111 protein-coding genes and 2 tRNA genes (2 of these 113 only partly in view) are annotated in these 110,704 nt (G+C 69.8%); 61 read left to right on the plus strand and 52 right to left on the minus strand.

Annotation, left to right across the window (positions count from 1 at the left end; genetic code table 11):
* Together sufB and AKJ13_RS06110 are read right to left on the minus strand one after the other, a co-directional pair.
* A protein-coding gene (gene sufB, locus AKJ13_RS06105; protein ID WP_050732557.1) for a Fe-S cluster assembly protein SufB crosses the window boundary here: on the minus strand, window positions 1-1,074 show its 5' portion. 396 nt of this gene lie to the left of the window's left edge; the window shows 1,074 of its 1,470 coding nt (coding positions 1-1,074); it begins with the start codon at window positions 1,072-1,074; its stop codon lies off the left edge, out of view.
* Between the two features lie 69 nt (window positions 1,075-1,143).
* The gene (locus AKJ13_RS06110) at window positions 1,144-2,313 is read right to left on the minus strand and encodes a cysteine desulfurase family protein (protein ID WP_050732558.1); all 1,170 of its coding nucleotides are present in this window, start codon (window positions 2,311-2,313) and stop codon (window positions 1,144-1,146) included.
* Between the two features lie 274 nt (window positions 2,314-2,587).
* Between AKJ13_RS06110 and AKJ13_RS06115 the strand changes: the two genes are divergently transcribed.
* The 3 genes from AKJ13_RS06115 to AKJ13_RS06125 all read left to right on the plus strand — a co-directional run bounded on the left by AKJ13_RS06115 (window position 2,588) and on the right by AKJ13_RS06125 (window position 5,080).
* Window positions 2,588-3,244 (plus strand): alpha/beta hydrolase, encoded by a 657-nt coding sequence (locus AKJ13_RS06115; protein WP_007566723.1) that lies wholly within the window; start codon window positions 2,588-2,590, stop codon window positions 3,242-3,244.
* Window positions 3,245-3,342: 98 nt separating this feature from the next.
* Window positions 3,343-3,729, plus strand: coding sequence for a response regulator (locus AKJ13_RS06120; protein WP_007566721.1), 387 nt, complete (start codon window positions 3,343-3,345; stop codon window positions 3,727-3,729).
* Between the two features lie 58 nt (window positions 3,730-3,787).
* The gene (locus tag AKJ13_RS06125; protein ID WP_050732559.1) at window positions 3,788-5,080 is read left to right on the plus strand and encodes an aminotransferase class I/II-fold pyridoxal phosphate-dependent enzyme; all 1,293 of its coding nucleotides are present in this window, start codon (window positions 3,788-3,790) and stop codon (window positions 5,078-5,080) included.
* Between the two features lie 44 nt (window positions 5,081-5,124).
* Here the strand turns inward: AKJ13_RS06125 and AKJ13_RS06130 are convergent, their stop codons facing one another.
* The 6 genes from AKJ13_RS06130 to AKJ13_RS06155 form a co-directional block, all read right to left on the minus strand.
* The gene (locus AKJ13_RS06130; RefSeq protein ID WP_050732560.1) at window positions 5,125-6,294 is read right to left on the minus strand and encodes an acetyl-CoA acetyltransferase; all 1,170 of its coding nucleotides are present in this window, start codon (window positions 6,292-6,294) and stop codon (window positions 5,125-5,127) included.
* 68 nt (window positions 6,295-6,362) lie between these two features.
* The gene (locus AKJ13_RS06135) at window positions 6,363-8,081 is read right to left on the minus strand and encodes an IlvD/Edd family dehydratase (RefSeq protein WP_050732561.1); all 1,719 of its coding nucleotides are present in this window, start codon (window positions 8,079-8,081) and stop codon (window positions 6,363-6,365) included.
* Between the two features lie 114 nt (window positions 8,082-8,195).
* Window positions 8,196-8,765, minus strand: a complete 570-nt coding sequence (locus AKJ13_RS06140; RefSeq protein ID WP_050732562.1) for an NUDIX hydrolase — start codon at window positions 8,763-8,765, stop codon at window positions 8,196-8,198.
* 190 nt (window positions 8,766-8,955) lie between these two features.
* A tRNA-Thr gene (locus tag AKJ13_RS06145) sits at window positions 8,956-9,030 on the minus strand.
* Between the two features lie 139 nt (window positions 9,031-9,169).
* On the minus strand, window positions 9,170-10,315 hold the full coding sequence (gene aroB, locus AKJ13_RS06150; RefSeq protein ID WP_050732563.1) for a 3-dehydroquinate synthase: 1,146 nt from the start codon (window positions 10,313-10,315) through the stop codon (window positions 9,170-9,172).
* Between the two features lie 22 nt (window positions 10,316-10,337).
* Window positions 10,338-10,937: a shikimate kinase gene (locus tag AKJ13_RS06155; protein ID WP_039903768.1), complete on the minus strand. Its 600-nt coding sequence runs from the start codon at window positions 10,935-10,937 to the stop codon at window positions 10,338-10,340.
* 255 nt (window positions 10,938-11,192) lie between these two features.
* Between AKJ13_RS06155 and AKJ13_RS06160 the strand changes: the two genes are divergently transcribed.
* From AKJ13_RS06160 to AKJ13_RS06170, 3 genes are all read left to right on the plus strand, one after another.
* Window positions 11,193-11,345, plus strand: coding sequence for a hypothetical protein (locus tag AKJ13_RS06160; protein ID WP_007566707.1), 153 nt, complete (start codon window positions 11,193-11,195; stop codon window positions 11,343-11,345).
* Window positions 11,342-12,280: a site-specific tyrosine recombinase XerD gene (locus tag AKJ13_RS06165; RefSeq protein ID WP_050732564.1), complete on the plus strand. Its 939-nt coding sequence runs from the start codon at window positions 11,342-11,344 to the stop codon at window positions 12,278-12,280. Before AKJ13_RS06160 ends, AKJ13_RS06165 begins: the two co-directional genes overlap by 4 nt.
* 125 nt (window positions 12,281-12,405) lie before the next feature.
* Entirely contained in the window at window positions 12,406-12,924 is a 519-nt protein-coding gene (locus AKJ13_RS06170) for a MarR family transcriptional regulator (protein ID WP_050732565.1), read from the plus strand.
* Between the two features lie 89 nt (window positions 12,925-13,013).
* Here the strand turns inward: AKJ13_RS06170 and AKJ13_RS06175 are convergent, their stop codons facing one another.
* Entirely contained in the window at window positions 13,014-13,379 is a 366-nt protein-coding gene (locus AKJ13_RS06175; protein ID WP_050732566.1) for a cytochrome c family protein, read from the minus strand.
* A 313-nt stretch (window positions 13,380-13,692) separates the two neighbouring features.
* Between AKJ13_RS06175 and AKJ13_RS06180 the strand changes: the two genes are divergently transcribed.
* The gene (locus tag AKJ13_RS06180) at window positions 13,693-13,887 is read left to right on the plus strand and encodes a hypothetical protein (protein WP_050732567.1); all 195 of its coding nucleotides are present in this window, start codon (window positions 13,693-13,695) and stop codon (window positions 13,885-13,887) included.
* On the opposite strand, the gene AKJ13_RS06185 is transcribed toward AKJ13_RS06180, so the two are convergent.
* Window positions 13,875-14,891, minus strand: coding sequence for an NAD-dependent epimerase (locus AKJ13_RS06185; RefSeq protein WP_050732568.1), 1,017 nt, complete (start codon window positions 14,889-14,891; stop codon window positions 13,875-13,877). The genes AKJ13_RS06180 and AKJ13_RS06185 overlap by 13 nt on opposite strands.
* Before the next feature lie 122 nt (window positions 14,892-15,013).
* Between AKJ13_RS06185 and AKJ13_RS06190 the strand changes: the two genes are divergently transcribed.
* From AKJ13_RS06190 to xseA, 7 genes are all read left to right on the plus strand, one after another.
* The gene (locus AKJ13_RS06190) at window positions 15,014-15,247 is read left to right on the plus strand and encodes a hypothetical protein (RefSeq protein ID WP_050732569.1); all 234 of its coding nucleotides are present in this window, start codon (window positions 15,014-15,016) and stop codon (window positions 15,245-15,247) included.
* A gap of 158 nt (window positions 15,248-15,405) precedes the next feature.
* Complete coding sequence (locus tag AKJ13_RS06195) at window positions 15,406-15,669, plus strand: hypothetical protein (protein WP_050732570.1); 264 nt, start codon at window positions 15,406-15,408, stop codon at window positions 15,667-15,669.
* Window positions 15,670-15,740: 71 nt separating this feature from the next.
* Entirely contained in the window at window positions 15,741-15,998 is a 258-nt protein-coding gene (locus AKJ13_RS06200; RefSeq protein WP_050732571.1) for a hypothetical protein, read from the plus strand.
* A gap of 65 nt (window positions 15,999-16,063) precedes the next feature.
* Window positions 16,064-16,273, plus strand: a complete 210-nt coding sequence (locus AKJ13_RS06205; RefSeq protein ID WP_050732572.1) for an Rmf/CrpP family protein — start codon at window positions 16,064-16,066, stop codon at window positions 16,271-16,273.
* A gap of 14 nt (window positions 16,274-16,287) precedes the next feature.
* Window positions 16,288-17,637, plus strand: coding sequence for an MFS transporter (locus AKJ13_RS06210; protein ID WP_050732761.1), 1,350 nt, complete (start codon window positions 16,288-16,290; stop codon window positions 17,635-17,637).
* A 97-nt stretch (window positions 17,638-17,734) separates the two neighbouring features.
* A complete protein-coding gene (locus tag AKJ13_RS06215) occupies window positions 17,735-19,207 on the plus strand; it encodes an MDR family MFS transporter (RefSeq protein ID WP_050732573.1) in 1,473 nt (490 codons plus the stop codon).
* A 50-nt stretch (window positions 19,208-19,257) separates the two neighbouring features.
* A complete protein-coding gene (gene xseA / locus AKJ13_RS06220; RefSeq protein ID WP_050732574.1) occupies window positions 19,258-20,949 on the plus strand; it encodes an exodeoxyribonuclease VII large subunit in 1,692 nt (563 codons plus the stop codon).
* A 10-nt stretch (window positions 20,950-20,959) separates the two neighbouring features.
* Here xseA and AKJ13_RS06225 read toward each other — a convergent pair whose 3' ends face one another.
* On the minus strand, window positions 20,960-21,715 hold the full coding sequence (locus AKJ13_RS06225) for a GNAT family N-acetyltransferase (protein ID WP_050732575.1): 756 nt from the start codon (window positions 21,713-21,715) through the stop codon (window positions 20,960-20,962).
* Window positions 21,716-21,833: 118 nt separating this feature from the next.
* Between AKJ13_RS06225 and AKJ13_RS06230 the strand changes: the two genes are divergently transcribed.
* The gene (locus AKJ13_RS06230; protein WP_050732576.1) at window positions 21,834-23,258 is read left to right on the plus strand and encodes an alpha/beta fold hydrolase; all 1,425 of its coding nucleotides are present in this window, start codon (window positions 21,834-21,836) and stop codon (window positions 23,256-23,258) included.
* On the plus strand, window positions 23,255-24,802 hold the full coding sequence (locus tag AKJ13_RS06235; RefSeq protein ID WP_050732577.1) for a GMC family oxidoreductase: 1,548 nt from the start codon (window positions 23,255-23,257) through the stop codon (window positions 24,800-24,802). Before AKJ13_RS06230 ends, AKJ13_RS06235 begins: the two co-directional genes overlap by 4 nt.
* Window positions 24,803-24,804: 2 nt before the next feature.
* On the opposite strand, the gene AKJ13_RS06240 is transcribed toward AKJ13_RS06235, so the two are convergent.
* Both AKJ13_RS06240 and AKJ13_RS06245 read right to left on the minus strand, forming a co-directional pair.
* Window positions 24,805-25,521 carry a GNAT family protein gene (locus tag AKJ13_RS06240; RefSeq protein WP_050732578.1) on the minus strand — a complete coding sequence of 239 codons (717 nt, stop codon included), beginning with the start codon at window positions 25,519-25,521 and terminating at the stop codon, window positions 24,805-24,807.
* Window positions 25,518-26,144 carry an FMN-binding negative transcriptional regulator gene (locus AKJ13_RS06245; RefSeq protein WP_050732579.1) on the minus strand — a complete coding sequence of 209 codons (627 nt, stop codon included), beginning with the start codon at window positions 26,142-26,144 and terminating at the stop codon, window positions 25,518-25,520. The genes AKJ13_RS06240 and AKJ13_RS06245 overlap by 4 nt, the downstream gene beginning before the upstream one ends.
* A gap of 93 nt (window positions 26,145-26,237) precedes the next feature.
* Here AKJ13_RS06245 and AKJ13_RS06250 point away from each other — a divergent pair, with 93 nt between their 5' ends.
* Entirely contained in the window at window positions 26,238-27,719 is a 1,482-nt protein-coding gene (locus AKJ13_RS06250; RefSeq protein ID WP_050732580.1) for a PLP-dependent aminotransferase family protein, read from the plus strand.
* Between the two features lie 22 nt (window positions 27,720-27,741).
* On the opposite strand, the gene AKJ13_RS31850 is transcribed toward AKJ13_RS06250, so the two are convergent.
* From AKJ13_RS31850 to AKJ13_RS06305, 11 genes are all read right to left on the minus strand, one after another.
* Complete coding sequence (locus AKJ13_RS31850; RefSeq protein ID WP_050732581.1) at window positions 27,742-28,098, minus strand: hypothetical protein; 357 nt, start codon at window positions 28,096-28,098, stop codon at window positions 27,742-27,744.
* Between the two features lie 295 nt (window positions 28,099-28,393).
* A complete protein-coding gene (locus AKJ13_RS06260; protein ID WP_050732582.1) occupies window positions 28,394-29,641 on the minus strand; it encodes a hypothetical protein in 1,248 nt (415 codons plus the stop codon).
* A gap of 95 nt (window positions 29,642-29,736) precedes the next feature.
* Window positions 29,737-30,762: an ABC transporter ATP-binding protein gene (locus AKJ13_RS06265; RefSeq protein ID WP_144426196.1), complete on the minus strand. Its 1,026-nt coding sequence runs from the start codon at window positions 30,760-30,762 to the stop codon at window positions 29,737-29,739.
* Window positions 30,763-30,770: 8 nt separating this feature from the next.
* Window positions 30,771-31,826, minus strand: coding sequence for an ABC transporter ATP-binding protein (locus tag AKJ13_RS06270; protein ID WP_050732584.1), 1,056 nt, complete (start codon window positions 31,824-31,826; stop codon window positions 30,771-30,773).
* Window positions 31,823-32,752: an ABC transporter permease gene (locus tag AKJ13_RS06275; RefSeq protein WP_050732762.1), complete on the minus strand. Its 930-nt coding sequence runs from the start codon at window positions 32,750-32,752 to the stop codon at window positions 31,823-31,825. The genes AKJ13_RS06270 and AKJ13_RS06275 overlap by 4 nt, the downstream gene beginning before the upstream one ends.
* Window positions 32,753-32,766: 14 nt before the next feature.
* Window positions 32,767-33,720 (minus strand): ABC transporter permease, encoded by a 954-nt coding sequence (locus AKJ13_RS06280; RefSeq protein WP_050732763.1) that lies wholly within the window; start codon window positions 33,718-33,720, stop codon window positions 32,767-32,769.
* A gap of 292 nt (window positions 33,721-34,012) precedes the next feature.
* Window positions 34,013-35,635, minus strand: coding sequence for an ABC transporter substrate-binding protein (locus AKJ13_RS06285; protein ID WP_050732585.1), 1,623 nt, complete (start codon window positions 35,633-35,635; stop codon window positions 34,013-34,015).
* Between the two features lie 108 nt (window positions 35,636-35,743).
* Window positions 35,744-36,127, minus strand: a complete 384-nt coding sequence (gene hpxZ / locus AKJ13_RS06290) for an oxalurate catabolism protein HpxZ (protein ID WP_050732586.1) — start codon at window positions 36,125-36,127, stop codon at window positions 35,744-35,746.
* Window positions 36,127-37,524, minus strand: a complete 1,398-nt coding sequence (locus AKJ13_RS06295; protein ID WP_050732587.1) for an AtzE family amidohydrolase — start codon at window positions 37,522-37,524, stop codon at window positions 36,127-36,129. The genes hpxZ and AKJ13_RS06295 overlap by 1 nt, the downstream gene beginning before the upstream one ends.
* The gene (locus tag AKJ13_RS06300; RefSeq protein WP_050732588.1) at window positions 37,521-37,715 is read right to left on the minus strand and encodes an AtzG-like protein; all 195 of its coding nucleotides are present in this window, start codon (window positions 37,713-37,715) and stop codon (window positions 37,521-37,523) included. Before AKJ13_RS06300 ends, AKJ13_RS06295 begins: the two co-directional genes overlap by 4 nt.
* A 177-nt stretch (window positions 37,716-37,892) precedes the next feature.
* A complete protein-coding gene (locus tag AKJ13_RS06305) occupies window positions 37,893-38,363 on the minus strand; it encodes an ureidoglycolate lyase (protein ID WP_160320596.1) in 471 nt (156 codons plus the stop codon).
* Window positions 38,364-38,833: 470 nt separating this feature from the next.
* Between AKJ13_RS06305 and AKJ13_RS06310 the strand changes: the two genes are divergently transcribed.
* The gene (locus AKJ13_RS06310) at window positions 38,834-39,208 is read left to right on the plus strand and encodes a DUF6481 family protein (RefSeq protein ID WP_050732590.1); all 375 of its coding nucleotides are present in this window, start codon (window positions 38,834-38,836) and stop codon (window positions 39,206-39,208) included.
* A gap of 84 nt (window positions 39,209-39,292) precedes the next feature.
* Here AKJ13_RS06310 and AKJ13_RS06315 read toward each other — a convergent pair whose 3' ends face one another.
* Window positions 39,293-40,216, minus strand: coding sequence for a DUF6328 family protein (locus AKJ13_RS06315; protein ID WP_050732591.1), 924 nt, complete (start codon window positions 40,214-40,216; stop codon window positions 39,293-39,295).
* 493 nt (window positions 40,217-40,709) lie between these two features.
* Between AKJ13_RS06315 and AKJ13_RS06320 the strand changes: the two genes are divergently transcribed.
* Together AKJ13_RS06320 and AKJ13_RS06325 are read left to right on the plus strand one after the other, a co-directional pair.
* Window positions 40,710-40,991: a hypothetical protein gene (locus AKJ13_RS06320; protein WP_050732592.1), complete on the plus strand. Its 282-nt coding sequence runs from the start codon at window positions 40,710-40,712 to the stop codon at window positions 40,989-40,991.
* Window positions 40,992-41,170: 179 nt separating this feature from the next.
* The gene (locus AKJ13_RS06325; RefSeq protein WP_244471532.1) at window positions 41,171-41,416 is read left to right on the plus strand and encodes a hypothetical protein; all 246 of its coding nucleotides are present in this window, start codon (window positions 41,171-41,173) and stop codon (window positions 41,414-41,416) included.
* A gap of 21 nt (window positions 41,417-41,437) precedes the next feature.
* Here AKJ13_RS06325 and AKJ13_RS06330 read toward each other — a convergent pair whose 3' ends face one another.
* From AKJ13_RS06330 to AKJ13_RS06345, 4 genes are all read right to left on the minus strand, one after another.
* Window positions 41,438-41,644, minus strand: a complete 207-nt coding sequence (locus AKJ13_RS06330) for a hypothetical protein (RefSeq protein WP_050732594.1) — start codon at window positions 41,642-41,644, stop codon at window positions 41,438-41,440.
* A 190-nt stretch (window positions 41,645-41,834) separates the two neighbouring features.
* Window positions 41,835-42,500 (minus strand): HAD family hydrolase, encoded by a 666-nt coding sequence (locus tag AKJ13_RS06335; protein ID WP_050732595.1) that lies wholly within the window; start codon window positions 42,498-42,500, stop codon window positions 41,835-41,837.
* A gap of 161 nt (window positions 42,501-42,661) precedes the next feature.
* On the minus strand, window positions 42,662-43,090 hold the full coding sequence (locus AKJ13_RS06340) for a DUF2934 domain-containing protein (protein ID WP_050732764.1): 429 nt from the start codon (window positions 43,088-43,090) through the stop codon (window positions 42,662-42,664).
* 99 nt (window positions 43,091-43,189) lie between these two features.
* Complete coding sequence (locus AKJ13_RS06345) at window positions 43,190-43,651, minus strand: atp-dependent helicase (RefSeq protein ID WP_348270932.1); 462 nt, start codon at window positions 43,649-43,651, stop codon at window positions 43,190-43,192.
* A 175-nt stretch (window positions 43,652-43,826) separates the two neighbouring features.
* Between AKJ13_RS06345 and AKJ13_RS06350 the strand changes: the two genes are divergently transcribed.
* From AKJ13_RS06350 to AKJ13_RS06410, 13 genes are all read left to right on the plus strand, one after another.
* The gene (locus AKJ13_RS06350) at window positions 43,827-44,393 is read left to right on the plus strand and encodes a NifU family protein (protein WP_050732597.1); all 567 of its coding nucleotides are present in this window, start codon (window positions 43,827-43,829) and stop codon (window positions 44,391-44,393) included.
* A gap of 363 nt (window positions 44,394-44,756) precedes the next feature.
* A complete protein-coding gene (locus tag AKJ13_RS06355) occupies window positions 44,757-46,448 on the plus strand; it encodes a HAMP domain-containing methyl-accepting chemotaxis protein (protein ID WP_050732598.1) in 1,692 nt (563 codons plus the stop codon).
* A 173-nt stretch (window positions 46,449-46,621) separates the two neighbouring features.
* Window positions 46,622-47,296 carry a tRNA (adenosine(37)-N6)-threonylcarbamoyltransferase complex dimerization subunit type 1 TsaB gene (tsaB, locus tag AKJ13_RS06360; RefSeq protein ID WP_050732765.1) on the plus strand — a complete coding sequence of 225 codons (675 nt, stop codon included), beginning with the start codon at window positions 46,622-46,624 and terminating at the stop codon, window positions 47,294-47,296.
* A complete protein-coding gene (locus AKJ13_RS06365; RefSeq protein ID WP_007566627.1) occupies window positions 47,293-47,808 on the plus strand; it encodes a GNAT family N-acetyltransferase in 516 nt (171 codons plus the stop codon). The genes tsaB and AKJ13_RS06365 overlap by 4 nt, the downstream gene beginning before the upstream one ends.
* A gap of 4 nt (window positions 47,809-47,812) precedes the next feature.
* Window positions 47,813-48,682, plus strand: coding sequence for a lysophospholipid acyltransferase family protein (locus AKJ13_RS06370; RefSeq protein ID WP_050732599.1), 870 nt, complete (start codon window positions 47,813-47,815; stop codon window positions 48,680-48,682).
* A 264-nt stretch (window positions 48,683-48,946) separates the two neighbouring features.
* Window positions 48,947-50,683, plus strand: a complete 1,737-nt coding sequence (locus AKJ13_RS06375; protein ID WP_050732600.1) for an L-lactate permease — start codon at window positions 48,947-48,949, stop codon at window positions 50,681-50,683.
* 208 nt (window positions 50,684-50,891) lie between these two features.
* Complete coding sequence (gene miaB, locus AKJ13_RS06380) at window positions 50,892-52,229, plus strand: tRNA (N6-isopentenyl adenosine(37)-C2)-methylthiotransferase MiaB (protein WP_050732601.1); 1,338 nt, start codon at window positions 50,892-50,894, stop codon at window positions 52,227-52,229.
* A gap of 73 nt (window positions 52,230-52,302) precedes the next feature.
* Window positions 52,303-53,373: a PhoH family protein gene (locus tag AKJ13_RS06385; RefSeq protein WP_244471533.1), complete on the plus strand. Its 1,071-nt coding sequence runs from the start codon at window positions 52,303-52,305 to the stop codon at window positions 53,371-53,373.
* Window positions 53,370-53,855, plus strand: a complete 486-nt coding sequence (gene ybeY / locus AKJ13_RS06390; protein WP_050732603.1) for an rRNA maturation RNase YbeY — start codon at window positions 53,370-53,372, stop codon at window positions 53,853-53,855. Before AKJ13_RS06385 ends, ybeY begins: the two co-directional genes overlap by 4 nt.
* Window positions 53,856-53,891: 36 nt before the next feature.
* Window positions 53,892-55,025 (plus strand): hemolysin family protein, encoded by a 1,134-nt coding sequence (locus AKJ13_RS06395; RefSeq protein WP_050732604.1) that lies wholly within the window; start codon window positions 53,892-53,894, stop codon window positions 55,023-55,025.
* 102 nt (window positions 55,026-55,127) lie between these two features.
* Window positions 55,128-56,720 (plus strand): apolipoprotein N-acyltransferase, encoded by a 1,593-nt coding sequence (lnt, locus tag AKJ13_RS06400; RefSeq protein ID WP_244471534.1) that lies wholly within the window; start codon window positions 55,128-55,130, stop codon window positions 56,718-56,720.
* A complete protein-coding gene (locus tag AKJ13_RS06405) occupies window positions 56,717-57,943 on the plus strand; it encodes an MFS transporter (protein WP_050732605.1) in 1,227 nt (408 codons plus the stop codon). The genes lnt and AKJ13_RS06405 overlap by 4 nt, the downstream gene beginning before the upstream one ends.
* Before the next feature lie 188 nt (window positions 57,944-58,131).
* Window positions 58,132-58,659 carry a BA14K family protein gene (locus tag AKJ13_RS06410; RefSeq protein WP_050732606.1) on the plus strand — a complete coding sequence of 176 codons (528 nt, stop codon included), beginning with the start codon at window positions 58,132-58,134 and terminating at the stop codon, window positions 58,657-58,659.
* A 95-nt stretch (window positions 58,660-58,754) separates the two neighbouring features.
* Here the strand turns inward: AKJ13_RS06410 and AKJ13_RS06415 are convergent, their stop codons facing one another.
* Entirely contained in the window at window positions 58,755-60,344 is a 1,590-nt protein-coding gene (locus AKJ13_RS06415; RefSeq protein ID WP_050732607.1) for a catalase, read from the minus strand.
* Between the two features lie 137 nt (window positions 60,345-60,481).
* Here AKJ13_RS06415 and AKJ13_RS06420 point away from each other — a divergent pair, with 137 nt between their 5' ends.
* The 5 genes from AKJ13_RS06420 (at window position 60,482) to ilvA (ending at window position 66,592) form a co-directional block, all read left to right on the plus strand.
* Window positions 60,482-61,411, plus strand: a complete 930-nt coding sequence (locus AKJ13_RS06420; protein WP_050732608.1) for a LysR substrate-binding domain-containing protein — start codon at window positions 60,482-60,484, stop codon at window positions 61,409-61,411.
* A 330-nt stretch (window positions 61,412-61,741) separates the two neighbouring features.
* Window positions 61,742-63,232, plus strand: coding sequence for an argininosuccinate lyase (locus tag AKJ13_RS06425; RefSeq protein ID WP_050732609.1), 1,491 nt, complete (start codon window positions 61,742-61,744; stop codon window positions 63,230-63,232).
* Window positions 63,233-63,578: 346 nt separating this feature from the next.
* Window positions 63,579-64,637 carry an AbrB family transcriptional regulator gene (locus tag AKJ13_RS06430; protein ID WP_050732610.1) on the plus strand — a complete coding sequence of 353 codons (1,059 nt, stop codon included), beginning with the start codon at window positions 63,579-63,581 and terminating at the stop codon, window positions 64,635-64,637.
* Window positions 64,634-64,981, plus strand: coding sequence for a diacylglycerol kinase (locus tag AKJ13_RS06435; protein WP_050732611.1), 348 nt, complete (start codon window positions 64,634-64,636; stop codon window positions 64,979-64,981). The genes AKJ13_RS06430 and AKJ13_RS06435 overlap by 4 nt, the downstream gene beginning before the upstream one ends.
* An 87-nt stretch (window positions 64,982-65,068) precedes the next feature.
* Entirely contained in the window at window positions 65,069-66,592 is a 1,524-nt protein-coding gene (ilvA, locus tag AKJ13_RS06440) for a threonine ammonia-lyase, biosynthetic (protein ID WP_050732612.1), read from the plus strand.
* A 3-nt stretch (window positions 66,593-66,595) separates the two neighbouring features.
* Here the strand turns inward: ilvA and AKJ13_RS06445 are convergent, their stop codons facing one another.
* The 3 genes from AKJ13_RS06445 to AKJ13_RS06455 form a co-directional block, all read right to left on the minus strand.
* On the minus strand, window positions 66,596-67,255 hold the full coding sequence (locus AKJ13_RS06445) for an MgtC/SapB family protein (RefSeq protein ID WP_082316875.1): 660 nt from the start codon (window positions 67,253-67,255) through the stop codon (window positions 66,596-66,598).
* Window positions 67,256-67,472: 217 nt separating this feature from the next.
* Complete coding sequence (locus tag AKJ13_RS06450) at window positions 67,473-68,411, minus strand: EcsC family protein (RefSeq protein WP_050732614.1); 939 nt, start codon at window positions 68,409-68,411, stop codon at window positions 67,473-67,475.
* A 25-nt stretch (window positions 68,412-68,436) separates the two neighbouring features.
* Window positions 68,437-69,819 carry an AmpG family muropeptide MFS transporter gene (locus AKJ13_RS06455; RefSeq protein ID WP_050732615.1) on the minus strand — a complete coding sequence of 461 codons (1,383 nt, stop codon included), beginning with the start codon at window positions 69,817-69,819 and terminating at the stop codon, window positions 68,437-68,439.
* A gap of 253 nt (window positions 69,820-70,072) precedes the next feature.
* On the opposite strand from AKJ13_RS06455, the gene AKJ13_RS06460 reads away from it, so the two are divergent.
* Together AKJ13_RS06460 and AKJ13_RS06465 are read left to right on the plus strand one after the other, a co-directional pair.
* Complete coding sequence (locus AKJ13_RS06460; protein WP_050732616.1) at window positions 70,073-71,113, plus strand: PAS domain-containing protein; 1,041 nt, start codon at window positions 70,073-70,075, stop codon at window positions 71,111-71,113.
* Window positions 71,114-71,179: 66 nt separating this feature from the next.
* Window positions 71,180-71,623: a response regulator gene (locus tag AKJ13_RS06465; RefSeq protein WP_050732617.1), complete on the plus strand. Its 444-nt coding sequence runs from the start codon at window positions 71,180-71,182 to the stop codon at window positions 71,621-71,623.
* A gap of 75 nt (window positions 71,624-71,698) precedes the next feature.
* Here AKJ13_RS06465 and mutS read toward each other — a convergent pair whose 3' ends face one another.
* The 5 genes from mutS to AKJ13_RS06490 form a co-directional block, all read right to left on the minus strand.
* Window positions 71,699-74,416 carry a DNA mismatch repair protein MutS gene (gene mutS / locus AKJ13_RS06470; protein WP_050732618.1) on the minus strand — a complete coding sequence of 906 codons (2,718 nt, stop codon included), beginning with the start codon at window positions 74,414-74,416 and terminating at the stop codon, window positions 71,699-71,701.
* 154 nt (window positions 74,417-74,570) lie between these two features.
* A complete protein-coding gene (locus AKJ13_RS06475) occupies window positions 74,571-74,870 on the minus strand; it encodes a hypothetical protein (protein WP_050732619.1) in 300 nt (99 codons plus the stop codon).
* A gap of 326 nt (window positions 74,871-75,196) precedes the next feature.
* The gene (locus AKJ13_RS06480) at window positions 75,197-76,057 is read right to left on the minus strand and encodes an alpha/beta fold hydrolase (RefSeq protein WP_050732620.1); all 861 of its coding nucleotides are present in this window, start codon (window positions 76,055-76,057) and stop codon (window positions 75,197-75,199) included.
* A 62-nt stretch (window positions 76,058-76,119) separates the two neighbouring features.
* Window positions 76,120-76,335 (minus strand): hypothetical protein, encoded by a 216-nt coding sequence (locus tag AKJ13_RS06485; RefSeq protein ID WP_050732767.1) that lies wholly within the window; start codon window positions 76,333-76,335, stop codon window positions 76,120-76,122.
* Window positions 76,336-76,458: 123 nt separating this feature from the next.
* Window positions 76,459-78,192 (minus strand): patatin-like phospholipase family protein, encoded by a 1,734-nt coding sequence (locus AKJ13_RS06490; RefSeq protein WP_050732621.1) that lies wholly within the window; start codon window positions 78,190-78,192, stop codon window positions 76,459-76,461.
* 197 nt (window positions 78,193-78,389) lie between these two features.
* On the opposite strand from AKJ13_RS06490, the gene AKJ13_RS06495 reads away from it, so the two are divergent.
* The 4 genes from AKJ13_RS06495 to mmsB all read left to right on the plus strand — a co-directional run bounded on the left by AKJ13_RS06495 (window position 78,390) and on the right by mmsB (window position 83,563).
* Entirely contained in the window at window positions 78,390-79,142 is a 753-nt protein-coding gene (locus tag AKJ13_RS06495; protein WP_050732622.1) for an SDR family oxidoreductase, read from the plus strand.
* A gap of 518 nt (window positions 79,143-79,660) precedes the next feature.
* Window positions 79,661-80,689 (plus strand): multiple monosaccharide ABC transporter substrate-binding protein, encoded by a 1,029-nt coding sequence (chvE, locus tag AKJ13_RS06500; protein ID WP_244471535.1) that lies wholly within the window; start codon window positions 79,661-79,663, stop codon window positions 80,687-80,689.
* A gap of 100 nt (window positions 80,690-80,789) precedes the next feature.
* A complete protein-coding gene (gene mmsA / locus AKJ13_RS06505) occupies window positions 80,790-82,325 on the plus strand; it encodes a multiple monosaccharide ABC transporter ATP-binding protein (protein ID WP_050732624.1) in 1,536 nt (511 codons plus the stop codon).
* Window positions 82,322-83,563: a multiple monosaccharide ABC transporter permease gene (gene mmsB / locus AKJ13_RS06510; RefSeq protein WP_050732625.1), complete on the plus strand. Its 1,242-nt coding sequence runs from the start codon at window positions 82,322-82,324 to the stop codon at window positions 83,561-83,563. Before mmsA ends, mmsB begins: the two co-directional genes overlap by 4 nt.
* A gap of 32 nt (window positions 83,564-83,595) precedes the next feature.
* Here mmsB and AKJ13_RS06515 read toward each other — a convergent pair whose 3' ends face one another.
* Both AKJ13_RS06515 and AKJ13_RS06520 read right to left on the minus strand, forming a co-directional pair.
* Entirely contained in the window at window positions 83,596-83,958 is a 363-nt protein-coding gene (locus AKJ13_RS06515) for a hypothetical protein (protein ID WP_050732626.1), read from the minus strand.
* A 123-nt stretch (window positions 83,959-84,081) separates the two neighbouring features.
* The gene (locus AKJ13_RS06520) at window positions 84,082-85,053 is read right to left on the minus strand and encodes a polyprenyl synthetase family protein (protein ID WP_050732627.1); all 972 of its coding nucleotides are present in this window, start codon (window positions 85,051-85,053) and stop codon (window positions 84,082-84,084) included.
* A gap of 168 nt (window positions 85,054-85,221) precedes the next feature.
* Here AKJ13_RS06520 and mtgA point away from each other — a divergent pair, with 168 nt between their 5' ends.
* From mtgA to AKJ13_RS06530, 3 genes are all read left to right on the plus strand, one after another.
* Complete coding sequence (mtgA, locus tag AKJ13_RS06525) at window positions 85,222-85,884, plus strand: monofunctional biosynthetic peptidoglycan transglycosylase (RefSeq protein WP_200905596.1); 663 nt, start codon at window positions 85,222-85,224, stop codon at window positions 85,882-85,884.
* Window positions 85,885-86,064: 180 nt separating this feature from the next.
* Window positions 86,065-86,598 (plus strand): hypothetical protein, encoded by a 534-nt coding sequence (locus tag AKJ13_RS31295; protein WP_144426197.1) that lies wholly within the window; start codon window positions 86,065-86,067, stop codon window positions 86,596-86,598.
* 63 nt (window positions 86,599-86,661) lie between these two features.
* Window positions 86,662-87,282, plus strand: a complete 621-nt coding sequence (locus AKJ13_RS06530; protein ID WP_200905597.1) for a hypothetical protein — start codon at window positions 86,662-86,664, stop codon at window positions 87,280-87,282.
* Between the two features lie 21 nt (window positions 87,283-87,303).
* Here AKJ13_RS06530 and AKJ13_RS06535 read toward each other — a convergent pair whose 3' ends face one another.
* The gene (locus AKJ13_RS06535) at window positions 87,304-88,542 is read right to left on the minus strand and encodes an argininosuccinate synthase (protein ID WP_050732630.1); all 1,239 of its coding nucleotides are present in this window, start codon (window positions 88,540-88,542) and stop codon (window positions 87,304-87,306) included.
* A gap of 204 nt (window positions 88,543-88,746) precedes the next feature.
* Between AKJ13_RS06535 and AKJ13_RS06540 the strand changes: the two genes are divergently transcribed.
* From AKJ13_RS06540 to AKJ13_RS06570, 7 genes are all read left to right on the plus strand, one after another.
* On the plus strand, window positions 88,747-89,373 hold the full coding sequence (locus AKJ13_RS06540) for a 2-hydroxychromene-2-carboxylate isomerase (protein WP_007566558.1): 627 nt from the start codon (window positions 88,747-88,749) through the stop codon (window positions 89,371-89,373).
* A gap of 93 nt (window positions 89,374-89,466) precedes the next feature.
* On the plus strand, window positions 89,467-90,159 hold the full coding sequence (locus AKJ13_RS06545; RefSeq protein WP_050732768.1) for a DsbA family protein: 693 nt from the start codon (window positions 89,467-89,469) through the stop codon (window positions 90,157-90,159).
* A 216-nt stretch (window positions 90,160-90,375) separates the two neighbouring features.
* Window positions 90,376-90,948 carry a F0F1 ATP synthase subunit delta gene (locus AKJ13_RS06550; RefSeq protein WP_050732631.1) on the plus strand — a complete coding sequence of 191 codons (573 nt, stop codon included), beginning with the start codon at window positions 90,376-90,378 and terminating at the stop codon, window positions 90,946-90,948.
* Window positions 90,949-91,003: 55 nt separating this feature from the next.
* Window positions 91,004-92,539: a F0F1 ATP synthase subunit alpha gene (gene atpA, locus AKJ13_RS06555; protein ID WP_007566553.1), complete on the plus strand. Its 1,536-nt coding sequence runs from the start codon at window positions 91,004-91,006 to the stop codon at window positions 92,537-92,539.
* A gap of 162 nt (window positions 92,540-92,701) precedes the next feature.
* Window positions 92,702-93,592 (plus strand): F0F1 ATP synthase subunit gamma, encoded by an 891-nt coding sequence (locus tag AKJ13_RS06560; protein ID WP_050732632.1) that lies wholly within the window; start codon window positions 92,702-92,704, stop codon window positions 93,590-93,592.
* A 42-nt stretch (window positions 93,593-93,634) separates the two neighbouring features.
* Window positions 93,635-95,092, plus strand: a complete 1,458-nt coding sequence (atpD, locus tag AKJ13_RS06565; protein ID WP_007566551.1) for a F0F1 ATP synthase subunit beta — start codon at window positions 93,635-93,637, stop codon at window positions 95,090-95,092.
* 148 nt (window positions 95,093-95,240) lie between these two features.
* A complete protein-coding gene (locus tag AKJ13_RS06570; RefSeq protein WP_050732633.1) occupies window positions 95,241-95,642 on the plus strand; it encodes a F0F1 ATP synthase subunit epsilon in 402 nt (133 codons plus the stop codon).
* Between the two features lie 4 nt (window positions 95,643-95,646).
* Here the strand turns inward: AKJ13_RS06570 and AKJ13_RS06575 are convergent, their stop codons facing one another.
* The 7 genes from AKJ13_RS06575 to hrpB form a co-directional block, all read right to left on the minus strand.
* Complete coding sequence (locus tag AKJ13_RS06575) at window positions 95,647-96,888, minus strand: CCA tRNA nucleotidyltransferase (RefSeq protein ID WP_050732634.1); 1,242 nt, start codon at window positions 96,886-96,888, stop codon at window positions 95,647-95,649.
* Window positions 96,885-97,142, minus strand: a complete 258-nt coding sequence (locus AKJ13_RS06580; protein ID WP_050732635.1) for a DUF6111 family protein — start codon at window positions 97,140-97,142, stop codon at window positions 96,885-96,887. The genes AKJ13_RS06575 and AKJ13_RS06580 overlap by 4 nt, the downstream gene beginning before the upstream one ends.
* A 14-nt stretch (window positions 97,143-97,156) precedes the next feature.
* Window positions 97,157-97,816 (minus strand): CoA pyrophosphatase, encoded by a 660-nt coding sequence (locus AKJ13_RS06585; RefSeq protein ID WP_050732636.1) that lies wholly within the window; start codon window positions 97,814-97,816, stop codon window positions 97,157-97,159.
* Window positions 97,813-98,397 (minus strand): DUF1285 domain-containing protein, encoded by a 585-nt coding sequence (locus tag AKJ13_RS06590; RefSeq protein ID WP_050732637.1) that lies wholly within the window; start codon window positions 98,395-98,397, stop codon window positions 97,813-97,815. Before AKJ13_RS06590 ends, AKJ13_RS06585 begins: the two co-directional genes overlap by 4 nt.
* Before the next feature lie 207 nt (window positions 98,398-98,604).
* A complete protein-coding gene (locus AKJ13_RS06595; protein ID WP_244471536.1) occupies window positions 98,605-99,756 on the minus strand; it encodes an SMP-30/gluconolactonase/LRE family protein in 1,152 nt (383 codons plus the stop codon).
* Window positions 99,757-99,894: 138 nt separating this feature from the next.
* On the minus strand, window positions 99,895-100,320 hold the full coding sequence (locus tag AKJ13_RS06600) for a PaaI family thioesterase (RefSeq protein WP_050732638.1): 426 nt from the start codon (window positions 100,318-100,320) through the stop codon (window positions 99,895-99,897).
* Between the two features lie 46 nt (window positions 100,321-100,366).
* Window positions 100,367-102,820: an ATP-dependent helicase HrpB gene (gene hrpB / locus AKJ13_RS06605; RefSeq protein WP_050732639.1), complete on the minus strand. Its 2,454-nt coding sequence runs from the start codon at window positions 102,818-102,820 to the stop codon at window positions 100,367-100,369.
* Between the two features lie 254 nt (window positions 102,821-103,074).
* On the opposite strand from hrpB, the gene AKJ13_RS06610 reads away from it, so the two are divergent.
* The 3 genes from AKJ13_RS06610 to AKJ13_RS06620 all read left to right on the plus strand — a co-directional run bounded on the left by AKJ13_RS06610 (window position 103,075) and on the right by AKJ13_RS06620 (window position 104,757).
* Window positions 103,075-103,308, plus strand: a complete 234-nt coding sequence (locus AKJ13_RS06610) for a hypothetical protein (RefSeq protein WP_050732640.1) — start codon at window positions 103,075-103,077, stop codon at window positions 103,306-103,308.
* Between the two features lie 107 nt (window positions 103,309-103,415).
* Window positions 103,416-103,802 carry a hypothetical protein gene (locus tag AKJ13_RS06615; protein WP_050732641.1) on the plus strand — a complete coding sequence of 129 codons (387 nt, stop codon included), beginning with the start codon at window positions 103,416-103,418 and terminating at the stop codon, window positions 103,800-103,802.
* 238 nt (window positions 103,803-104,040) lie between these two features.
* Complete coding sequence (locus AKJ13_RS06620) at window positions 104,041-104,757, plus strand: YoaK family protein (protein WP_050732642.1); 717 nt, start codon at window positions 104,041-104,043, stop codon at window positions 104,755-104,757.
* 12 nt (window positions 104,758-104,769) lie between these two features.
* Here AKJ13_RS06620 and AKJ13_RS06625 read toward each other — a convergent pair whose 3' ends face one another.
* The 4 genes from AKJ13_RS06625 to AKJ13_RS06640 all read right to left on the minus strand — a co-directional run bounded on the left by AKJ13_RS06625 (window position 104,770) and on the right by AKJ13_RS06640 (window position 106,982).
* Window positions 104,770-105,018 carry a hypothetical protein gene (locus AKJ13_RS06625; protein WP_050732643.1) on the minus strand — a complete coding sequence of 83 codons (249 nt, stop codon included), beginning with the start codon at window positions 105,016-105,018 and terminating at the stop codon, window positions 104,770-104,772.
* A gap of 377 nt (window positions 105,019-105,395) precedes the next feature.
* A tRNA-Leu gene (locus AKJ13_RS06630) sits at window positions 105,396-105,482 on the minus strand.
* 34 nt (window positions 105,483-105,516) lie between these two features.
* Entirely contained in the window at window positions 105,517-106,713 is a 1,197-nt protein-coding gene (locus tag AKJ13_RS06635) for an FAD-dependent monooxygenase (RefSeq protein WP_050732644.1), read from the minus strand.
* An 11-nt stretch (window positions 106,714-106,724) separates the two neighbouring features.
* The gene (locus AKJ13_RS06640) at window positions 106,725-106,982 is read right to left on the minus strand and encodes a zinc-finger domain-containing protein (RefSeq protein ID WP_050732645.1); all 258 of its coding nucleotides are present in this window, start codon (window positions 106,980-106,982) and stop codon (window positions 106,725-106,727) included.
* A 215-nt stretch (window positions 106,983-107,197) separates the two neighbouring features.
* On the opposite strand from AKJ13_RS06640, the gene map reads away from it, so the two are divergent.
* The 4 genes from map to AKJ13_RS06660 all read left to right on the plus strand — a co-directional run.
* Window positions 107,198-108,025, plus strand: a complete 828-nt coding sequence (map, locus tag AKJ13_RS06645) for a type I methionyl aminopeptidase (RefSeq protein WP_050732646.1) — start codon at window positions 107,198-107,200, stop codon at window positions 108,023-108,025.
* Between the two features lie 6 nt (window positions 108,026-108,031).
* On the plus strand, window positions 108,032-108,772 hold the full coding sequence (radC, locus tag AKJ13_RS06650) for a DNA repair protein RadC (RefSeq protein WP_050732647.1): 741 nt from the start codon (window positions 108,032-108,034) through the stop codon (window positions 108,770-108,772).
* A gap of 97 nt (window positions 108,773-108,869) precedes the next feature.
* Entirely contained in the window at window positions 108,870-110,309 is a 1,440-nt protein-coding gene (locus tag AKJ13_RS06655; protein ID WP_050732648.1) for a circularly permuted type 2 ATP-grasp protein, read from the plus strand.
* 59 nt (window positions 110,310-110,368) lie between these two features.
* Window positions 110,369-110,704: the beginning of an alpha-E domain-containing protein gene (locus AKJ13_RS06660; RefSeq protein WP_007567743.1), read on the plus strand. It continues 612 nt past the right edge of the window; 336 of the gene's 948 nt are visible here — the first part of the coding sequence; its start codon is at window positions 110,369-110,371; its stop codon lies beyond the right edge, outside the window.

Here is a 110,704-nt window from a genome sequence, read left to right on the forward strand (position 1 = left end):
GAGATGGATCATCTTGGTGCCGGAATCGACCTGCTGCATGCCGTTCGACACCGCGATCGAGTAGAACTCGCCGCGGGATTCGTCGCCGCGCAGGATGCAGGACGGGTATTTCCAGGTGATCGCCGAGCCGGTCTCGACCTGGGTCCAGGAGATCTTCGAGCGGGCGCCGCGGCAATCGCCGCGCTTGGTCACGAAGTTGTAGATACCGCCCTTGCCCTCGTTGTCGCCCGGGTACCAGTTCTGGACCGTCGAGTACTTGATCTCGGCGTCATCCAGGGCGACCAGCTCGACCACCGCGGCATGGAGCTGGTTGTCGTCGCGCTTCGGGGCGGTGCAGCCCTCCAGATACGAGACGTAGGAGCCCTTGTCGGCGATGATCAGCGTGCGCTCGAACTGGCCGGTGTCGCGCTCGTTGATGCGGAAATAGGTCGACAGCTCCATCGGGCAGCGCACGCCCGGTGGGATGTAGACGAACGAGCCGTCGGAGAAGACGGCCGAGTTCAGCGTCGCGAAGAAGTTGTCGGTCGAGGGCACCACCGTGCCCAGGTACTTCCGGACCAGCTCGGGATATTCCTGAACCGCCTCGGAGATCGGCATGAAGATCACGCCGGCCTTCGAGAGTTCCTTCTTGAAGGTGGTCGCCACCGAGACCGAGTCGAACACGGCGTCGACCGCGACGCGACGCTCCGGCGCGATGCCTTCCAGCACCTCGACCTCGCGCAGCGGGATGCCAAGCTTCTCGTAGGTCTTCAGGATCTCGGGATCGATCTCGTCGAGCGACATCGCCGCCGGGCGCTTGGGCGCGGCGTAGTAGTAGATGTCGTTATAATCGACCTTGTCGTACGAGACGCGCGCCCAGTCCGGCTCCTTCATGGTGAGCCAGCGGCGGTAGGCGTCGAGGCGCCATTCCAGCAGCCAAGCCGGCTCGTTCTTCTTGGCCGAGATGAAGCGCACGACATCCTCGGAGATGCCCTTGGCGGACTTCTCCATCTCGATGGTGGTCTCGAACCCGTACTTGTACTGGTCGAGGTCGATCGAGCGGACCCGGTCGATTGTTTCCTGCACGGCAGGCATCAGCGTCTCCTGGCAAGCCCGGTTTCAAGGACCGGGAAGCGTCTTTCGGAAAGCGTGGGACGCGGCCGCTCAGGCCGCGCACCCTCGCCGCTTATATAGGGGCTGCAAGACCCGTTCGAAGGCGTCGAGAAAGCATGACGCATCCTCGTCCACCGTGTTCCAGCCGAGGCTGACGCGCAGCGCCCCCCCGGCAAGCTTGGGATCGACGCCCATCGCCGCCAGCGTCGCCGAGCGTGCGACCTTGCCCGAGGAGCAGGCCGAGCCGGACGACACCGCCACGCCGGCGAGGTCGAGGGCGATCAGCGCCGCGGGGGCATCGAGACCCGGGACCGCGAAGCTGAGCGTGTTGGGGAGGCGCACGGCGCCGGCGGCGAACACCACCGCGTCGGGCGCCTGGGCAAGGAGGCCGGTCTCGATCCGGTCGCGCAGGCCCGAGAGGCGTGCGGCCTCCCGGTCGAGCGCCTCGCCGGCGAGCCGCGCCGCCTCGCCCATGCCGACGATGGCCGGCAGGCACTCGGTCCCGCAGCGTTGCCGGCGCTCCTGCCCACCGCCGCGCAGGAAGGCGTCGTCGAGGGCCACGTCGTCGGCGAGGATCATCGCGCCTACGCCCTTCGGGGCCGCGAATTTGTGGCCCGACAGGGTGAGCGCATCGAGCCCGAGGGCGCCCATGTCGAGGGCGATCTTGCCCACAGCCTGCACGGCATCGCTGTGCACCAGCGCTGAGCCGTGCGCGCGCGCCAGGGCGACGATGTCGGCCAGGGGCTGGACCGCCCCGGTCTCGTTGTTCGCGGCATGGACCGAGATGAGCAGGCGCTCATCCGCCAGCGCGGCGAGCCGGCGTTCGAGGACAGCGAGGTCGATCACGCCGTCGGGGGTGACCGGGACCTGCTCGACCGCACCCTCGGGGAAACGGTGGCCGGCGGCCACGCAAGGGTGCTCCGTCGCGGAATGCAGCAGGCGCGTCGGCTTCGGCTGCCCACGGCGCCCGAGCGCACCGGACAGGACCGCATTCGCGGCCTCCGTCCCGCCGCTGGTGAACACCACCTGCGCCGGGCGGGCACCCACCAGGGCGGCGAGCTGCCCACGGGCGGATTCCAGGGCTGCGCGGGCTGCACGGCCCTCCTGATGGATCGACGAGGGGTTCCCGGGCAGCATCAGGGCGCGCGCTACCGCCTCCGCCACGGCCGGGCGGACCGGGGCAGTCGCGTTGTGATCGAGATAGGCGCGGGCCCGGCTCATGCTGATTCCGTGTCGTCCCCTGGGTACGGCGCGTTACAATTCCTTGCCCGCGCACCGGTCCGCCGTGCTAAGGCGCGCCGACAAATGAGGTCTCGCCAACCGAACGGCTGGTGCAGGGAGCAAGCATTTCCCGCAAGCTCACTTACTTTAGAATAGTTCTAATCGCCTAGAACTGTTCTAAGAGCGTTTGTATGGTGTGCGTGCGGTGAGTCAAGGCTGCCTTTTCACTGCCCACGATCGCGCGGCCGGCGACCGCTGAAACGAGAGTCGAACGATGCCTGAAGTCATCTTCACCGGCCCGGCCGGACGTCTGGAAGGCCGTTACCAAGCCCCCAAGAAGCGCGGCGCGCCGATCGCAATCGTGCTGCACCCGCACCCCCAGTTCGGGGGTACGATGAACAATCAAATTGTGTACAACCTTTTCTACACCTTCGCCAATCGCGGCTTTGCAGCCCTGCGCTTCAATTTCCGCGGGGTCGGGCGGAGCCAGGGCTCGTTCGACCATGGCTCGGGCGAATTGTCCGATGCGGCTGCGGCGCTCGACTGGGTGCAGTCGGTCAACCCGGAGGCGAAGTCGTGCTGGATCGCCGGCGTGTCCTTCGGCGCGTGGATCGGGATGCAGCTTCTCATGCGCCGACCGGAGATCGAGGGCTTCATCTCGATCGCCGCCATGGCCAACCGCTTCGACTTCACCTTCCTGGCCCCCTGCCCGTCTTCCGGCCTGTTCGTCCACGGCTCCGAGGACCGGGTCGCGCCGGCCCGCGAGGTCATGCCGGTGATCGAGAAGGTGAAGGTGCAGAAGGGCGTGATCATCGAGCACCAGGTGGTCGAGGGCGCCAACCACTTCTTCGACGGCAAGGTCGACGAGCTGACCCAGACGGTTGACACCTATCTCGACAAGCGCCTGGGCAAGCGCGAGGAGGCGGCCTGAGACGGCTGCCCTACGCCCGGCCCCCGCGCCTTGACGGGGGCAGGCCCGGGGAATACGGCGCGGGCTTCGCGCGTCGCGACTGAACCTCCGCAGGTCTGATGACAGAGAGCCCGTCCGACCAACCCGTCGTGCTGCTGGTGGAGGATGACGGCCTCCTGCTCATGGAGGCGTCCGACACCTTGGCGGATGCCGGCTTCACGGTGCTGGAAGCCAGCCACGCCGACAAGGCGCTCAAGGTCCTGGAAAATCGCGACGATGTCGGCGTCCTGATGACGGATGTCGACATGCCGCAGGGCTCGATGGACGGGTTCGCCCTCGCCCGCCTCGTGGCGCATCGCTGGCCGACGATTCCCGTGCTGGTCGTGTCCGGCATGGGCACGCCCGGCCCCAACGACATGCCGGAGGGCGCCCGGTTCATCCCGAAGCCCTACGAGCCGACCACCCTGGTCCGAACCCTGCAGGCCTTCATCCGCCGCGCGGCGTGAAGCCTCTTCAGGCTCGGGCGCAGCGACGATCCGGGCGCCGAACAGCCGACCGAGAGCCATGACGGATTTGAGCCGCAAGCACCGTTTCGCGACCCGGGCCATCCATGCCGGCGCGGCGCCGGACCCCGCCACAGGTGCCCGGGTCCAGCCGATCTACTTCACCAACGGCTTCGTGTTCGATTCCACCGAACAGGCGGCCGACATCTTCGCGGGCCGCCGGTCCGGCTTCTCTTATTCGCGGGGCTCGAACCCGACGGTCGCCGCCCTGGAGCGGCGGGTCGCCGACCTGGAAGGCGCCAAGGCGGGCGTCGCGGTGTCGTCTGGGCAATCGGCGATGCTGCTCGTGCTGATGACGCTGATGAAGAGTGGCGACGCCTATGTGGCCTCGCCGCGCCTGTTCGGCGGCTCCCTCGGCCTGATGCGCCGCCTCGACGGCCGCTATGACCTGAAGCCCCGCTTCGCCGGCGGCATGACCCCCGCGGATTTCGAGGCCGCGATCACACCGGATTGCCGGGCGATCATCTGCGAATCGATCGTGAACCCCTGCGCCTCGGTGATGGACCTCGCCGGTATCGCCGCAGTGGCGCGCCGTCACGGCCTGCCCCTCGTCGTCGACAACACCCTGGCCTCGCCGGCCCTGATCCGGCCGATCGAGCACGGGGCCGACATCGTCGTTCACTCGACCTCGAAGTTCCTCGGCGGCTCCGGGCAGACCATCGGCGGCATGATCTGCGATGCCGGCGCCTTCGACTGGACCCGGACCAGCGGCTACAACCTGATCACCGAGCCCTGGCCGGACTATGACGGCTTGGTCCTGACCGAGAGCTTTCCCGAGACCCCCTTCGCGGCGGCCTGCCGATTTTTCGGCCTGCGTGACCTCGGCCCCGGCCTGTCGCCGATGAACGCGTTCCTGACCCTGATGGGCATCGAGACGCTGCCGCTGCGCATGGAGCGCCACTGCGCCAATGCCCGGGCGGTGGCGACCTTCCTCAAGGACCATCCGGCGGTGGCCTGGGTGAGCTATCCTGGTCTGCCCGGCCAGCCCGGGGAGGAGCTGGCGCGGCGCTACACCCCGCAGGGGCCGGGCTCGATCTTCACCTTCGCGCTAAAAGGCGGCGAGCCGGCCGCCCTTGCCTTCATTGCCGGGTTGGAGCTGATCTCGCACCTCGTCAACATCGGCGAGATCAAGTCGCTGGCGATCCACCCGTCCTCGACCACGCACCGGCAATTGCCGGAGCACGAGAAGGCCGCCGCCCAGGTCGGCCCCGAGACCGTGCGGCTGTCGATCGGCCTGGAGAACGAGGCCGACCTGATCGCCGACCTCAAGCAGGCGCTCGACAAGCTCGGCTGAGGGGGCATCCCCCCCCTCCTCCGCTGGCCCGATAGGGGTTGGCGCTACCGCCGCCGCTCCAGGATCGACACGTAATTGGCGACGGCCGCGCCGCCCATGTTGAAGATCCCGGCCAGGTTCGCGCCGGGGACCTGCATCTCGCCGGCCTCGCCCATAAGCTGGAGGCAGGCCATCACGTGCATCGAGACACCGGTGGCGCCGACCGGATGGCCCTTGGCCTTCAAGCCGCCGGAGGGATTGACCGGCAGGCGGCCGCCCTTCTCGGTCAGGCCTTCGCGAACGACGCGGTAGCCCTGGCCCGGCTCGGCCAGACCCATCGCCTCGTACTCGATGAGTTCGGCGATGGTGAAGCAATCGTGCGTCTCGACGAAGGACAGGTCGTCGTTGCCGATCCCGGCCTGCGCCCGCGCCTTTTCCCAGGCGAGCCGCGCACCCTTGAATTCGGTCGGATCCCGGCGCGACAGGGGCAGGATGTCGTTGACATGCGCTCGGGCGCGGAAGCCGATCGCCCGCGCCAGCCCCTCGGCGGTCTCGGCATCCGCAACCACGAGGGCGGCGGCGCCGTCCGAGATCAGCGAGCAATCGGTCCGGCGGAGCGGCGCCGCCACGTAGGGGTTCTTGTCGGAGACCGTGTTGCAGAACGCGAAGCCGAGATCCTTGCGCAGCTGCGCAAAGGGGTTGGCGACGCCGTTGCGGTGGTTCTTAGCGGCGATCCGAGCCAGTTCCTCGCTGCGGTCGCCGTAGCGCTGGAAATAGCCCGCCGCGATCCGCCCGAACACGCCGGCAAACCCGCCCTCGATGTCGGCCTCCTCCTTCCGGTAGGAGGCGCCGAGCAGGATGTCGCCGGTTTCGGCCACGGATTTCGCGGTCATCTTCTCGGCGCCGACCACCAGGGCGATTCGGCCGCGGCCGCTATCGACGAAGTCGAGGGCGGCGTAGAGCGCGGCCGAGCCGGTGGCGCAGGCATTCTCCAGATGCGTCGCCGGCGCATGGGCGAGGCCCGGTCGATTCAGGGCGACCTGCGACCCCTCGAAACCCTGCTTCGAGAAGCCGATGTTCATGACGCCGACATAGATGCCGTCGACCTGGGAATCCTCGACGCCCGCATGCGCCAGCGCTTCGCCGGACACACGCGCGACCAGCGCCTCGACATCCGGTTCCTCGAGCTTGCCGAAGGGGGTGTGGGCCCAGCCCACGATGCAGGCGCGCGTCATATGGTCGACTCCTCCCGATTCTTCGTCGAACGATGGCCCCGGGGCCGCGGCGGATCAAGCCGCGCGCGTCAGCGCGGCTCGCCCTCCCCGATCAGGAAGTCGAAGTCGCAGCCTTCCGGCGCCTGGGTGACAGTGCGCCGGTAGAGCGCCTTGTAGCCGCGCTTGGGCGCAGGCGGCGGTTCATGGTCGGCGAGCCGGCGGGCGATCTCGGCCTCGTCCACCAGCAGGTCGATCCGCTTGTCCCGGATCGACAGGCGGATCCGGTCGCCGTCGCGCACGGCGCCGAGCGGGCCCCCGATGGCGGCTTCCGGGGCGATGTGCAGCACGATCGACCCGAAGGCCGTGCCGGACATCCGCGCGTCGGAGATCCGCACCATGTCCTTGATCCCGGCCCGGGCGAGCTTCTTCGGGATCGGCAGGTAGCCCGCTTCCGGCATCCCGGCGGCGTGAGGCCCGGCATTTTGCAGCACCAGCACGTCGCCCGGCGCCACGTCGAGATCCGGATCGTCGATGCGCCGGCTGAGGTCTTCGAGGCCGGTGAACACCACCGCCCGCCCCTCGGATTCGAACAGCTCCGGCGTCGCGGCGGCGCGCTTGAAGATTGCCCCGTCGGGGGCGAGGTTGCCGGCGAGGGCCACCAGCCCGCCGACCGGTGAGACTGGATTGTCGAAGGCTCGGATGACCGAGCGGTCGACCCAGCCGGGCGGCTCGTCCAGGCGCTCGGCGAGGGTGCGGCCCTCCACATCCACGGTATCAAGATGCAGGAGCGGGCGCAGTTCGCGCAGCAGCGCTCCCATGCCGCCGGCGGCGTGGAAATCCTCCATGTAGCCCTCGCCCACGGGCTTCAGGTCGACCAGCACCGGCGTCTCGTCCGAGATTTCGTTGAAGCGCTTGGACGGGATGCGGATGCCGAGGCGCCCGGCGATGGCCGTCAGGTGGACGATGGCGTTGGTGGAGCCGGACACCGCCATCAGGACCCGGATCGCGTTCTCCACGGATTCCCGGGTGATGACCTGGGCCGGGGTGATCTTGGTCTGGATCAGCCGCACGGCGGCGCGGCCGGTCTCCTCGGCGGCGACCAGCCGGTCCGAATGCACCGCCGGGATCGCGGCGGTTCCGGGCAGCGACATGCCGAGCGCCTCGGCGATGCAGGCCATGGTCGAGGCGGTGCCCATCACCGCACAGGTGCCGGCGGTGACCGAGAGGCGGCCTTCGACCTCGGCGATCTCTTCCGCATCCACCGTCCCGGCCCGGTACTTAGCCCAGAAGCCCCGGCAATCCGTGCAGGCGCCGAGCCGCTGGCCGCGATGGCGGCCGGTGGACATCGGGCCTGTCACCACTTGGATCGCCGGAAGGCCTGCCGAGGCCGCACCCATGAGCTGGGCCGGCACCGTCTTGTCGCAGCCGCCGATCAGCACGACCGCATCCATCGGCTGGGCCTGGATCATCTCCTCCGTGTCCATGGCCATGAGGTTGCGGTACATCATACTGGTCGGATTGAGGAAAACCTCTCCGAGCGACACGGTCGGGAACGGGCGCGGCAGGGCGCCGGCGGCGAGCACACCGCGGGAGACCGCCTCCACCAGCTCGGGCATGCTCCGGTGGCAATTGTTGAACCCCGACGGGGTCATCGCGATGCCGACCACCGGCTTGTCGAGAAGGGTGCGCGAGATGCCCATGGACCGGGCGAAGGACCGTCGCAGGTAGCGGGCGAAATCGCGGTCGCCGTAATTGGTGAGACCCCGGTCGAGGCCGTGCGGTTCGACGGTGCCGGCGTCTTCGCTCATCGCTTCGTTTCCTGAGACGGGGTTCTGCTCAGCGCAGATGGAACGCGATCCAGGCGACCGCGAGAAACACCGCGCCGGTGATCAACCATTGTGCGAATACGCGATAGCGGATTCTCACGCCGCGAAAAGCTCCGGATGTCGGGCGCGCAGGGCCAGGACCAGGGTCAACGTCTTCAGGTCGGTGAGTTCGGCCCGGTCCGCCATGCCGGCGAGTTCGGCGAGCGGCATCTCCACGATCCGGATGTTCTCGTGCTCGCCCTCGGCACCGCCGCCCGCCTCCGCGCGATCCGCCCGGCCGTAGGGCGCGAGGTAGAGGTGCAGTTTCTCCGTTGTCAGGCTGGCGCAGGAATAGGTCGCGCCGACAAATTCGAGGTCGTGCAGGCGCAGGCCAACCTCCTCGAGCGCCTCCCGGCGGCCGTTCTCCTCCGGGCTACCGTCGTCGATCAGCCCGGCCGGCGCTTCCAGCTGGACCTGCTCACCGGCGGCGAAGAGAGGCGGTACCCGCAGCTCGCGCACCAGCGTGGCGACCTTCCGCTCCGGATCATAGGGCAGGACCCCCACCGAATTGCCGTGATCCTCGATCTCGCGCTCGACCACGGCGCCGTCGGCGAGACGCACCGTCGCGATCCCGAACCGGCTCCAGCCTTCGTGGACAAACCGGACGCCCAGGATCTCGGCTTTCATGGCGTATCCGTCTGCTGCGCCGAGAAACGGCACCGATCGCCCTACACGGGGACGGTGCATCCGGTTCCGCAAACGATGACAGACGGGGGCTAAATTCAGCGGCGCGCCGCCCGACGATCCATCGGAGCAGCTGCAATAGGCTGGAATGTTTCTGAATCGCCCGCGTGCCTGAACCAGCCCGTGGAGGAAATGGTGCCGGAGGAGGGATTTGAACCCCCGACCTTCGCTTTACGAAAGCGCTGCTCTACCACTGAGCTACACCGGCAACCGGCAAGATCGGCGAACCGACCTCGACCTCCTGTCCCGGGTATGATCCGAGCCAGAATCTCGCGACGGTCTGAACCGTCCCGGATGTGGCAGGCTCTTAGCGGTCCGACCGGCGCAAGGCAAGGCCGATGGCAGGGTCAGGGGCGCAGGTCGGCGGCGAGCTCGTCCTGCAGGAAGGCGCGCACCTCGGATCGGTCGATCCCGGGGGCGATGAAGCTCTGGCCGATCCCGCGGGCGAGGATGAAGGTCAGGGCGCCGTCGCGGACCTTCTTGTCCTGGGCCATCGCCTCGACGAGGGCGTCGGCGTCGCCGCAGCCGCCCGGCACCGCCTGAAGGCGGGTCGGCAGGCCGGCGAGTGCCAGATGGTTGGCGACGCGGCCGGCATCCTGCCCGGGGCAGAGCCCGAGCCTGGCCGAGAACCGGAAGGCTAGGGCCGTGCCGATCGCGACCCCCTCCCCGTGCACCAGCCGCGCCGAGTCGTAACCGGTGATCCGCTCCAGGGCGTGGCCGAAGGTGTGGCCGAGATTGAGCAGCGCGCGCTCGCCGTCCTCCCGCTCGTCACGGGTGACCACCGCGGCCTTTGCGCGGCAGCAGGCGGCAACCGCCTCCTCGCGCTCGGGGCCGCCGGAGAAGATTCCACGCCAGTTGGCCTCGCACCAGTCGAAGAACCCGGCATCCGCGATCAGCCCGTATTTGGCGACCTCCGCGTAGCCGGCCCGCATCTCGCGCTCGGACAGGGTGTCGAGGGTCGCGGTATCGGCCAGTACAAGGCGGGGCTGGTGGAAGGCGCCGATCAGGTTTTTGCCGAGCGGGGCGTTGATCCCGGTCTTGCCGCCCACCGAGCTATCGACCTGGGCAAGCAGGCTGGTCGGGACCTGCACGAAGCGCACGCCCCGGCGCAGGGTCGCGGCGGCGAACCCGGCGAGATCGCCGACCACGCCGCCGCCGAGCGCCACCACGAGATCGCCGCGCTCGACCTTCAGGGCCAGCAGGCCGTCGCAGACCTGCGCGTAGCCGGCATAGGATTTCGAGCCCTCGCCCGGCGCTACGGTGACGATGCCGGAACCGAGGCCGGCGCGCTCCAGGCTGGTCCGCAGGCGATCACCGTAGAGAGCGGCGACGTTCGCGTCGGTGACGATCGCCGCCCGGCGGCCCCCGAGGGCGGCCACCCGAGCCCCGGCCGTCTCGATCAGGCCGCGCCCGATCAGGATGTCGTAATCGCGCCCGGCATCGAGCGGCACGTGGACCGTCAGGGGAACCGGATGGGTCGAAAGCTCACTCACGGATGGGCTCGCTCGGTCTTCATTATTGGGCCGCGATCGGGCTCGGGGCCGCAGCGTTCAGGTGTGCGTCCAGCGCCTCCAGCACGTCCTGGACGACGCGGTCGTGGGAGACTTCCCGGGAGATCACCACCACGTCGGCGGCCGCGTAGACCGGGTGGCGGACCGCCATAAGGTCGCGCATCGTCGCCTCGGGATCTTCGGTGTGGAGCAGGGGCCGGTTGCCGCGCTTGCGCACGCGGCGCATCAGCACGTCGAGATCGGCTTTGAGCCAGACCGAGATGGCGGATTCCCGGATCCGCGCCCGGGTCGCCTCGCGCAGGTAGGCGCCGCCGCCGGTGGCCAGCACCAGCGGCCCGGCCCGCAGGAGGCGCGAGATCACCCGCTCCTCGCCGTCGCGGAAGCTCGGCTCGCCGTAGATCGCGAAGATGTCGGGGATGGTCAGACCGGCCGCCGCCTCGATCTCGCTGTCGGCATCCTTGAAAATCAGCCCGAGCCGACTGGCCAGGCGCCGGCCGACCGTGCTCTTGCCCGCCCCCATCAAACCGACGAGCACGATCGAGCGCAGGCCCAGCGCCCGGCGCAGGCGCGCCTCGATCGGTTCACCGACGTCCCCTTCGTTCATCGACGGCAGCATCGCATGGTCGTGGCGTCTCCGGCTCCCTGTCGCCGCCCCGCACGCGCCTCGCGGAGGGCTTTCAATCCTGTGCCAGGCTCTTAGCGCGATTCAAGCGGCCAGCGAAACGCATCCCTGTGTCCTTCCAGGCCTTGTCAGCGCCGCGATCGCATGGTGGAAACCGATCTCTCGCGACATCTTGGGAGGGCCTTTCGTGCGCTCCCCTCCCGCTACCTGCGCCCGTCTGCCCGAGGTTCGACCGACGTGCCGACCCTGTTTCGTTTCTTCGCCACCATCGCGATCCTGGCCGGTCTCGTCTTCGCGGCGATGTTCGCGCTGGCGAATTTCGTGGTCCCGACCCCCCGGGAGATGACCGTCACCATCCCGGCCTCGAAGCTCCAACCGGGCAGCCGTTGAGCGCGGTCCCGGACGGCGCCCCGGTCCCTCTCCCCTCACCGGAGGTCGCCGCCTATCTCGACATGCTCGCCGCCGAGCGCGGGGCCGGCGCCAACACCCTGGCGGCCTATCGGCGCGATCTCGACGATTACCTCGCCTATCTACGTCGCGCAGGCATCCCGCTCGAGGAGGCCGATACGCACAGCCTCCGGGCCTTCGTGGCGGATCTGGAGACGCGAGGCCTCATGGCCTCGTCGGCGGCCCGCCGCCTGTCCTGCGTGCGCGGCTTCCACAAGTTTCTCTATGCCGAGGGCTACGCCGAGGCCGATCCGAGCGTCGCGGTCTCCGGGCCGCGCCGGGGCCGGACCCTGCCGAAGGTGCTGTCGATCGCCGAGGTGGACAGGCTGCTGGCCACCGCGCATGCGGCCGCGGCCGCCACGGAGGCGGGGCCGGCGCGGCGCGCCCGCCGGATGGTCTGCCTGCTCGAGCTTCTCTACGCCACCGGCCTGCGCGTCTCCGAGCTCGTCGCCCTGCCGCGCGCCGCCGGCACCACCCGCGAGCGCTACCTGTTCATCAAGGGCAAGGGCGGCCGCGAGCGGCTCGTCCCGCTGACCGAGGCGTCCCGGGTCGCGATGACCGCGCACCTCGCCGCGGTGCCCGAGGAATCCCCGTGGCTGTTCCCGGCCGAGAGCGACAGCGGCCATCTCACCCGGCAGGCCTTCGCCCGCGACCTGAAGGCCGTGGCGGTCGCCGCCGGGTTACGTCCCGACCGCGTCAGCCCGCACGTGCTGCGGCATGCCTTCGCCAGCCATCTGCTGCAGAACGGCGCCGATCTGCGCATTGTCCAGGAATTGCTGGGGCACGCCGACATCTCGACCACGCAGATCTACACGCATGTTCTCGATGAGCGCCTGAAGGCGATGGTACGAGACCTGCACCCCCTCATGGACGGCTGAACGCCGCAGAGGATGGATGGCACGTCGCCCGTGTACGAGAATTGTACAGGTTTCACGAACTGACTAAGAGTCGCCCTTCGGCATACCGGTACGATAGCCCGCCTTTACCAGAGAGAGTTCCACCGATGTCAGGCCCGACTGCCTCGCAGAGCGGCGCTGAGCCGAACCAGGCGGGACGTGCGACCGTCGACCAGCTATCGCAGCGGGACCGGCAGCGCCTCGACAACCAACTGTGTTTCGCCGTCTACGCCGCGGCCCACGCCTTCGGCCGGGCCTACCGCACTCTGCTCGGGCGGCATGAGCTGACCTACCCGCAGTACCTCGTTCTCCTGGTGCTCTGGGAGGAGGATGGCCTGTCGGTGAAGGAGATCGGCAACCGCCTGTTCCTCGATTCCGGGACCCTGACCCCGCTGCTCAAGCGCCTGGAGGCCTCGGGTCGCGTGCGGCGCGCCCGGGATCGGGCGGACGAGCGCCAGGTCAGCATCTTCCTCACGCCGGCCGGCGCGAAACTGCGCGACGTGCTCGCCTGCCTGCCTGACGAGGCAGGCGACCGGACCGGCCTCGACATGCAGGGCCGGAAGGACCTGCTGAACGATCTCGTCACCCTGCGGCTCGGCCTACAGAACGGCCTCATCCCGGAATAGTTTGCCGCCCGCGCCGGCCCTGAATGCACGAGGGCACCCGCGCGTCTGCGCGGATGCCCCGGGATCAGTTCACGCGCGAGAGTGACGGATCAGGACTGAGTCTTGAGGTAGGCGATCACGTCGTTGATCTTCTTGTCGTCGGTGTAGCCCTGGAAGATCATCTTGGTGCCGGGCACCTTCGCCTTCGGGTTCTTCAGCCACTCGTGCAGATTGGCCTCGTCCCAGGTGATGCCCGAGTTCTTGAGAGCGGCCGAGAAGTTGTAGCCCTCGTAGACGCCGGCCTTACGACCCACGACGCCCTTGAGGTCCGGACCCACGCCGTTCTTCTGGAAATTGTGGCATGCCTTGCAGGGGGCGAATGCCTTCTCGCCAGCGGCCGCATCACCGGCCTCCTGGGCCTGCGCCGAGAGAGGGATCAGGGCGGCAAGGACGGCGCCGAGAACGAAAGAACGCATGGATTTCCTCCTTATGGCCGCTGACGCGGCAGCGTTTAGAGCAGAGCTTGCCTGCCTGGAACAGCTCTAAATAATACACACCCGTGGTGCAACGGCCTAGCCGTGCGAAGCCGTCGTCCCGGTGGATGAGTCGGCCAGCCAGACCCTCAACACCCGACCACGTGCTTCGCCGCCTGCGACGGATGGAAGCTGGAATGCAGCGGGTTCCGGCGCAGGCTCGGAGCCGCGTCGGATTGCACGGGCGATCGGTGACGCCGTAAGCTGATCCAGCCGGACCGCGCGCAATCGGCGGCGCCGGAAGCGGAGCGCCGCCATGAGTTTTCGCGCCCTGGCGATCCTCGTCACGCTCTGCACGCTCGGTATGGCGGTGCTCACATTCGCCGAGGAGCCGGACCGCTTGTGGATCGTCGCCGGCAAGCTCGGCGAAGGCGGCATGTGGACGGCTCTGGCGATCTTTATCGGGATCGCGGCCCTGCTCGGCTATCGTCGGCGCGCTCAGAGGCCGTGATAGCTCCGGTACCACGCCACGAAGCGCTCGATGCCGAGCTTCAGCGGGGTCGCCGGACGAAAGCCTGTTGCGCGGGTCAGATCCTCGATATCCGCGTAGGTGGCCGGCACGTCGCCGGGCTGCATCGGCAGCAGGATCGTCTCCGCCTTGCGCCCGAGCGCCTCCTCGAGAAGCGCGATCATCCGCATCAGCTCCACCGGCTCGTTGTTGCCGATGTTGTAGACCCGGTAGGGCGCCGCACTCGTGCCGGGATCGGGGGCGGCGCCGCTCCAGGCCGGGTTCGGGGCGGCCGGCTTCTCGGAGAGCGCGACGATCCCTTCGACGATGTCGTCGATATAGGTGAAGTCCCGGCGCATCCGGCCTTCGTTGAAGACCTGGATCGGCTCGCCGGCCAGGATGGCGCGGGTGAACAGAGACATCGCCATGTCGGGCCGGCCCCAGGGCCCGTACACCGTGAAGAAGCGCAGGCCCGTGGTCGGCAGCCCGTAGAGGTGGCTGTAGCTGTGGGCCATCAGCTCGTTGGCCTTCTTGGTCGCCGCGTAGAGGCTCACCGGATGGTCGACGTTCTGGTGGACCGAGAACGGCATGGCCGTGACCGCGCCGTAGACCGAGCTCGAGGAGGCGTAGAGCAGATGCGCCACGCCGCCATGCCGGCATGCTTCGAGGATGTTCAGGAAGCCGACGAGATTGCTCGACGCGTAGGCATGCGGGTCGGTCAGCGAGTGGCGGACGCCCGCCTGCGCGGCGAGATGGATGACGGTCTGGAAGCCGTGGCGGCGGAACAGCGCGGCGAGCCCGGCGCCGTCCGTGAGATCGAGGCGTTCGAAGCTGTAGCCCGCGAAGGGTTCGAGCCGCCGCAGCCGCGCCTCCTTCAGGCCGACGTCGTAATAGGCGTTGACGTTGTCGAGACCCACAACAGGTCGGCCGGCTTCGAGGAAGCGCAGCGCGAGCGCGTTGCCGATGAAGCCGGCGACGCCCGTGATCAGGACAGGGGGCAGGGACATGATCGGACGCCGAGGGCCGGCCGTGCCGCCGGGGTCGGCGACCTGTACCACGCGCTCGCAGCCGATTCACCCGTAGGGGATGCCTTGCCGCGCGCGACCGGCGGCGCGTAACCTCCACAGCTGTGAAGACCGACCACCGCAAACTGCCCGAGAGCCTGACGCGCTATCTGGCTCTGCCGCCCGGCTCCGTCACCGAGCCGGCGCCACCGCCCCTGCATCGCGGGAGCCGGCGGGCCGATCCGCGCTCGGCGCATCAGGCTCTGGAATCCGCGCTCCTGCGCGGCTTCGTCTACGTCATCTCAGGGCTTGTCTGGCTGCTGGTGCTCGGGCTGGTCCTGCGCCACCTCGCGCGCTGAGCTTCCTGCGTCCCGCTCCCAGGCCTGTGGATATCGGTCGATCCGCGACGGAACGGCCCGGTCGACCGGTACTTGCGCGGCCAAGTCCGGTATTGGAGGCACCGAGAGCCCGGCGCCATCGAATCGATGGCTGGGCCGGCCTTCAAGGAGATGGGACGATGGCTCTGACGGGGCGCTTCTGGTTCCGCAAATCCTGGACGGGCCGGCTCGTGCTGCTGGTCGAGGAGGTGCGCCCGCGCTGGTTCGGCCGCGGGGCCGGCAAGCCGCGCTGGCGCAACGCCCGGCTGATGGACTTCGCCGAGCCCGAATTGCGGCCGCTCATGGCGATGGAGAAGCTGCACCGCACCGGCATGGCGTCCGCGACCGTGCACAACCTCCGCCCTATCCCCGGGGGGCCGGAGCTGCGTGCCGCCAATGGCTGACCTCGGCCGCTGCGATCCCCATCTGGTGAGCGCGCGCTCCGCGGGAGCGCTCGAGACCGGGGATGAGGGCCATGCCGCGCTTCTTCTTCCACACGCAGATCGGTGACGACACGATCACCGATCCGACCGGCGTCGAGCTGCGCGATCCGGACCAGGCCTGGGAGAAGGCCCAGGACACGATCCGCGCCGCCCTCTCCGATCCGCGAAATCAGGCGAGGCTCATGACCGCCTGCCTGGTCGTCACCGATGCGGCCGGCGAGGTGGTGCTCGAATTTCCGTTCAGCGAGGCCGTCTCCCTGCCGCCGGACGCGGATCCGACGCTGCATTGAGCGCGCCGGCGCGCGCCGCCTGCCCTACATCGCGGCGAACGCGACGCATCAGGAGCAGCGCCAGCATGGATTCGCCCCCGAACGATCTCGACACGCACGCCCTCGGCCGCGCCGCGCCCGGAAAGGGATTGGCGCGCGAGGCCTGCCCCTATGCCGAGGGCACGCAGGCGCGCACGCGCTGGCTTGCCGGCTACGACGAGGCCGTCGCCGACGGCGCCGAGCCGGTATCCGGGGGAATCGCCAAGCATCCGCCGTCCGGGGAGCCGGCCCGCTGATGGATGCCAAGACGATGGACGCCAAGACTTTGGACGCCAAGACTTCGGACGCCAAGACGACGCTACCCTCCGGCCCCGCACCCCACCCCGCTCTCGACCGCAAGGCGGTCGGCGCCGTGGTGCTCGGCAACGCCCTCGAATTCTACGATTTCACCGTCTACGCCTTCTTCGCGAAGCCGATCGGCGAGGCCTTCTTCCCGGCGACCGATCCGACCCACAGCCTGCTCGCTTCGCTGGCCCTGTTCGGCGTCGGCTACGTGATGCGGCCGATCGGCGGCGCACTGATCGGCGCCTTCGCGGATCGGGCCGGCCGCAAACCGGCCATGCTGATCACCATCGCGCTGATGGCGCTCGGCATGCTGATGCTGGCCGCCTGCCCGTCCTACGCGGCGATCGGGGGCTGGGCGCAGGTCATCGTGATCGCGGGCCGACTCATCCAGGGGCTCGCCCTCGGTGGCGAGGTCGGCCCGTCCACCGCCTATCTCCTCGAATCGGCGCCACCGGCCAAGCGCGGCTTCGTGACCAGCTGGCAGATCGCCAGCCAGGGCTGCGCGGCGCTGTTCGCCGGAATCGTAGCGACCATCCTGGCGCTCATCGTCGGCGACCAGGCGATGTCGGCCTGGGGCTGGCGGGTGATGTTCGCCCTCGGCCTGTGCGTCGTGCCGGTGGGCCTCGTGATCCGGAGCCACCTGCCCGAGACCGGCGGCGCCGAGGAGGATCCCCACGCGGCGTCCTCGACGGTCGCGGTGTTCGGGCGGCTCCTGCGCGAGCATGGCCGCCTGCTGGGTCTGACCTTCCTGGTCATCGCGGCCTCGACCGTGTCGAACGCGGTGGGCACCAACATGCCGGTCTTCGCCGGCGCCACGTTGGGGTTGAGCGAGACCGCGGCCACCGCGGTGCCGATCGCGCTCGGCCTCGCCTCGGTGATCTTCCCGCTGCTGGGCGGCTGGCTCGCCGACCGGTTCGGCCGGCGCCCCGTGATGATCTGGCCGCGGGCGCTGATCCTGATCCTAGCCGTGCCGGCCTTCGCCTGGGTGGTCAGCGCCCCCAGCGCCGCCAGCGTCTACGCGGTCACGTTCCTGCTCTCGGCCCTGTCCTCGATCAACGCCGCCGCGGTGATCGTCGGCATCCCGGAAGCGTTGCCGCGCGCCGTGCGCAGTGCTGGGCTGTCGATCGTCTACGCGCTTTCGGTGTCGATCTTCGGCGGCAGCACCAACTACGTGATCAACTGGCTGATCGCCGCGACCGGCGACCGGCTGGCGCCGGCCTATTACCTCGCGGCGTTCAGCCTGATCGGGACCATCGCAGCGTTCCTGCTGCCCGAGACCCGCGGTCGCGACCTCGACGCGGAGCTCGAAGCGTAACGGTGGATGTGCGCTCCCGCACGGCCCGGAAGCGGGGCCGAGCGGGAGCGCGTTTTCCACCCTAGGTCCGGGCCGGCCCCGGGCCTAAACCGCGCCCATGCCCAGTCCTTCCGAGACGCGCCGCCCGCTGGTCCTCGCCGCGGTGATGGCGGCGATGTTCATGATCGCCATCGAGGCGACCATCGTCTCGACCGCCATGCCGCAGATCGCCGCTCAGCTCGGCGACCTCCACCTCTATGCCTGGATCTTCGGCTCGTTCCTGCTGACGCAGACCGCCACCACGGTCGTGTTCGGCAAGCTGTCCGATCTCTACGGACGCCGCCCGGTGCTGCTGTTCGGCATCGCGGTCTTTCTCGCAGGCTCCCTGCTCTGCGGGCTCGCCTGGTCGATGCCGTCGCTGATTCTGTTCCGCCTGGTGCAGGGCGTCGGCGCGGGGGCGATCCAGCCGGTCAGCCTGACGGTGATCGGCGACCTCTACCCGGCCCGGGAGCGCGGCAAGGTCCAGGGTTATCTCGCGAGCGTCTGGGGCATCTCCTCGGTGGCCGGACCGCTGGTCGGCGGCCTGATCATCGGCCATCTGAGCTGGCCCTGGATCTTCTGGATCAACCTGCCGGTGGGCGTGGTCGCGGCCGCCCTGTTCCTGGTCTATCTGCGGGAGAGCGTCGAGCGCCGCAGCCGGCCGATCGATGCGCTGGGTGCCGCCCTGTTCACCGCGGCCATCGCGGCGCTGATGATGGCCCTGACCGAGGCCGGCACCTCGGCCGCGGCGGCGTTCTGGCCGGCCCTCGGCTTCGTGGTGGCCGCCATTTTATTCGTGCTCCAGGAGCGCCGGGCCGCCGACCCGATGCTCGACATCCGTCTGTGGATGCAGCGCCCGATCGCCACGACCAACGCGGCGACGCTGCTCTCGGGCATGACCGTGATCGGGCTCACCGCCTTCCTGCCGATGTACGTCCAAGGCGTGCTGCGGCAATCGCCGCTGATCGCGGGCCTGACCTTGACCCTGATGGTGCTCGGCTGGCCGATCGGCGCCACCACGGCGGCGCGCAACTTCGTGCGCTTCGGCCTGCGCCCGACGCTGCTGGTCGGCGCCACCCTGCTGCCTCTGGGCGCCACCGCCTTCGTCGCCCTTGGGTCGGAGACCTCGCCGATCGTGGCCGCCTGCGGCTCGATCGTGATGGGGCTGGGCATGGGCTTCCTCTCGACCGCCGCCATCGTGATCATCCAGGACAGCGTGACCTGGGCGCAGCGCGGCGCCGCGACCGCCTCCAACATCTTCGCACGCAACCTCGGCTCGACCCTGGGGGCCACCGCTTTGGGTGCCGTGTTGAATTACCGCCTGGTCAACCCGGTCGACGGCCCGCCGGTCGATTCCGGCCAGCTCCGGCGCCTCCTCGACGATCCCGCAAGCCTCGGAGCCGGCGGCGAGGCGATCCGCGATGGGCTCCAGCACGCCCTGCACGGCACGTTCTGGACGGTTTTCGCGGTGGCCCTGCTGACCTTGGTGCTGTCGCTCTTCGTCCCGCGCGTCTCGATCTCGGACGCGCCGCGTGAACTGGCGGTGGAATAGACCCGTCACCGACCTTTGACGTTGCGGTGCAAGCCGCCTAGCGTCCGCCCATGCCCCTCGTGCCGCCTCCGCGCCCCGCAGCCTCGCCTGCGGCGGATATCCCGCCGACCAGCGTGCTCACCGCCAACCAGCCGGAATGGTCGGTCGGTGAATTGGCGGGCGCGCTCAAGCGCACCCTGGAGGACGCGTTCGGCCATGTCCGGCTGCGCGGCGAAATCTCCGGCTATCGCGGGCAGCACGGCTCCGGCCACGCCTATTTCTCCCTGAAGGACGGACAGGCGCGGATCGACGCCGTCGTCTGGAAGGGCGTGTTCGGGCGCCTGCGCCAGAAGCCCCAGGAGGGGCTGGAGGTGGTCGCCACCGGCCGCATCACCACCTTCGCGGGCAAGTCCTCCTACCAGATCGTGGTCGAGAGCCTGGAGCCGGCCGGCCTCGGTGCCTGGATGGCCCTGCTGGAGGAGCGCAAGAAGCAGCTTGCCGCCGAAGGGTTGTTCGCCCCCGAGCACAAGCGGGCGATCCCCTACCTGCCGCGCGTGGTCGGCGTTGTCACCTCGCCCACCGGGGCGGTGATCCGCGACATCCTCCACCGGCTGGAGGATCGGTTCCCGCGTCCGGTGCTGGTCTGGCCGGTGCGCGTCCAGGGCGACGGCGCGGCCGAGGAGGTCGCGGCGGCGATCCGCGGCTTCAACGCTCTGGGCCCGAACAGCGCCATCCCGCGCCCGGACGTGCTGATCGTCGCGCGTGGCGGCGGCTCCATCGAGGATCTCTGGGCCTTCAACGAGGAATGCGTGGTCCGCGCCGCCTTCGGGAGCGGGATCCCGCTGATCTCGGCGGTCGGGCACGAGACCGACACCACGCTGATCGATTACGTCTCCGACCGGCGGGCGCCGACCCCGACCGGCGCCGCCGAGATGGCCGTACCGGTCCGGGCCGATCTGGTGGCCACGGTGGCCGACCTCGCCGCCCGCGCGGTCGGGTCGATCGGCCGCCGGGTCGAGCGCGACCGGTCCGACCTGCGCGCGCTGGCCCGCGCCCTGCCGAGCGCCGATGCCCTGCTCGCGGCGAAGCGCCAGCGCCTCGACCTCGCCGAGGCGCGCCTCGCCCCGGCCCTCGCGGCGGGGGCCAGCCGGCACCGCGCCCGGCTGCAACTGCTCCTCGACCGGATGGCCCGGCGCTCGCCGGACGTGGCGCTCGCCAACGCGCGGGCGCGGCTGGCCCGGATCGATCACCGGCCGCTGACCGCCCTGCGCAACGACGTCCAGCGCAAGGGCGAGACCCTGTCCCAGCTCGGCCGCCGCCTGGTCGTTGCACGGGATGCCAGCCTGGAGCGGGCGCGGGCGTTGCAGGCGCGCCGGGTCGACCGCCTCGTCGCGCTGTCGAACCGCCTCACCCAGGCCGGCCTGCGCGGCGTCGAGCGCCGCCGCGACCGGCTCGAGCACCTCGCCCATCTGCTGGGCTCGCTCAGCTACCGCGCGGTGTTGGAGCGCGGCTACGTGCTGGTCCGGGATGCCGGCGGCCTGCCGGTCCGGCACGCCGCCGAGGCCGCGGCCGCCAGCCGCCTCAGCCTGCAATTCGCCGACGGGACGGTGAACGCCGTGCCGGACGGGACCTCAGACCCGTCCGTGTCCGCCAAGCCCGCCCGACGCACCACGCGTGCGCCGTCGGCGGCCGACGGCACACGCGCGAAGCGCACGCCCGCGGGCCCCGCGCCGACGCGGCAGGGGTCACTCTTCGACGCGTGAGCGGACAGCCTCATGCCGGCTCCGGCCCGACCCGGTAGTGATACCGGTACAGCTCGCGCGCGAATCCCAGCCCCCGGTACAACGCCCGCGCCGGCGTATTCGCGGCGATCACCTGGAGGCAGGCCGCCCGGGCGCCCTGCCCGCGGGCCCAGTGCAGCAGCGCGCCGACGGCGCGTTTGCCATGGCCGCGCCCGCGCAGGTGCTCGACCGTCGCAACCGACTCGATCACCAGCAGGTCGCCGTCGAGCACCCCGAACGCGAAGGCGCCGATCCCGCCCTCCGCCGGCACCGCCGAAAAGGCCCGAGGCAGAATCAGGGTTTCGACCGTGTCGCGGAACGCCCGGGCGGCAGCCGCGTCAGCCCGGTTCACGGCATCGCGCAGGGCGAGCCAGTCGGCGTCGGGCCCGGGCATGAGCTTGACCGCCGGATCCGGTTCGGACGGCAGCGTATCGAGATCGCGAAACAGCGTGCAGGTCTCGTCGACGACGGTGTAATCGCCCCTTGCCAGGAGTGGCTCCATCTGCGGCGCGATCGCCGGCACCCGGAAGATCGCCCGGCGCCCGAGGGCGGCGTAGAGCGCCTGTCCGGCCGCGATCGCCGGCGCGGGCGCGCCGCTGCCGCGCAGGGGATTCAGGGAATTCTGCCGCTTCGAGCTGCCGCCGGTGGCACGCAGCAGGTAGCCGCGGACCAGAAGCTGGCGCGGGCTCGGCCAGGCGTTGAGGCAGGCTTCCTCGACCCGCCAAGCCAGATCGATGTCGGACGTCATGATTCCTCGCTCCGGTTTCAGGATTCCATGCCGGCCGGGATGGCGCCACGCCGCACGAACGCGGCCGTGCGGCGTCGCGTACGCTTGAAGCATTCCAGGCTCGCGCGATGTCGGTGCGATGTCCGCGCCTGATCTCCTCCTGTGCCTCCATTTCCTCGGCGGCAGCGCCCGAAGCTGGGCGCCGTTCTCACGTACCCTTGGGGCGGTTCCGGCCTGCCTGCCGGTGGACCTTCCCGGTTTCGGTAACGCGTCCGGAGCGACGGGCTTTTCCATCGAGGCCATGGCCGACCACGTGGCGGGCGTGATCCGCGCCCGGGCGCCGGCGCGCTTCGCCATTGCCGGCCACAGTATGGGCGCGAAGGTCGCCCTGGCCCTCGCCCGACGCTCCGAGGACGGCGAGGCGGGCCTGGAGGGGTTGACCGATCTGGTCCTGATCTCCGGCTCCCCGCCGAGCCCGGAGCCAATCCCGGACGACCGGCGGGCCAAGATGATCGCCTGGATCGATGCCGATCCGGAGACGCGCCAGCGCGAGGCCCGGGCCTTCGTGCAGGCGAATGTCGGCACGTCTCTCGACCCGGAGACCGAAGCGCGCGCGGTGGCCGACGTGCTGCAGGCGGCCCCAGAGGCCTGGAAGGCCTGGCTCGAGGCGGGCTCCCGCGCGGATTGGTGCCGGCGGATCGGCGTCCTGCGGATTCCGGCCCTGATCCTCGCGGGATCCGAGGACGCGGATCTCGGCGCCGATGCGCAGACAGCTCTGATGGCGCCGCACCTTGCCCATCACCGGATCGTGACCGTGGAGGGCGTGGGCCATCTCCTGCCGATGGAGCGGCCCGAAGCTCTGGCCGAGATCGTGCGCGCCCATTGGCGCGATCGCCCGCAGGCGGATGCTGCGCGGGCCGCCCAGGTGCCGTCCTCCTACGCGGCGCTGATCGCGTCCGAGCGGGTCAATAGCCGCCTGCGCGGCGCACTCGCGGCCCGCGCGGAGCCGGACGATCCCGCCTATGCCCCGGAAGCGCTCGATCCGGTGGAGCTGGCGGTTCTGCGTGCCGCCTGCGCGCGCGTCCTGCCGGTGACCGGCGTGGATCTCGCCGCCCGGATCGACACGCGTCTCGCGTCCGGCGCCGGAGACGGCTGGCGCTTCGTGGCTCTGCCGCCCGATCCGGAGGCGTATCGAGCCGCCCTGCGCACCCTGGATGCGGCGGCACGCGCCGCCCAGGGCCGCCCCTTTACGGTGCTCGACGGGTCGAGTCAGGATGCGTTGCTGACCCTCGCCGAGCGCGGCGAGCTGTCAGTGCCGGAGGCCTTAGGCGGACGGCTCGACGGCGACCGGATGCGGTTCTGGTTCGAAGATCTGCGCGCCGACGCGGTCCGCCTCTGGCTTGGTCATCCGGCGGCCCTGGCCCGGGTCGGCTTCTCGGGTATCGGGGCCGGCGGCGACCGGCCGGGTCCGATCGCGGACGGGCTTCCGGGCTTTCATCAGGTCGGTCTCGACGCGCCGGAACCCTGGGAACCACGCCCGGCCGAGTTGGAGGTGGTCCGATGAACCTTGACGGGATGCGGACCTACCGCACGGACGACGCCGTCGATGCCGTTATCGTCGGCACCGGGGCCGGCGGCGCGCCGTTGCTGGCGCGGCTCGCCGCGGCCGGACTCAAGGTCGTGGCCCTGGAGGCGGGACCGAACTTCACACCCGAGCGCTTCGCGTTCGACGAGACCCTGGCCGACGAGATCTACTGGACCGAGGAGCGCCTGAGCGGCGGCTCCACCCCTGAGGCGTTCGGGGCCAATAACAGCGGCACCGGGGTCGGCGGCTCGACCTTGCATTGGGGGGCCTTCGTGCCCCGCGCCGATGCCCGCGACCTGCGCCTCCATACCGAGACCGGGGAAGGCGTCGACTGGCCGCTGAGCTACGAGGAACTGGCCCCGTTCTACGAGCGGGTCGAGCGCTTCATCGGGGTATCCGGCCCACAAGCCTATCCCTGGGATCCCGGCCGCCGCTATCCCCTCCCCCCGGTGCCGCGCAACGCCCCCGCGCAGATCATGGCCGGCGCCTGCGAGACCCTCGGCATCCGCTGGGCCGACGCACCCGCGGCGGTGGTTTCGCAGGACTTCGAATCCGAGGGCGGTCCCCGCCGCAACGCCTGCATCAATTGCGGCTTCTGCCATCAGGGCTGCCGTATCGGCGCCAAGGCCAGCATGGACGTCACCTACCTGCCGCTCGCGCTCACTCACGGGGCCGAGATCCGGGCCGGGGCCTTCGTCCATGGACTCGAGCGCGGCACCGACGGCCGGGTCAGCGCGGTCGTCTATATTCAGGACGGGCAGGAGCGGCGCCAGCGTTGCGGCGCGGTGTTCCTCTGCGCGGGTGCCGTCGAGACGCCGCGGCTGCTCCTGCATCTCGGGCTGGCCAATTCGAGCGATCAGGTCGGCCGCAACTATATGGGCCACGTCGCCACGCAGGTCTGGGGTACCTTTGCCAACGAGGTGCGGATGAACCGCGGCTACCCCTCGTCGCTGATCACCGAGGACTTCATCCGCGCGGGGTCCGATTTCGCCGGCGGCTACCTGATCCAGAGCCTCGGCGTGGTGCCGCTGACCTTCGGCAACGCTGTGGCGCGCGGGCGCGGCCTGTGGGGCCGGAAGCTGCTCGATTATCTCGACGGCTACAACCACGTCGCCGGCATCGGCATCAACGGTGAGACGCTGCCCTGCGATGCCAACGTGCTGACCCTCACTGACGAGACCGATGCCCGCGGGATGCGCAAGGCGCAGATCAGCTTCGGCTACAGCACCAACGAGGAGCGCCTCAACGCCCATGCCACCAAGGTGATGCGCGACCTCTGGGAGGCCGCCGGCGCCGAGGATATCTGGGTTCTGGAGCGGGTCGCCCACACGATCGGCACCTGCCGGATGGGGCGCGACGGCTCGAGCGCCGTGGTCGATCCGGTCGGCCGCAGCTTCGACATCGACAACCTCTGGATCTGTGACGGCTCGACCTTCCCGAGCTCGCTCGCCGCGAACCCGGCACTGACCATCATGGCGCTGAGCCTGCGCACCGCGGAGGCTTTCTTGGCCGCCGGGGCGTAGCCTCACCCGGCCGCGGCGCGCAGCTCCGCAAGCCCACGGATCTGCCGACCCGCCGCGTCGAAATTCGCCGGGTCGAGCCAGGCCGCGAAGCCCGCCCGCAGCCGCGGCCACTCGGCGTCGGTGACCGAGAACCACGCCGTGTCGCGGGAGCGGCCCTTCACCACGACGGCGTTGCGGAAGATGCCCTCGAAGGTGAAGCCCAGGCGGAGCGCGGCGGCCCGGGACGGCGCGTTGAGGTGGTCGCATTTCCACTCGTAGCGGCGGTAGCCGAGCGCATCGAAGGCCCGAGCCATCATCAGCGCCATCGCCTCGGTCGATGCGGGAGAGCGCTGAAGTTCCGGGCCGAAATGGAGATGCCCGACTTCGACCACGCCGTTGCCCAGATCGATCCGGAGGTAGGAGGCGATCCCCAGCGGCGCATTGCTCGCCGGGTCGAGGATCGTGTGGAACAGCGGATCCTGGCTCTGCGCCTGCGTTTCAAGGCGCGTCCGATAGGCTGCCTCGCTCTCGGGCATGTCATCGCCGAGATAGGTCCAACCGCTCCGGTCGCGTGCCGCACTGTAGGCGGCGAACAGGCCGGCGGCGTGCGCCTCGGCATCGAGCGGCACGACCCGACAGAAGCGGCCCTCCATCGGCGCCCGCGGCGGCCGCGGACGCGGGGTCCAATCCAGCAGGGCCGGGCCGATCGGCTGACCGAAGGCGTTGACGCGCGCGCTCATAATCCACTCCGCTCGGCGACCATCTCGGCGAGGACCGTCTTGCCCTCTGCCCGCATCCCGGCGACCACGCCGGCGCGGTCGGCCTCGGATCGGTTCTGGCTCATCTTCCATTTCCCCTCGATACGGGTGATCGAGATCTCGATGCCGACGATGGCGCGGAGCTGGGCCGCCACGAACGGCGCCGGCGCGTCGTCCACCGCCCAGGGCGCGGCGCGCGGCGTCTCGCGCAGGGTGGTGAGATCGGCAACCTGGCGGCGCAGCCAATCCGCGTCCTCGATCACCCGGGGGCGGCCCCAGGCGTGGACCGTGGCGTAGTTCCAGGTCGGCACCACCCGGCCGTGCTCGCGCTTGCTCGCGTACCAGCCGGGGGTGACGTAACCCTCCGGCCCCTGGAACACGATCAGGCATTCCTCGGCTTCGGCGAGAGCCTGCCAGTGCGGGTTGGCGCGGGCGAGGTGGGCGCGCAGAGTGCCGTGCGGGCCGGATTCGTCCAGCAGGAACGGCACCGGGTCGGCGATCAGGCCGGCCGCGCCGCCGGTGATTAGCAGGCCGAGCGGATAGGCGCGGATGAGCCCGTGTTGCGCCGCGCGCGTCTCGTCCTGAAAGTGCGGTGGCTGATACATCGCATTCGTTTCCTCTCGCACGGCTCTGCTTGACCGCAGGGCGGACCAGGCAAAAGGTCCGGTTTCCGAAATCCGACTGGACCGCTTGCCGCCATGGCCCGGGGCCCGCTTCCGCTGGACGTCAGCCTCGATCCGGACGGGCCGACGCCGTTGCATGTCCAGCTGCGCGAGGGCCTGCGCGCGGCGATCCTCGACCGCCGGCTGCAGCGCGGGGCCCGGCTGCCGGCCTCCCGGGTGATGGCGGCTGATCTCGGCTGCGCCCGCGGCACGGTGGTTCTCGCCCTAGAGCAATTGATCGCCGAGGGTTACCTGATGGCCCGATCCGGCTCGGCCACCCGTGTCGCCGCGACCTTGCCGGACGATACCCTGCCGCGATCGGACCCCGCGCAGCGGCCGGCGCCTGCGGCCCTGCCGAGCCTGTCGCGCCGCGGCACCCATCGCGTCGCAACGCCGGCCCGGCGGTTCATGGCCGGTCCCGGTGTTCCCGATGCCTTTGCGCTCGGCCGGCCGGCGCTCGATGCCTTCCCGTACGCGGTCTGGGCACGCCTGCTCCAGGCGGAGTGGCGCCATGGACCGGCCGAGCGGCCTGATCCCCGCGGCTCGCCGGCGCTCCGAGCGGCCATCGCCGCCTATCTCACGCAGGCGCGGGGCGTCGTCTGCGAGGCCGACGACGTGATCGTCACGGCGGGCATTCGCCAGAGCCTGCGCCTGCTCGCCGAATTGCTGCTGGATCCCGGTGAGGCGGCGCTCGTCGAGGAGCCGGGCTTTCCCGGGATCGCCCTGGCGCTCGCGAGCGCGGGCCTGCGCACGGTCCCGATCCCGGTCGGCCCCGGCGGACTCGCGGTGGCCGGAGCCGGCCCGCTCCTGCAGGGTGCGCGCTTGGCCGTGGTGACGCCGGCCCACCATTATCCGCTGGGCCACGCCATGAGCCTGGAGAACCGCCTCGACCTCCTGGCCTGGGCCGAAACCGCCGCGGGCTGGATCGTCGAGGACGATTACGACGGCGCCTACCGCTATGCCGGGCGTCCCCTGGCGCCGCTGCGCGCGCTCGATCGCGGCGGCCGGGTTATCTATGCCGGCAGCTTCTCCAAGGTCCTGCTGCCCGCGCTCGGTCTCAGCTATCTGGTCCTGCCGCGCGGGCTCGTGGCGCCGGTGAACCGGGCGCTTGCCGAGATCGGGCCGGCACCCCCGGGGATTGGGCAATGGGCGCTGGCCCGCTTCATCGCGGACGGGCACCTCGCCGGTCACCTGCGCCAGACCCGGCGGCTCTACGCTTTGCGCCAGGAGGCCTTGGTCGAGGCGGCCCGCCGCCACGCGGCCGACGTGGTGACCGTCGCCCCGATGGAGGGTGGGATGCACCTCATCGCGCGACCGGGGCCCGCTTGGGCCCCCACGCACGACGATGTCGAAGCGGTCGCGCAACTCGCCGGTGCCGGGATCTCCGCGGTCGCGCTCTCGGCCTACCATTCCGGCGCGCCGGAGCCGGGGCTGCTCCTCGGCTACGCGGCTGTGCCCGAGCGGGCGATCGAGCCGGCGGTGCGGCGCCTGGCCGCGACGTTGCGGCCGGCCCGCTGAGACCGCCCCGGATCCCGCCGGCTCACTCGCCCCGCGGGGTCAGCGTCACGGTGATCGGGCCGCGGCCGGATCGCAATTCCAGGCTCCGGAGGGTCTTGGGCCGTACGGTCGCACCGCTCGACGGACTGACCCGCTGCACGCGCTCGCCGTCGAGCCGCAGGCTGAACGCCCCGTCCGCGGTGAGCCGCAGCAGCGCGACGTTGCGGAACGACTTCAGCGCCACCGCGGTCCAGGCCGGCCCGACCTCGATCCGCGTCGGGGCCGGGACGACGTCGCGGCGCGCCAGCGCCAGGGCCGCGAGGCCGACGATGGCTGCGAGCGCCAGGACCGCCTGACGGAGGCGGACGAGCCGTCCGCGCCGCCGCGGGGGCCGGCGCACCGTCCAGACCGGCTTCGGCGGCGCCGGTTCAGGCTCGGCCGGCGGCGGTGGGGGTGGATCCTCGGTTGGAGGTTCGGGCGGCGGGGGCTCCGGGGGGATGCTGACCGAGGGCTGCGCGTGCACCTCAGGCGGCGGCGGCGTAAGCGGGGGCAGTGGCGGCGGTGATTCGGCTCTCCGCCGCACCTGGTCGGCCCCGCAGAATGGACAGAACCGCACCGGGACGTAGTGGCCGTGATCGCAGGCCGTGCAGCGCAGGAGCGCGATCGAGGTTTCGAGGATCACGGCGGGGCGCGGGTCAGTGCACGAGGGTGCCCGTTTCCATGAACCGGGCGAGCCGCTCCACCAGGGGCGCGACCATCACCCGGTCGAGCTGCCGCAGCAGCCCGCGGCGCGCATGCGCGACATTCGCCTCGGCCTGCTCCCGCGCCCGGCGCTGCCAGGCGGCGCGGTCGCGCCGGCAATCGGCCCAGGCCGCCTCGATCGAGCGGAACACCTCCGGCAGGCGCTCGACCGGGTCGGTGACCCGGTCGTAATGGTGGTCGACCAGGCTGCCGAAGGTGTGGAAGCCCAGTTCCGACAGGAGCGCCACGGCGCGGGGGGCGCCCACCATCACGAAGGGCAGCCCCATGGCGGCGGCCTTCAGCGACTTCTCCGTGACGCGCTCGACGCCGAGCTCGAAAAAATCCGTCTCGGAGATGATGGTCAGGTCGCACGCCGCATAGGCCTGGGTATCCAGCGTCAGCACCATGTCTCCGCCCGGCGCCGGGGTATCGATCCGCCGCGCCTGCCTCGGGATCCAGGTGCCGACATCCGCCAGCAGCGGCCCGAACGCGGCCTCGATCTCCGGCGGTGCGTGGAACACGTCGATGCCGCCTGCCTTCGGGTTGTCCGCGCCGATCCCGTGAAACGAGATCAGGCCTTCGTGGTCGAGGCGCTGGAGCTGGAACCAGCGGTAGAGCAGCACCCGGTGCCAGCGCAGGGCCGCGTTCTGGCAGAGAAACCGGGCCGGGCCGGTCGCTTGAGCGAACGGCGCGTAGCCGGTCCGGTCGAGGGGATGCTGGGCGAAGAGCCTCGGGCCGGCCACGTCGTCGAGCCAGAGGGCGACCTGAAGCGGGAAGAAGTCGAAGGTCCAGAAACGCAGGCCCTCGCCGTAGAGCTGTTCGTAGTCGAGCCGGAGCGCCCGGTTCTGGCTGACCAGGATGGCCTGCGCCCGCGGGATGCCGAGACCCTCGAGGTTGCGGTGCAAGGCCTCGAAGGTCGGAGCGTGGAGGCCCGGTCCCTCGTTCGACAAATCGAGCAGCAGGGCCGCCCGTCCGGAGCGCAGGTTCTCGACGTCGCCGGGCTCGAGGAGGTCGAGCCGCCCGTTTGCCTCCGGGAAGCCGAGCCGGACGAAGTCCAGAACCGGCAGGCAGAGGATGTGGTTGGCCGCGCCCGGATGGGCCGTGACGGTGATCGGCTTGCCCCTCCAGCCCAGAGCCGCCGGCAGGAAATGGCCGGCCTCCCCGCGGGGAACCAGGACGATCTCGGAGGCGGATGGGCTCATCGCGATGCTCGGGCGGCCGGTCGCACGGTGATCCGCCGCCTGAAAGCCGCGCGATGCCGGATAACGGCTTCGCGCGGACGCGTCGACTCCGGGGTTCAGGCCGGGACCAGCTCCGCCGCACGCACCGGCGTCGGCCCGGCCCGGTAGGCGGCCGCGGCGTCCTCGGTCCGCCAGCAGGCCACCCTGTGACCGGGGGCGATCTCGGCCACCGGCGGCATTTCCCGGCGACACTGATCCTCGGCCAGGAAGCAGCGCGGCGCGAACGGGCATCCCGGGGGCCTGTTGGCGAGGTCGGGGGGACTGCCCGGGATCGTCTGGAGGCGGGAGCCCTTGGCCAGCGCCCCCTCCGCCCGGCTGCGCAGCAGGCCGATCGTATAGGGATGGTGTGGGTCGAGCACGACCTGATGGGCTGTCCCGGTCTCGACGATCTTGCCCGCGTACATCACGGCGATCCGGTCGGCGACCTCGACCGCCGCGCCGAGATCGTGGGTCACGATGATGATCGACAGGCCGAGGTCGCGCTGCAACTCGCGCAGCAGCAGCAGCACCTGGATCTGCACCGTCGCGTCGAGCGCCGTGGTCGGCTCATCGGCGAGCAGGACCTGCGGCCGGCAGGCGAGGGCCAGGGCGATCATGGCCCGCTGGCGCATCCCGCCCGACATCTCGTGCGGGTAGTTGTCCAGCCGCCGCTCCGGGCTTGGGATCCGCACCCGCTCGAACAGGGCGAGCGCGCGCTTGCGGGCGTCCTCGCTGGAGATCTTCTCGTGGCGCTGGATCGCCTCGGTGATCTGGCGGCCGACCGTGTAGACCGGGTCGAAGGCGAGCAGCGGCTCCTGGAAGATCATCGAGACGTCGCCGCCGCGGAAATCGGCGAGCTGGCGCTTGCTCAGCGCCTGCACGTCCCGGCCGGCCGCCAGGATCCTGCCCTCGATCCGGCTGCGCCCTTCATGAAACAACCGGAGGATCGCCCGCAGGGTGACGCTCTTGCCGGAGCCGGATTCGCCGATGAGCGCCATCGCCTGCCCGCGTTCCACGGTCAGGTCGACGCCGTCGACGACCTGCACCTTGCCGAAGGCGACGCGCAAATTCTCGAGGGTGACGGCGGGTTCGGGGTTCGACATCGGAGTGCTCATGCCGCGAGCGCCCGGGCCGGGGCAGCGGAGTGGCCGGAGCCGGGCTGACGGGCGAGGCAGGCGACCCGGTGCAGCGGCCCGACAGCGTCGAGCGGCGGTTCCTTATCCCCGCAGATCGGCTCGGCGAGGCCGCAGCGCGGGTGGAACCGGCAGCCGCGGGGCGGGTCGATCGGGTTCGGCGGGTCGCCCTGCAGCAGTGCGGCCTGGGTGCGGTTGTTTGGATCCAGCGACGGCATCGAGGCGAGCAGCGCCTCGGTATAGGGATGGGCTGGCGCGTCGAGCACCGTGTCGGAGGGCCCGATCTCCGAGACCCGGCCGAGATACATCACCATCACCCGGTCGGAGATGAAGCGCACCACGTTCAGGTCGTGGCTGATGAAGATGTAGGTCAGGCCGAACTCGGCCTTGAGGTCGAGGAGCAGGTTGAGCACCTGAGCCTCCACCGACTTGTCGAGCGCCGAGACAGCCTCGTCGAGCAGCACCAGCCGCGGCTCCAGGGCGAGCGACCTGGCGATGTTCACCCGCTGGCGCTGGCCGCCGGAGATCTCGTGCGGGTAGCGGCCGGCGAAGCGCTTCGGCTCCAGGCCGACCCGGGCCAGCAGGGCGCGGGCGCGTTCCACCGCCTCGCGTCCGGGCACGCCATTGACCTTGGGGCCGAAGGCGATCGACTGCTCGACGGTCATGCGCGGGTTGAGCGAGGCGTAGCTGTCCTGGAACACCATCTGGACCTGCCGGCGGTAGGACCGCCACGGCATCGCCCGCTCGCCCACGGCCTGGCCGTCATACAGAAGGGTGCCGGAATCGCGCTCGATCAGGCCCATCAGCAGCTTGGCGGTGGTGGACTTGCCGCAGCCGGATTCGCCGACGATGCCCAGGGTTTCGCCCTTGAGGACGTTGAAGTCGACGCCGTCGACGGCGCGCACGACCTGCTTCTTGCCCCCGGCCTTGCGGACCGGGAAGTGCTTGTAGAGGCCCGAGATCGACAGGAGGGGTTGGGCCGGTCCGCCGCGGTCGCGGGCGAACGGGTCGGGGGCGCTCGGGATGACGCTCACTGGCGGATCTCCATCGCGGCGCGCAGGCCGTCCGAGAACAGGTTGAAGGCGATCGAGACGACGAAGATGCACACGCCCGGCAGGGCCGCGACGACCGGATTGGCGTAGATCGCGGTGCGCAGGGTGTTGAGCATCAGGCCCCATTCCGGCTCCGGCGGGCGCACGCCGAGGCCGAGGAACGACAGGCCCGAGGCCAGGATCATCGAGACCGAGATCAGGCTGGTGGCGTAGACGAAGATCGGCCCGACGACGTTGCCGAGCACCTGCACCCGCATGATCGTCAGCGGCGAGGCGCCCGACAGCTTGGCCGCGTCGATGTAGTCGCGCTTGCGGATTCCGGTCGTGACGCTCTCTGCGACCCGGGCGATCTGGGGCACGAACACGCAGGTCAGCGACACGATCGAGTTGAAGATGCCGGCGCCCAGCGCCCCGGAGAGGGCGATCGCCAGCAGCACCGACGGGAACGCGAAGAACACGTCGATCGTGCGCATCAGGATCGTGTTGAGCCAGCCGCCGACATAGCCGGCCAGGATGCCGATGGCGGAGCCGATCACGAAGGCGATCAGCACCGGGGTGACCCCGATGAACAGCGACAGCCGGGCGCCCAGCATCAGACGGCTGATCATGTCGCGCCCGAGCTCGTCCGAGCCGAGCCAATAGGTGGCATCGCCGACATGCTTCAGCCGGCGCAGCATCGACCCCTTGTACGGGTCCATCGGGGTGATCCAGGGCGCCAGGATCGCGATCACCACGATGAGCAGGATCAGAGCGCCAGCGCCCATGGCCACGGGATCGCGCACCAGGCGGTGGCCGACATGACCCCAGAAGCCGCGGGACGGGACGAAGGCGGCCTCGGGGGCGACGTCGCTCGTGGCGAGCACGCCGCCGTCGAGGGCCATGGCGGATGCGGTGATCGGTGCGTTCATCATCGGCCTCCGGGTCAGGCGCGTTCGATGCGCGGGTCGAGGGCGGTCTGCATCACGTCCACCAGCAGGTTAAGGACGACGAAGAACATCGCCAGCACCAGGATCGAGCCCTGGAGCAGGGGCAGGTCGCGCTGGAAGATCGCGGCGTTGAGCAGGAAGCCGGTGCCCGGCCAGGCGAACACGGTCTCGACCAGGATCGAGCCGCCGAGCAGGTAGCCGAGCTGCAGACCCATGATCGCCAGCGCGGTCGGGGCGGCGTTGCGCACGACGTGCTTGAACACGCCGAACTCATCCATGCCCTTGGCGCGCAGGGCCTCGACGAAGTCTTGGGCCAGGATGTCGGCCACTAGGGCGCGGACCGTCCGGGCGATGATGCCGGTGGGGATCACCGACATCGTCACCGCCGGCAGGATCAGGTAGCGCAGATGGTCGAAATCGGGCCGCCAATTGCCGGAGCCGTCGGGCCCGGCGCCAGTGGGCGGCAGCCAGCCGAGCGTCGCCGAGAACACGATCACCAGCACCATGCCGAGCCAGTAATGCGGCACGCTCACGCCGAAGACCGAGAGCGCGGAGGCTGCCCGATCGGCCACGGAGTTGCGGTGGTAGCCGGCCACGAAGCCGAACAGCGTGCCGAAGGTGAAGCCGATCACGGTCGCCACCGAGGCGAGGATCAGCGAGTTGACCACCGCGCGGCTGACCTCGCCCAGCACCGGCCGGCCAGTGGCGATGGAAGTGCCGAGATCGCCGTGGAGCACGTGCCACAGCCAGATCAGGTACTGGATCGGCAACGGCTTATCGAAGCCGTAGGCGGCCTTCATCTCGTTGATGGTCTCCTGGGTCGCGTCCGCCGGCAGCACCGCGCTCAGGGCGTCGCCCGGCGCGAGATGGACCAGCATGAAGCAGACCAGGCTGACGCCGAACGCCACGGGCGTCACGTAGACCAAGCGTTTGAGGATGTAGATCAGCATCATGGGCCCCGATGTCGCGTTCCAGTCGGAGGTGTTCCCCCGCAGGGGCTACGGGCAACACAGGTTTCGTTCTCAGCCGCGGCCCTGCCACTGAGCGTAGATGGCGCGGGTCCCCTCTCCCGAGCGGGAGGGGGACAGGGTGAGGGATGAGACCTCTCCGGAGAGAATCTGGTCCCTCACCCCAACCCTCTCCCGCCCGGGAGAGGGAGCGCGTTGCGAATTGCAACGGCGCCTGTGCCTCAGACGGGGGCCGCCCGTAGCCCCAGAAGGCTGAAGACGAGCCCCCCTTTGATCACCGCCCCGCCGTCGCGATGGTGATCTTGGAAAAATCCTGGAACCAGTTCTGGGCCTGGACGAAGCCCTTCACCTTCGGGCTCATCGCCCGCGGGTTCACGTCGTGCGTGATCATGATGAACAGCGCATCGTCCACGTACTTCTCGTGGACCTTCTCCAGGACCTTCGTCTGCTCGGCCTTGTCGAAGGTATTGCGGACCTGGTCGAACAGCTTGTCCATCGCCGGGTCGCTGTAATAGCCCCAGTTCGTGCCGTTCGGCGGGGCGAAGTTGCTCTGCAGGTGGCGGATGAAGCCCGTGAACGGGTCCTGGATAAAATACGAATAGTTGATCGCCGAGACGCCGCGAGAGATGTCGGCCTTGGCGCCGGCCCGCCAGATGTTGATCAGCGTGTTCCACTCGACCACCTCGTAATCGACCTGGATGCCCACGTCGGCGAGGTTCTGCTGGACGAACTCGTTCATCGGCAGCGGCTGCATCTGGCCCGAGCCCGAGGCCGAGATCGCCACCTTCAGCTTCAGGGGCTTGGCCGGGCTGTAGCCGGCCTCGGCGAGCAGCTTCTTGGCGGCGTCCGGATCGTACTTCACGTCGAAGGTCGGGTGGCCGAACCACTGGTGGCCGGGGGGCATGAAGCCCTTGGCGGGGATCGCGAGGCCGCCGAGCAGCTCCTTCAGGCCGTCGCGGTCGATGGCGAGGTTGGCGGCCTTGCGCACCCGGACGTCATTCCAGGGCGAGCCCTCGACCCGGGACAGGTGCCAGGTCCAGTTATGCGGGTAGGCGTTGGTGACGATGGTGAAGCCGGCATTCTTGAGCGAGGCCACGGCGTCCGGCGCGGGCGCCTCGATCCAGTCGACCTGACCGGAGCGGAGCGCGGCGACCCGGGCATTGGCCTCAGGCAGCGGCACCAGCACGAGCTTGTCGAGCTTGGGCACCCGGTTCGTGTCCCAGTATTCCTTGAACGGCACCATCTCGGCGCGCTCGCGGGGCGCGAACAGGGTCAGCTTCCACGGGCCGGTGCCCGAGGGCTGCTTGGCGAAGGCGTCCCAGGACTTGCCGACCTTCTCCCACTGCGCGGGCGAGGACATCATGATCCAGGCGATCTGGTAGGGGAGCGTCGCGTCGGGGGCCTTGGTGACGATCTCGACCGTCAGCGGATCGATCGCGTTGTAGGTGGCGACCGCCGGAATGCGGGTCTTGCCCTGCGCGGATTGGCGCGGATCGTATTGCGGCGCGTCGGACTTCAGCAGCTTGTCGAGGTTCCACACCACCGCGTCGGCGGTGAACTCGGAGCCGTCGTGAAATTTCACCCCCGGCCGCAGCTTGAAGGTCCATTTGGTCTTGTCGGCGGCGTCGACCGTCCAGCTGGTGGCGAGGCCGGGCACGAGGTCGGAGGCCAGCTCGGCGCTCGACAGGTCCCAATTGATCAGCCCGTCATAGACCGTATAGCCGAGAAACCGCATGCCCTCGCCGCCATTGTCGGTCTGGCCGGTGGTCAGCGGGATGTCGGACGCGGTCATGCCGATCCGCAGCGTGCCCTGCGCGAGGGCCGCGGTGCTCGCGGACAGCGCGAGGGCGCCGGCGAGCGCCGCACGGGCACTAAGTGTTTTCAGACGAGACAGCATGTCGGATCGGGGACTCGCGTTGGTCCGGGAGGGCGGGCCCGGAATACGCTGGACCGTATGCAAGCCCGCGGCCAACCGGTCCCGGCCCATGCACGGACCGGGGGATCGCTAGTCCGCTGCGATCACGCTCACATGGGCGGCCACCACCCGCCAGCCTTCCGGGAAGCGCACCCAGGTCTGACTCTGGCGGCCGGTCTTCCCGGGGGCGTTGTCCCGGGTGAACAGGGTCATGGCGGTGGCGAAGTCGCGCCCGTAGGTGGTGATCACCGTTCGGGCGAGCACCCGCTCCAGGCCCACCGGCGAGCGCGCCCGCCGGAAGGCCCGGATCGCGTCCATGCCGTAGAGGTTCTCGCCGATGCCGTACCGGATGGTCCGGTGGTCGTCCTGGAACAGGGCCTCCAGGGTGGCGACGTCGTTGGTGGTGAGCGCGACCTCGTAGGCCCGGAACGCGGCCTCGACCTCGGCCTTCACGGCGGGATCGTCGATGACCATCAGCCGAGCTCCGCCATGGGGGCCGTGCAGATCCCGTCCCGCTCGAGCTGGCGGGCGACCCGCAGGGCCAGATCCTCGCGCCAGGGCGCGGCGATGACCTGGACGCCGAGCGGCAGCCCGGCATCGAGCCGGACGGGTACCGCCACCACGGGCAGGCCGATGAACGAGATCGGCTGCGTGAACAGGCCGATATTGGCCCGCACCGGCAGGGTCACGCCGTCGATGACGAAGTGCGTCTGGCCGCCCTTCGGCGCCCGGCAGGGCGTCGCCGGCGCCAGGATCACGTCGACGCCGTCGAACAGCTTCAGCACCGCGTCGCGGTACCAGCGGCGGAAGCGCTGGGCGCGCTCGACGAACGGCGCCGGGATCATCGCCCCGGCGATCAGCCGGTCCCGCACCGCCGGGTCGAAATCCTGCGGCCGGGTGCGCAGGCGGTCGAGATGGAGGGTCGCGCCCTCGGCCGCGGTGATCAGGTAGGCCGCGGCCCGGGCGCGGTGGGCCTCGGGAAGCTCGACCGTGCGGCTCGCTCCGAGCGCCTCGGCGACGCGGGCGACCGCGGCAAAAGCCTCCGGGTCGCCGCCGCGGGCGAAGTAGCCGCCCGCCAACGCGATGCGCAGGGCGCCGCTCCCGGCTTCCAGGCCGGGGGCGACCGGCTCGGGCGCCCGGGTGGTGGCGACCGGATCCTCCGGGTCGGGGCCCTGCAGGGCGTCGTAGGCCAGGGCGAGGTCGGCGACGCTGCGGGCCATCGGACCGAGATGGTCGAGGCTGCCGACGAAGGGGAAGCTGCCGGCCCGGCTGATCCGCCCGTAGGTCGGCTTCATCCCGAAACAGCCGCAGAAGGCCGCCGGCACCCGGATCGAGCCGTTGGTGTCGGAGCCGAGGGTCAGCGGCACCAGCCCGGCCGCCAGAGCCGCGCCGGAGCCTCCGGACGAGCCGCCGGTCATGTGGTCGAGGGCGTGGGGATTGTGTGCGTCGCCGTCGTGGACGTTCTCGCCCGTGAAATCGTAGGCGTATTCGCCCATGTTGAGCGCGCCGACCAGGATCGCCCCGACGGCCTCCAGGCGCCGCACCACGGTGCCGTCGCGCATGGCCGGAGGCCGGTCCCGGTTGATCTTGGACCCGGCCCGGGTCGGCAGGCCGGCGACGTCGATCAGGTTCTTCACCGCGAAGGGCACACCGGCGAGAGGGCCCGCGGGCTCGCCGCGGCCGATGGCGGCATCGATCGTCTCGGCGCGGGCCAGCGCGCGCTCGGGCAGCACGTCGGTGAAGGACCCCACCCGCCCATCAATCCGGGCGATCCGGTCGAGCGTGGCCGCGACGATCTCCCGGGCGCTCGAACGGCGCTCCGCAATCGCGGCGGCGATGGTCGTGGCATCAGGGATGGCAGGCCCGCTCATGCCTCGAACCTCGGTGCCGCCTCGATCGCGTCGGGGAGCGGGAAGTCCGCCACGAGTTCGGCCGCCGCCGCCAGGACACGCAGGTTTGCTGTCACGGGTGGCATCCAGGCCGGATCGAGTGCCAGTCCGAGAAGCGGGGCGGCGAGAGCCGCGTAGGCATCCGGGTCGAATGGCGGGGGCGTCTCAGGCATCGCGATCCTCACACCGGCCTTTCGGGCGGCCGGCTTTCGCCGTTTGCAGGCATCGTGCCGGACGCGCCTGGCCGCTCGGGCCGCCGCAAACCCCATGATGCCCAATTCCTGAGCAACTCCCCGACCAAACCAGAGGAGCTCCAGAATGGTGGAGGGCTTGCCTATCTATTGAGCAATTCACGGCAGGGCGAGCGTCAAAGGCGCGATCGGCGCAAAGCTGCAATCCGCCTCGGTGCCGTCCTCATGGACCAGCATGGCGAACACACCCGGTTCACGCAGCGTCATCATATGCGCGTGCCAAGCACCGGCCCGGTAGTTGATGCCGATATGGCCCGGGACGCGGAAGGCCCGGACCCGGTCCTCGTCGGGGCTGCCGTCGCGGTCCGGCGCCACGACCACGAGATAGGCCTCGACGGAGAGCGGCAGGAACGTCTGGTTCGAGTGGCGGTGCTGCTCCAGGCGGCGCAGCGGCATCAGCCGGTCGAACGGGTCGCTGCGCACCAGGGCGAGATTGGCGCGGGCCGCCGGGCGCGCGTTCTGGATCCGACCGGCTTGATCCTGCCTCGGATTTGTCGCCGGCGCGGCCAGGACTTCACCGTAGGGCGCGAAGGCTTCGGCCGTGATCTCGGACGTCGTCACAATACGCATCGCCACTCCTGGCTCTCGTTTGCCCTGGCCGATCGCTGCGGCAATCGTGCCGCGCCACCGGTCTTGCCGTTCAAGAGCGTGCGACCTACCTGACGTGCCTTGAAACGAGCCTGCGGCTCGGCCCACCCAGCGACCGACGATTTTGCCGCCGCACTGCGGTTTTTCAGCATCGTCTGGTAAAACTTTTACAGAGTCGACGTGGATTGTCGCGTTACCCGCCATCTCAGCACGCAGACCCGATTGCGTCTTGGGGGAGGCTGGGTCTAAGGGCTGTCCCGTTTTTTCCAGACATGGTCCGACCCGAGCGCTCCAGCGTGAGCCGAGCGCTCGGGTCGGACCATCGGCAGCGCCGATGGATCGGTGCGGTTCCGGGGCCCGGGGACGGTCGTGGAACCTGCAGTCTCAGTACGTGACCGGCGTCGCCGGTCGTCCCCGCAAGACGCGTGACGTACCCAACCGAGAAAGGTCAGATGAGCGCATTCGACTACCGGAATTTCGACGACCGCCGCCAGCACTCGCAGAACGCCAAGGCCGCCCTGCTGGCCAAGTTCAAGTCCCGCCCGCCGGCCGATGACCCCGAGGTGATCGCCAAGGCGAAGGCCCGGGCCGCGATCGTCCAGGCCCGTGAAGAGCGCGCCCGCGAGCGCGAGGCCGCCCGGATCGCCGCCGAGCGGAAGGCCACCGAGGAGAAGCGTCTGCGCGAGGAGGCCGAACTCGCTGCGCGCCTCGCCCGCGAAGCTGCCGAACTCGCCGCCGCCCAGGAGCGCAAGGCTGCCGAACTCGCCATGAAGAAGGCGCAGCGCGATGCCCGCTACGCCGCCCGCAAGGCCAAAGCCAAGCGCTGAAGCTGCCGCGCCGGTCCCGGCGCAGATCGATCACGCGCTCGAACGCCGTCCGCCCCCAGGCGGGCGGCGTTGTCGTTTGGCGGCTCAGGCCTGCAGCGAGCGCTGCCTGCGCAGCAGCGCTGGATACACGTGCCAGAGGCCGCTCAGCACGACGAGGGACATACCGGCCGCGACCGTGCCCGCCGCGCTGGACTTCAGGATCGTCGCCACGACGACGCCGAGATCGGCCGCGATGCCCAGCGCCAAGGTCACGCTCGCGGCGAGCAGGAAGCGGGTCCCCAGCCTGTGGAGGGCGGGCGTGTCCTCGCCTGCATAGACCACGCGGTGGAAGGCGGCGGGCGCCATCAGCCAGATCACCGTCAAGGCGAGGAAGCCGATGGCCACGAGGTGGATCAGCTTCGTGGTGAATGGCAGGGCCTCGAACGTCTCCGAGAAGATGATGACCAGCTGGAAGCCGAGCAACGCCTGGGCACCGGGCAGCATCACCCGCGCCTCGGTGAGCATCTGCTCGATCTTCGTCGCCAGCGACGTGTGCTCGTGCTCCGGTTCGACGCTCATGATGGTGCGCTCCTGTTCGCCGGTGGTGCGGGCCGTCAGCGCCTGCAGCCCGTACCAGAACAGCAGCGCGGTCAGGCCGGCGGCGATGCCGATGGATGCGGCCAACCCGGTCCCGAGAACCGGCTCCGCCGCGAGGAAGAGGTCGGCGCCGAGCGCCAGGGCGAACGGCATCAGCGAGAGGCCGGCGCAGAAGCGGATCACGCCGAGCAGGCGCTTGGTGTCGTGGCCCTGCTCAACCAGCCGGTGATGGATCGACGGCGTGATCAGAAGAGCGACGGCCAGGGTGATGAGCCCCAGCGTGGCGACCCAGACCACGCGGCTGTGAAACGGCAGCTGTTCGAAGGTCGGCCGGAAGGCCCCCTGGAGCTGGAAACCCAGCAGGATCTGCGAGCCCAAAATCAGGATACGGGTCTCGTCGAGGCCGACCTTCAGCTTCTTCGACAGGGACATACGCGACGCGGTGCGATGGGATTGGGATGCGGCAATGAGCGATCGCCGTTTCCGGTTCCGGGCTCGGCCGCCCGTGGCGCGTCGTGGGCGTCTTCAGGCGGCGCCCGACCGCGATGCGACCGGTTCGCCGCGGCGCACGATGGTCTCCAGGCAGTCCGGGGTGCCCGCGAGGATGTCGTCGGACGGTCGCCAGGCGCCGGGCTCGCCGAAGATTCGGATCGGCCGCCATCGTCTCTCTGAAGCGTCCGATCGACCGCCTGTCCCGCTCGACGGCGATGACCGTTCTTCGCAGGTGGCGTTCCTTATAACTGGACTTCGCCGAGGGGACGGTCCGTCTCTGAACGCATCCACTCTGGGCGGTCCGGCAGGCGCATGCGGAGCGGCAGCCCCGCAACGATCTGCTGCCGACTGGTGTTGAGAGCCGCGCCGGCATGCCGGCTTCGCGGTGCGGCCGGTAATCCGCCCCTAGATCGATCTCAACGGCGAGGAAGTGATGCGGTCTCGAATCATCCTGGCGGCGCTGCCGATCGCGGTATTGGGAGCGAGCCAAGTCGCGGCGCAAGATCGAACCACTGTCACCGCCTGCGAGACGCTGCTCGCCACCCGCCGCATCGATGCCGCGACCGGTTCAGCGCGCGAGGCGCCGGAAGCCGGATGCCGCAAGATTCCGAAGGCCAATATCGGAACCGTGGAGCAGCGGGCGCTGATCGGCGGTGCGCCTTACGAATGCATGACGGTTGCGGGGTCCGGCCGGTGCCTCTGGGTCGTGCCCTGAGGTCGCGCGGCGGGATGGATGGCGGCGAACCGGCGGTCAGCCGTGCCGGCGTCCCGCACGGGACCAGCATTCTGACGAAGCTTCACGGCAGAGCGATCCGGCCCTATCTCGGCGGATCGCTCTCACGAGGAATACGCTCCGGTATGTTGAGTATCCAAGCCAGGACGCGGGTCCCCGCAATGGTATCGGCCGTGCTGCTTGCAATGATCGTCGGCGAACCGGCTCGGGCCGAGCCGCCGATCCGCAGCCCGGAAGACGCGGCCTGCCGAAACGAGGCCCGCGCCAAGGTCTTCTCCGCCCCGAATCCTCAGGGACTGGAACTCGAAGAGATCGGCCGGCGGATCTACTTCGCCTGCATGGACCGGACGAATCAGGCCGCGGTCCAAACGCCGAAGCGCAAGCATCGCCGGCACCGGCGGCGCTGACGCGCCGCCCGCAGCGCGCGCTCAGGCGTCCAGCGGGGCGCCGATGCGGACGCGCAGCTTGTAACGCAGGACTTCGTTGCCGCCCTCGGCGTTCAGTGCCGACATCAGGCGCAGCAGGTGGCTGAGCGGCGTCGACCGGCACGCGACGGCCTCGGCGATTTGGTCGGCCAGGGGCTTGGCCACAGGCACGAAACGCGGTGCTGGGCTGGCCTGGTGAGTCTGGGGCATGCGCTGCGCTCGTGCTTTGAGACGTTCCAGAAGGCGGCCGGGTGGCTACGCCTTCCGGCCTCCCCGCGCCAGCCCCATTCGCGCATTTACGTAGCCGGCGTCGTGTACCGTCACCGCACTGCAACACAGAGTGCGGGAAACCGTGGAGGGCGCGCGCGACGCTCCAGATTTCCCTTGCTTTTGCCCTCGCTCAGCTCGTGGCCAGCAGCGAGCGATCGAATCCGTCGAGGAGATCCTGCGGGTCTCGGTAGATCGCCACGCAGCCTGCACCGGACAGATCGGCCTCCGGAAAGCCGCCGCAGAGCACACCGATCGTACGCAGCCCGGCCTTCGACGCCGCTTGTGCATCGTAGGGCGTGTCGCCGATCACGATCATCTCGTCCTTGCCGAACCCTTCGAGCTTCTTCGCGGCCGCTTCGAAGATGTCGGGATGCGGCTTCGAACGATCCGCGTCGTCCGAGCTGGTCACGACGTCGACCAGATCGGCGATCCCCAGGATCTCCTGATAGCGCTCGACCTCCGGGCCCTTGCCCGAAGAGGCCAGGGCGATCTTCAGGCCGGCCGCGCGGATGCGCTCGAACAGCGGCCGGACCGCCGGGAAGGGCCGGACCTCCGGCAGAAACTTCTGCTTGAACAAATCCGAGCGGTAGCTCTCGATCTCCTTGCCCTCGCGTTCGATCCGCTCGGCCGGCAGGAACACCGGCATCAGCTCGTCGCCGCCCTTGCCGATCTGGCTGCGGACCTTGGCGGCGTCGGTCTCGACGCCGAAATGCGCGAAGGCCTCCACCCAGGCCTGGGCGTGCAGGTCGACACTGTCGAGCAACGTTCCATCGATGTCGAAGATCACGGCGCGCATCACGGCCCTCCTGGCGGCGCACGGCGTACGCGTCACGGCGGACAACGGTGGCGGCGTCGGCCTGTTCCGGTCGTGGAGGCCTGGGAAACGGCAGGAGCCCGCCCCTCGGTGAAGGGGCGGGCTCCTGAAACAGTCGCGATGACGCAGGAAGCGCCGTCGGCTCAGTGCATCGAGGCCGGGGCGCGGGCCGGCTTGGCCTTGGCGGCAAGACCGGCGGTGACGGCGGCCTTCGAAGCCTTGGCGGTCTTCGCGGCGACCGGCTTGGCCAGCGCGACCTTCGGCGTCACGGTCTTCGCGGCGGCAGTCTTGGGGGCGGCAGTCTTGGGGGCGGCAGTCTTGGGGGCGGCGGCCTTGGCCGGGGACTTTGGAGCCGCAATCTTGGCAGCAGCCTTCGGGGCGGCAACCTTGGAAGCCGGCGCCTTCGCGGCGACCGGCTTGGCCTCGACGGCCTGGCCGTCCGCCAGCACGACGCCGGCGCGCAGCTCGGCCTCGGCGCGCATCCAATGGGCGACGGCGTGACCGTGGATCCGGCCTTCCTTCTCCCAGATGTAATAGGCGCATTCGCGCACGTGCTGCTCGCTGATCTGCATGGGTCCGATCTCCACTCCGTCCTGGGATCGACGATGCGAGCGGGTGGTTAAAGGCGGGTTAACCTTGTGCCGCTGGGTGGGCCCGGCCGCCCGATCGCCTCAGCCGGGGATGCCCAGAACCCGTCGCGCCTCGGTCAGCAGCACCGCGTGCCGGGCCGCCCCGGGACCGTCGGTCGGCGCCTCGCGCCCGGCCCGGGCGATGATCTCCTGGAACCGCCGCCGGTCGAGGGCGCGGCTTCCGATACTGTCGAGCACGGCGCCGAGCACGGTCCGGACCGCCTCCGTGCGTTCCTCGGCCTCGGCGAGGGCCTCCGCAGCGGTGGCGTCGGCTCGGGCTTCGGCCAGCGCGGCTTCGAGGCCGGTCGTCCGCGAACGCGCACCCTCCAGCTCGGCGGCGAGGCGCTGCGCATCCTGCCAGGCCAGATCGTGCTGGTGCGTGCGCAGGGCGAGCAGCACCTTCAGCGACGCCGCGTCCTCGCGCGCGGCCTCCAGCTTAGCCTGCGCGGCGCGCAGATCCTTCAGCAACTCCTGCGCGAGCGTCTCTTCTCCGGTTACATCCACCGCCGGCTCCGTCAGCATCCCGTTTGCGCCGTCCTGAAGGGGCGTGGCACGAATGTCCACTCTCCAGGCGCGCGGCCCCGGTTGAGAAAATCCCCTCGCCGGTCCACATGGACGGTGGTGCCTCGGGGCACCTGTCCCGGCCGGCCTTGAACCGGCGCAGCGGAGTTCGCCGACCATGTTCATCCAGACCGAAGCCACGCCGAACCCGGCGACCCTCAAGTTTCTCCCGGGCCGCGTCGTCCTGCCCGAATCCACCTTCGAGGCGCGGGACGCCGAGGCCGCCAACCGCTCGCCCCTCGCGTCCGCGCTGTTCGCCGTCCCGGGCGTCGCCGGCGTCTATTTCGGCCACGACTTCGTCTCCGTGACCAAGGCGGAAGACGGGTCCGAATGGGCTCAGGTGAAGCCCGCCGTGCTCGGCGCGATCATGGAGCATTTTCAGTCCGGCGCCCCCGTGATGGCTGAAGGCGGCCTCGACGACCAAGATGGCGAGGACGAGTTCTACGACGAGGCCGACCACGATACGGTCGTGACCATCAAGGACCTGCTGGAGACCCGGGTGCGCCCGGCGGTGGCCGGCGATGGCGGCGACATCACCTTCCGCGGCTACAAGGAAGGCGTGGTCTATCTCGAGATGAAGGGCGCCTGCTCGGGCTGCCCCTCCTCCACCGCCACCCTGCGGCACGGGGTGCAGAACCTGTTCCGGCACTTCCTGCCGGAGATCCGCGAGGTCCAGGCCGTCTGAGGCCCAACGCGGTCCCCATCGATCCCGATCTGACCGACGCCGGCGGCCGCAAGACCGCCGGCGTTTCGTTTGCCGCGCGCGAGGTCGAGCCAGGCTCGCGCCGGCGCCGCAGGAACTGATCGAGAGGCTCGCTACGACTTGTCACCGATCGGTGAAGCCCGCGATGTCACTATTCACTTCGTGGCGATCGGACGGCAACGCGCGATAAGGTCAGGAACGCGCAGGTATGAATCCCTTATAGAAATTCCTGATGACTGAATGCGCGAAACGCTTGCAGTCATCAGATCCGTGGGTTTCGACGTCCTGGGCTTGACGTAAGGTTTCGTCAGGTTGTTCGTGCCCGGACGATTCCCGGGGCCCAGCATGAACCTCCTCAGCCGCACGAACATCGTTACGAAGCTTTTGGCGATCAATCTCATCATTGCGGTGATCGTGGGCGGCTGCATCTGGTTCGCCCAGTCCCGCATGGTCGTGATCGACGCGATCTACACGAACCTGATCGCCCGGGAGGCGAAGGCCGTGTCGAACGTGCGGCGGACCAATCGCCTGAACAACACGCTGAATTACCTGATGTACCGGGCGATCGCCGAGACCGATCCGGAGCAGGTCCGCCAAGCGGGCGCGCAGTTCGACGTCGTCGTGGCGCAGGCCGACAAGACCCTGTCCGATCTCGCACAGCAGGTGCTGGCCTTCTCCGATGCGATCCAGGCGCAGCGGGAGCGCACCGTCCGCTTCGTGGCGGCGGCGTCGGAGGCACGGCGCCTCGCCGTCGCCGGGCAGAAGGACGCCGCCTTGAAGGCGGCGCGTGAGACGAGCGAGCCGATCTTCGCCACCTTGGGAGTCGAGGGGACCAAGCTCGGCGATTCCATCGAAGCCTACATGCGCAAGCGCTCGAGCGACCTCACCGCCGAAACGAACGCGACCCGCTACAGCCTGATCGGCTTCGGCGCCTTCGGCCTGGTCGTCGGCATCCTCTGCTCGCTCCTGGTCTCCACTATCGGTATCACCGGGCCGCTCAACCGCCTGGTCGCGGTGCTCCAGCGCATGGCCAAGGGCGAGATCGAGGCCGAGATCGCGGAGGCGCGCCGGGGCGACGAGATCGGCGCGGTCGGACGGGCGGTGGAGGGCATCAAGGCGATGATGGCCCGAAAAGCCGCCGCGGAGGCCGATCTCAAACGCAAGGCCGACGAAGCCGCGGCGCAGCAGCAGCGGCGCGCGATGGCCGAGCTGGCCGACCGTTTCGAGGTGGCGGTGGGCGGCATCGTCGGCCAGGTCTCAACCTCGGCCACCGAGCTCCAGACCACGGCGCAGACCCTCACCGGCACCGCGACCGAGACCGCCGGCCAGACCAGTGCGGTGGCCTCCGCGGCCGAAGAGGCGGCTGCCAACGTCAACACCGTTGCGGCGGCGGCCGAGGAGCTCGGGGTCTCAATCGGCGAGATCGGCCGGCAGGTCGAGGGCGCGTCCGACCTGGCCCAGAGGACGGTGAGCCAAGCCGACCAGACCGGCGCGCTGATGCAGGAGTTGAGCGGTGCCGTGGCGCGGATCGGCGACGTGATCGGCCTGATCGCGTCGATTGCCAGCCAGACCAACCTGCTCGCGCTCAACGCGACCATCGAGGCGGCCCGCGCCGGTGAGGCCGGGCGCGGTTTCGCTGTGGTCGCGGCCGAGGTGAAGGAACTGGCGGAGCAGACCGCCAGGGCCACCGACGAGATCGCCGCGCAGATCGGCCGGGTCCAGGGCGCCACCGGCCAGGCGGCCTCGGCGATCGGCTCGATCGTGGGGCTGATCCGCGAGATCAGCGGCGTGGCCACCAGCATCGCCGCCGCGGTGGAAGAGCAAAGCGCCGCGACACAGGAGATCGTCCGCAACGTCGCGCAGGCGGCGAGCGGGACCGGCGAGGTGACGCATAACATCGTCGGGGTGGCGCAGGCGTCCGAGGCGACCGGTTCGGCGGCCGCCGTGGTGCTGGATTCGGCCTCCGAGTTGTCCCGACAATCCGCGCGGCTGAACGCCGAGGTCCACGCATTCCTCTCGAAGGTGCGGGCGGCCTGAGGGTTTCCCGGAGCTGCAGACCGGCGCAAGCCGGCAACACTTCACCGCCAACGCGGTTCTCTCCGCCGCCCCGCGCTGACGGGACGGCGGTTTTGTTCTAACGCTAGGGTCTTCGTGTCCTTCGGGGCAGAATGGGAGCGGTCGTCGGTCCGGTCCGGCATTCGGGAGTGGGCGTGCGTATCCTAGCCATCGACACAGCGCTGGACCTGTGCGCCGCCTGCGTCGCCGCGGACGATGCCGACGCGCCGCTTTCGGCCGAGTCGCTGCCGATGGTGCGCGGCCATGCCGAGGCGCTGCTGCCGCTGATCGAGCGAGTGATCGCCCGGGTCGAGGGCGGCTTCGAGTCGATCGATCGCATCGCCGTGACGGTGGGACCGGGCAGCTATACCGGGTTGCGGGTCGGCCTCTCGGCGGCCCGGGCCATCGGCCTCGCCACCGGCAAGCCGGTCGTCGGCGTCGGCACCCTCTCGGCCCTGCTCGCGCCGCTGCTGGCGGACTCCGTGGAGGGCGTGATCGCCGCCGCAATCGATGCCCGGCACGGCGCGGTCTACGTCCAGGCGCTCGGCTCGAGCGACGGGCTCGCGCCGGCGCACCTCCCGGTGGAGACGGCTGCGGAACGGCTGGGATCGGGCCCCGTGGTGCTCACCGGCTCGGGCGCCACCCTGGTCGCGGCCGCCCTGGCCTCCCGCGGGGTCCCGGCGCGCGTCGCCGGCCTCGGCGCACCCGAGATCACCGCCGTGGCCTCGCTCGGTCTCGTGGCCGACCCGGCCCAGGCCCTGCCGCGCCCGCTCTACCTCCGCGGGCCCGATGCGCGGCCCCAGGACCATGCCAGGATCGCGCGGCAATGACGCGTCCCCTTCCGTTCTGGCCCCTCGACTGGTGGGCTGCCTGGTGGGACGCCCTCACCCCCGAGCCCTACGTGGCGCCGCTCGCCGACGCCGCGCAGGCGCCGGCGCTGGCTCGGCTGCACGCCACCGCCTTCGCCCGGCCCTGGGAGGCCCACGAGTTCGAGCGCATGCTGTGCGAGCGCTCGACGCAGGCCCATGCCCTGTGGCGGGCCGGGACGCTCCAGGGCTTCGTCCTGTCGCGCCGCGCCGCCGACGAGGCCGAGATCCTGACCGTGGTGCTGTCCCCGGCGCTTCGCGGCGGCGGTCATAGCCGCCGGCTCCTGCGCGAGCACCTCTCCAGCCTGGCGCATGCCGGGATCAGCCGGGTCCATCTGGAGGTCGACGAGGGCAACGTCCCCGCACTCAAGCTCTACGCCCGACACGGCTTCCGCAAGGTCGGCGAGCGCACCGGCTACTATCTCAAGGCCGACGGCAGCCGGGCGACCGCGCTGACCATGAGCGCCGACCTGTAACGGCGTGAGCCGCCTCGGCCTCATCGGGCGCTGCGTTCTGCTCGCCCTCGCCTTCCTGGTGCTGGCGCCGCCGCACTGGATCGCGATGCGGCTGCTCGGCCGCCGGACGACCGTGGCACCGATCCTGTTCCATCGCCTCTTCCTGTGGCTGTTCTCCGTCCGGGTGATGCAGTCCGGGACGCCGCCGGATCCCGGCGAGGCGGCACTGGTGCTGTCGAACCACGTGTCGTGGCTGGACATCGTGGTGATCGGCTCGCTGCGGCCGCTCTCCTTCGTGGCGAAATCGGAGATCGCCAGCTGGCCGGTGATCAACGCGCTGGCGGCGCTCCAGCGCACGATCTACATCGACCGGCAGCGCCGCGGGGCCACCGCCACGGTGAGCACCGCGATGGGCCATCGCCTGGCCGAGGGCGAGTTGGTGGTGCTGTTCGCGGAGGGGACCACCGGCGACGGCAACCGGCTGCTGCCGTTCCGTTCGGCGCTGGTCGGCGCGGCGCGGGCCGCCCTGCAGGCCGAGGCCGGACGGGGCCGTGTGCGCCTCCAGCCGCTGGCGATCGCCTATCCCCGGCGCAACGGCCTGCCGGTGGTGCGCTCCGAGCGGTCCGAGATCGCCTGGTACGGCGACATGGACCTGGCGCCGCATCTCGCGACCTTCGTGCAGGGCGGCCCGATCGACGTCCAGGTGGTCTGGGGCAAGCCGATCACCTTCGAGGCGACCACCGACCGCAAGGTCGCCACCGCGGCCGCGGAAGCCGAGGTGCGCGCCGCCCTGACGGGCATCCTCACCGATCGCGGGGAGGCCCAGCCGACGCTCGGTGCCCGGCCGGCCCCACCCGGTCTCGATCTCGGTGGATCCGAGATCGCGACGGTCTGAGACGCCTTAGGGCGACCGGAACCCGTCGGTTCCCCCGTTCTTGCCCGCCGCCAAGCGACCCGGTGACGTGCTGCATCCGGCCGTCGGCCGCCGCGTTGGGTCGCTTCGCGGCCCGCACAATCATGCCGCGGTCAGATCGACCCGCCGACCGCGACGACCCGGTAAAACCACCCCATGAATACATGATGCATGTGAGTTGAGCGGCTGGTGGGCCTCTGATAGCTAGGCCGAAACCCGTGAAGTCGGGGTATTGGAGGACGCCCGTTGCAACCCTGGAACCAGGTCTATGATCCGTTCGGGAGCCCATGGCTCTCGACGCTGGCCGCCTCTGTCCCGGTGATCGCCCTGCTCGCCATGATCGCGAGCGGGCGCGTGAAAGCCCATATCGCCGCCGTCATCGCGCTGGGCCTCGCCCTGCTGGTCGCCATCGTCGGCTTCGGCATGCCGGCCGGGCTGGCGTCCCGGGCCGCGATCCTCGGGATGGTCACCGGCTTCTTCCCGATCGGCTGGATCATCCTCAACGTCATCTTCCTCTACCGGCTGACGGTGGAGAAGGGCTGGTTCTCGGTGCTGCAGCAATCGGTGGCCGGCATCACCGCCGACCGGCGCCTGCAGCTCCTGCTGGTGGCCTTCGCGTTCGGCGCCTTCTTCGAGGGCGCGGGCGGGTTCGGCACGCCGGTGGCCGTCACCGGGGCGATCCTGATCGGGCTGGGCTTTTCGCCGCTCGCGGCTTCGGGCCTGTCGCTGATCGCCAACACCGCGCCGGTGGCCTTCGGGGCGCTCGGCGCGCCGATTCAGGGCCTGGCCTCGGTCACCGGGTACCCGCCCGAGATACTGGGCGCGATGATCGGGCGGCAGCTGCCGCTGTTCTCGCTCATCGTGCCGTTCTGGCTGATCTGGGTGTTCGCGGGTTTCCGCGGCATGGTCCGGGTCTGGCCGCCGATCCTGGTCTGCGCCGGATCCTTCGCGGCCGCGCAGTTCCTGATCTCGAACTACGTCAATCCGTGGATCGTCGATATCGGCGCCTCGATCGCGTCGATGCTCGCCCTCGTGCTGTTCCTGAAAATCTGGCAGCCGCGGGAGATCTGGACCTCGCCGGCCCTGCGCGGCCACGACCCGTCCCTGGCCCTGGCGACCCCGCGCCCGTCGCCGCTCGGCGCCGGCGTTCCCGGCACGCCCCCGGTGCATATCGGCACGCGCACGGCCTCGCAGCGCGAGATCCTGCTGGCCTGGCTGCCGTGGATCATCCTCTCGGTGGTCGTCGCGATCTGGGGCACCGGCTGGTTCAAGGGCATCGTGAACCCGCTCTTCACCTGGAAATACGAGGTGCCGGGCCTGCACAACGCGATCATGAAGGTGCCGCCGGTGGTGGCCAAGCCGGTGCCCGAGGGCGCGGTTTTCCTGTTCACCTACATGTCCTACACCGGGACCGGCGTGCTGATCGCGGCGATCATCTCCGGGCTGATCATGCGGTTCTCGCCGCTGCGCCTCGTCACCGCCTATATCGAGACGATCTGGGCGCTGCGCTTCTCGCTAATCACCATCGCGGCGATGCTCGCGCTCGGCGTGCTCACCCGCTACGCCGGCGTCGACGCCACGCTGGGCCTCGCCTTCGCGGGAACCGGCATCCTGTACCCGTTCTTCGGCACGCTGCTCGGCTGGCTGGGCGTCGCGCTGACCGGGTCGGACACGGCGTCGAACGTCCTGTTCGGCGGGCTGCAGCGGATCACCGCCGAGCAGCTCGGCCTGTCGGGCGTCTTGATGGCGGCGGCGAACTCGTCGGGCGGCGTGATGGGCAAGATGATCGACGCGCAGTCGATCGTCGTCGCCTCCACGGCCACCGGCTATTTCGGCCAGGAGGGCACGATCCTGCGCTTCGTGTTCTGGCACTCGATCGCGCTGGCCTGCCTGGTCGGCCTGTTCGTGATGCTCCAGGCCTACGTGCCGTTCTTCCAGGACATGGTGCTCGCCGTCCCGGCTCCCGCGGCGGTCGCCCACTGAACGGGTGGCGGGCAACCCCCGCCGCCCCTGTCGAACCACACGCCGGATCGCCCCACCTGCCGGGCGGTCCGGCGTTTCTCGTGGGGCTTCCGCGGCCGGAAGGCGTCGCGACGATCCGCGCGATCCATGCTACAGGCCTGCGGCCGGCCGATCCGCGCAGGATCGACGCCGGCACATCGGACGAGCGGACGGTTGAGGGCGGCACGCGTTGAAGAAGGCCTTCGTCAAATCCTACGGTTGCCAGATGAACGCCTACGACGCGGCCCGCATGGCCGACGTGCTGGGCGCTGAAGGGTTCACGCCGACCGATTCGGTGGAGGAGGCCGACGTCGTCGTCCTCAACACCTGCCACATCCGCGAGAAGGCCGCCGAGAAGGTCTATTCCGAGCTCGGCCGCCTGCGCGTTCTCAAGGGCGAGCGGGAGGCCCGCGGCCTCGACACCCGGATCGTCGTCGCCGGATGCGTCGCTCAGGCCGAGGGTGCCGAGATCCAGGCCCGCCAGCCCGCGGTCGACGTGGTGGTCGGTCCCCAGAGCTATCACCGCCTGCCCGACCTCCTGGCCCGCTCCCGCGAGCGCCGGGTGGTCGACACCGAATTTCCGGTCGAGGACAAGTTCACCCATCTGCCCCGGCGCCGCACCTCCGGGCCCGCCGCGTTCCTCACTGTGCAGGAGGGCTGCGACAAGTTCTGCGCATTCTGCGTGGTACCCTATACCCGGGGTGCCGAGGTCTCGCGCCCGGTATCGGCGGTGCTGGCGGAGGCCGAGAAGCTCGTGCAGGGCGGCGCCCGCGAGCTCACGCTGATCGGCCAGAACGTCAACGGCTATCACGGGCTTGGGCCCGACGGCGCCCCGGTTGGTCTCGCGGATCTCATCAGGGCGGTCGCGAAGATCCCCGGCCTCGCGCGGATCCGCTACACCACGAGCCACCCCAACGATTTCGACGACGCGCTGGTCCGGGCCCATGCCGAGGTGCCGGCCCTGATGCCGTACCTGCACCTGCCGGTGCAGTCTGGCTCGGACCGGATCCTCGCCGCCATGAACCGCAAGCACACGCGCGACGCGTATCGCAGCCTGATCGACCGCGTGCGTGCCGCCCGGCCGGATGTCGCGCTGTCCTCCGACTTCATCGTCGGCTTCCCCGGCGAGACCGACGCCGATTTCGCCGACACCCTGGACCTGGTGCGTGAGATCGGCTTCGAGAGCGCGTTCTCGTTCAAGTACAGCCCCCGCCCCGGCACCCCGGCGGCCGAGCGCGCCGACATGGTCCCCGAGACGGTGATGGCCGAGCGGCTCGCCGAGCTGCAGGCGCTGCTGGACGAACAGCGCTACGCCTATCAGCGGGCTGCTGTCGGCCAGGTCTTCGACGTCCTAGTCGAGAAGGCGGGGCGGCACCCCGGCCAGGTCGCGGGCAAGACGCCGCACCTTCTGGCTGTGCAGTTCGACGCGGCGCCCCACCATATCGGGTCGGTCGTGCCGGTCCGGATCGTCCGGGCCGGAACCAACAGCCTGTTCGGGCAGCTTGCCTCCGAGGCCGTTGCGGCGTGAGGATCGTATCGATGGGGATGGCGGTGAGGATCACAGGTTGAGCGCGTCGGACGGGTCTGGCGTGCGCGGAGCCCTGCGGGGTCGCGGGCCGGCGGCGCGGCCGCCCGGATCGGACGAGACGGTCGAGGTGCCGCTGACCTTCGACGACAACCGCCTCGCGAGCCTCGTCTTCGGTCAATACGACCAGAACGTCGCCCATATCGAGCGCCGGCTCGACGTCACCGCCACCGCGCTCGGCAACCACCTCGTCATCAAGGGCCCGCCCGACGCCGCCGAGAAGGCCAGGCGGGTGTTCCAGAAGCTCTACGCCCGGGTGCGGACCGGCGGCAGCACCCTGACGCTCGGCGATGTCGACGGCGCGATCCGGGAGGCCACCGCCCAGGCGACCCTGTTCCCCGCCGAGGACATCGCCGCCGAGGCCGACAAGCCGCATTTCGAGCAGATCGCCACTCGCAAGCGTGGGGCGGTGCGAGCGCGCAACCAGGCGCAGGACCAGTACATCAAGCTGCTGCGGACCAACGAGCTGGTCTTCGCGGAAGGCCCGGCCGGCACCGGCAAGACCTGGCTCGCGGTTGGCCACGCGGTCTCGCTGCTCGAGCAGGGCCATGCCGAGCGCCTGATTCTGTCCCGGCCCGCGGTGGAGGCCGGCGAACGCCTGGGCTTCCTGCCTGGCGACATGCGGGACAAGGTCGATCCGTATTTGCGCCCGATCTACGACGCCCTCTACGATTTCATGGAGGCGCGCCACGTCGACCGTGGGTTGCAGACCGGGATCATCGAGATCGCGCCGCTCGCCTTCATGCGCGGGCGCACCCTGACCAACGCGGTGGTGCTCCTTGACGAGGCGCAGAACACCACCTCCATGCAGATGAAGATGTTCCTGACCCGCCTCGGCGAAGGCTCGCGCATGATCATCACCGGCGACCCCAGCCAGGTCGACCTGCCGCCGGGCCAGAAATCCGGCCTCGTGGAGGCGGTGAACGTCCTCGACGGCGTGGAGGGAATCGGCCGGGTGACCTTCAAGGACGTGGACGTGGTCCGTCACGACCTCGTGCGCCGGATCGTCACCGCCTACGAGCGTGCCTCGCACGGCGACGGCGATGCCGATCGAAATCCCAACCCCCGGCGTCGGCCGCTGGCGTGAGCACGCCCCACGACATCGACCTCACGGTCGAGGACGAGCGCTGGGAAACCGCGATCCCAGACCTCGAATCGCTGGTGATCCGCGCGGTCGAAGCCGGGCTGGCTGCCGCCCCCGAGCCGCCGGACGGGCCCGTGGAGGTCAGCGTCATGCTGACAGACGACGCCACCGTCCAGGAGCTCAACCGCACCTGGCGCAACAAGGATAAGCCAACCAACGTGCTGTCCTTCCCGGCCGCCCCGCAGCCCCGGCATGCGGGCGCCGCGCTGCCGCTCGGCGACGTGGTCCTTGCCTACGAGACCCTTGTGCGCGAGAGTGCCGAGCAGTCGAAGCCGCTCCAGAATCACCTCGCGCACCTCCTCGTCCATGGCACCCTGCATTGTCTCGGTCAGGACCACGAGAACGGCGAGGCCGAGGCCGAGGCCATGGAGGCGCTCGAAGTCGCGGCCCTCGCGACCCTGGGCATTCCAGATCCTTATGCCTGAGCGGCCGATTCCCCACCGCCCCCAGATCCGAGAGACATGAGCAACGATCGAAGTCGCGGCGCGGCCCTGGCCGCGCCCAGTTCCACCGAGGGTGAGTCCCAGACCCGGGACCCCTGGTACGACCGCCTGTTGCAGGCGCTCCACCTCAAGCCGCGCGATTCGCTGCGCGAGGGGCTTGAGGAGGCCCTCGCCGAGCCCGATGCCGGCGAGAGCGGTCTCACCCCCCTCGAGCGGGTGATGCTCAAGAACGTGCTCGGCCTGCACAAGGTGCGGGTCGACGACGTAATGGTCCCGCGGGCCGACATCGTCGCGGTCTCGAACGATACCAATCTCGGCGATCTGCTCAAGCTGTTCCGCAGCGCCGGCCATTCCCGCCTGCCGGTCTATGGCGAGACGCTGGACGACCCCCGCGGCATGGTCCACATCCGCGATCTGGTCGACCACATCGCCGCCAAGGCCGAGCCTGCCCGGCGCAGCGCGGCAGCCGCGGTCCGGCCCGCCACGCCCGCCGAGAGCGAGGCCGACGCCACCGTCGCGCCGCGCACCACCCGGCGCCCGCCCACCCGGATGCACCGGTCCCTCGACCTCGGCAAGGTCGATCTCACCACCACGCTCGCCGCCGCCCGCATCCAGCGGCCGGTCCTGTTCGTGCCCCCGTCCATGCCGGCCATCGACCTGCTGGTGCGGATGCAGGCGACGCGCACCCACATGGCCCTGGTCATCGACGAGTATGGCGGCACCGACGGGCTGATCTCCATCGAGGACCTGATCGAGGTCGTGGTCGGCGATATCGAGGACGAGCACGACGTCGCCGAAGCCAAGCAGGTCCAGCGGGTCGACGGCGAGGACGAGGTGTTCGTGGCCGATGCGCGCACGCCGCTCGCCGAGGTCTCCGAGGCCACCGGCGTCGACCTCGTGGCCGCGGTCGGCGACATGGCCGAGGAGATCGATACGCTGGGCGGCATGATCGTCACCCTGGCCGGCCGGGTCCCGTCCCGGGGCGAGCTCATCGCGGGGCCGGGCAACCTCGAATTCGAGGTGCTCGACGCCGATCCCCGCCGCCTGAAGCGGCTCCGCTTCCACAAGGGCGCGGCGCGGATCAGCACGGTGGTGCCGCTGGCGCTGCCCCCGCCCACCCCGGCGCCGGTGCCCGAGACGCCGCATCCATGAGGATCTTCACGTGACGGGTTCTGCGTGGCGGTCCTGACCGTGGGGCACGCCCGGGACGTGGCCGCCCCGAGCAGCCCGCTCGGCCGCCCCGCCCCGGGCTTCGTGCGGGCGATCGCCCGGCTGAAGGGCTGGCGCCGACTCGGCCTCGCCTGGCTCGCCGGCGCCCTGGGCGCGCTGGCGATGCCGCCCTACGGGTTCCTGCCGGCCATGGCCGTCTCACTGTCGGTGGCGGTCTGGCTGATGGACGGGGCGGCCGCGGACCGGACCGCGCCGCGGCGCCTCTGGCCCTGTTTCGTGGTCGGCTGGGCCTGGGGCTTCGGCTACCTCACCGCCGGCCTGTGGTGGCTCGGACAGGCCTTCCTGGTGGAGGCCGACGAGTTCCTGTGGGCGATGCCGCTCGGCGTCGTTGGCCTCCCCTTCGCGCTCGGCCTGTTCTACGGCGCCGGGTTCGGCGCCGCCGGCCTGCTCTGGCTGCGCGGTCCGGCCCGGATCGCCGCCCTCGCCTTCGGGATCGGCGCCGCCGAATGGCTGCGCGGCCACCTGTTCACGGGCTTCCCCTGGAACACCCTCGGGATGGCGCTCGCCCAGAACCTCTGGCTGATGCAATGGGGCGCCGTGATCGGCCTCTACGGCCTGACGGTGCTGGCGGTTCTGATCTGCGCCGCCCCGGCGACCCTCGCCACCGGCTCGCATCCGCGCAGCCGGTTCGGGCCGAGCGCCGCCGCCGCGATCGTGCTGATCGGCATGGCGCTCTACGGGGCCGCGCGCCTCGGGCCGCCCGATCCGGTGGTGGCGGGCGTCCGCCTGCGCCTCGTCCAGCCGAACCTGCCGCAGGATGCCAAGTTCCGGCCCGAGAACCGCGCCGACATCGTCGACCGCTACATCGAGCTAAGCCAGCGTCCGACCGAGGGCGGCGCGCCCGAGCCGACCCATATCGTCTGGCCGGAATCGGCCTTCCCGTTCCTGATCCAGCGCGATCCCGACGCCCTGGCCAAGGTGGCGGCGGGCCTCAAGCCCGGGCAGCAGCTCGTCACCGGTGCGGCCCGGGCCGAAGAGCCCCTGCCAGGCGAGCGCCTGCGCTACTTCAACGCCGTCATGGTGATCGGGCCGGACGGCGTGATCTCCGACACCTACGACAAGGTCCATCTCGTCCCGTTCGGCGAGTACCTGCCGGCCCCCCTCGACGCCGCACTGCGGGCGCTCGGCCTCCGCCAGTTCGTGGCGATCCCCGGCGGCTTCTCGGCCGGCACCCTGGCGGCCCAGCGGATCCTGTCCGTGCCGGGCCTCCCCCCGGTGGCGGCCACGATCTGCTACGAGGCGATTTTTCCGCACGCGATACTTCCGGCGACGGCTGCCTCGGTGCCGCGGCCGCCCGGGCTGATCCTAAACGTCACCAACGATGCCTGGTTCGGCGACACGCCGGGCCCGCGCCAGCATCTGGCCCAGGCGCGGCTGCGCGCCGTCGAGGAGGGCCTGCCGCTGGTGCGGGACGCCAATACCGGGATCTCCGCCGTGATCGACCCCCATGGCCGCATCGTCGCCCGGACCGAGCTCGATCAGGAAACCTGGCTCGATGCCGACCTGCCCGCCCGGATCGTCGGCGGCACCCTGTACGGGCGGCTTGGCGACGCCGTCTTCGCGCTGATGCTGGCCGCCTGCCTGGGCGGCGCCCTCACGGCCCGGCGGCGGGCATGACCCCTGAGCGTACGGCCCCGGGCCGGATCCTGTTGGGCCTCGCGCTGATGCTGGTGGCGTTCAACCTGCGCCCGGCGCTGAGCACGATCGGCCCGCTGCTGGCGACGATCCGGGAGAGCACCGGTCTGAGCGCCGGGGGCGCCGCGATCCTGACCACCCTGCCGGTCCTGTGCCTCGGCATCGCCTGCGCCCTGGCGGCGCCGCTGATCCGCCGGATCGGGCCCGATGTCGCCGTGCTCGTCGGCGCCACGATCCTCGCCGCCGGCCTGACCCTGCGCGGGCTCGGCGGCCTCGGGCCCCTCTTCGTCGGGACGGCGCTCGCCGCTATCGGGATCGGGCTCGACAACGTGCTCCTGCCGGCGCTGGTGAAGCGTGACTTTGCCGGCAGCGGCGGCCTGATGACTGGCCTCTACACCATGACCCTGTGCCTCGGCGCGGCCGCAGGCGCGGGCGCCGCCGTGCCGGTGGAGCACGCGCTCGGCGGCGGATGGCCCTCGGCGCTGGCTGTCTGGGCATTGCCGGCGCTGGTGGCCGCCTTCCTGTGGATCCCGTTCGCCCGCCGCACGGCCACGACCCGGGCGCCGTCCGCCGGACGTCTGCTGCGCGATCCGCTCGCCTGGTGGGTCACGGGCTTCATGGGCCTGCAATCCTCGCTCGCCTACACCCTGTTCGGCTGGCTGCCGCTGCTGCTCCAGGCCCGCGGCCTCTCGGCGCTCGACGCCGGCCTCTACGCCTCGCTGATGACGTTGATCCAGGCGCCCGGCGCGCTGCTCACCGCTATGCTGGCCGCCCGGGCGCGGGACCAGCGCGCCTGGATCGTCGCCATTCCGGGGCTTACGGCGGTGTCCTTCCTGGTGCTCGCCTTCGGCCCCGAGGCTCTGCGCATCCCCGCCGCCTGCGCGCTCGGCTTCGGCATCGGCGGCTGCTTCGGCCTGGGGTTGACCCTGATCGTCCTGCGCGCCGCGGATGCCGCCAGCGCCGCCGGTCTCTCGGCCATGGCGCAGGGCATCGGCTATACCGGCGCCTGCCTCGGCCCCCTCGCCTTCGGGCTCGCCCACGAGGCGACCGGCGGCTGGGGGCTGCCGGGCGCTCTGTTTGTCACCATCGCCATCGTGGCGATCTTGGTCGGGCAAGCCGCCGGCCGCGACCGCAAGGTCAGCGCCGCTGCGCCGGATCCGGGCAGCGCACCGCTTCCACCGCCGCTGCCGGCCGGCGGCTGCTGATTGAGGCGGCGGACGCCGCATAGCAGCCCCTCGTCCGTCGGTTGCCTGTCCGCGCAACAGTCGAGTTCGCATGGCCCGACAGCTGCGCCGAGAACTGTTGACGCGAGAGGCGCCCGGGCCAGGATAACCTGAATTATTCCGTCGAGTCAGCGTCTGCGCGAGACCGGCGCGTTGCTTCGGGTAACGGTATGGCACGTATCAATAAGTCTTTGCTTCTTCTGGTTGCAGCCGCGATCGTTGCACTTCCACTGACGATCGCGGGCGCCGAGGCGCGCGGGTTCGGCCCCGGCTTCCACGGCGGGATCGGGACCCGGGTCGGCGCCTGGGGACGGCCCCTCGGGCCGGTCCGGCCGGGCCCAGCCATCGTTGGCTGGCGGGGCCACCGACCCAGCTTCGCGTTCCGACGTCCCTATGTCTATCGCCCCCGGTACGACGATTATTATGGCTACGGTCTCGCGGGCTTCGGTCTCGGCTTCGGCCTGGGCACCTTGTGGGGCGATCTCGGTGATCCGTTCTACGACGACGCCTATGTCTACGCGCCGCGGATCTACCGGCGCTCGGTCTACGTGGCGCCTGCCGACGTGCCGCCCGTGGTCGAGACGGACCCAGCCGATCTCGCAGCCGCGGTGGCGGCCTGCGCCCGCCGCTTCAGGACCTACGATCCAGTGACCCAGACCTACCTCGGCCGGGGGCACGTCCGGCGCCATTGCCCGTAAGCGGCAAGCGCACGTCGGGTCGCGGTCAAGAGAAAGGCCCCGCGGGCTGTCACCCGCGGGGCCTTCCATCGGTCAGGTTCGGTTCGGCGCGAGACTTACTCCGCGGCGACCCGGTGGGCCGGGGAACCGTCCGTGTAGGTCTCGGCCTGCAGACGCTTGTGCGGAGCGGCGCGGCCCGGCAGCGGCGGCAGGGCCTTGGCCTTCTCCAGATCGATGCCCGCACCCTCAGCGACGCGGCGGCCGTAATCCTCGTCCGCGTGCCAGAAGTGCCAGACCATCCGCAGCTGGATCGGCTCCGGGCACTGCTTCATGTCGGCCACGAGGTTGGCGATCAGGTCCTCACGCTCCCAATCCTGGAACGAGCGGTACCGGACGCCAGCCTGGGTGTAGTCGTCCTCGGTGCGCGAGGTCTGGTAGCGGCCGAGCTGGCCCTGCACCGGCTGGTGGTAGTCCTTTGCCGGCTTCGGGGCCTCGCGCAGGCCCTCGGCCAGGGTCGAGGGCTCGTAGTTGATGTGCTTGTTCGGGCCGGTCCCGTCGACCGTGTAGGTCATCTGGCCGTCCCGCTGGTTCGAGTAGACCTTCACGCCGGGCTGCGGCGCATTGATCGGCAGCTGCAGGTAATTAGCGCCGACGCGGTAGCGCTGTGTATCCGAGTAGGACAGGGTCCGGCCCTGCAGCATCTTGTCGTCCGAGAAGTCGATGCCGTCGACCAGCACGCCGGTGCCGAAGGCCGACTGCTCGACCTCAGCGAAGAAGTTGTCCGGCACCCGGTCGAGCACCATGCGGCCCACCGGCAGCAGCGGGAACTGGTCCACCGGCCACAGCTTCGTGTCGTCCAGCGGATCGAACGACAGGTGCTCGTTCGGGCCGTCCGGCATGATCTGCACGCAGAATTCCCACTCGGGGAAGTTGCCGGCCTTGATGTTGTCGTACAGGTCGCGGGTCGCGTGGCCGACATCCTTGGCCTGGATCTCGGAGGCCTGCTGCGAGGTCAGATTGCGGACACCCTGCTTCGGCTCCCAGTGGAACTTGCAGAGCACGGCCTCGCCCTGGTCGTTGACCAGCTTGTAGGTGTTGACGCCCGAGCCTTCCATCTCGCGATAGTTGGCGGGGATGCCCCATGGCGACTTGAGGTGCGTCACCATGTGGATCGACTCGGGGTGCTGGGCCACGAAGTCGAAGAAGCGCCAAGCCTCCTGGCGGTTGGTCACCGGATCCGGCTTGAACGCATGGATCATGTCGGGAAACTTGATCGCATCCCGAATGAAGAACACCTTGAGGTTGTTGCCAACCAGGTCCCAATTGCCGTCGACGGTCTTGAACTTCACCGCGAAGCCGCGCGGGTCGCGCTCAGTCTCCGGGCTCTCCTTGGCGCCGGCCACGGTGGAGAAACGCACGAACATCGGCGTCTTGACGCCGGTCTCGGTCAGCACCCGGGCGCGGGTGTACTTCGAGGCCGGCTCGTCGCCGATCTTGCCGTAGGCCTCGAACCAGCCGTGAGCGCCGGCGCCGCGGGCGTGCACGACGCGCTCCGGGATCCGCTCACGGTCGAAATGGGTGATTTTCTCGATGAACTGGTAGTTCTCGAGCGTCGCGGGGCCCCGCTCACCGACCGTGCGGGTGCTCTGGTTGTCGCGGACCGGATGGCCCTGGCGGGTGGTCAGGATCGGGCGTTGATCGCTCATGCGTCTTGTCTCTCCGTGAAGTCCGTGAGCGGCATATGGGGCCGACTCGCCAGACTGAAACCGTTCCAACGAGGTTATGGACCGCTCCAGGCACCTTGGCTAATGCATCGTCGCAAACGCCGTGATAGACGCAGCCTATGAACCTGTCCGGTCTGTCGCTGCGCGACCTGGAATATGTCGTCGCCGTCGCCGATGAGGGTCATTTCGGCCGGGCCGCCGAGCGCTGCAACGTCAGCCAGCCGACCCTGAGCGTGCAGGTCCGCAAGCTGGAAGCGGCCCTCGGGCTCACCCTGTTCGAGCGCTCGAACCGCCGGGTGCTGCTCACCGAGGCCGGCCAGGGGATCGTTCGGCAGTCGCGCATCGTCCTGGCCGAGGCCCAACGCCTCTTGGCGCTCGCCACCGAGGGCCGCGGCTCGCCGCTCACCGGCCGGCTGGTCCTGGCCGCGATCCAGACGCTCGGCCCCTACTTCTTCCCGCTTGTGCTGCGGCCGTTGCGCCAGCAATACCCGCTGCTGACGCTGTCTCTGTCGGAGTCGCGCACCGCCGAGATCGTCGAGGGCCTGCGCGACGGACGCATCGACGCCGCCCTGGTCTCCCTCCCCCTGCCCCCGGTCGGGCTGGCGGTGGCGCCGCTCTTCGTCGAGCCGTTCTGGCTCGCCTGCCCGGCCGAGCACGCGCTCGCCCGCGGCGGCGCCCTCTCAGCCACCGAGATCGCCGGGCCGGACCTGCTACTCCTCGACGAGGGCAATTGCCTGCGCGACCAGGCAATCGCGGCCTGTGGCGCGGGCTCCTCGGTCGGGCGCCACGCCACCAGCCTGGAGACCCTGCGCTCGATGGTGGCGGCCGGGAGTGGCTATACTCTGCTGCCGGCTCTCGCCGTTCCCCCCGGCCCCGACCCGACCGGCCTGACCGTCACCCGGGCCTTCGATGTCGACGGCCCCGGCCGCACCATCGCGCTGGCCTGGCGGGCGAGCGACCCCCGCGCCCCAGGCCTCGCGAACCTCGCGGCGTTCTTCCGCGCGCACGCGCCCTCCGGCACCGCGGCCTGCCGGGATGGGGCGGAGTAGTTTAGCCGGTTTGGGTTCTGGGCACGGGCCATCCGGACCGTGATCTGGGAGGCCGCTGGACCCGTCTGTCCGACCCTCGGCCTCATCCTGAGGCGCCCGCGCCAGCGGGCCTCGAAAGAGCCCACCAGATGCCGCCGCGATCTCCGGAGGGCTCCTTCGAGGCCGGCCGATCTTCGATCGTCCGGCGCCTCAGGATGAGGGAGAGATTGGGATATCCGTTGCTTGGAATGCGTCTTCGACCGAGATCGCGAAGCCGAAGAGACGCTGATAAATGCCTCTCTGTGAGAGAATAGGCGGCCGACGAAAAGTGGTGCCGTCAGGAGCACATGCATGCGGCGCAGACTGATCGCGACCCTGGTCGCCCTCCTCACCCCCGCGACCACCCTCGCTGCGTCCCGAGACACCTTTGCCCGGATCGACGCCATCGGCCGCGCCTCCCTGGTCATGACCGTGGAGGCCGGCATCGTCCCGCGGGACCTCGGGGCGCGGATCGCCCGGGCCCTCGACCAGGTCGCCGCGGAGGCCGCCAAGCCGGGGGCCGAGCGGCCGGACGATTACCTGCGGATCGAGCCGCTGATCACCGCGATCGCCGGCCCGGACGCGACCCGAATGCATTCCGGCCGCAGCCGGCAGGACATCATCCCGACCGTGCTGAAGCTCGACCAGCGGGACCGGCTGCTCGATCTCGCCGAGTCCCTGGACAAGACCCGGGCCGCCCTGCTGGCCGTCGCCGAGCGGGAGGCCGACACGATCGTCCCCGCCTACACCAACGGCGTGCAGGCGCAGCCGACGACGCTCGGCCATTACCTGCTCGGCTATGCCGGCGCGCTGGCCCGCGACGCCGATCGCCTGCGGGAGAGCTGGGCGCGCGCGAACCTGTCGCCGCTCGGCGCCGCGGCGCTCGGCACGTCGAGCTTCCCGGTGGATCGCGTCCGCCTCGCCCGGCTGCTGGGCTTCGATGCGCCGGTGGAGAACAGCTACGATGCCGGCCAACTCGCCCCGATGGATCTCGGCCTGGAGTTGACCGGCCTGTCCGCCAACCTCGCCACCACGGCCGGCAGCTTCGCGCAGGATCTCTACGCGCAGTATCACCAGACCCGGCCATGGATCCTGCTGCGGGAGGGCGCACTGACCGGCCCGAGCAGCATCATGCCGCAGAAGCGCAATCCGGTGGCGCTCTACAGCCTGCGCATGAAAGCGAGCGACGTGGTCGGTGCCGCGCAGGCCTTCGTCATCATGGCCCACAACGTCGAGTCCGGTATGCCGGACTACAAGCGCAACCAGGCCGAGCCGCCGGGCCGGACGGTCTCCGAGGCGGCCGAGACCTGCCGACGCTGGACCCGCGTGCTCGACGGGCTGGTGATCGACCGCGACCGGGCCGCCGACGAGGTCGCGGCGGATTATTCCACCACCACGGAGCTTGCCGACACGCTCCAGCGCGAGGCCGACGTGCCGTTTCGGCTGGGGCACCATTTCGCCTCCGAGCTGGTGAGCTACGGCCGCAGCCACGACCTGCGCCCGGCCGACCTACCCTTCGCCGAGGTGAAGCGGATCTACGCGGAGGCCGCCGCCGGCTCGGGCCTGAAACCGGATCTGCCCCTCGACGAGGCCCGGTTCCGGGCCACCCTGTCGGCCCGCGGCATGATCGAGGCGGCCAAGGGCCTCGGCGGCCCGCAACCTGGGGAGGTCCGGCGCATGCTCGCGGCCGCCCGAACGCGCCTCGACGCCGACCGGACCTGGCTGGCCGATCGCCGCTCCGCGCTCGCGGCGGCAAGCGGCCAATTGGATGCGGCCTTCGCGGCGCTCACCCAGGCGCCATAAGAGCGTCCGACGCTGCTCCAACCCAATCCCCTCATCCTGAGGCGCCCGCGTGAGCGGGCCTCGAATGAGCCCTCCAGCCAGCTTAGCGGTCCCTGGAGGGTCCCTTCGAGGCTGCTGCGCCACACCTCGGGATGACGAGGTGGGTGGGATAAGCCATGTGGCGGGCGGCAAGCGGTCGACATGCTCAGGTTTTAGAGAAACGGATTCCGGCAACCCCGCACGAACACCGGAGCTCGCCCGCCCCGCCATCGGCATTCCCGACAATCTTTGCCGTGACAGGGCCCATATTGCAGTGTAGCGGGCCTCCGCCCGGCAATCAGTGCGGGTGAATCCCCCACCGGTCGCCTTGCCCTCCTCCCGCACCCTCGGCCTATGGGCCGCCCTCGCCGTCGCGTCGGCAGCCATCTCGTATGGCCTGCTGCAGGCGGGCTTCCCCGCAGCGCTGCTGCTCGGCCCGATGATCGCGGCGATCGCCTTCGGGGTCGCCGGCTCCCGGCTGCACGTGCCGCGCTTCGCCTTCAACGCCGCGCAGGCGATGATCGGCTGCCTGGTGGCCCACGCGGTGACCGGGCAGATCGCCCAGACCCTTTTGGACGACGGGCCGCTGATCGTGGCGGTCGTGCTGGTGACGGTGGCGGCGAGCGGGCTCGTCGGCTGGGTCCTGACCCGGCTACGGGTCCTGCCCGGCACCACGGCGGCCTGGGGGTCGTCCCCCGGCGGCGCCTCCGCCATGGTCGCCATGGCCGAGGATTTCGGCGCGGATCCGCGCCTCGTCGCCTTCATGCAATATGTCCGCGTTGCCGCCGTGGTGTTCTCCGCCTCGCTCGCCGCCCGCTTCCTGATGGAGACACCGGTTCCGGGTGCCGCCGCTGGTGTGATTGAGGTGACCGGGCCGCTCTCGCTGCTTGCCACGCTGGCGGTCGCGGTGGTCGGGGCCGGCGCGGCCCTGGCCCTGCGGGTCCCGGCCGGCGCGCAGGTCGGCCCGATGGTGCTCGGCAGCCTGCTCCATGCCAGCGGCCTCGTGCGGATGTCCCTGCCGGTGACGATCCTCGAACTCGCCTATGCCTGCATCGGCATCTATGTCGGCCTGCGCTTCACCCGCGAGACCCTGCGGCTCACCCTCTCGGCGCTGCCCGGGATCCTGGCGGCGACCTTCTCGGTGATCGCGCTCTGCGCCGCCTGGGGCTGGGGCCTGACCTTCCTGCTGCCGATCGACCTGCTCACCGCCGTGCTGGCCACGAGCCCGGGCGGACTCGATTCGGTTGCGATCATCGCGGTCGGCTCGAAGGCGGACGTGTCCTTCGTCTTAGCCGTGCAGACCCTGCGCCTGTTCGTGGTGCTGCTCACCGGGCCGCTGCTCGCCAAATGGATCAGCCGGTCGGTGCCGGAGGGCGCGGCCCGATGAACGCCCTGATCCTCGCCTTCCTCAATTCCTGGCGCGGCCTGCGCCACGGTGCCCGCACCGAGCGGGCCGTGCGGCAGGAACTGGTTCTGCTGGCGCTCGGCGTGCCGGTGGCCCTCCTCCTCGGCGCGACCCTGTGGGTCCGGGTCGCCCTGATGGTGAGCCTGCTGCTGATGCTGGCCGCCGAGTTCCTCAATACCGCCGTCGAGAAGCTCTGCGATCACGTCCACCCGAGCCATCACCCAATGATCGGCCGGATCAAGGATCTGGCCTCGGCGGGGACATTCATGGCGCAGGTGGCGGCGCTGCTGGTTTGGGTGGCGGCGTTGGTCGAGCGGCTGGGCTGATCTGCCCCGCCCCCTGGGCGCTCGCTTCCGCGGCCGCGAGGGGCTATTTGCCGGGCGTAATCATTGCACCACCTGAGATCACGCCCTGTGACGGACTACATCCGCAAGATCCTCACCGCCCGCGTCTACGACGTGGCGATTGAGAGCCCGCTCGATCCGATGCCGCGCCTCACCCAGCGCCTCGGTCGGCCGGTGCTGCTGAAGCGCGAGGATCTCCAGCCGGTTTTCTCGTTCAAGCTCCGCGGCGCCTACAACAAGATGTCGGGCTTGAGCCCGGACCAGATCGCCCGCGGCGTGGTCTGCGCTTCGGCCGGCAACCATGCCCAGGGCGTCGCCCTCGCCGCCGCGAAGCTCGGGGCGCGGGCTGTGATCGTGATGCCGCGTACCACCCCGTCGATCAAGGTCGATGCCTGCCGGGCCCGCGGGGCCGAGGTGGTGCTGCACGGCGACGCATTCGACGAGGCCCTGGCGCAGGCAAAGATTCTTGAGGCCGAGCAGGGCCTGACATTCCTGCATCCGTTCGACGATCCCGACGTGATCGCCGGACAGGGCACGATCGGCAAGGAGATCTTGGAGCAGCATACCGGTCCGATCGAGGCGATCTTCGTGCCGGTTGGGGGCGGCGGGCTTGCCGCCGGCATCGCCACCTTCGTCAAGTACCTGCGGCCGGGCACGAAGGTGATCGGCGTCGAGCCGGAGGACGCCGCCTGTATGGCCGCCGCGCTCGCCGCCGACACCCGCGTCAGCCTGCCCTCGGTCGGCCTGTTCGCCGACGGCGTCGCGGTGCGCCAGGCGGGCGAGGAGACCTTCCGGCTCTGCCGCGAGCATCTCGACGACGTCATCACGGTGGATACCGACGCCATGTGCGCGGCGGTCAAGGACATCTTCGACGACACCCGGGCGGTGTCCGAGCCGTCCGGGGCGCTGAGCCTTGCCGGGGCCAAGCTCTACGCCGAGCGCGAGGGCGGCGACGGCACCCTGATCGCGATCTCGTCGGGGGCGAATCTCAACTTCGACCGGTTGCGCCACATCGCCGAGCGGGCCGAGATCGGCGAGCAGCGCGAGGTCCTGCTCGGCGTCTCCATCCCGGAGCAGCCCGGATCCTACCGCGCGTTCATCCGGGCGCTCGGGCCGCGGGCGATCACCGAGTTCAACTACCGCCACGCGCCGGGCGCCGAGGCGCAGATCTTCGTGGGCATCAACATCGGGGGCGGCAAGCGCGAGAAGCAGGCGCTGATCGGCGACCTGCGCGAAGCCGGCTACCGGGTGCTCGACATGAGCGACAACGAGATGGCCAAGGTCCATGTCCGCTACATGGTGGGCGGCCGGGCGGTGGGCGTCGCGCATGAGCGGCTGTTCCGCTTCCAGTTTCCGGAGCGGCCCGGCGCGCTGATGAAGTTCCTGGACGCGCTCGGTCCGGGCTTCGACATCACCCTGTTCCACTACCGCAACCACGGTGCGGATTACGGGCGGGTGCTCGCCGGAATCGCGGTGCCGCCGGCCGAGCGCGTCCGGTTCGACGCGGCGATCGAAGCGTTGGGCTATCCGGCCACCGACGAGACCGAGAACCCGGCCTATCGCCTGTTCCTCGACGGCGAGGCGGCCGCCTAACCGTCAGCTGTTGACGGTATCGACCGAGACCACGTCCGGGGTTTCGCGCAGCTTCGCGGCGATCACCTCAAAGCTGGTGCGGGACAGCCGGACGAAGGTGACGGTGATCTCGTCGAGGTTCGGGTCGGAGGCCGGGCGGGTGGTGAACTGGCGCACCCGCGAGGCGCGCTCGCCCGTGACCGCGTGGAGCGTGTCGATCGACATCGTGCCCCGGCGCACGGTCATACGCAGCGTCTGCGACCGCATCCGCTCGCGCCAGCGCTCCTCGAACGGCTTGATCCCGGCCAGGATCCCGACCACCAGGGCCGTGGTCGCGAGCGCCGGCACGTAAAGCCCGCTGCCCACCGCCAGGCCGATCGCCGCCACGCCCCACAGGCTCGCGGCGGTGGTCAGGCCCTTCACCACCTCGCCGCGCAGCAGGATCGTGCCCGCCCCGAGGAAGCCGATGCCCGACACGACCTGCGCGGCGATGCGCGAGGGATCGAGCACGACGTGCTGGGTGCCGAGCACGTCGCTGAACCCGAAGGCCGAGACGATCATGATCAGGCAGGAGCCGACGCAGACGAGCATGTGCGTCCGCAGGCCCGCCGCCCAGAGGAGCCGCTCACGCTCCAGCCCGATCACGCTGCCGGCGAGCGCGGCCAGGGCGAGTCGGGCGACCATCTCCGCGTTGCTGATCAGAATCGCCTCCGTCGCTTCGCGTCACCCGGATCGTTTCTGGAGGCACTGGGAGGACGGATCAAGGCGGGTTCGGGATGCGATCCGGTCCCGTCATTGCGAGCGCAGCGAGGCAACCTAGGGCAGCGGCGGGTTCGGGGACCGCGCGCCACACTGGGTTGCCTCGCTGCGCTCGCAATGACGGTGAACCGGAAGAAACCGCTCAGGCCGCCCCGAGCGCCGCCTTTTCGACCTCGTAGGCCGCCCGCACGGCGGCGGCCCCGTAGGTGCGCTCCAGCCGTCGGACCGTGAAATGTGCGCGGGCAGTCGATTGGAAATGGCTCATGAAGGCGGTGTTCACCGCCGCGCCCCCGAAGGCGCCCAGCACCGGGACCGCCTGCGCGGCGACCTTCTGCGAGACCACCAGGCCGAACCGGGCCGCGATCTGCGCGGTGAACCGGATGAGCGCCGGCGCCGACTGGTCGAGCAGGGTCTTGCTGCCGGCGTAGCGAGCCGCCTCCGCGAGCGTCTTGGCCAGGGCCGCGCGCACGGCGAAGTAGCCGCTCTCGGTGAGTGCCGAGCCAGCCTCGGTCTCGGTACTGGTCCGGCCGCCCAGGGCGAAGACCTGGACGCAGGCGAGCGCGCCTTCCGGCGTCTCGAGGTTCTCGCCCTCCTCGCGGGCGATCTCGGCGATCGAGCGCAGCATCAGCGTGGTCGAGACCGGAAGCTCAACCGCCAGGGTCGCCAGGCCGAACGCGCCGCCCAGCGCTCCCGAGAGCGCCGCGAACGCCTTGTGCTTGGTATCGCCCGAGCCGAGCAGACGGGTCAGCCGGCTCTCCGCCTTGGCGGCGACCGCCTCGATCTCGGTGCCCTCGGTCGGAACGACATCCTTGCGCGGTAGGGTCGCCAGCGCGACCCGCAGGGCGCCGCGCATCGCCGCTTCGGTGGAGCGGCCGACCGCCTCGGTCACCGGGGCCGGCAGCGAGCGGCCGATGATGTCGAGGGGGGCTCCGGCCGCTGAGGACAGGCGGGCGGCTAGGCTTGGCCGTTCCAGCACCTGCACGGCCCGGCGCAGGGCGGCCAGATCCGCGTCGCTCAGGGCGGTTTCGGGGATCGGGGCCGGCAGCGTCGCGTCGGCGCGAGTGAGGTCGCTCGTGCTCATCCGTGAATTCCTGGATCTGGTCGCATCACGCGGTGCCGGAGGCCCGCGCCGTGGAAGGAAGCTCGGGCCCCGGGATGCGGTTCCCCGCCGCCTCGGCCGCCCGCGCCGCGGCTTCGTCCTGCCGCTGCCCGCGCCGCCCGACCGCGAGGCAGAGGATCAGCACCGGGATGCCGACCAGCGAGGTCATGACGAAGAAGGCCGGATAGCCGATCGCAGCGACGACGAAGCCAGAGGAGCCGGCGATCAGCTTGCCCGGCAGCGCGTAGAGCGAGGAGAACAACGCGTACTGCGTCGCCGCGTAGGCCGTGCTGGTGAGGCTGGACATGTAGGCGATGAGGACGATGCCCGCGAAGGATCCGCAGAAGTTCTCGATCGAGATCGCCACCGTCAAGCGCCAGATCTCCGGGGCGCCGGCCGAGAGCCAGGCGAAGGCGAGGTGCGAGGACGCGGCCAGGAAGGCGCCGAGCAGCAGGGTCGGGAACAGGCCCAGCCGGGCCAGCGCCCAGCCGCCCGCGAAGCCGCCCGCGATGCCGACCCAGATGCCGTAGAGCTTGGTGACGGTGGCGATCTCCTTTAGGTCGAAGCCGAGCGCCCGGTAGAGCGGGCTCGCCATCACCCCGGAGAGGAAGTCCGGCAGCCGGTACAGCGCCACCAGCAGCAGGATGCCCCAGAGCGCGCCGCCGAACCGGCCGTGCAGCTCGGTCAGCGGCTCGAGCACGGCCCGGCGCATCGACCAGAACCGGGAATGGCCGGTGGAGTCCGCCTGCACCCGCGGCGGCGCGTCGAAGGCCGGCGCCAGCAGCGCGGCGATCATGCCGACCAGTATCAGGGCCGCCATGGTCAGGTAGGCGATCGTCCAGCCCCCGGCCGAGGCGATGAACAGGGCGCCCGCCCCGGCCGCGATCAGCCCGAGCCGGTAGCCGAGGTTCGAGGTCGCCGCCAGGATACCCTGGAAGTCGCTGCCGGCGGCGTCGATGCGCCAGCCATCCACTACCACGTCCTGGCTGGCCGCGCAGAATGCCACCAGGAAGGCGCCGAGGCCGAGGAGCGCCAGGTTGGTCTTCGGGTCCGAGAAGGCCATCAGGATCAGGCACAGGGCGACCGCGGCCTGGGTCGTGACCATCCAGGCCCGGCGCCGGCCGAGTCGTGCGGTCAGGACCGGTACGTTCAGCCGGTCGATCGCCGGCGCCCAGAGGAATTTTAGCGAGTACGGCAGCGCCACGTAGCTGAACAGGCCGATCGCCCGCACGTCGATATCCGAGAAGGCGAGCCGCAGCGTGAAGGTCCCCAGCACCAGCAGGAGCGGCAATCCGGATGAGAATCCGAGCGCCAGCATCAGCAGGATTCGCCGGTCCTGGACGATGTCGCGCAGATGAAAGCGGTGGGCAGCCTGTGGCGGGTTGGCCATGGCATGGAACTCCTGAGCCTTACTGGCCTTGATCTCGCGAAAACGTGGCAGCCTTGGGCCGTTCGGGCCGGGGCTGGATCGGGAGGCCGTGCGCCTTAATCATGGTCGATGACTGCTTAACGTGGTGTCCACGTCCCGCACGCGCGGAGCACGCCCGGCTCCATCACGCCGTCATAGAGCGCGGACGTGTCGTGTCGACCAAGTGTGGAATGATGTGTTGAGTACCTCAACCGAGCCCAGCCCGCCGCACGCGATGCTGGTCGATGCGTTCGCGCGCAGCCCATCGCCGATGGTCATCACCGACGCGCGGGCGCCCGACAACCCGATCACCTGGGTCAACGACGCGTTCCTGGGCTTGACCGGGTTCGCCACCGACGAATTGCTGGGGCGCAACTGCCGCATGCTACAGGGGCCTGGGACCGACCCGGCCGAGGTCGCCCGGATCCGCGCCGCCATCGAGGCCGGCGAGCCCGTGACCGCCGAGCTTCTCAACTACCGCAAGGACGGCACGCCCTACTGGAGCGCGATGACGGTCACGCCGGTCCATGACGAGGCCGGCCTCGCCTATTTCTACGCGGCCCAGGCCGACATGACCCATACCCGTGAGCGTGAAGTGACCATGCGGGTCACCAACGACGAGCTGGAGCGTCTGGTCGCGGCCCGGACACACGACCTGAGCGCCGCCCTGGAGCAGAAGACCGCCCTGCTCCACGAGGTCGATCACCGGGTTAAGAACAATCTTCAGGTGATCTCCTCGCTGATGCTGCTCAAGGCCCGCCGCACCCCGGAGGGTGAAGCCCGGGACGCGCTGCAGGGCATGGCCGAGCGGATCGGCGCGCTCTCTACCGCACACCGGATGCTCTATTCGGAGGGCGACTGCACCCATTTCAATCTCGGCGACTTCGCCTCCGAGTTCTTGTCCGACGTGAATGCCGGGCTGGATCACGAGAAGCAGCGGGTCGAGGCCGAGGTCGAGCCGATCGCGGTGGTGGCCGCCATGGCGGCGCCGCTCGCCCTGCTGATCCATGAGCTGACCGCCAACGCCCTGCGCCACGCCTTCCCGAACGCCCGCGAGGGGCGGGTCTCGATCACCGCCCGGCGGACGCAATCGGGCATGCAACTGACGATCCGCGACGATGGCGTGGGCCTCGCGGCCGCGCCGCCGAACCCGGCCGGATTCGGGCGCAATCTCGTTGAGATGGTGGTCCGTCAGCTCCGCGGCACGATCGCGTGGGCGGATGCCGGGCCCGGAACCTATGTGGCGATCGATATCCCGCTTCTCTCGCCGACTTGAGAATTCGGCCCGAACGCTTCAAGCTCGCGAAAAGCTCAGCGGTCCAGGCGCCAAACAGGAGATCGCATGCGGGATGGGAACGCCGGCGCGGATGCTGCGCTCCGTATCCTCGTGGTCGAGGATGAGGTGCTGATCGCGCTCGAACTCGAGTGTCTGCTGGACGATCTCGGCCATGTCACGGTCGGTATCGCAGGAAGCTCGGCGGAGGCCATTGCGCTCGGCCGTTCGGCCGAGCCGGACGTCGCCTTCGTGGACATCCACCTGGTGGACGGCCCGACCGGCGTCGAGGTCGCCCGGGCGCTCGCATCCGACCCGCGGATCACCGTGGTGTTCATGACCGCCAACGCCAAGCGCATCCCGGACGACTTCGCCGGCGCCATCGGGGTGATCGCAAAACCCTATTCCGAGCGCGTGGTCGCCAGCATCCTCGACTGGGTCGCCGACCGCCGCGCCGGCCGCATGCCGACCCACAGCGCCCCGGACGGATTTTCCTTCGCGCCGGCGCTGTGACATCTGCTTCTTAAGACGGTTCTCTCGCCAGGCCCCACAGCACAGGTTGAGGGAGTTTGGTGGGCGGCTCCGCACTCACCCCTTCTCCGCTCGCTCGCGCTTCAGCCGATAGAGCGCATCCAGCGCTTCGCGCGGGGTCAGCGCATCCGGGTCGATCGCGTCGAGGAGCACCCCCAGCGGATCCTCCGCCGGGGGCTCGGGCGGTGGCGGCGGGGCGAGCGCCGCAAACAGCGGCAGGTCGTCGATCTTGGCCCGGGCCGGGCGGCCGCGCTCGGCCTTCTCCAGGCTTTTGAGGATTGCGCCCGCCCGCGCCACGACGCTGCCGGGCAGGCCGGCGAGGCGTGCCACCTGCAGGCCGTAGCTGCGCTCGGCGATGCCCGGCACGACCTCGTGCAGGAACACCACGCCGTCCCGGTGCTCGGCCACCTTCAGGGTGGCGTTGTCGAGCCGGGCCAGCCGGTCGCCCAAGGCCGTCAGTTCGTGGAAATGGGTGGCGAACAGCGCCCGGCAGGCATTGGCCTCGTGGAGATGCTCCAGGCAGGCCCAGGCGATCGACAGCCCGTCGAAGGTCGCAGTGCCGCGGCCGATCTCGTCGAGGATCACCAGGGAGTGCCGCGTCGCCTGGTTCAGGATCGCCGCGGTCTCCACCATCTCGACCATGAAGGTCGATTGCCCCCGCGCCAGGTCGTCGGCCGCCCCCACCCGCGAGAACAGCCGGTCGACCCGGCCGATCCGCGCCGATTGGGCCGGCACGAAGGCGCCCATCTGGGCCAGAACGGCGATCAGCGCGTTCTGGCGCAGGAAGGTCGACTTGCCGCCCATGTTCGGGCCGGTGATCAGCCGGATCCGGCCCCGCGTCTCGCCCGAGAGGTCGCAATCGTTCGCGATGAACGGCTCGCCGGCCCGGCGCAGGGCCGCCTCGACCACGGGGTGACGACCGCCGGTGATCGCGAAGGCCAGCGAATCGTCGACCTCCGGTCGGCGCCAGTCCAGCTCGACCGCGAGTTCGGCGTTGCTGGCGGCGACGTCGAGGGCCGCCATCGCCTCGGCGACTTGTGCCGTCTGCGAAGACTGTTCGACGATACGACGGGCCAATGCGTCGAAGAGATCCGATTCCAGGGCGAGCGCGCGCTCCGAAGCGCCGCTGATCCGTCGCTCCAGGTCGCCCAATTCGACGCTGGTGAACCGCATCGCGTCCACCATGGTCTGCCGGTGCACGAATTCGCGCTGCAATCCCTTGAGGCAGGCCTCGCCCACCGATTGCGGCACCTCGATGAAAAACCCCAGCAGGTTGTTGTGCTTGATCCGCAGGGTCCGGCAGCCGGTCTCCTCGGCGTAGCGGGCCTGGAGCGCCGCCACGACCTTGCGCGAATCCTGGCCGAGCAGCCGCGCCTCGTCGATCTCTTCCGAATATCCCCCTCGGATAAAGCCGCCATCCCGCCTAGACAGGGGCAGCTCGTCGGCCAGCGCTGCCTGAAGCTCCGCCGCCAGAGCGGGATCGGCTGCGCCGAGCGCCTCTGCGATCTCGGCGAGCTCGACGGTCGCTCCCCCGGCCTCGGTCAGCACCGCCCCGAGCCCGGCGGCGGCCGTCAGCCCGTCGCGGATCGCCGCCAGGTCGCGGGGGCCGCTGCGTCCCAGGCCCACCCGGGAGAGCGCCCGCGCCAGATCGGGCGCCCGGGCCAGCGTGTCGCGGATCGCCCGACGGAGGGTGTGGTTCTCGACGAGATACGCCACGGTCTCGTGCCGTTGTGCGATCCGCGTCAGGTCGGTCAGCGGCCCGGCCAGGCGCTCGGCCAGCAGCCGGGCGCCGTTGGCGGTCACCGTCCGGTCGATCGTGTCGAGCAGGCTGCCGGTGCGTTCGCCTGAGAGCGTGCGGGTCAGCTCCAGGTTGGCGCGGGTCGCGGCGTCGATCGCAAGGGTCGAGCCTGCCTCCTCGCGGGTCGGCACCGAGAGCGGCGCCCGGGCGGCGAGCTGCGTGCGGGCGATGTAGAGAAGGCCGGTCCCGGCCGCCTGGATCTCGGCCCGGGTGAAGCTGCCGAAGCCGTCGAGCGTCGAGACGCCGTATTGCTCGCGCACCCGCCGCTCGGCCGCGGCGGGCTCCAGCTCCGCCTGCGCCAGGGGGACGATGGCGGCCCGGCTCTCCTGCCAGATCCGCGCCAGCGCCGGATCGGCGTGGATCGCCTCGGACAGGACGATCTCGCGGGGATCGTGCCGGGCAATCGCGCCGGCGAGATCCCCGGCGGGGACCTCGCTCAGCGAGAAGCGGCCGGTGGAGATGTCGATGGCGGCGAGACCATAGGCGGTCGCGCCCTCCCCGGTCTTGCGCCGCCCGATCGCCAGCAGCAGGTTGGCCCTGGCGGGGTCGAGCAGGCGGTCCTCGGTGATGGTGCCCGGCGTGACGAGGCGGACCACCTCCCGCCGCACTACCGATTTCGGGCCGCGCCGCTTGGCCTCGGCGGGATCCTCGGTCTGCTCGCAGACGGCCACCCGGTTGCCCAGGGCGATGAGGCGGCTGAGGTAATCGTCGGCCCGGTCCACCGGGACGCCGCACATCGGGATCTCGGCGCCGCCGTGGCGGCCACGTTTGGTCAGCACGATGCCGAGCGCCCGCGACGCGATCTCCGCGTCGCCGAAGAACAGCTCGTAGAAATCTCCCATCCGGTAGAACAGGAGGCAATCGGGATTGGCCGCCTTGATCTCGATATACTGCGCCATCATGGGCGTGGCGCCGGCCGGATCCAGGGCGGCGGCGGGGGGCGTTTCGGGGGTGGAGCGGACGGCGGTTCGGGCCATGCCGCCTCTTAGCAGAGTGGGCTCGCCGAATCAGGCCGTGCGAAGCGACGCGCCTGGGGAGAAGCCGTCACCACCGGTGGATGAAGCCTCCCGAGCAACAAAAAACCCGGCGCGATGGGCGCCGGGCTGTCGTTCGAAGACCGGTTTGTCCGGCTCAGTAGCGCGGGCCGCCGGTGGTGTTGCCCAGGTTCTGCTGGTAGCCGCGCAGAGCCGGGTTCTTCGCGTTCGGGTTGCCGTGACGCATCGTGTTCATGCGGCGCATCCGACGCTCATGGCGCGTGGAATGGTGCCGGTGCATCCGATGGTGGCGATGGTGATGCATCGCCACGGTATCGACCATGTCGGCGCCGGCCAGTCCCGGCTGCGGCATCGCCGGCGCGGCCTGGACCGCCGCCGTCCCAGCGACGAGGCCGCCGAAAAACAGGCCCGCAGTCAGCAGTGAACGAAATGACATCGTTGAAATGCTCCGGTCTAGTCTGAGAGGTGCCACCATAATGGCTCGCGCACCGAGATGTTCCGGTGTGCTAGGCAAAAATGCTCCTGCGCAATCTGACAAATGCCCGGATTAATCGGTGATGCCGGCCGTACCGAGCCGTCGAAACTAACCGTGCGCATCATTTGAACTGTGGTGATGCAACTTCTGGGAAGATTATCCAGTGGTCGCGACCAAACCCGAGCTCCGCAAGCGCTTGCGGATCGCTCGGCGCGGGCGCAGTTTTCTGGTCGTGGAAGAGCCTGACTCCGGGAGCGGGCATTGCGCCGCCGGGCTCGATCCGACGCTCAGGTCAGGAAGTGCCGCAGCGCGGCGTTCACCGCTGCCGGCTCCTCTTGGGGCAGCCAGTGGGTCGCCTGATCGAACCATTCGATCCGCCCGACATCGCAGAGGTCCAGGCTCGCCTCCGCGAGGCCGGGTTGGAGGGCGGTGTCCTGCTTGCCCCAGAGGATCAGGGTCGGAGCCCGGACCCGCGGCGGCGTCGCCCGCGGCAATCGGGCAAGCGCGCGATACCAGTTCAGCATCGCCGTCATCGCGCCGGGCTGAAGCCAGGCTTCGACGTAGCGGTCGAGGTCGGACGGCGCGAAGGCGCCCGGCCGGCTCGTCCGGATCAGTGCGTGCCGCAGAGCCCGGCATCGATCGGCCGTGAGCAGCCGCTCCGGCAGGACTGGCAGCTGGAAAAGCCCGACATAGGCGCTGCGCAGCCACTGCCCCGGATGGCTGCGGATGTAGGCCCCGACAACGCCCGGATGCGGCGCGTTGAGGATCGCGAGCCGCGCGATCCGGTCGGGATAGTGGCTGGCTGTACACCACGCGACGAGCCCGCCCCAATCATGGCCGACCAGGCGGATCGTCGCGAAACCGTACGCGTCGGCCAGGGCGATCACGTCGCCGGCCAGTTTATCGAGGTGATAGGCGGCTACGCTATCCGGCTTGTCGCTAAGGCCGTAGCCGCGCTGGTCGGGCACGACGAGCCGCAGGCCTGCCTCGGAGAGCGGCCCGATCTGGTGCCGCCAGCCGTACCAGAATTCCGGGAAGCCATGCAGCAGGATGGTGGGCGGACCCGTCTCGGGACCGGCCTCTGCGACGTGCAGGCTCAGCCCCGGCAGGCCGACCCGACGAAACGCGACGCCCGCCACATCCGTCATCCCGTGCCTTGCTCCCTCATGCCAACGGGTTCACCCCGCGGGACCGCCACGCATCCGTCCCGTCAGAAGCCGAGCGCGGAGCAGGAATCCGCCTCGGGATCGAGCTGGTCCCTGAGCCGGTCGGGGGCGGTCCGCGTCCACAGGCAGAGCAGGACGAAGGCCGCGCCGTGCAGCAGGGCACCGGTCGCCGGGACATAGGGCGACCCCGCGGTGTCGCGTAGGCTTCGCCCGGCGGTCGTCTCGGTCGTCGCGCTTGGTCTGGCTGAATAGGGAATCATGATCTTCGGGCTCAACGTGTCGTCTCAGAGGGAAGATCGTTGCCCCGGCCGTTCGGTTACCGGTTGCGGATCGCCGCCGTGCGCTGGCACACGCCAGACCGGCAGGGGCGGCGCGTCGATTCGTCAGCGCATCGGGTCGAGCCACGGCGCCAGATGGCCGGCCGCGATGTTCGCTTGTGTGTCCCGGTAGCCGAGTTCGGCGGATTCCCGGAAGCTCGACCAAGCCCGCAGGTCGATGCCGGCGAGCGGCGGCTTGAGCAGGGCCGTGGCATGGGCTGCGGCCACCATCGTCTGCGCGTCGCTCGATACGGTGGCGGCCCGCAGCAGCAGCGGCGCCAAGCCCGGCATCGCCGCCGGCGATCCGATCAGCTTGCGCAGGAGCCGGCCACGCCAGCCCCGCGTCGGCATGTCCTGGAACGCGCGGTCGCTGCCGACATCGACGGCCAGGACCGGACCCCGCTCCAGATCGGCCGCCACGTCCGCCGGCACGTTGTTCATCATGCCGCCATCGACGAGGACGCCCTCGTCGCACAGGACCGGCGGCAGCAGCCCCGGGATGGCGATGCTGGCGCGCAGCGCTTTGGGGAGGTCGCCGGCGCGGTGGATCATCGCGCGGCCGGTCGTCAGGTTCGACGACACGCAAAAGAACGGCAGCCACAGATCCTCGATGCGCGCGCCGCCATAGCGCTCGGCGAGGCTCGCATCGACCTTGGCGCCGCGGGTCAGGGCGTGGATCGGTAGCGTGTAATCGTTGATCGGGTTGCGGCCCGCGAAGGCGGCCTCGGTCTGCTCCCGGATCTCGGCGAGGCTCCAGCCCATGGCGAGGCTGGCGGCAATCACCGCGCCCATGCTGGTGCCGCCGACGAAATCCGGCGTGCAACCGGCCTCGTACAGGGCTCGCAGAACGCCGAGATGGGCGAGCGCCCGCGCGCCGCCTCCGCCCAGCACGAGGCCCCGCCCGAGGCCGCTGGCGAGCCGCGCCAGCCGTCCGATATCGTCCGGCCGCCCGGGACGGAGCTGAATCCGCATCGCAGCGGGCATGGCCGCGACGGCCGGATGCAGGGCCTTCGGGTGCGGGGCCCGAGGATCCTGGCGCACGACCAGATCCATCCGGATCCAGTCGGAGCGCACCCGCTCCAAATAGGCGGTCACGTCCGGGCGCGGCGGCGCGCCGGGCTCGGCCAGGAGGAGAACGTGGTCGCCGAGGCGTTGGCTCAGGCGGCACCAGGGGCAATCGATGTCCCGGGCCACGAACACCGTCCGCGCGTGACGGGCCTCGAAGGCCTGGACCCCATCCTCGTCGGCACCTGCCGGCCACTGGCTCAGGCAACCGGTCTTCCCCGGCAGGATGGCGTCGAGGGCGGTGGCGAAGGCCTGCGCGAACGGTTCGGGATCGGGGCCGTCGGTGACGGCCATCACCAGGAAGGTCCGCGGCGCGTGGTGGACCGAATGCCCCTCGTAGAGCGTGCGCAGGCGTTCGGCGAGCATCCGGGCGAAGTACAGGAGCGTGCGCGGATGCTCGGCGATCACGGCCTCGAAGGCCGCGCGGGTCAGGCACAGGAATTGGGAATCGCGCAAAGCCGTCACGGTCGCCGCCCGCGGCGCGTCGGATAACAGCGCCATCTCGCCGAAGATCGCGGGCGGGCGCAGCCGGGCGATCCGGGTCTGGACCCCGTGATGGTCGCGGGTCGAAACGCCGACCGCGCCGGAGACCAGGGTGTAGAGCGCATCCCCGGTCTCGCCCTGCTCGAACAGCGTCCGGCCCCCGGGCACCGTCAGCGCGACCATGCGGGCTCGTACCGCCTCGATCGCCGCAGCGTCGAGACCGGCGAGGAACGGGATCTCGGGTTGGCTCACCCCCGCCCAGCCCCGGTCACGTCCGCCACCCCGTACGCCCGCATCGCCCCGCTCCCGGTCCGCATCCCCCATTCCACTATAGCGCATTGGCGGTGGTGCGGTCCGCGACGGTTCGGGCCGATCTGAAACGGATCGCCCTTCGCGGCGCCACGGCCGTCCGGTACAGGCAGGACAACGCCATAAACAGGGAGGCAGCGATGTCGGGGGCTGATCGGATTGCGATCGTGACCGGAGCGGGCACGGGAGTCGGCAAGGCTTCGGCCCTGGCCCTCGCCCGGGCCGGATGGAGCGTGGTGCTGTCGGGGCGGCGGCAGGCCCCCCTCGACGCGGTCGCGGCGCAGATCGAGGACGGGCGCGCACTCGTGGTCCCCACGGACGTGACCGACGCGGATTCGATCGCCAACCTGTTCGCGCAGACCAAGTCGCGGTTCGGCCGCCTGGACCTGCTGTTCAACAATGCCGGGATCGGCGCGCCGCCTGTCCCCCTGGAAGACCTGCCGCTCGAGACGTGGCGGCAGGTGGTGGACACCAACCTCACCGCCCTGTTCCTGTGCACCCAGCACGCCTTCCGGATCATGCGCGACCAGGATCCCCGGGGCGGGCGGATCATCAACAACGGCTCGATCTCGGCGCATGCCCCGCGGCCGAACTCGATCGCCTATACGGCCACGAAACACGCGGTGACCGGGCTGACCAAGGCGACGTCGCTCGACGGCCGCGCCTATGACATCGCCTGCGGCCAGATCGATATCGGCAATGCCGACACCCCGATGGGCGGCAAGATGAAGGAGGGCGTCGCCCAGGCCGACGGCTCCATCCGGGCCGAGGCGGTGATGGACCCGGACCATGTCGGCGACGCGGTGCTGATGATGGCCAACCTGCCCCTGTCCGCCAACGTCCAGTTCATCACCGTCATGGCGACCAAGATGCCGTTCGTCGGCCGCGGCTGAGCCTCCAAGCGCGGCGCGCCCAGGCGATTGCCGCGCCCGCCGCTCAGGCCTGCGCCGCCCGGAGACCGCGTCGCGCCGAGCCGGCGAATTTGCGCCTACCAACAGCCACGGTTTTTCCGTGCGCGCCGCGCGGCGCCGATTGACGCCCGGTTTTATAACTCATACAAATCTTCGAATAAAACGGCCGGGGTCCGAACTCGGTCGCGCACAGGTCGAGGGCCCTCGCACCTGTGCATCGCCATCGCGCGACCCGTCGCCAAGCGTCTGCAGAGCGCGTGAACGGGGTGCTGCGAGGCCGACAACTTTCGGTCGCCCGGGATCAGCCGGGATCGACGCGCCGGTGCAGGGTGATCGCTCCGGACCGGACGTATCGATCCGGCCACGCGATGACTTCTGCAAATCAAGAAAACATTCGCACAATGCGGAGCGCGCCGAAGAGGCGCGCAAGACTACGCTACGACCGGGGGGACTTGATGATCACCAGGCAGACCTTTCTCAAGCTCGCGCTCGCAGCCTCGATGCTGGCGGGCTTCGCCGTTCCCGAGGCGCTTGCCGCCGGCGGCGACCTGATCGGCGTCGCGATGCCCACCAAGTCGTCCCAGCGCTGGATCGACGACGGCAACAACATCGTGAAGTTGCTGGCGGCGAAGGGTTACAAGCCGGACCTGCAATACGCCGACGACGACATCCCAAACCAGCTCGCCCAGATCGAGAACATGCTGACCAAGGGCGCCAAGGTCCTGGTGATCGCCTCGATCGACGGGACCACGCTGAGCGACGTTCTGTCGAAGGCCAAGGATAGCGGCGTCAAGGTCATCGCCTATGACCGGCTGATCAAGGGCACCCCCAACGTCGATTATTACGCCACGTTCGACAATTTCCAGGTCGGCGTGCAGCAGGCCAGCTCGATCGTCGACGGACTCGGGCTGAAGGACGGCAAGGGGCCGTTCAACATCGAGCTGTTCGGCGGCTCGCCGGACGACAACAACGCCTACTTCTTCTACGACGGCGCCCTGTCGGTGCTGCAGCCTTACATCGACGCGAAGAAGCTCGTCGTGCGGTCCGGCCAGACCGGCATGGACAAGGTCTCGACCCTGCGCTGGGATCCAGCCACGGCCCAGGCCCGCATGGATAACCTGCTCTCGGCCTATTACGGCAGCGCCAAGCTCGACGCGGTCCTGTCGCCCTACGACGGCATCTCGATCGGCATCATCTCGTCGCTCAAGGGCGTCGGCTACGGGTCCGGCAGCCTGAAGATGCCGGTCGTCAGCGGCCAGGATGCCGAGCTGCAATCGATCAAGTCGATCATCGCCGGCGAGCAATACTCGACGATCTTCAAGGATACGCGTGAGCTGGCCAAGGTGACGGTCGCGATGATCGACGCCATCGTGTCCGGCAAGCAGCCGGAGGTCAACGACACCAAGACCTACAACAACGGCAAGAAGGTCGTTCCGGCCTACCTGCTGAAGCCCGTGATCGTCACCAAGGCCAACTGGAAGCCGGCCCTGGTGGATACGGGCTACTACACGCTCGACCAGCTCAAGTAAGCCTTCCGGGGCCGGGCGCCGGCTCCGACCGATCCTGGCCGATGCCGGCATCCCCGGCATCGGCTGCCGACCTCATGAACGACGAGCCGGAATTGGTCGCATGCAGCCCGTCCTCGAAATGCGCGGGATTACTAAGACATTCCCCGGCGTCAAGGCGCTCTCCGACGTCAACCTGACGGTCCAGCCCGCCGAGATCCACGCCCTGGTCGGCGAGAACGGTGCCGGGAAGTCGACGCTGATGAAGGTGCTGAGTGGGGTCTATCCCCACGGCACCTACGAGGGCGAGATCCACTACGAGGGCCGGCTCTGCCAGTTCCGGGACATCTCCGACAGCGAGCGCGTCGGGATCGTCATCATCCACCAGGAACTCGCGCTGGTGCCGTTCCTGTCGATCGCCGAGAACATCTTCCTCGGCAACGAGCCGGCGCGGTTCGGCATCATCGACCGGGACCGCATGTTCGCCCGGGCGGTCGAACTCCTCAGGACCGCGGGCCTCGACGAGAATCCCGATACGCTGGTGACTCATCTCGGGGTCGGCAAGCAGCAGCTCGTCGAAATCGCGAAGGCGCTGTCGAAGAAGGTCAAGCTGCTGATCCTCGACGAGCCGACCGCGAGCCTCAGCGAGAAGGATAGCGACGCGCTCCTGCGCCTGCTGATCCGCTTCCGCGAGCAGGGGATCGCGTCGATCCTGATCTCGCACAAGCTCAACGAGATCTCGAAGGTCGCCGACCGGATCACCGTCCTGCGCGACGGCACCACAGTCGAGAAGCTCGATTGCCGGGACGAGACGATCGACGAGGATCGCATCATCCGGGGCATGGTCGGCCGCGAGATGGCCAACCGCTACCCGGTCCGCGAGCCGCGGATCGGCGACGTGATGCTCGAGGTGCGCGACTGGACGGTGCACCACGCCGTCCACGCCGACCGGGCGGTGGTGCGCAACGTGAACCTCAACGTCCGCAAGGGCGAGATCGTCGGCATCGCCGGCCTGATGGGCTCCGGCCGCACCGAACTCGCCATGAGCCTGTTCGGCCGCTCCTACGGCCAGGGCATTTCGGGCCGCGTCCGGATCGAGGGCCGGGACGTCGATGTCTCGACCATCGGCAAGGCGATCGCGGCGGGCATCGCCTACGTGACCGAGGACCGGAAGCAGCTCGGCCTGGTGCTCGAGGAGACCATCACCAAGAACACGACGCTGGCGAATCTGCCGGGCGTGTCCACGGCCGCGGTGATCGACGAGGACAAGGAACGCCAGGTCGCCACCGACTATCGGTCCAAGATGCGCATCCGCTCCTTCGGCGTGGCGCAGCAGACGGTCAACCTCTCGGGCGGCAACCAGCAGAAGGTCGTGCTGAGCAAGTGGCTGTTCACGCACCCCAAGGTGCTGATCCTGGACGAGCCGACACGGGGCATCGATGTCGGCGCCAAATACGAAATTTACTCGATCATCAACGAGTTGGCGGATGGCGGCCGGGCCGTGCTGATGATCTCGTCGGAGATGCCGGAGCTGCTCGGCATGTGCGACCGCATCTACGTGATGAACGAGGGGCGTTTCGTGGGCGAGTTCCAGCGCTCGGACGCGAGCCAGGAGGCGATCATGCGCGCGATCATGCGCTCGAAGGAACGAAACGGATGAGCGATATCTCTGCGGGCAAGTCGATGATCTCCGGCACCGAGTCCCTTCCCAAGTCCCTTCCCGAAGCCAAGCCCGCCGCCGATGCGGGCGCGAAACGCAGCTTCCTCGGCACCGCGCAGTTTCGGGATTACGGGCTGCTAATCGCCCTGCTGCTGATCACGCTGTTCTTCGAGTACGCCACAAACGGCGTGCTGTTTCAGCCGCTCAACCTGACCAATCTGATCCTGCAGAACAGCTACGTGGTCGTGATGGCGTTGGGCATGCTGCTGGTCATCGTGGCCGGGCATATCGATTTGTCGATCGGTTCGATCGTGGGCTTCGTGGGCGCGCTTGCCGCCTTGCTGATGGTCCGCGTCGGCCTCGATCCGCTCTCCGCCACGGTGATCTGCCTCGCGGTCGGCGCCGCCATCGGCGGTCTACAGGGCGCGTTCGTGGCCTATCTCGGCATTCCAAGCTTCATCGTCACCCTGGCCGGCATGCTGGTCTTCCGGGGCCTGACCCTGGCTCTGCTCCAGGGCGCCTCGATCGGGCCGTTCCCGGAGGTGTTCCAGCTCCTCGCGAAGGGGTTCCTGACCAATTTCGCCGGCCCCTGGACCTCACTTCTGATCGGGGCGCTGCTCGCGCTCATCCTGTTCGGGGTCAACTGGCAGCGTCGCACGGTGCAGGTGCGGCATGGCAGTCAGCCCGACAGCCTGGCGTCGTTCATCTTCCGCAACGGCATCACGACCATCGTGATCCTCGCCTTCGCGTACCAGATGAGCGCATATCGCGGCCTGCCGAACGTGCTGATCGTCATGTTCGTGCTGGTGATGCTGTACCGCTTCATCACCACGCGGACGACGATCGGGCGGCGCATCTACGCGCTGGGCGGCAACATCAAGGCCGCGCGCCTGTCGGGGATCAAGACCGAGCGGCTGACCTTCCTGACCTTCGCCAATATGGGTGCCCTGGCCGGGCTCGCCGGCATGATCTTCGCCGCCCGCCTCAACACCGCGACCCCGAAGGCCGGCGTCGGCTTCGAGCTCGATGTCATCGCGGCCTGCTTCATCGGTGGCGCCTCCGCGGCCGGCGGCATCGGCAAGGTCTCGGGCGTCGTCATTGGAGCCTTCATCATCGGCGTGATGAACAACGGCATGTCGATCCTGGGGATCGGCATCGACTACCAGCAGGTCATCAAGGGCATCGTGCTCCTCGCTGCGGTCTGCCTCGACGTCTACAACAAGAAGAACCGTGCCTGACCCGCGGCGAACGCCGGTCCCTCGCCGCGGATCTACGGCGTCCGCTGAGGCTGCCGGTCGTCGCTGCGCTCCCGTTGGCTCGGCGCCGCGGGAGGCTCGGAGCCGGGCTGCATGACCTTGGCCATGAGAAGCCGATGGGGTTGTGGTCCGGGCAAGAGCTGGATCGCCTGCGGCTCCGGCTCCGGCTGCTGCGGCGGCGGCTGGATCGGGGCCGATTCGCGGCGGATCGGCTTTTTCGAAGCCGGTATCGCGGACAGGCCGGCGCACAGGATCAGGCACGCCAGACCGATCAGGATGCTCTCCACGGAGGGATCCGGGTGAGCCATCATGTAGCCGAGCCCGCCGAGGCCCGTGCCGGCGGCCAGGAAACGGGAAAGCGACGGATAGGAGGGCATGCCCAACGATCGCGGCGCCGTCCTTGCGGGCCGGTCAAACCCACCCGCTCAATTGTCGCGATCCGGCGTCGCCCTGTGCCGTGAGCATGCGTCACGGGGAACTGCCGTCATCGATGCATGGCCTTATGTCTTGCGGGCAACCGTGAACCGGGCAGCATCCCGAAGGGTGCGCGCGCCCTCGCCCCAGGGTGCGACGGCATCCTCGCAGACGCCGACGAGGCGGTCGCATTCGGCCCGGGCGCCGTCGAGGCCGAGACGGTCGACCAGCGTGGCCTTGCCGGCATCCTTGTCCTTGCCGGTCGCCTTGCCCATCGCCTCGGGCGACGCCTCCCGGTCCAGGATGTCGTCGGCGATCTGGAACGCCTGGCCCAGCGCCAGGCCGTAGCGCAGCAGCGCCGCACGCTGTTCCGCGTCGGCGCCGCCGACGATCGCGCCGGCTTCCACCGAGAAAGCCAGGATCGCGCCGGTCTTCATGGCCTGCATCCGCAGGGTGTCGTCCACATCCATGGCGGCCGCACCGAACCGCCCCTCGGCGGTGAGGTCGAGGAGCTGGCCGCCGACCATGCCGCCGAGGCCTGAGGCGCGGGCCAGCCCGAGCACCAGGTCGGCGCGGATCCGCGCATCCGGCTGCCAGGTTGGGTCGGCCACGATCTCGAAGGCCAGCGTCTGGAGGGCGTCGCCGACCAGGATCGCGGTCGCCTCGTCATAGGCCTTGTGCACCGTCGGCTTGCCCCGGCGCATGTCGTCGTTGTCCATCGCCGGCAGGTCGTCGTGGACCAGGCTGTAGCAATGCACGAGCTCGACCCCGGCGCCGGCCGCAAGCGCCGCGGCCTCGGAGCCGCCCAGCATCCGGGCGGTCTCGATGGCGAGGAACGGGCGCAGGCGCTTGCCGCCGCCCAGCACGGCGTGGCGCATCGCTTCCATCAGGCGCGACGGCCGGGCGATCTCGCCGGGGCCGATTTCCGGGCCAAGCCGTTCGACCAGGAAGGTCTCGACCGTCTCGGCGACCTGCGCCAGCCTGTGGGAAAACTCGGCGGCGGGGGTGGCCGTCTTGACCGAACCGGTCTGAGCCTGCGTTGAGGAAGTCGAGGTCATCGGGCGCTGCGTCCGGTCTTGGCCTGGCGAAATCAATCGGGCGTCGCTTTGCGCGGAGATGAAATCAAGTACGACCGAACCGGACCCAGGCGGATCGCGGCGTCGCGCGCCGTCTCGCGAGACGGGCCACGCGACCTGCCGCGCGCTCGCCCGAGGCGCTCCCGCCGTGTGCGCCGGCTCGTGGGAGCGCTGCTGCTGCTGCCCGCCCTCGGTTTCATCTTCACGCTCACGCTGGCGCTCGTCTATAGCGCGGTGACGCCGCCGTCGACTCTGATGCTCGGACGGTGGTTGACGCTCCAGCCGGTGAGCCGGGATCCGGTGCCGCTGGCGGCGATCGCGTCGGTCCTGCCGCAGGCCGTGATCGCCTCGGAGGACCAGCGCTTCTGCCTGGATTACGGCGTCGATTTCGGGGCGATCCGCGAGGTCGTGGAGGACGAGGATTCGCCGAGCCGGGGCGCCTCGACCATCGCCATGCAGACCGTGAAGAACGTCTTCCTGTGGCCGGGCCGGTCCTACATCCGCAAGGCCTTCGAGATCCCGCTCGCGCTGGCCCTCGATGCCCTCTGGGGCAAGCGGCGGATGATGGAGATCTATCTCAACATCGCCGAGTGGGGCGACGGCATCTACGGCGCCCAGGCGGCGAGCCGGCACTGGTTCGGCAAGGATGCGAGCCGGCTGACCCGGGGCGAGGCCGCCCTCCTGGCCGCCGTCCTGCCGAACCCGATCACCCGCAGCGCCGGCCGCCCCTCCCCCGGGGTCCGCCGCCGGGCCGCGCAGATCCAGGCGATGATGGGACAGATCGAGGGCCTCACGGGTTGCCTGCGGCAGTGACGTGTCGCGCTCACTCCCCGGGGGCTGCTCGCTGGCGCTCCGGATCGATGCGAGCATGCGCCGGCGCACGAGGCCGCTCACGGGGCGGATCACGAGCCAGTAGAGCGTGAATTTCAGCCGGGCGGCGCCGCTGGGACAGTCGATCCGCGTCTCGGTGACCAATTCGGTTCGGCCATCCGGGTGACGCCGGGTGGCAAAGGCCAGCGCGAGCTTGGCGACGTCATCCGCCGCGAATGCCCGGAACGCTGCGCCGTCCGCCACCGGCTCCAGCCCGTAATCCGGACGCCAGAACCGTCCGACCAGCCCGTAGACGATCTCGTCCGCGCTCCGGCGGAGCAGGGTGAAATCGTCGAAGCCGAACGGCGCGCGCGGCCCGTCCGGTCTGCCGAGGAGGCGCGTCGGAAACTCGCGCAGGCCGATCACCGCCCGGAAGAACCGATCCGAGTCCGGGCGATAGGCGATGACGCTGTCGAGGATCGCGGCAGGCTCGGCCGCGATCAGGCAGGCATGCGTCTCGTGGAATTGATAGGCCGGAAGGTATCGGTCGAGGAGGCGCATGCTGCGGGCATGCGCCGTCCCGCTGCCCCGTTCGGGCCGATTAGGCCGCACCGTCATACGATCGGATCGATCATGAGCGTCCCCGAATCGCGGCATCCGAACCTGATGCAGGTTGATCGGACGGCACGCGGACGCAAGGGCTGGTCACGGCGGTAGCAGGCACCGAATCGGCTCTGTAAGAGGGGCGCCAGAGCCGCGATATTCCGGGACCGAATGACAATGACCGACGCCGTCTACGACCTCACCCTCGAGCGCATCGCCTTGATCCGCCGGATGGTGGTCGCCTGGAACGGCGCCGAGCCCGGCGCGCCGATGATCCACCCGGAGGCGCCCTACGGCAGCCTGGACCGGGACGGCGACATCGCCAACGTGACGGGGGACGATGACGGCGCCGAGGAGGAGCACCGGGCGCTGGAGGATGGGCTCGCCGTGTTTTCGCAGAACGCCCGGCTGAAGCCCGGCCGCTACCAGTACCACAACCCGCTGGCAAAGCTGGATTGCGCGGCGATCACCGACGTGTTCCGGGATTCCACCACGGGCGAGACCCCGGAGCACATCACCTTCGCGGTGACGGAGGAGCATCTCGCGTTGATCCCGCGGCTCAACCACGTCTGGGACGCAGATCACGGGGTGCCGCGGATCGACCCGGAGCGGCCCTACGGCGGAGCTGAGCCCTACACGCTCGACATGGGCCGGCATCTCGGCGGCAGCACCGACCCGGAGAGCCTGGTCCGGCTTCACCGCGAGATGCAGCCGGCCTTCCAGATCTTCCTGCGCTACGCCGATCTCGGGCCCGGCACCTTCCGCCGGAACACCGCGTCGGTGTGGGAGCCCGCCTGAGCGCGGGCCCCGGGGGGACGCTCAGGCGTCCCGCTTCTTGCGCTGCGCCAGGGTGCGCAGCCGCAGCGCGTTCAGCTTGATGAAGCCCGCTGCGTCGCGGTGATCGTACGCCACGGCGCCTTCCTCGAAGGTCACCAGGTCCTGGTCGTAGAGCGAGTGGGGGCTCTCGCGGCCGATCACGTGCACGCCGCCCTTGTAGAGCTTCAGCCGCACCGTACCGGTGACCTTCTCCTGGCTCTTGTCGATCAGCGCCTGGATCATCTCGCGCTCGGGCGAGAACCAGAAACCGTTATAGATCAGCTCCGCGTATTGCGGCATCAGCTGGTCCTTGAGGTGGGCCGCGCCGCGATCCAGCGTGATCGACTCGATCGCCCGGTGGGCGGGCAGCAGGATCGTGCCGCCCGGGGTCTCGTACATGCCGCGGCTCTTCATGCCGACGAATCGGTTCTCGACGAGGTCGAGCCGGCCGATACCGTTGTCATGGCCGAGCTGGTTGAGCTTGGCCAGCAGGCGCGCGGGCGAGAGCTTTTCGCCGTCGATCGAGACCGCATCACCCTTCTCGAAGCCGATGGTGATGATGGTCGGCGTGTCCGGCGCCTGCTCCGGCGAGATCGTCCGCGAGAAGACGTAGTCGGGCACCTCGACGGCCGGATCCTCCAGCACCTTGCCCTCCGAGGAGGCGTGCAGGAGGTTTGCGTCCACCGAGAACGGGCTCTCGCCGCGCTTGTCCTTGGCGATCGGGATCTGGTGCTGCTCGGCGAACGCGATCAGCTGTTCGCGGGAGCGCAGGTCCCATTCCCGCCAGGGCGCGATCACCGTCACGTCGGGCTTGAGCGCGTAGTAGCCGAGCTCGAACCGGACCTGGTCGTTGCCCTTGCCGGTGGCGCCGTGGCAGACCGCGTCGGCCCCGACCCTCTCGGCGATCTCGATCTGCTTCTTGGCAATCAGCGGCCGCGCGATCGAGGTGCCGAGCAGATACACGCCCTCGTAGACGGCGTTGGCCCGGAACATCGGGAACACGTAATCCCGCACGAACTCCTCGCGCAGGTCCTCGATGTAGATGTTCTCGGGTTTGATGCCGAGCAGCTCCGCCTTGCGGCGGGCCGGCTCCAGCTCCTCGCCCTGGCCGAGATCGGCCGTGAAGGTGATGACCTCGCAGCCATAGGTGGTCTGCAGCCACTTCAGGATGATCGATGTGTCGAGGCCGCCGGAATAGGCCAGAACGACCTTCTTCACGGAGCTCTTCGCGGGATCGGACATGCTGGTTCCGGAACTGGTGCAGGGTGTCGGCGGCTTATCGCGGGTGTCATCGGCCTGCAACCGGCGTGCCGCCTCGCGCGTAGCCTGTTGCCGGACGATCGACAGCGTTTCGCCTCATGACGGCCTTGCGGCTGTGTGAGTCACGGCGCGGCGTGGGCATTGCCTGATCACCGCAGCACGAAGAGCATCGGAGAAGCGAAGTCCATGGCGCGCCAGCCCACCCTGGAGTTCTGGTACGAATTCGCCTCCTCGTATTCCTATCTGGCGGCGATGCGGATCGAGGCGGCCGCGGAGGCGGCAGGCGTCGCCGTGCGCTGGCGGCCGTTCCTGGTCGGCCCGCTCTTCGCCTCGCAGGGCTGGACGACCTCGCCGTTCAATCTCTACCCGGCCAAGGGCAAGAATATGTGGCGCGACGTGGAGCGCGAGGCCGCCCGCCTCGGCCTGCCGCCGCTCACTCGGCCGGCGCAGTTCCCCCAGAACAGCCTGAGCGCGGTGCGGGCGGCGATCTACGGCCACGATCAGGACTGGCTGGTGCCTTTCTCGAAGGCGGTCTTCACCGCAAGCTTCGCCGAGGGGCGTTCGATCGCGGAGCCCGCCGCCGTGGTCGAAATCCTCGATTCACTCGGGCTCGACGGCACCCAGACCGTGCGCGCCGCCGCCGGCGAGGCCAACAAGACCCGGCTTCGGGTCGCCGTCGAGGAGGCCCGCTCCCGGGGCATCTACGGCGCCCCGACCTTCCTGGCCGATGACGGCGAGCTATTCTGGGGCAACGACCGCCTGGAACAGGCCCTGGCCTGGGCGGTGGGCGACCGTCCCGCCGGCATCCGGTAGGGCGGCGTTCACGGACTCGCGCCATCACGGCGGCGCGCATCCGCCTTGCGGCCCCGCCTCGGCCCGAAATCCCTCCCGTCCCGGACGATGTTCATGGTGCTGACCCGTCGTAACCTTATCGCTGCCGCTGCCGGTGCCTCCATCGGAGCTGGGCTCGGACAGGCCGCCGCCCAATCCTACGGCCAGCGCGTTGCGGTGACGGGCGATGACGGCAGGCCGGTCGCGAACTCGATCCTGCCGGGGGAGATCACCGGTCAGATCCCGGCGCTGCGCGGCGTCACCTATGCCGGCCCGCGCGAGGCCCAGACCACCCTGTACGAGTTCTTCGACTTCAACTGCCCCTACTGCCGCAAGGCCGCCGCCGACGTCGTGGCCCTACACGAATCCGATCCGGACCTGCGCGTCGGCCTCGTCAACAATCCGATCCTCTCTCCGCAATCCGCCCAGGCCGCGAAGGTGATGCTGGCGGTCCAGCGCAAGCTTGGTTCGGCCGCCGCCTGGACCTTCTACCGCACGCTTCTGGGGAAACCCGGACGCATCGACGGGCCCGGCGCCCTCACGGCCGCAGCGGCGCTCGGCATCCCGCAGGCGGAGGTCGAGGAGATCGCCGACAGCGAGGAGGTCCGGCAGGCCCTCAAGAGCCAGATGCGGATGGCGGCCGATCTCGGCCTCTACGCGACGCCCTCCTACGTCCTGGGCAACAGCGGCATCCTCGGCCATCCCGGCGCCAACGCCATGGCGAAGATGATCGCCAGCACCCGGCGGTGCGATCGGCTGGCCTGCTGAGGCCGGCTGCGTCACACTTCCGCCGCCGTATCGCGCAGAGCCGCGCCGGTCCGTGTTGCGTGCGGCTATGCTGGCATGCTAGGCGGTCGCCGCGCCACAAGGGCTGGTTCTCTACCCTTCCCGCTGCTGGCGCGATCCCACGTCCCGAACGAGATCCGCACCGCGTTCCCGGCCGGAGCGCGCGGATCGGGCGGGCAACAGAGAAGAGAGCGACGGGTGGCGCAGAACGGTTCCGAGGCTGGTCCCCTGGTCGCAGGCGTGGCGGGCCGGTACGCTTCCGCCCTTTTCGAGCTCGCGCGTGACGAGCGCCAGGTCGACGCGGTCGCCGAGGCCCTCAATCAATTTGATGCCCTGCTGAAGGAGAGCGCGGACCTGCGCCGCCTCGTCCGCAGCCCGGCTTTCACCCCCGTGGAACAGACCGCCGCCATCGGCGCCGTTCTCGACCGTGCGGGGATCGGTGGTCTCGCCGGAAACTTCATCCGCCTCGCGGCCTCGAATCGGCGCCTGTTCGCCCTGCCGGGCATGATCAGGGCCTTCCGGTCGCTGGTTCAGGACTCGAAGGGCGTGGTGCGCGCCGAGGTGCGGGTGGCCGAACGGCCGTCCGACGCGTTGGTCGAAGAGATCAAGGCGTCGCTGCGCGACATCGCTAAGGCCGATGTCGATCTCGACCTGGTCGTCGATCCGAGTCTGATCGGCGGCCTCGTCGTCCGGATGGGCTCGCGGATGATCGACGCGTCCCTGAAGACCAAGCTCAACGGTATCCGCCTCGCGATGCGGACCGCGCAGTAAGCGCGCCCCATCCGATCCGAACATGCACTGACGATTTAGCGACAGAGGCCCGAGTATGGACATCCGCGCCGCCGAGATCTCCGCGATCCTGAAGGACCAGATCAAGAACTTCGGCGAAGAGGCCGAGGTCTCCGAGGTCGGGCAGGTCTTGTCCGTCGGTGACGGCATCGCCCGTGCCTACGGCCTCGACAATGTCCAGGCCGGTGAGATGGTCGAGTTCGAGTCGGGTGTGCGCGGCATGGCGCTCAACCTCGAACAGGACAACGTCGGCATTGTGATCTTCGGCTCCGACCGCGAGATCAAGGAAGGCCAGACCGTCAAGCGCACCGGCGCCATCGTGGACGTGCCGGTCGGCAAGGGCCTGCTCGGCCGCGTGGTCGACGGCCTCGGCAACCCGATCGACGGCAAGGGCCCGATTCAGTCCACCGAGCGTCGGCGGGTCGACGTGAAGGCGCCGGGCATCATCCCGCGCAAGTCGGTGCATGAGCCGATGGCCACGGGCCTGAAGGCGATCGACGCCCTGATCCCGGTCGGCCGCGGCCAGCGCGAGCTGATCATCGGTGACCGTCAGACCGGCAAGACCGCCATTGCCCTCGACACGATCCTCAACCAGAAGCCCGGCCATGCCGCGGGCGGGGACGAGAAGTCCAAGCTCTACTGCATCTACGTCGCCATCGGTCAGAAGCGCTCCACGGTCGCGCAGTTCGTGAAGGTGCTCGAGGACCAGGGCGCCCTGGAATACTCGATCGTCATCGCGGCCACCGCCTCGGACGCTGCGCCGATGCAGTTCATCGCGCCCTTCGCCGGCTGCGCCATGGGTGAGTATTTCCGCGACAACGGCATGCACGCCGTGATCGTGTACGACGATCTGTCCAAGCAGGCTGTGGCCTACCGCCAGATGTCGCTGCTGCTGCGCCGCCCGCCGGGCCGCGAGGCGTATCCGGGTGACGTGTTCTACCTCCACAGCCGCCTCCTCGAGCGCGCCGCCAAGATGGGCGACGCCGCCGGCAACGGCTCGCTGACCGCGCTGCCGGTCATTGAGACCCAGGCCAACGACGTCTCGGCCTACATCCCGACCAACGTGATCTCGATCACCGACGGCCAGATCTTCCTTGAGACCGACCTGTTCTACCAGGGCATCCGCCCGGCGGTGAACGTCGGCCTCTCGGTGTCGCGGGTGGGCTCCTCGGCCCAGACCAAGGCGATGAAAAAGGTCGCCGGCAAGATCAAGGGCGAGCTGGCGCAGTACCGGGAGATGGCGGCCTTCGCGCAGTTCGGCTCGGACCTTGACGCCTCGACCCAGCAGCTCCTCAACCGCGGCTCGCGGCTCACCGAACTCCTGAAGCAGCCGCAATTCTCGCCGCTGAAGATGGAAGAGCAGGTCGCCGTGATCTATGCCGGCGTGAACGGCTACCTGGACAAGCTTCCCGTGAGCAAGATCCGCGCTTTCGAGGACAGCCTGCTCAGCACGCTGCGCACGAAGCACCAGGATCTGCTCAGCGCCATCGCCACCTCGAAGGACCTGTCGGACGAGAGCGCCGGCAAGCTGAAGAGCGTGGTCGAGGGCGTGGCCAAGTCGATCGGCGCCTGATCAAACGCTGACCCTTGTGACCTCCCCGCCTCCGGTGGGGAGGGTTGGGGGTGGCGCCGGTGCTGATTGCACCATCGGCCGCCAGACCCGGCACAACCCCCACCTTCGGCTCCTCCCCGCATGGGGGAGGAGAGGCCCTGGAATGGATCTGGACGCGGCCCGATGGCGAGTTTGAAGGACCTGCGCAACCGCATCACCTCGGTGAAGGCGACGCAGAAGATCACCAAGGCCATGCAGATGGTCGCCGCCGCCAAGCTGCGCCGCGCGCAGATGGCCGCCGAAGCCGGCCGTCCCTTCGCGGAGAAGATGGCTCAGGTGCTCGGCAACCTCGCGGGCAATCTCGTCGGTGGCGTCGGCGCCCCGAAGCTCCTTTCGGGCACCGGCGCCGAGCAGACCCACCTCCTGGTGGTCTGTACCGGCGATCGCGGCCTGTGCGGCGCGTTCAACTCCTCGATCGTCCGCCTGGCGGTCCGGGAATACATCCAGAAGCTCACCGCCGAGGGCAAGACCGTCAAGATCATGACGGTCGGCAAGAAGGGCAACGACCAGCTGCGTCGCCTCTACCGCGACCAGATCGTCGAGAGCATGGATATTCGCGGCAATCGCCCGGTCGATTACGAGTTCGCCGCCGAGATCGCCAACAAGATCCTGACCCGCTTCGAGGCCGGCGAGTTCGACGTTGCGACCCTGTTCTATTCCGAGTTCCGGTCGGTGATCTCGCAGATCCCCACTGCGCAGCGCCTGATCCCGGCGGAGCTGCCGGTGGCCGACACTGCGGTCAAAAACGCCAACGGCAACGCCGCCCTGGAATTCGAGCCGTCCGAAGAGGCGATCCTGGAGACGCTGCTGCCGAAGAACCTCACCGTGCAGGTCTATCGGGCGCTTCTGGAGAACGCCGCATCCGAGCAGGGTGCGCGCATGAGCGCCATGGACTCGGCCACCCGCAATGCGGGCGAGATGATCAAGAAGCAGACGCTGATCTACAACCGTACGCGTCAGGCCATGATCACCAAAGAACTCATCGAGATCATCTCGGGCGCGGAAGCTCTCTGAGGCTCCGCGACCTGAACGCACAGCTTGAAGGGTAGGTTTACGATGGCGAACACCGCAATCCCCGGCGCCGGCTCCAACAAGGTCGGCAAGATCACCCAGGTCATCGGCCCCGTGGTCGACGTGCAGTTCGACGGGCATCTGCCCGAGATCCTGAACGCCCTGGAGACCAAGAACAACGGCGCCCGCCTCGTCCTCGAGGTCGCTCAGCAGCTCGGTGAGAGCACCGTCCGCTGCATCGCCATGGATACGTCCGAGGGCCTGACTCGCGGCCAGGAGTGCACGGATACCGGCGAGCCGATCAAGGTCCCGGTGGGCATGAACACGCTGGGCCGCATCATGAACGTGATCGGCGAGCCGATCGACGAGGCCGGTCCGGTCGTGTGCGAGACCTACCGCGCCATCCACCAGCCGGCCCCGTCCTACGCCGACCAGTCCACCGAGGCTCAGATCCTGGTCACGGGCATCAAGGTCGTCGACCTGCTCGCCCCCTACGCCAAGGGCGGCAAGATCGGCCTGTTCGGCGGTGCCGGCGTCGGCAAGACCGTGCTGATCATGGAGCTGATCAACAACATCGCGAAGGTGCACTCCGGCTACTCCGTCTTCGCCGGCGTCGGCGAGCGGACCCGTGAGGGCAACGATCTCTACCACGAGATGATCGAGTCCAAAGTGAACCTGGACCCGAAGGAGAATAACGGCTCGGCCGAGGGCTCCAAGTGCGCCCTGGTCTACGGCCAGATGAACGAGTCGCCGGGTGCCCGCTCGCGCGTCGCGCTGACCGGCCTGACCATCGCGGAGCAGTTCCGCGACGAGGGCCAGGACGTGCTGTTCTTCGTGGACAACATCTTCCGCTTCACCCAGGCGGGTTCCGAGGTGTCGGCGCTTCTCGGGCGCATCCCCTCGGCGGTGGGCTACCAGCCGACGCTGGCCACCGACATGGGCGCCCTTCAGGAGCGCATCACCACCACCACCAAGGGCTCGATCACCTCGGTGCAGGCCATCTACGTGCCGGCCGACGATCTGACCGACCCGGCGCCGGCTGCCTCGTTCGCCCACCTCGACGCCACGACCGTGCTGTCGCGCTCGATCGCCGAGAAGGGCATCTACCCGGCGGTGGATCCGCTGGACTCGACCTCGCGCATGCTGTCGCCGGCGATCCTCGGCGAGGAGCATTACGACGTGGCCCGCCGCGTCCAGCAGACGCTGCAGCGCTACAAGGCGCTCCAGGACATCATCGCGATCCTGGGCATGGACGAGCTGTCCGAGGAGGATAAGCTCACTGTCGCCCGCGCCCGCAAGATCGAGCGCTTCTTCTCGCAGCCCTTCTCGGTCGCCGAGGTGTTCACCGGCTCGCCGGGCGTGCAGGTGCCGCTGGAAGACACCATCAAGGGCTTCAAGGGCCTTGTGAACGGCGATTACGACGACCTGCCCGAGGCCGCCTTCTACATGGTCGGCACGATCGAGCAGGCCCAGGAGAAGGCCAAGAAGCTGAAGGCCGCCTAAGGCCGGTATCCCCTCCCCGGTTGCGGGGAGGGGTCGGGGTGGGGTGGCGGCATCGGCGATCTTCGTCGGCGCCGTCCGTACCGCCCCACCTCCAGCTCCGCCCCGCGATGGGGCGGAGAGCGTGTTGCGGTTCCGGGATCGTCCTGAGATGGCCACCTTCCACTTCGATTTCGTCGGCCCCGAGCGGACGCTGTATTCCGGCGAGGTGACGGCCGTTCAGCTGCCCGGCACCGAGGGCGAGATGACCGTGATGCCGGGCCACGCCCCGGTCCTGACCTCCCTGCGGGTCGGCGTCATCGTGATCACCGAGAGCCAGGGCAGCGGCAAGCGGATCTACGTCCGCGGCGGCTTCGCCGATATCGGTCCGACTTCTGTGACGGTGCTAGCCGAGCGCGCCGCACCGATCGAGGAGCTGACGCATGAATCCCTCGACCGCGACATCGAGGCGGCCGAGCTGCAGCGCGACGCCACCGAAGACCTGCAGAAGCGCGAGGATCTGAACGGCCAGATCGTCCAGCTCCAAGAGACGAAGGCGCTGCTGAAGCTCTGATCGGTCACGCGCGCGCGCTCACGAGCGCGCGCTGCAGCAGCGTCGCCCGCATCTCGGCGTCCATCGGGCAACCAAGTTCCAACCAGAGTGACCGGGCCGCGGCCAATCCGCGGCCGATGGCGGGACCGGCCGGTAGGCCGGCCGCCACGAGATCCGCCCCCGCCAGGGGGAAGCTCGGCGCACTGCCCTCCCCGCTCAGAGCCTGCAGCGAAAGCTCGGCGTCCTCCGTCAGGATCGGCCGGGGCTCGCCGGACAGGATCGCGAGCGTCTCTCTGAGTAACGGCAGCCCGTGTTCTGCGGCCAGCGCGCGCGCGGCCGGTGCGTCGATCCCGGCGCGGCCGTGAAGGTCTGCCAGCGCATCCGCATAGCCGGTCAGCAGCGCGTATTCCTGCTTCGACAGACGAAGTCGCTCACGCAGCCGATCGGCATCCTGGCGGCTCTCGACCGAGAGCGCGGCGAGACGCATCACCGGCGAGAGTGCGGCGGCGCTGGCTCGTTCCAGGCGACCGCGTTCGGCGACGCCGCCCGTGATCCGCTGGAGCAACCCCGTGGCACTCAGCGTTCCAACCATCGGCACCCCGCCGGGGGCGGTCAGGAGTTTGAGGAACTCGGCCCGGACACGCTCGCGGGATAGCCGATCCAGGGCGTCGCGCGCAGCGATACAGGCGGCGAGCGCCGCCGCATCCGGCGGGCCGGCGCCGAAGCGGGCATGGAAGCGAAAGAAGCGCAGGATCCGCAAGGCATCCTCGCGGATGCGGGTTTCGGGATCGCCGATGAAGCGGACCCGTCCGGCCGCCAGGTCGGGCAGGCCACCGACCGTGTCGTACAGGCGCCCGTCGGCCCCGAGGGAGAGCGCGTTGACGGTGAAGTCGCGCCGCTCGGCATCCCGGGCGAAATCACCGCCGAACCGTACCACGGCGTGCCGGCCATCGGTCTCGACATCCTCGCGCAGGGTCGTGACCTCGATCGGTCCATCTCCGGTGACCAGCGTCACGGTGCCGTGTTCGATCCCGGTCGGCACGGCCTTGAGGCCCGGTACCCCGCGGGCGGCGTCCATCACTGCATCCGGCAGCAGCGTGGTCGCGAGGTCGATATCGGCGGATGGATTGCCGAGCAGCGCATCGCGCACGCAGCCGCCGACCAAGCGGGTCTCGGCGCCCTTTGCGTCCAGAGCGGCCAGCGCCCGGCGCACGCCCGGCTGGTCCAGGAGGGCCGCCAGCCCGCCGTGATCGAGCGCGTGGGTCACTTGAAGCCGCCCGGTACAAGGCGGCCGTTCTCCATGTGGGGCGGCACGTACCCGCCGGCCCGGCGTTCGGAGAACAAGCCCTCGTAGATCAGCGTGCCGATTACGATGGCGAGGCCGGTGAGCACGAGGCGGAGGAGGTGCGGATCCCAATGCACCCGGCGGAGCGGATTGCGGCCGACCAGCACCAAGTAGATTGTGAACACCGCGAAGGGGATGAGGAAGAGGCCGAACTCTTCGATGAGGCGGCGCAGCATGATTGTCGGTAACCTTATCCCGCGGGGTGCGTGCTGGTTTCCGGGTAGAGGCGCTCCCGGAGGTTGTTCAGGATTCCGGCCGTGACCCCCCAGATGAGGCGGTCTTCGAAGGTCAGGGCATAGTACCGGCGGGTGCGTCCCTGCCAGACCCGCACCTCTAGGACGTAGCGCTCCCGATCCATCAGAACCGGCAGCGGCACCTCGAACACGTCCGCCACCTCGGATGGGTTCGGCGTGAAGGCGGCGTCGTCCGGCACGATGCCTATCACCGGTGTCACCAGGAACCCGGTGCCGGACAGGTAGGGGTCGAGATAGCCGAGCAGGCGCACGCTTTCGGGCGCGAGCCCGATCTCCTCATGGGCTTCCCGCAGGGCCGCATCCGCCGGTCCGGGATCGGCGGGGTCGATCTTGCCACCGGGCAGCGCGACCTGCCCGGAATGATCGCGGAGATTGGCCGCACGCTGGGTCAGCACCAGCTGGGGACCGCTGGCCCGGAACACCACCGGCACCAGCACGGCGGCCCGCCGATGCGGGGGTGGCGGGATCACGGCGCTGCCGTCCGGGTCGAGGCTGTGATCGCCGCGGGGATTCGAGGTCGGGTCGTCCGGGCCCGGTGGGTCCGGCGACAGGTGGGACGCGGCGCGGGCGAGGAAATCGGCGCGCGTGTCGCTCACGCGGCCTCGGCCGGGGCGATGGTGTGGAAGATGCCACCGGCCCAGAGGCCGAGCCACGGCCGCCCGTCGATCACGCGCTCCTCGGCGAGGTCGACCAGATCGTAGGTGAGCGCCCGGGTTACCCGGGCCCAGAGCCGACGGCGGACATGGAGATAGGGCTTCAACGCCCCGTCCTGGCCCTGCTCGAAGCGCAAGGCATGTTCGGAATCGACGCTCACCAGGTCGTCGACATTGGTTCGAAACGAGATTCGCCGGTCCTCCCCTTCGCCGTCGACCGCCATCTCGACGGCCACGAAGGCGGCATCCTCCACGGTAATGCCGACGCTCTCCACCGGGGTGACCAGCAGGACCCGCCCGTCCGGCTCGCGACGCAGGATCGAGGCGAACAGCTTGACCAGCTTCTCCCGGCGGATCGGGGAACCGTTGTGGTGCCAGGTCCCGTCCGCGGCGATGCGGATGTCGATGGGGCCGCAATAGGGCGGATCCCACTTGTCGACCGGCGGCAGCCCACGCTTGGGCAGGTCGCCCAGGGCGGCGCTCAGGCGGGCCAAGGTCGGGTCGGGGGCGGGATCCTCGCTCATGCCCGTTACAGATAGCGCTTCAGCGGCCTCGCAACCACGGTTGGATTGTGACGTGTCGCACCTGTTCGCTGCCTTCACCGCCGCAGCGCGCGCAGGCCGGCTAGACGGATGTCCTCCTCCCGGTCCTCGTGCTTGAGGAGCTTGGGTTGGAAGGAGGCCCCGAAAGGCCTTCCGACAGCGAAGGCCTGCCCGACCCGCCCTCCCCGTTCAGGCCGGTCCCGCCCCCTGCGTGTTCACGTAGACCGCGTAGAGCGACTGGCTTGCGGTCATGAACAGGCGGTTGCGCTTCGGGCCGCCGAAGGTGAGGTTGCCGCAGACCTCGGGCAGGCGGATCCGACCGATCAGCTTGCCCTGCGGGTTCCACACCGTGACGCCGTTGTAACCGACGGCGCGGCCCGCGTTGCTCGCCACCCAAAGGTTGCCTTCGACATCGGTGCGCATCCCGTCGGGGCCGCATTTCACGCCGTCGACGACGCAGTCCGAGAATAGCCGCCGGTTCGACAAGCTGGCGCCGGTCCCGACGTCGAAAGCGTAGATCTCACCTTTGCCGCCGGGGCCGGTATCGCCCGGGCCCTTGCCGGTGGAGGAGAGATAGAGCGTCTTGTGATCGGGCGAGAAGCACAGGCCGTTCGGGTTCGGCACCTGCGCGTCGGTCAGGACCTGATCGACCCGGCCGGTGGAATCGATCCGGTAGAGCGCGTTGGGAAGCGCGCGCTTGCTGGTCCGGAGGCCGGCCGGCTGGCCGAGCCGCGGGTTGAGATGGCCCTGCGGGTTCGAGGGGCCGCCCGCCTCGTCCGGCGTCCCCTCGTACAGAAGGCCGCCATAGGGCGGATCGGTGAACCAGTAGGATCCGTCGGCGTGCTGCTCGACGTCGTTGGGGGAATTGAACGGCTTGCCGTCGAACTGGTCGGCCAGGATCGTGGCAGAGCCGTCGAGCTCGTAGCGCACCACGCGGCGGGTGATGTGCTCGCAGGAGATCTGGCGGCCCTGGCGGTCGAAGCTGTTGCCGTTCGAGTTGTTGCTGTGGCTGCGGAACACGCCGACATGGCCGTCCTCCTCAAGCCACCGCATCTGCCGGCCGTTCGGGATGTCGGACCAAATCAGGAAGCGGCCCAGGCTGTTCCAGGCCGGCCCTTCCGCCCAGAGCGCGCCGGTCCAGAGGCGGCGGATCGCGCTGTTGGGGACGATGTAACGCTCGAAGGACGGATCGACCGTGATCACGTCCGGATCGTTGAAATAGGTGGTCGGCGACGCGCCGGGACGGAAGTCCCGCGGCGGGTTGGTCACCGTGCTCGGCGGTTCCGGCTGGCCGAAGGCGTTCGTGGCGGAAGCCAGAGCAGCGCCGGCGCCGACAAGCATTGCGCGCCGGGACGGCAATGCCAGCACAGTCTTGATTGCATCAACCTGCGGCTGCCGCATGACGTTCCCCCCGTGTGCCGACCGTTTGTCGATCTCGATCTTAGCGATCGCGGCATTATGGCGTGGAACGTCTGCCGATCAACCGGGCTTGCGCCGCAGGATCTTCCAGACGCCGTCCGCCGACGCCACGAGGCGCGTTCCCTCCCGGACATCGCCGCGCATGAACACCAGGGAGCCGGTGCGCTTGACCAGCTGGGGATGCACCACGATCCAGTCGCCGAGGCGTCCGACATCGATGAACTTCATCTCGAGCTGGATCGTCACGCAGTTCGCACCGTCCGCTGCCCGCATCGCGGTCTCGCCCAGCGCACGGTCGGCGAAGCTCATCAGCATGCCGCCATGGACCACGCCGATCAGGTTGGCGTGCTTCTGCTCGGCCCGGAACGCGTAGGCGCCGTCCGCGGCTCGGACATGCAGGGGGCCGACATGGGCGATGAACCCGTGGTCCTCCACCTCCGCCCAGCCCTCGGATGCCGGATCGAACGTCTTCGGGTCGGTCGTCATCGCGTCGCGTCCGTCCTGTGCTTGAGAGGGTCGATGCCCCACGGACTTACGTCCCGCGCGGCTTGGCGCGCCGGGTCGGCGCCTCGGCCAGCGGGTCCTCCGGCCAGGGGTGGCGCAGGTAGCGCCCGCGCATCTCCGCCCGCACCGCCGCCCAGGAACCGCGCCAGAAGCCCGGGAGATCCCGGGTGATCTGGATCGGGCGGTGCGCCGGCGACAGCAGGTGCAGGACGAGGGGGCGGCCGCCCGCGGTCGGGTGCCGGTCGAGGCCGAACAATTCCTGGACCCGGACGGCCAGGACCGGCTCGGCCTCGGTGTAATCGACCGGGATGCGCGAGCCGGTCGGCACCTCGACATGGGTCGGCGCGGCGGCGTCGAGACGGCCGCGCAGCTGCCAGGGCAGAAGGTTCTGCAGGGCGCCGGCGAGGTCGTCCGGGGTGATCGCCGCCAGGGCGTTGCGCCCGACGAGAGCCGGTGCCAGCCAGGTTTCGGCGCTCTCGGCGAGGGCGGCGTCCGACAGGTCCGGCCAATTCCCGCCCTCCGCGGCGCGCAGGAACTGCACGCGGGCGCGCCATTGCGACAGGCCCGGGGTCCAGGGCAGGCGGTCGAGGCCGAGGCCGACGATGCCGCGGGCCAGGATCGCTGCGGACTCCACGTCGGCCGGGACCGGCAACGGCCGCTCGCCGAGATTGACCGCGCCCAGACGCCGGACCGCCCGGGCCCGCAGGGCGGCGGCCTGCGGATCGAAGGTCACCTCGGTGCGGGCCTCGATCCGGTCGGCGAACAGCCGTTCGATTGCCTCGGCCCCGATTGTGGCGGCCGCTAGGATGCGCGCATTGCCGGCGGCGCCCGCGAGGTCGGCGATCACCAGATAGGTCTCCCGGGCGAGCGGGCTCGCCGGGTCGAGACGGCCGGCGCGTCCACTGGCCATCACGAACTCGCCCTCCCGGCCCCGGGCCCGGGCGACCCGGTCCGGATAGGCCAGAGCCAGCAGCGGGCCAGCCGCTTCCCGGTCGTCCTGCTGGGCGCCCCCGGCGATCCGCCCCCAGTTCTCGGCCAGGCGACGCATATCTGCGGCCCGGCCGCTCCGGTCCCGGCGGAAGCGCTCCACCCGCTCGTCGAGATCGATGCCGTCGCCGCCGAGCCCGCGCTCGACCAGCACCGCCGCCAGGTCGGCGGCGGCCCGCGCCTGGCCCGTCCCGGCCGCCACCGTCACCATCCGGGCCAGCCGCGGCGGCAGTGGCAGGGCGCGCAGTTTCGTGCCGATCTCGGTGAGCCGCCCGTCGGAATCGAGCGCCCCGAGGGCGCCGAGCATGGCGCGGGCCTCCATGAGTGCGGCCGCAGGGGGCGGGTCGAGGAAGTTGAGCGTGCGCGGGTCGGTGACGCCCCAGGCGGCGCAGTCGAGCAGCAGCCCGGCGAGGTCCGCCGACAGGATCTCGGGCCGGGTGAACGGTTCGAGCGCGTTGGTGCCGGCCTCGGACCAGAGCCGCCAGCACAGGCCCGGCTCCGTCCGCCCGGCGCGGCCGCGGCGCTGGTCCACCGTGGCGCGCGACGCCCGGGCGGTCACCAGCCGAGTCAGGCCGAGCCCCGGCTCGTAGACCGGTACCCGCGCCAGACCGGAATCGACCACGATCCGCACGCCCTCGATGGTCAGGGAGGTCTCGGCGATGCTGGTGGCGAGCACGACCTTGCGGGTGCCCGGCGGCGGCGGCGCGACGGCGCGGTCCTGCTCGGCCGGGGTCAGCGCGCCGTAGAGCGGGGCGAGCTGGACCTCCGGCCCGACCTTGTCGGCCAGGAGATCGTGGGTCCGGCGGATCTCGGCCTGTCCGGGCAGGAACACCAGCACTGAGCCCGGATCCGCCCGCAGCGCCCGCAGGGTCGCCTCGGCGACTGAATCCTCGATCCGCCGGTTCGGGTCGCGGTCGACATAGCGGGTCTCCACCGGGAAGGCCCGGCCCTCGGAGGCCACGACCGGGGCATCGCCCAGCAGCCGCGCGACCCGGGCCCCGTCCAGGGTCGCCGACATGACCAGGATGCGCAGATCCTCGCGCAACCCGCCCTGCGCATCGCACGCGAAGGCCAGGCCGAGATCGGCGTCTAGGGAGCGCTCGTGGAATTCGTCGAACAGGACCGCGCCGACGCCGGCGAGCTCCGGATCTTCGAGGATCATGCGCGTGAACACGCCCTCGGTGACCACCTCGATCCGGGTCTTCGCCGAGATCTTCGACCCGAGTCGGACCCGCAGGCCGACCGTGCCGCCGACCGCCTCGCCGAGAGTCTGCGCCATCCGGGCGGCGGCGGCCCGGGCCGCCAGGCGGCGCGGCTCCAGCAGGATGATCTTTTTCGCGCCCAGCCAGGGCGCGTCGAGCAGGTCCAAGGGGACGCGCGTGGTCTTGCCGGCGCCGGGGGGCGCCACCAGCACGGCGGCGTTCCGGGCGGCGAGCGCGCTGCGCAATCCGGGAAGCGCCGCCTCGATCGGTAGTGCGGGTGTTGGGCCGGCCATCACCTCCGCTGATGGCCCGGTCGGAGCCGAGGCGCAACCATCCCGCCGACGGGGGGGCACGCGATTCTCCGGGATGGGATGCGCAGGCCTGACGGGCTGCCGTGAACACTCCTATCCACAGCCCGCCGGCAGCCGGATCCCCGTTATCCACAGGGTAAGCGTGCGGTCGCGATGGGGTGGCCATACCCGTCGAGGAAACGTTAACCCTTCTACCGTGTTCTCTCTTCGTTCCGGCAGCAACGAAGGAGATCCCGATGCTGACCCAGGCCCTCGCCGCGCAGAAGGACCATGCCTGCCCGGTCGACGCGATCAGCCGCGCCTATCTCGGCTTCGCCGACGGCGACGCGGGCATCGCGCTCCGCTGCGCCATCGCCGACGCCCTGTCCGACCTGATGGATGCTGAGCGGCGTACCCGCGAGCGCGGTCGTCTGATCTCGCGCGGATATATCCGGGAAGCCCTAGCGCCCGCCGGCTCGGTCGATAGCTGAACAGAAGCTGCAAGCCCACTTCAGCGTCGATGCAGCGAATCCTAGGCATTCTGTCTTCCGTGATCGGGATCGCCCCGGCGGTCCCGCGCTGCATTCGGAGTCAGGTCATGAGACGGATCGCTGTGCTTTCGGCCGCCGCGCTGATCGGCGCGGGGACCCTCGCTTCCACCGCCGCCGAGGCCCGCGGTGGCGGCGCCATCGCGGCGGGCATCATCGGCGGCTTGGCGGCCGGCGCCCTGATCGGCGCTGCGGCCCAGGCCGCCCCCGCCTACAGCCATTCCTACGGCACCCCGTATGACGGCTACGGGCCGACGCCCGTGGTCGTCCGGCCCCGCCCGGTCTACCGCGCCTACGAGGAGGTGGAACCGATCTACGCGACACGACGGGTCGTCACCTACGAGCGCGTGCCGGTCGGCTACGGCCATCGCCGCTGGCGCGACGACTGGGATTGCGACGACGATTACGGCTACCGTCGCCATTACCGCGGCTGGTGAGCCGGTCCGGTTGCGTGGCGGGGGCGTCACGAGATCCGAACGGCGCAGCCTTTTCGCCAGGCTGCGCCGTGTCGTTTCGCCGGGATCCAGAGCCCGCTTTCGTCCGCAGCATTTACGACATCGGGGCACGCCGGGGCCGTGCAGGGCACGGCTGCACCAGAACCGCGTACTCGATCGGAATGGGGTCGGTTACGGTTGCTGGCTCAGTCGGCTTTGATTCTACGGCATCGGCACTTCCATGCTTGTCCATGAAGGCGGGACGCGCACCTTCCAGGCGGATCTCAACCTCTCCTGGTCCTTCGCCGCGGTGGCCGGCGCGCTGAACACCGCCGGCTTCTACGCCGTCGGCTTCTACGCCTCGAACATGACCGGCAATGTGTCGGCAATCTCCGACCGGGCCGGGACCGGCGACCTCATCCTCGCCGCCAAGGCGCTGCTCCTCGTCATCCTGTTCGCGCTGGGCGCTGCGACCTCGACGCTGCTGATCCGTCGGCGCCGCCGCCATGCGCCCTACGGCGCCTATGCCTACAGCATCTGCGCCGAGGCCTGCCTGCTCGTCGCGATCGGTCTGATCGCGCTGCCGCTGGCCGAGCCCGCCCGCGGCGAGGCGCTGGTGTTCGGCCTCAGCTTCGTCCTGGGATTGCAGAACGCCGCGGTGACGAAGATCACCGATTCCCGGGTGCGAACCACTCATGTCACCGGCATGGTCACCGATATCGGCATCGAGCTCGCGCGCTGGCTGGACCGCAAGGCGGGCGATCCCCAGGCCAAGCGGCACGACCCCGCCAAGCTGCGGCTCCACCTGATGACGGTCGGCGCGTTCCTCGGCGGCGGCCTTTTGGGCGTGGTCGCCTATCGCGCGATCGGCGTGGGGCTCCTGTTCGCCGCCGCCGCGATCCTGGCCCTGCTAGCGGTTCCGGCGATCGCCGCCCGCCGCTCGGCCCCGACGGAATGACGGACGCCGCGCTCAGGCCTTGATGTCGAGGAGCTGGCCGCTCATGCGGTCGGCGGTGCGCGCCACCGCGGCGTTCAGCGCGAAGGACGTCCGGGATTCGATCAGGTCGGCGACGGTGCTGGACAAGTCGACCTGCGCGGCGGGCGGCAGCGCCGCATCCCCGACCGGCGCGCCGATCGCCGCGACTTTCTGGGCTGCCGTGCCGAACCGGTCGGTCGCCCGGGTCATACCGGCGGTCGCAATCTGAAGCGCGTCGATCATCGCGGGCTCTCCTCGCGGAGAGCTTGCCACGATAATGCAACGTGGGGGTTTCGCGGACCGCTCAAATGTGAGGGATCCGGGTTGTTTGGCGCTCTGGGCCAGGGTGATGCCCAAATCGCATTGCGGATCCCTCGTCTGTGACGGCTTCGACGGACTAGTATCCCGGCACGCGGGGCCGGATGCGCGAATCTAGATCGAAACGGACCGAATCGATTCGCAGTCTATTTGACTCGTCTGTCTTATCCTCGCCCTCATCCTGAGGCCGCTTCGCAGCACCTCAGGATGAGGGGGCATTGGGATTTGCGTTAATCCAAACCACCGGAAGCGGTCTGGAAGGCGCCGACGCGCATCGGTCGAGCGATCGGGTCTGAGACGCTTGGTGCGGACGGCGGGACTCGAACCCGCACGGCCTTGCGGCCGCAAGATTTTAAGTCTCGTGCGTCTACCGGTTCCGCCACGTCCGCATGGGTCCCTCGGTAGCCGCGCCGGCGCGCGCGATCAAGCGGTGGGCGTCCAGCCGTAGAGCCAGGCGTAGCGGTCACGCATGCCGTCGGGGCCGAGGCGGCGCATCACCACGTTGCGGGCAAAGCCCATCAGGCGGCCGGCATGGTAGGTCCGGCCGTTGGAGCGGGCGGCCCATTGCACCCGCCGCACCCGGGCGGTCCGTTCGGCCGTATACGCGGCGAGCGCGGCGGCGACGTCCGCGTGGTCGGCGAGCGCCCGCCTGAGCACGGCGGCATCCTCGACCGCCAGGGCCGCGCCTTGCGCGAGGTACGGCAGGACCGGGTGCGCCGCGTCGCCGAGCAGCGCCACCCGGCCGGCGGCCAGCGGGCGCGCCACGGCCCGGTCGGCGAGCGACCAGACCAGCCAGGAATCGGGCAGGCCCAGCAGGTCGCGCAGCGGTCCGGCGCAGCCGCGCAGATGCGCGCGCAGCACGGCGGGCTCGCCCAGGCGGCCCCAATCCTCGTCGCCCACCGCCTCGGGTACCACCGCGACGACGTTGAGGAAGCGGCCGCCGCGCACCGGGTAATGCACCACGTGCCGGCCCCGGCCGAGCCAGAGGCCCGTGGCCGGACCCTGGAACGCCTCGGGCACCGCCTCACTGGGAATCAACGCGCGCCAGGCCGCCGCCCGGCCCGGCCTCAGGGGCGCGGCGTCGAGATGGCCGCGCAGGCGCGAGCGCAATCCGTCGGCGCCGATCACGAGGTCGAACGGCAGGGCCTGCGCGCCGCCGCTGCTTTCCGCGGTGAGCACGGCACCGGAATCGGTTTCGGCCAGGCCGGTGATGTCGCGACCCATCATCAGGCGGATCGCTGGGCGGCTGCGCAGGGCGTCGAGCAGCAGGGTCTGCAGGTCGGCCCGGTGGATCACGTAATAGGGTGCGCCGAAGCGCTGATTCGCCGCCGCGCCGAGGCTGACGCCGCCGATCCGGCGGCCGCTGTCGAGGGCGCGGACCTCTACCGCAGGCGGCTCGCTCGCCGCCCGGCGCAGGGCCGCTGACAGGCCGAGATCGGCCAGCACCCGGCTGGCATTCGGGGAGATCTGGATCCCGGCCCCGACTTCGCTGAAGCCGGTGCGGCGCTCGATCACCGTGACGGCGTGGCCGGCATCCGACAGGGCCAGGGCCGCGGTCAGACCGCCGATGCCGGCCCCGACGATCCCGATCTCCAAGGGCGTTCGGCTGTCCGAGGGCAAGGGAGGGGGCGCTACTCCGCGGCGACGGCGGCGGCGTCGTGCCAGACGCAGGCCTGCGGATCGGCCTCGTCGGCCTTCAGGCCGGCGCGGTAGCGATAGAGCGTCGAGCAATACTGGCAGATGATCTCGGTGTCGGCGCCCATGTCGAGGAACACGTGCGGGTGGTCGAACGGCGGCAGCGCGCCGATGCACATGAATTCCTTCACCCCGACCGCGATCACGGGCACGCCCGGCTCGTTGTGGAAGTGCGGTACCGCCTTGCCTGCCATACGGCCCTCGCCTGCCCTGCGCCCGTCCGCTGGGGCGAATCTGCCCGGACGCTCCGGGGCGTCTCGCGCCCGCTTATGCCGCCAGCCCCGCAGCCGGCGCAAGCCTCCCGAGCCGCGCACCCGCGCTCCGCCGGGTGCCGGCGGCTTGGCCTGCCGCGCCCGGCACCGTACATAGGTCCGACAGCCGATTTACGACGCCGCAAAAAGTCTCGACGATGCAACAGGAACAGGCCACCGCGCAGGGCACCCGCCGGGCGCCGGAGCCGCCGATCCACGGCCCGGAGGGATTCGAAGGCATGCGCCGGGCCGGCCGCCTGACCGCCGAGGCCCTGGATGTCCTGATGGAGGCGACCCAGCCCGGCGTCACCACCGAGGAGCTCGACAAGCTCGCCTACGAGTTCGCCATGGATCACGGCGCCTATCCGGCGTCGCTGCTCTACCGCGGCTATCCCAAGTCGATCTGCACCTCGATCAATCACGTCGTCTGCCACGGCATCCCCAACGACAAGCCCCTGCGCGAGGGCGACATCGTCAATCTCGATTGCTGCCTGATCCTCGACGGCTGGCACGGCGATTCGAGCCGGATGGCCTATGTCGGCGAGGTCCCCCGAAAGGCGCAGCGCCTGTGCGAGATCACTTACGAGGCGCTGATGCGCGGCGTCGCGGCGGTGAAGCCGGGCGGCTCGACCAACGATATCGGCCGGGCAATCCAGACCTATGCCGAGAGCGAGCGCTGCTCGGTGGTGCGCGACTTCTGCGGCCACGGCCTCGGGCGGATCTACCACGATGCGCCGACCATCCTGCACTATGTCGAGGCGAGCTACGACGTGCCGCTGAAGCCCGGTCAGTTCTTCACCATCGAGCCGATGATCAATCTCGGCCGTCCGGCCGTGAAGGTGCTGGGCGACGGCTGGACCGCGGTGACGCGGGACCGCTCGCTCTCGGCCCAGTTCGAGCACACGGTGGCGGTGACCGACACGGGCGTCGAGATCTTCACGGTCTCGCCGAAGGGGCTGCATCAGCCCATCAACCTGGCGGCCTGACCGTCCGTGGCGCCGGCCCCGGACGACGGCGCGGCGGGGCTGTTCGAAGACAGCCCCGGGCCCGCCGCCAAGGAGGCGCCGCATTATCACGGCCATCGCGACCGCCTGCGGGAGAAGTTCGCGGCGGCCGGCGGCGACGCCCTGCCGGATTACGAGCTGCTGGAGCTGGTCCTGTTCCGGGCGATTCCCCGCCGGGACGTGAAGCCGCTCGCCAAGGCGCTCGTCGCCCGCTTCGGCAGCTTCGCCGAGGTGCTGAGCGCCGAGCCGGCGCGGCTGATGGAGGTCGAGGGCGTCAGCGCCGGGGCCGCCGGCGATCTGAAGGTGATCGAAGCGGCGGCCCGGCGGCTCACCCGCGGGGCGCTCCGCGAGCGCGACCTCCTCAATTCCTGGGGGGCGCTCCACGATTATCTGCGCACCACCATGGCGTTCGCGCCGCGGGAGGAATTCCGCATCCTGTTCCTCGACAAGCGCAACCACCTCATCGCCGACGAGGTGCAGGGGCGCGGTACCGTCGACCACACGCCGGTCTACCCGCGGGAGGTCGCCCGCCGAGCACTGGAACTCTCGGCGACCGCAATCATCCTGGCGCACAACCATCCCTCCGGAGACCCGGCGCCCTCGGCGACCGACGTGGCGATGACACGGGAGATTGTTTCGGTCCTGGCACCACTGAAAATTGTGGTGCACGACCATGTCATCCTCGGTCGAAACGGACATGCCAGCCTGAAAGGCCTCAAGCTGATCTGATCTTCCTGCCGTCTTGAGCGTTGTCGACCGCGCGTATAGCCCTGTTGGCGGTGGCGCGCCTCTTGCCTGAAGAGCGAGAGCGTGAGGGAGAAGCGGAATGGCGTTGACGGCCTTCGACGAGATGAACGGGATCGTCAACGGTGCCGCCGACCCGGCCGCCGTCCGCGACGCCTACGGCAAGCTGAAGACCTGGCTCGAGACCACGCCGCCCGAGCATTTCAACACCCGAAGGAGCCAGGCCGAGCTGCTGTTCCGCCGGATCGGCATCACCTTCGCGGTCTATGGCGACAACGAATCGACCGAGCGCCTGATCCCCTTCGACATTATCCCGCGGGTGATCACCAAGCCGGAATGGGATTTCCTCGAGCGCGGGCTCAAGCAGCGGGTGACCGCGATCAACCTGTTCCTGAAGGACGTCTACGGCACCCAGGAATGCATCAAGGCCGGCATCATCCCGGCCGACCTCGTCTACCGAAACGCCCATTACCGGATGGAGATGCGCTCGTTCCGGGTGCCCCACGACCTCTACGTCCACGTCGCCGGGATCGACATCGTCCGCACCGGCGAGAAGGATTTTTTCGTCCTTGAGGACAATGCCCGGATCCCGTCCGGCGTCTCCTACATGCTGGAGAACCGGGAGGTGATGCTGCGCCTGTTCCCGGACCTGTTCTCCAAGCACCGGGTCGCCCCGGTGGAGAATTATCCGGACGCGCTGCTTGCGACCCTGCGCAGCCTCGCTCCGGGCTCGGCCACCCGCGACCCGACCGTGGTCCTGCTGACCCCCGGCCGCTACAACTCGGCCTTCTACGAGCACTCGTTCCTGGCGGACAAGCTCGGCGTCGAGCTGGTGGAGGCCTCCGACCTCTTCACGAAGGACGACGTGGTGTACATGCGCACCACCGAGGGCCCGCGCCGGGTCGACGTGATCTACCGCCGCCTCGACGACGATTTCCTGGATCCGCTTGTGTTCCGTCCGGATTCGGTCCTCGGCGTGCCCGGCCTGATGAATGCCTACGAGCGCGGCTCCGTGACATTGGCCAACGCGGTCGGCACCGGCATCTCCGACGACAAGGCGGTCTACAGCTACATGCCGGAGATCGTGAAGTTCTTCACCGGCGAGGAGCCGATCCTGCACAACGTGCCGACCTATCGCTGCCGCGAGAAGGAATCCTTCGCCTACGTGATGGACAACCTGTCCGACCTGGTGGTGAAGGAGGTGAACGGCTCCGGCGGATACGGCATGCTGGTCGGGCCGCATGCGAGCAAGCGCGAGATCGAGGATTTCGCCAAGAAGCTGAAGCACGCCCCCGACGGCTTCATCGCCCAGCCAACCCTGTCGCTCTCGACCTGCCCGACCTTCGTCGCCTCCGGAGTCGCTCCGCGCCACGTCGACCTGCGGCCCTTCGTGCTGTGCGGCGCCGACCAGATCCGCATCGTGCCCGGGGGGCTGACCCGGGTCGCGCTGAAGGAAGGCTCGCTGGTCGTCAATTCCAGCCAGGGCGGTGGTACCAAGGATACCTGGGTGCTCGACGCCTGAGGGAGTCGCCGCTCCACCCCTTCTGACGCGGCGCCTGCCGCCGAGCCGAGTCGCATACCATGCTGTCCAGGACTGCCGACAACCTCTTCTGGCTCTCGCGCTACGTGGAGCGCGCCGACTTCGTCGCGCGCATCCTCGATGCGGCGCATCGCCTGGCCTCGCTGCCGACGAGCTATGGCGGCGGCGAGACCAACGAGTGGGAATCCGCCCTCGCCTCGGCCGGCGACCCCGACCTGTTCAAGCCGCATTACAGCGTGATCAACGCCGATACGGTCTGCGACTTCCTGGCGTTCAGCCCGCACAACCCGTCCTCGATCCGCTCCTGCATCGAGTCGGCCCGCGAGAATGCCCGCTCGGTGCGCACCGCGCTCACCACCGAGATGTGGGACGCGATC

Source organism: Methylobacterium sp. ARG-1 (genome assembly GCF_001262595.1).
GTDB classification, from domain to species: domain Bacteria; phylum Pseudomonadota; class Alphaproteobacteria; order Rhizobiales; family Beijerinckiaceae; genus Methylobacterium; species Methylobacterium brachiatum.

What these genes read in the sequence shown, in the direction of transcription:
- AKJ13_RS06245 (WP_050732579.1), bottom strand. Translation starts at nt 26,144, where the DNA reads ATGTATCAGCCACCGCACTTTCAGGACGAGACGCGCGCGGCGCAACAC.
- AKJ13_RS06135 (WP_050732561.1), bottom strand. Translation starts at nt 8,081, where the DNA reads ATGAGCGAAGACGCCGGCACCGTCGAACCGCACGGCCTCGACCGGGGT.
- AKJ13_RS06185 (WP_050732568.1), bottom strand. Translation starts at nt 14,891, where the DNA reads ATGTCCCTGCCCCCTGTCCTGATCACGGGCGTCGCCGGCTTCATCGGC.
- AKJ13_RS06485 (WP_050732767.1), bottom strand. Translation starts at nt 76,335, where the DNA reads ATGATTCCCTATTCAGCCAGACCAAGCGCGACGACCGAGACGACCGCC.
- AKJ13_RS06240 (WP_050732578.1), bottom strand. Translation starts at nt 25,521, where the DNA reads ATGAGCGCGCGCGTCAACGCCTTCGGTCAGCCGATCGGCCCGGCCCTG.
- xseA (WP_050732574.1), top strand. Translation starts at nt 19,258, where the DNA reads ATGCCCCTCGTGCCGCCTCCGCGCCCCGCAGCCTCGCCTGCGGCGGAT.
- AKJ13_RS06420 (WP_050732608.1), top strand. Translation starts at nt 60,482, where the DNA reads ATGAACCTGTCCGGTCTGTCGCTGCGCGACCTGGAATATGTCGTCGCC.
- AKJ13_RS06315 (WP_050732591.1), bottom strand. Translation starts at nt 40,216, where the DNA reads ATGTCCCTGTCGAAGAAGCTGAAGGTCGGCCTCGACGAGACCCGTATC.
- AKJ13_RS06225 (WP_050732575.1), bottom strand. Translation starts at nt 21,715, where the DNA reads ATGACGTCCGACATCGATCTGGCTTGGCGGGTCGAGGAAGCCTGCCTC.
- AKJ13_RS06125 (WP_050732559.1), top strand. Translation starts at nt 3,788, where the DNA reads ATGACGGATTTGAGCCGCAAGCACCGTTTCGCGACCCGGGCCATCCAT.
- AKJ13_RS06600 (WP_050732638.1), bottom strand. Translation starts at nt 100,320, where the DNA reads ATGACGACCGACCCGAAGACGTTCGATCCGGCATCCGAGGGCTGGGCG.
- AKJ13_RS06640 (WP_050732645.1), bottom strand. Translation starts at nt 106,982, where the DNA reads ATGGCAGGCAAGGCGGTACCGCACTTCCACAACGAGCCGGGCGTGCCC.
- hpxZ (WP_050732586.1), bottom strand. Translation starts at nt 36,127, where the DNA reads ATGGTCATCGACGATCCCGCCGTGAAGGCCGAGGTCGAGGCCGCGTTC.
- AKJ13_RS06355 (WP_050732598.1), top strand. Translation starts at nt 44,757, where the DNA reads ATGAACCTCCTCAGCCGCACGAACATCGTTACGAAGCTTTTGGCGATC.
- AKJ13_RS06460 (WP_050732616.1), top strand. Translation starts at nt 70,073, where the DNA reads ATGCTGGTCGATGCGTTCGCGCGCAGCCCATCGCCGATGGTCATCACC.
- AKJ13_RS06625 (WP_050732643.1), bottom strand. Translation starts at nt 105,018, where the DNA reads ATGATCGACGCGCTTCAGATTGCGACCGCCGGTATGACCCGGGCGACC.
- AKJ13_RS06175 (WP_050732566.1), bottom strand. Translation starts at nt 13,379, where the DNA reads ATGCGTTCTTTCGTTCTCGGCGCCGTCCTTGCCGCCCTGATCCCTCTC.
- AKJ13_RS06250 (WP_050732580.1), top strand. Translation starts at nt 26,238, where the DNA reads ATGGCCCGGGGCCCGCTTCCGCTGGACGTCAGCCTCGATCCGGACGGG.
- AKJ13_RS06455 (WP_050732615.1), bottom strand. Translation starts at nt 69,819, where the DNA reads ATGGCCAACCCGCCACAGGCTGCCCACCGCTTTCATCTGCGCGACATC.
- atpA (WP_007566553.1), top strand. Translation starts at nt 91,004, where the DNA reads ATGGACATCCGCGCCGCCGAGATCTCCGCGATCCTGAAGGACCAGATC.
- AKJ13_RS06340 (WP_050732764.1), bottom strand. Translation starts at nt 43,090, where the DNA reads ATGCAGATCAGCGAGCAGCACGTGCGCGAATGCGCCTATTACATCTGG.
- AKJ13_RS06120 (WP_007566721.1), top strand. Translation starts at nt 3,343, where the DNA reads ATGACAGAGAGCCCGTCCGACCAACCCGTCGTGCTGCTGGTGGAGGAT.
- mmsA (WP_050732624.1), top strand. Translation starts at nt 80,790, where the DNA reads ATGCAGCCCGTCCTCGAAATGCGCGGGATTACTAAGACATTCCCCGGC.
- AKJ13_RS06530 (WP_200905597.1), top strand. Translation starts at nt 86,662, where the DNA reads ATGACCGACGCCGTCTACGACCTCACCCTCGAGCGCATCGCCTTGATC.
- AKJ13_RS06330 (WP_050732594.1), bottom strand. Translation starts at nt 41,644, where the DNA reads ATGCCCCAGACTCACCAGGCCAGCCCAGCACCGCGTTTCGTGCCTGTG.
- AKJ13_RS06205 (WP_050732572.1), top strand. Translation starts at nt 16,064, where the DNA reads ATGGATTCGCCCCCGAACGATCTCGACACGCACGCCCTCGGCCGCGCC.
- AKJ13_RS06265 (WP_144426196.1), bottom strand. Translation starts at nt 30,762, where the DNA reads ATGTCGAACCCCGAACCCGCCGTCACCCTCGAGAATTTGCGCGTCGCC.
- AKJ13_RS06445 (WP_082316875.1), bottom strand. Translation starts at nt 67,255, where the DNA reads ATGGTCGCCCGACTCGCCCTGGCCGCGCTCGCCGGCAGCGTGATCGGG.
- AKJ13_RS06335 (WP_050732595.1), bottom strand. Translation starts at nt 42,500, where the DNA reads ATGCGCGCCGTGATCTTCGACATCGATGGAACGTTGCTCGACAGTGTC.
- AKJ13_RS06450 (WP_050732614.1), bottom strand. Translation starts at nt 68,411, where the DNA reads ATGAGCACGAGCGACCTCACTCGCGCCGACGCGACGCTGCCGGCCCCG.
- AKJ13_RS06540 (WP_007566558.1), top strand. Translation starts at nt 88,747, where the DNA reads ATGGCGCGCCAGCCCACCCTGGAGTTCTGGTACGAATTCGCCTCCTCG.
- AKJ13_RS06200 (WP_050732571.1), top strand. Translation starts at nt 15,741, where the DNA reads ATGCCGCGCTTCTTCTTCCACACGCAGATCGGTGACGACACGATCACC.
- AKJ13_RS06615 (WP_050732641.1), top strand. Translation starts at nt 103,416, where the DNA reads ATGAGACGGATCGCTGTGCTTTCGGCCGCCGCGCTGATCGGCGCGGGG.
- AKJ13_RS06435 (WP_050732611.1), top strand. Translation starts at nt 64,634, where the DNA reads ATGAACGCCCTGATCCTCGCCTTCCTCAATTCCTGGCGCGGCCTGCGC.
- AKJ13_RS06300 (WP_050732588.1), bottom strand. Translation starts at nt 37,715, where the DNA reads ATGCCTGAGACGCCCCCGCCATTCGACCCGGATGCCTACGCGGCTCTC.
- AKJ13_RS06590 (WP_050732637.1), bottom strand. Translation starts at nt 98,397, where the DNA reads ATGAGCGAGGATCCCGCCCCCGACCCGACCTTGGCCCGCCTGAGCGCC.
- AKJ13_RS06115 (WP_007566723.1), top strand. Translation starts at nt 2,588, where the DNA reads ATGCCTGAAGTCATCTTCACCGGCCCGGCCGGACGTCTGGAAGGCCGT.
- AKJ13_RS06475 (WP_050732619.1), bottom strand. Translation starts at nt 74,870, where the DNA reads ATGTCATTTCGTTCACTGCTGACTGCGGGCCTGTTTTTCGGCGGCCTC.
- map (WP_050732646.1), top strand. Translation starts at nt 107,198, where the DNA reads ATGCAACAGGAACAGGCCACCGCGCAGGGCACCCGCCGGGCGCCGGAG.
- AKJ13_RS06655 (WP_050732648.1), top strand. Translation starts at nt 108,870, where the DNA reads ATGGCGTTGACGGCCTTCGACGAGATGAACGGGATCGTCAACGGTGCC.
- AKJ13_RS06405 (WP_050732605.1), top strand. Translation starts at nt 56,717, where the DNA reads ATGACCCCTGAGCGTACGGCCCCGGGCCGGATCCTGTTGGGCCTCGCG.
- AKJ13_RS06365 (WP_007566627.1), top strand. Translation starts at nt 47,293, where the DNA reads ATGACGCGTCCCCTTCCGTTCTGGCCCCTCGACTGGTGGGCTGCCTGG.
- AKJ13_RS06560 (WP_050732632.1), top strand. Translation starts at nt 92,702, where the DNA reads ATGGCGAGTTTGAAGGACCTGCGCAACCGCATCACCTCGGTGAAGGCG.
- AKJ13_RS06415 (WP_050732607.1), bottom strand. Translation starts at nt 60,344, where the DNA reads ATGAGCGATCAACGCCCGATCCTGACCACCCGCCAGGGCCATCCGGTC.
- AKJ13_RS06170 (WP_050732565.1), top strand. Translation starts at nt 12,406, where the DNA reads ATGTCAGGCCCGACTGCCTCGCAGAGCGGCGCTGAGCCGAACCAGGCG.
- AKJ13_RS06535 (WP_050732630.1), bottom strand. Translation starts at nt 88,542, where the DNA reads ATGTCCGATCCCGCGAAGAGCTCCGTGAAGAAGGTCGTTCTGGCCTAT.
- AKJ13_RS06295 (WP_050732587.1), bottom strand. Translation starts at nt 37,524, where the DNA reads ATGAGCGGGCCTGCCATCCCTGATGCCACGACCATCGCCGCCGCGATT.
- AKJ13_RS06305 (WP_160320596.1), bottom strand. Translation starts at nt 38,363, where the DNA reads ATGCGTATTGTGACGACGTCCGAGATCACGGCCGAAGCCTTCGCGCCC.
- AKJ13_RS06515 (WP_050732626.1), bottom strand. Translation starts at nt 83,958, where the DNA reads ATGCCCTCCTATCCGTCGCTTTCCCGTTTCCTGGCCGCCGGCACGGGC.
- chvE (WP_244471535.1), top strand. Translation starts at nt 79,661, where the DNA reads ATGCTGGCGGGCTTCGCCGTTCCCGAGGCGCTTGCCGCCGGCGGCGAC.
- AKJ13_RS06110 (WP_050732558.1), bottom strand. Translation starts at nt 2,313, where the DNA reads ATGAGCCGGGCCCGCGCCTATCTCGATCACAACGCGACTGCCCCGGTC.
- atpD (WP_007566551.1), top strand. Translation starts at nt 93,635, where the DNA reads ATGGCGAACACCGCAATCCCCGGCGCCGGCTCCAACAAGGTCGGCAAG.
- AKJ13_RS06595 (WP_244471536.1), bottom strand. Translation starts at nt 99,756, where the DNA reads ATGCTTGTCGGCGCCGGCGCTGCTCTGGCTTCCGCCACGAACGCCTTC.
- AKJ13_RS06570 (WP_050732633.1), top strand. Translation starts at nt 95,241, where the DNA reads ATGGCCACCTTCCACTTCGATTTCGTCGGCCCCGAGCGGACGCTGTAT.
- AKJ13_RS06210 (WP_050732761.1), top strand. Translation starts at nt 16,288, where the DNA reads ATGGACGCCAAGACTTTGGACGCCAAGACTTCGGACGCCAAGACGACG.
- mutS (WP_050732618.1), bottom strand. Translation starts at nt 74,416, where the DNA reads ATGGCCCGAACCGCCGTCCGCTCCACCCCCGAAACGCCCCCCGCCGCC.
- AKJ13_RS06480 (WP_050732620.1), bottom strand. Translation starts at nt 76,057, where the DNA reads ATGACGGATGTGGCGGGCGTCGCGTTTCGTCGGGTCGGCCTGCCGGGG.
- AKJ13_RS06260 (WP_050732582.1), bottom strand. Translation starts at nt 29,641, where the DNA reads ATGAGCCCATCCGCCTCCGAGATCGTCCTGGTTCCCCGCGGGGAGGCC.
- hrpB (WP_050732639.1), bottom strand. Translation starts at nt 102,820, where the DNA reads ATGGCCGGCCCAACACCCGCACTACCGATCGAGGCGGCGCTTCCCGGA.
- AKJ13_RS06235 (WP_050732577.1), top strand. Translation starts at nt 23,255, where the DNA reads ATGAACCTTGACGGGATGCGGACCTACCGCACGGACGACGCCGTCGAT.
- AKJ13_RS06285 (WP_050732585.1), bottom strand. Translation starts at nt 35,635, where the DNA reads ATGCTGTCTCGTCTGAAAACACTTAGTGCCCGTGCGGCGCTCGCCGGC.
- AKJ13_RS06310 (WP_050732590.1), top strand. Translation starts at nt 38,834, where the DNA reads ATGAGCGCATTCGACTACCGGAATTTCGACGACCGCCGCCAGCACTCG.
- AKJ13_RS06130 (WP_050732560.1), bottom strand. Translation starts at nt 6,294, where the DNA reads ATGACGCGCGCCTGCATCGTGGGCTGGGCCCACACCCCCTTCGGCAAG.
- mmsB (WP_050732625.1), top strand. Translation starts at nt 82,322, where the DNA reads ATGAGCGATATCTCTGCGGGCAAGTCGATGATCTCCGGCACCGAGTCC.
- AKJ13_RS06350 (WP_050732597.1), top strand. Translation starts at nt 43,827, where the DNA reads ATGTTCATCCAGACCGAAGCCACGCCGAACCCGGCGACCCTCAAGTTT.
- AKJ13_RS06545 (WP_050732768.1), top strand. Translation starts at nt 89,467, where the DNA reads ATGGTGCTGACCCGTCGTAACCTTATCGCTGCCGCTGCCGGTGCCTCC.
- AKJ13_RS06620 (WP_050732642.1), top strand. Translation starts at nt 104,041, where the DNA reads ATGCTTGTCCATGAAGGCGGGACGCGCACCTTCCAGGCGGATCTCAAC.
- AKJ13_RS06410 (WP_050732606.1), top strand. Translation starts at nt 58,132, where the DNA reads ATGGCACGTATCAATAAGTCTTTGCTTCTTCTGGTTGCAGCCGCGATC.
- AKJ13_RS06325 (WP_244471532.1), top strand. Translation starts at nt 41,171, where the DNA reads ATGGTATCGGCCGTGCTGCTTGCAATGATCGTCGGCGAACCGGCTCGG.
- AKJ13_RS06495 (WP_050732622.1), top strand. Translation starts at nt 78,390, where the DNA reads ATGTCGGGGGCTGATCGGATTGCGATCGTGACCGGAGCGGGCACGGGA.
- AKJ13_RS06140 (WP_050732562.1), bottom strand. Translation starts at nt 8,765, where the DNA reads ATGAAAGCCGAGATCCTGGGCGTCCGGTTTGTCCACGAAGGCTGGAGC.
- AKJ13_RS06195 (WP_050732570.1), top strand. Translation starts at nt 15,406, where the DNA reads ATGGCTCTGACGGGGCGCTTCTGGTTCCGCAAATCCTGGACGGGCCGG.
- AKJ13_RS06520 (WP_050732627.1), bottom strand. Translation starts at nt 85,053, where the DNA reads ATGACCTCGACTTCCTCAACGCAGGCTCAGACCGGTTCGGTCAAGACG.
- AKJ13_RS06465 (WP_050732617.1), top strand. Translation starts at nt 71,180, where the DNA reads ATGCGGGATGGGAACGCCGGCGCGGATGCTGCGCTCCGTATCCTCGTG.
- AKJ13_RS06155 (WP_039903768.1), bottom strand. Translation starts at nt 10,937, where the DNA reads ATGAACGAAGGGGACGTCGGTGAACCGATCGAGGCGCGCCTGCGCCGG.
- AKJ13_RS06610 (WP_050732640.1), top strand. Translation starts at nt 103,075, where the DNA reads ATGCTGACCCAGGCCCTCGCCGCGCAGAAGGACCATGCCTGCCCGGTC.
- AKJ13_RS06215 (WP_050732573.1), top strand. Translation starts at nt 17,735, where the DNA reads ATGCCCAGTCCTTCCGAGACGCGCCGCCCGCTGGTCCTCGCCGCGGTG.
- AKJ13_RS06425 (WP_050732609.1), top strand. Translation starts at nt 61,742, where the DNA reads ATGCGGCGCAGACTGATCGCGACCCTGGTCGCCCTCCTCACCCCCGCG.
- AKJ13_RS06320 (WP_050732592.1), top strand. Translation starts at nt 40,710, where the DNA reads ATGCGGTCTCGAATCATCCTGGCGGCGCTGCCGATCGCGGTATTGGGA.
- AKJ13_RS06580 (WP_050732635.1), bottom strand. Translation starts at nt 97,142, where the DNA reads ATGCTGCGCCGCCTCATCGAAGAGTTCGGCCTCTTCCTCATCCCCTTC.
- AKJ13_RS06275 (WP_050732762.1), bottom strand. Translation starts at nt 32,752, where the DNA reads ATGAACGCACCGATCACCGCATCCGCCATGGCCCTCGACGGCGGCGTG.
- AKJ13_RS06180 (WP_050732567.1), top strand. Translation starts at nt 13,693, where the DNA reads ATGAGTTTTCGCGCCCTGGCGATCCTCGTCACGCTCTGCACGCTCGGT.
- AKJ13_RS06230 (WP_050732576.1), top strand. Translation starts at nt 21,834, where the DNA reads ATGTCCGCGCCTGATCTCCTCCTGTGCCTCCATTTCCTCGGCGGCAGC.
- AKJ13_RS06280 (WP_050732763.1), bottom strand. Translation starts at nt 33,720, where the DNA reads ATGCTGATCTACATCCTCAAACGCTTGGTCTACGTGACGCCCGTGGCG.
- AKJ13_RS06395 (WP_050732604.1), top strand. Translation starts at nt 53,892, where the DNA reads ATGAGCAACGATCGAAGTCGCGGCGCGGCCCTGGCCGCGCCCAGTTCC.